Genomic DNA, 110420 nt, shown 5'->3' with positions numbered 1-110420 from the left:
TACTTCTGGGACCGCCGGGGTCGGGCAAGGGGACCCAGGCGCAGCTGCTGGTGCAGCGCTATGGCATCGTCCAGCTCTCGACCGGCGAGATGCTGCGCGCGGCCGTTGCGGCGGGAACGCCGGTCGGGCTGAAGGCCAAGGAGATCATGGCCAGCGGCGGCCTCGTGCCCGACGAGATCGTGGTGGGAATCATCTCCGACCGCATCGACCAGCCGGACGCCAAGAACGGTTTCATCCTCGACGGCTTCCCGCGCACCGTGCCGCAGGCCGAGGCGCTGGATGAGCTGCTCAAGCACAAGCATCTCAAGCTCGACGCCGTGGTCGAGCTCCGCGTCAACGAGAGCGCGCTGCTGAGTCGCGTCGAGACCCGCGTCGCCCAGATGCGGGAGCGCGGGGAGGAGGTCCGCGTCGACGACACCCCGGAGGTCCTGACCAAGCGGTTAGCCAGCTACCGCAGCCAGACGGAACCGCTGATTCACTACTATTCCGAGCGGCGGAAGCTCTCGACCATCGACGGCATGATGGCCATCGACGAGGTCACCCGCGCCATTCATCGCCAGCTCCTGGCGCTCGGCGCGGTCGAACCCAAGTCGCATGGCAAGGCCCATGCGCGCAGCGCGGCCAAGTCGGCGCCCGCCAAAAAAGGTGCCAAGAAGGCCAAGACAGCCAAAAAGCCGGCGAAAACGGCCAAAAAGGCGGCCAAATCCGCTAAGAAGGCCGCCAAGAAGGCCGTGAAGGGCACCAAGAAGGCGGCCAATAAAACGGCCAAGAAAACGGTCAAAAAGGCAGCCAAAACGAGCGCCAAGAAGGCTGTCAAAAAAGGTGCCAAAAAGGCCGCAAAAAAGGTCACGAAAAAGCGAGCTAAGCGCTAGCAGCGGTTGACGAAAGCCCCCTGAATCCCCTAATAAGCCCCGCATCCAAGTCGGATAGTTTCAAACGATGCCGGGCCCCAGGAAGACCGGGGGTGGGCGTCGTGTTCGCGTTTGTGAACACCTGCCCGAGAAACCAAGCACTTAAAGACCGGTTCCTGACGAGGGATCGGCAACAGGAGAGAGAGCCGTGGCCCGTATTGCCGGCGTGAACATTCCGACCAACAAGCGCGTGCTGATCGCGCTCCAGTACATCCATGGCATCGGCCAGAAGATCGCTGGTGAGATCCTGGAGAAGGTGAAGATCCCCGAGGATCGTCGCGTCAACCAGCTCAGCGATGCCGAAGTGCTTCAGATCCGCGAAGTGATCGACCGCGACTATCTCGTCGAGGGCGACCTGCGTCGTGAGGTCGGCATCAACATCAAGCGTCTGATGGACCTCGGCTGCTATCGCGGCCTGCGTCATCGTCGCGGTCTGCCGGTGCGCGGTCAGCGTACCCACACCAATGCGCGTACGCGCAAGGGGCCGGCCAAGGCCATCGCCGGCAAGAAGAAGTAAGTTTTCGAATCCGATCGCGGCGTGTGGCGAACAGGGGACATCCCGTTCGCCACGCGCCTTTCGTTCCACAGGTGTAGCCGCTGGCACTACGGCGGCGTTTGAGATCTTCAGGAAAGGTACTCTATGGGCAAGGAAGCCACCCGCGTTCGTCGTCGTGAGCGCAAGAACATCGCCTCCGGCGTCGCGCACGTGAACTCGTCGTTCAACAACACGACCATCACCATCACCGACGCGCAGGGCAACACGATTGCCTGGTCTTCCGCCGGCACGATGGGCTTCAAGGGTTCGCGCAAGTCGACCCCGTATGCCGCGCAGGTTGCCGCCGAGGACGTGTCGAAGAAGGCGCAAGAGCACGGCATGCGCACGCTGGAAGTCGAAGTCGCCGGTCCCGGTTCGGGCCGCGAGTCGGCGCTCCGTGCGCTCCAGGCCGCGGGCTTCACCGTCACCTCGATCCGCGACGTGACCACGATCCCGCACAACGGTTGCCGTCCCCGCAAGCGTCGGCGCGTTTGATACCAAGTTGCGGGCGCATTGGTCGCCCGCAATGACTTTTTGCAAAGCCGCGCGAATGATCCGCGGCCTTTCTCCAACGCCAGTGTCTGCACTAGCAGTTTGACTGGCCTGTATGGGTGAAACAGTGACGATCCAGAAAAATTGGCAAGAACTGATTCGGCCGAACAAGCTCCAGATCCAGCCCGGCAGCGATTCGACCCGTTTCGCGACCATCGTCGCCGAGCCGCTCGAGCGCGGCTTCGGCCAGACCCTCGGCAACGCACTGCGCCGCATCCTGCTCTCCTCGCTCCAGGGCGCGGCGGTGCAGTCGGTGCACATCGACGGCGTGCTGCACGAGTTCTCCTCGATCGCGGGCGTCCGTGAGGACGTCACCGACATCGTGCTCAACATCAAGGACATCTCGATCAAGATGCAGGGCGAAGGCCCCAAGCGCATGGTCGTGAAGAAGCAGGGCCCGGGCGTCGTCACCGCCGGCGACATCCAGACCGTGGGCGACGTCGTCGTCCTCAACCCCGACCTCCAGATCTGCACGCTCGACGAGGGCGCCGAAATCCGCATGGAGTTCACGGTCGCGACCGGCAAGGGCTACGTGCCCGCCGAGCGCAACCGTCCTGAGGACGCGCCGATCGGCCTGATCCCGGTCGACAGCCTGTATTCGCCGGTCCGCAAGGTCTCCTACAAGGTCGAGAACACCCGTGAGGGCCAGATCCTCGACTACGACAAGCTGACCATGACGATCGAGACCAACGGCGCGCTGACGCCGGATGACTCGGTGGCTTACGCCGCCCGCATCCTGCAGGATCAGCTCAACGTGTTCGTCAACTTCGAAGAGCCGCGCAAGGAAGTCGCCCAGGAGATCATCCCGGACCTCGCCTTCAACCCGGCTTTCCTCAAGAAGGTGGACGAGCTCGAGCTGTCGGTGCGTTCGGCCAACTGCTTGAAGAACGACAACATCGTCTACATCGGCGATCTCGTGCAGAAGAGCGAAGCGGAAATGCTCCGCACCCCGAACTTCGGCCGCAAGTCGCTGAACGAGATCAAGGAAGTGCTGGCCCAGATGGGTCTGCACCTCGGCATGGAAGTGCCGGGCTGGCCGCCGGAAAACATCGACGAGCTCGCCAAGCGCTTCGAGGATCATTACTGATCCGACTTCATCGTCGTGGCCGGAGATATCCGGCCACGATTTTTAATGGGCGAACGCAGGCAGCCCACCTGAGCAACATGTCCGACGAACCGTCGCGGCAGTTTCAAACTAAGGAATAGTTACATGCGTCACGGCAAGGTTCATCGGAAGCTCAACCGCACTGCCGAGCATCGCCGCGCGATGTTCGCCAATATGTGCGCCGCGCTGATCAAGCACGAGCAGATCGTCACCACGCTGCCCAAGGCCAAGGAGCTCCGTCCGATCGTCGAGAAGCTCGTCACCCTCGGCAAGAAGGGCGGCCTGTCCTTGCGTCGCCAGGCCATCTCCGAGATGCGCGACAAGGACCAGGTCAAGAAGCTGTTCGACGTGCTGGCGCCCCGCTACAAGGACCGCCAGGGCGGCTACACCCGCATCATCAAGGCCGGCTTCCGCTACGGCGACAACGCCGCGATGGCCGTGATCGAGTTCGTCGACCGCGATGTCGATGCCAAGGGCCTGGACTCCGGTCCGGTGCAGGAGAAGGAAGCCGAGGCGGCGTAAGCCGGCCGGTACCTCAGTTTTCAGAAAGCGGCGCCCCTGGGCGCCGCTTTTTTGTATGGCGCGGCGATATCTCATGCCGCGCATCGTCTGGTGAACGCGATTCCGGCCGGGGGGCTGTCGATGAGGATTGTGTTTGGGATCGCGCTGGCGCTGTTGATGTCGCCGGCCTCTGGCGAGACGCTGGTCGAACGCGGCGCCTATCTCGTCAACAGCGTGATGGTCTGCCACAACTGCCACACGCCGCGCGGGCCGCAAGGGCTCGATCTCTCGCGCGCGCTCGCGGGCGGCAGCCAGGTTTTCGATGAGCCTGCCTTCAAGGTCACCGGCTCCAACATCACGCCGGACAAGGACACCGGGATCGGCAACTGGAGCGATGCCGCGCTGAAGCGGTTTCTGGTCAGCGGTCACAGGCCGAACGGGACCAAGGTCGCGCCGATCATGCCGACTGCGTTCTACACGGTGCTCACGGCCCGGGATCTCGATGCGCTGACCGCCTACCTGCGCTCAGTCCCCGCAATGCGCCACGAAACGCCGGCGCCGGAATACAGGATCGCGCTGCAGCCGGAGGTGCCGACCTACGCCGGCAAGCAGGCGACCGAGGCTGAGCTCTCCGACAAGCTCGCGCGCGGCCGCTATCTCCTGACCATCGCCCATTGCCTGGAATGCCACACGCCGGAGGGCCCGTCCGCCGTGCATGATTTCGCGGGTGCCAGCGGCAAGGGGGGCCGGACATTCAAGGGGCCGTGGGGCGAATCCGTCTCCCCCAATATCACTGCGGATCCCGCGGCGGGCCTGGGCGGCTGGAGCGACGACGAAATCAAACGTGCGATTACGCAAGGCATCGCGCGCGACGGCCACAAGCTCAAGCCCCCGATGGCCTATGCTGCCTATGCCAGCATGACGGCGCAGGACCTCGATGCCATCGTCGCGTTTATCCGGACACTGCCGCCGAAATCGTAGGGTGGGCAAGACGCGCTCCTCGCGCGTCGTGCCCACCATTCGGTCTGCGCGTCGCGTTGACATTGGTGGGCACGCTTCCGCCTTCGCTCTTCGAGCTACGGCGGACAAGTCGTTGTCCCACCCTACGATTTCGCAGTTGTGGCGATTGAAGCGGCGTGCGCTGGACACGATATCCGCTTCAGCAACAATGGAGATGATTCATGAAGATCGACCTTTCCGGAAAGACCGCCCTTGTGACCGGCTCCACCGCCGGCATCGGCCACGCCATTGCCAAGGGCCTTGCCGGCTCGGGCGCGAGCGTGGTGATCAACGGTCGCGGCCAGGACAAGGTCGATGCCGCCGTGCGCAAGCTGGAAGGGGCGGGCGTCAAGGTCCGCGGCATCGCCGCCGACGTCTCGACCGCAGCGGGCTGCAAGGCGCTCGTCGCGGCGCTGCCGGAGGTCGACATCCTCATCAACAATGCCGGTATCTTCGAGCCAAAAGACTTCTTCGAGATCCCTGACGAGGACTGGAGCCGCTTCTTCGAGGTCAACGTCATGAGCGGCGTGCGGCTGTCGCGCGCCTATATGAAGGGCATGCTCAAGCACAACTGGGGCCGCATCGTCTTCATCTCATCGGAGTCCGGGCTCAACATTCCCGTCGAGATGATCCACTACGGCATGAGCAAGACGGCCCAGCTCTCGGTCGCCCGCGGCCTCGCGCAGCTCACCCGCGGCACCGGCGTCACCGTCAATTCCGTGCTGCCGGGTCCGACCATGTCGGAAGGCGTCGAGACCTTCGTGAAGGATCTCGCCAAGCAGAACGGCCAGTCGGTCGATGAGGCCGCGGCCAATTTCGTCAAGCAGCACCGCCCGAGCTCGCTGATCCAGCGCTTCGCCAGTGTCGACGAAATCGCTAACATGGTGGTCTATGTCGCGTCGAAGGAAGCGTCCGCGACCAACGGTGCGGCGCTGCGCGCGGAAGGCGGTATCGTCAACACGATCGCCTAGCACGAGGAATCCGTAGGGTGGGCAAAGCGAAGCGTGCCCACCACCTTGATTGCGTGTATTGGGAAGATGGTGGGCACGGCGCAAGCGCGCCTTTGCCCACCCTACGCACCTTTCGCCTACCAACCCTCCAGCACGATCTTGCCGCGCGACTTGCCGCTTTCGAGCAGCGCATGCGCGCGCTTGAGGTTGGCCGCGTTGATCGTGCCAAAGGTCTGGTCGAGCGTGGTGCGCAGCACGCCCTTGTCGATGAGGTCGGAGACGTCGTTGAGCAGATGATGCTGCGCGATCATGTCGGGCGTCCCAAACGAGGAGCGCGTGAACATCGATTCCCAGTGTACCGAGATCGCCTTGCCCTTGAATGTGCTCATGGCGAACTCCGGGGGATCGTCGATCAGGCCGAACTTGCCCTGCGGTGCCATGAACTCGGCGATCGCCTTGTAGTGCTGGTCGGTGAAGGTGAGGCTCGCCACCAGCGCGACCGGCGGCAGCTTCAGATTCTCGATCTGCTCCTTCATCGGCTTGCCATGGTCGATCACCGCATGCGCGCCGAGATCGAGGCACCATTTTTGCGATTCCGGCCGCGTCGCCGTCGCGAGCACCGTGAGGCCCGTGAGGCGGCGCGCAAGCTGGATCAGGATCGAACCGACGCCGCCGGCGCCGCCCGTGATCAGCAGTGTGCGCGGATCGACGCTTTTGCCGGGCACCGCGCCGAGCCGGTCGAACAGCAGTTCCCAGGCGGTGATGGAGGTGAGGGGAAGGGCTGCTCCTTGCGCGAACGACAGGCTCTTCGGCTTGTTGCCGACGATGCGCTCGTCGACCAAATGGAATTCTGCATTGGTGCCCTGGCGCAGGATCGAGCCGGCGTAAAACACCTCGTCGCCCGGCTTGAACAGCGTGACGTCGGAACCCACGGCATCGACAACGCCGGCTGCGTCATAGCCCAGAATCTTCGTCTCGCCCTCGGGCGGGGCGGCACGCTTGCGTACCTTGTAATCGACTGGGTTGGCCGAGATTGCCTTCACGGCGACGCGGATATCGCGCCCCTTGGGCTCGGGCTTTGCGGTCTCGAAATCGATCAGCGCGTCCTGATCCTCGATCGGAAGCGATTTCTTGTAGCCGACGGCCTTCATGGCTTGTCTCCATCAAATGGCGCGTAGCTTGTGATGTGCGCCTGGCCAGCTAACTGTCCCGCTAGCCCCGATTTGGCAAGTACTGTAAATTCGGGGATATAGTCCCTGTTTGGATACTATTGGGAAAACACGCATGAAGCGGCGAGATTTTACCCGGCGCCCCGGCTGCTCGGTCGAGGCGACGCTGGACCTGATCGACGGCAAGTGGAAGGGCGTGATCCTCTATCACCTCCAGGACGGCACCCAGCGCTTCGGCGAACTGCGCCGCAGGATGCCCGGCATCACCCAGCGCATGCTGACAAAGCAGCTTCGCGCGCTGGAGGAGGACAAGCTCGTCATCCGCAAGGTCTATGCCGAGGTGCCGCCACGCGTGGAGTATTGCCTCTCCGAACTCGGCGAGAGCCTGCGGCCGGTGATCGACATCCTGAAGGCCTGGGGCGAGAGCCATCAGCAACGGCTGTCCTGCGCGCCGCCGCCCGAAGCGGAGCCGGTCAAGAAGCCGAAGCGCGCAGCGTAACTCTCCGGGAGCGGACCGTGCCGCTCCCGGAAGAGATTGCATCAGAACGCGAACTGCGTGCGCAACGCGACCGCATCGAACTTCGAGCCGGTGTCCGCCGCCGACACCGCCGAGGCCTGCTTCGACACCGTGCCATGCAGATAGTCGAGCATGAAGCGCACATTGCCGTTGACGTACCAGTTGAGCGCCAGCGTGTAGACGGTTTGCCGCCCGCCGGCGATGCCGGCGGCGGTCGCCAACTGATCGTTCAGATCCACGGTCGAGTAGCGACCGGCGATCTCCCAGGCACCCCAGCCGCCGCCGTTGATCGAGAATGGATTGTTCGGCTTGACGCCGCCATAGGACGCACTGCCCGGATTGTACTTGCGCGATTCACCGGTCAGGACATAGGCCGCCTGTGCGTAGCCGCCCTGGAATTTCAGGCTCGACGTACCGATGGGCGCCACCGCGGTGTTCGCACCGCGATCGATGTTGAACCAGTAGTATTCGCCCTGGACCCAGAGCGGTCCATAGGTGGCCGCGGCTTCCACGCCATAGACCTGCGCGCCCGACACATTTGCAATCGCTCCGGTCGAGATCAGCGTCGTGGGATCGATGCGCAGCTCGGGACGATCGCTGAGCGTGAGCGTTTGCGTGTTCGCGACCAGATTGCGCGGCGGCTGGATCAGCCACTGGGCGTCGGCGCCGAGATGCACCGAGTAGTCGTTGCCGCTCACGACCTGGCCCGCAACGCGGGCGGTCGCGCCGTATTGCTCGCTGGTCCCGGGAGGTGACACGCTCGAGGCCGAGTGAATGGCACCCGAGGTCGGGCCGGTCACGTAAGCGCCGGCCCAGAACACGTCGTTGTACCAGCGGGCACCGGCGGCGGAACGGAAGTCGCCGGCGGCGATATTTTGCGCGATGATGCCGACCGAGGCGCGTTCCATGAAGGCAATGTCGTTGGAACTCGTGGATTCATCCAGGGTCCAGGCAAGGTCCATGACGCCGGCTTCGATTGCCATCTTGCCGCCGAACGGCTTCAGCCCCGTGTAGCTCACGAACGCGTTTTCGATGCCGGATGTGCCACCGCCAGGCAGGAAGCCGACAGGCGTAGCGCCAGCGGCGCCCGTGCCGCCAAATCCGTCGGACGAGCCCCCGAAATCGTAGATCAGCGCGAAATTCCAGTCTTCGAGGAATTTGCCGACGACACCGATGCGCGCGCGACGCACGTTTTCGCCGCTGTCCAGCTTTTGCGGCACAGTTGCCGCCGTGTTGGGACGATAGTCATAGCCGCCCATATCGTAGTGCACGCGACCGGTGATCGCGACGCAGTTTGCCCCATCGGCGGTGCAGATGGTCGGCCGGTTGTTCGGCATCGTCACGACAGCACCGGAGACCGGTACCGGTCCCTTGAGCGGGATCGCGGCGTTGGCGTTGGCGACGACGGCTTTCGCCTCCGAGCGCGCTTCGGCCTTGGCCTCCGCCTTTGCTTCGACTTTAGCCTTCGCCGTCGCCGCCGTGTTCGCGGCGGTCTGACTCTGGAGCTTATCGAGCTTCTGCTCCAGCATCTTCAACTGCTGCTTCAGGAGCGCGATCTCCTGATCGCTGCTGCTTGCCGTTTGGGCCTGGGCCTGCGAGGCCGCCAGCGCACCGGCGAGACCAATCGCGGTGGCTGCTATTCTTATCCTGCTCACGTCTGACTCCATCGTTTGACGAACGTCCCCAAGTCGTAACGGGAGAGCCTAAGAGTGATCGATGACTGCCCCGCGACGCTGCGCCCGGTTGCGCGGTTCCCACTGATGCCAATTCGCCGCAACCGAATCCGCCACCGAGTAGAATGCTGGATGACGCGCATCATGCCAATCCATTGCACCCTGCCATTTGCCATTTCGCACGTCCGGCTTGCATTTGGGACACACCGGGAAGGGGCCGAATATTGCCGCCCGGCGGCCTTCTATTGGCGGGCGAACGCGCCTATATTCCGGCGTCTTTTCCAAGAGGTAGGAATGTTTCGATCGACCCGGACCGCCGTGCTCACGGCATTGTGCATAGCGTTTTCAGCCCAGTTCAATCCGGCCGCCGCGCAGGATCGCCGTGTCCCGTCCTCGCCCGCCGAGTTGCGGCTGTCCTATGCGCCGATCGTGCAGCGGGTGCAGCCGGCGGTCGTCAACGTCTACGCCGCCAAGGTGGTGCAGAACCGCAATCCGCTGCTGGACGACCCGATCTTCCGCCGCTTCTTCGGCGTGCCGGGCCAGCAGCCCGAGCAGATGCAGCGCTCGCTCGGCTCCGGTGTCATCGTCGATGCCTCCGGCCTCGTCGTTACCAATGTCCACGTCATCGAGGGCGCGGACCAGGTGAAAGTATCGCTGTCGGACAAGCGGGAGTTCGAGGCCGAGATCCTGCTGAAGGATCCGCGCACCGATCTCGCCGTGCTGCGCCTGAAGGACACCAAAGAGAAGTTTCCGACCCTGGACTTTACCAATTCCGACGAACTGCTGGTTGGCGACGTCGTGCTGGCGATCGGCAATCCCTTCGGCGTCGGCCAGACCGTGACCCACGGCATCATCTCGGCGCTCGCGCGCACCCAGGTCGGCATCACCGACTACCAGTTCTTTATCCAGACCGATGCGGCCATCAATCCCGGCAATTCCGGCGGCGCGCTGGTCGACATGAGCGGAAAGCTCGCCGGCATCAACACCGCGATCTATTCGCGCTCCGGCGGCTCGCAAGGCATCGGCTTTGCGATCCCCGCCAACATGGTGCGCGTCGTCGTCGCCTCCGCCAAGAGCGGCGGCAAGGCGGTGAAGCGGCCGTGGCTCGGCGCGAAATTGCAGGCGGTGACGCCCGAGATCGCCGAGAGCCTCGGCCTGCGTTCGCCGACCGGCGCGCTGGTGGCAAGCGTGGTCTCGAGCGGCCCCGCGGCCAAGGCCGGCCTGAAATCCTCCGATCTCATCACCGGGATCGACGGCCAGACGGTGGATGATCCCAACGCCTTCGACTACCGTTTCGCCACCCGTCCGCTCGGCGGCACCGCGCAGATCGACGTGCAGCGCGGCGGCAAGCCGCTCAAGGTCACGATCGCGCTCGAGACCGCACCGGACTCCGGCCGCAACGAACTCGTCGTCACGGCGCGCTCGCCGTTCCAGGGCGCGAAGGTCTCGACCATCACGCCGGCAGTTGCCGACGAGCTGCATCTGGACGCCGACACCGAAGGCGTCGTGATCACTGATCTCGGCGGCGACAGCGCGGCTGCAAATGTCGGCTTCCAGAAGGGCGACATCATCCTCGCCGTCAACAACCAGAAGATCGGCAAGACCACCGACCTCGAAAAGGCGGCGGGCGAACGGCCGCGGATCTGGCGCATCACGCTGGTGCGTGGCGGCCAGCAGATCAACGTCACGCTGGGCGGATGAGCCCAAAGCGACCACAGGAGACGCCAACTCTCTTCGCCGCGGCGGGGCTCGACCACGAGGCTCCGCATCCGCTGCCGGACCGATTGCGCCCGCGCGCGCTGTCGGAGGTCGTTGGCCAGGACCATATCCTAGGTCCCGACGGTGCGCTGACGCGCATGCTGGAGACGCGCACGCTCGGCTCGCTGGTCTTCTGGGGCCCGCCCGGCACCGGCAAGACCACGGTGGCACGGCTGCTGGCGGATGCGACGGATCTGCATTTCGAGCAGATCTCCGCGGTGTTCTCCGGCGTCGCCGATCTGAAGAGAGCGTTTGAGGCCGCACGCGCCCGCCGCGAGATGGGCAAGGGCACACTGCTGTTCGTCGACGAGGTGCATCGCTTCAATCGCGCCCAGCAGGATTCGTTTCTGCCCGTCATGGAAGACGGCACCGTCGTGATGGTCGGCGCGACCACCGAAAACCCGTCCTTCGAGCTCAACGCGGCGTTGCTCTCTCGCGCGCGCGTGCTGGTATTTCGCTCGCTCGATGCCGCCGCGATCGAGAAACTGTTCGCGCATGCCGAGGAGGTCGAGGGCCGCAAGCTGCCGCTCGATGACGAGGCGCGTGCCGTGCTGGTGCGCATGGCCGACGGCGACGGAAGGGCATCGCTGACGCTTGTCGAGGAGGTCTGGCGTTCGGCGCGGGCGGACGAGATCTTCAACGCGGCGCAGTTGCAGGAGATCCTGCAGCGCCGCGCGCCGATCTACGACAAGTCGGCCGACGGTCACTACAATCTGATCTCGGCGCTGCATAAGTCGGTGCGGGGCTCCGATCCCGACGCCGCGCTGTATTACCTCGCGCGCATGCTCGATGCCGGCGAGGACCCGCTGTTCCTGGCCCGCCGCGTCGTGCGCATGGCGGTCGAGGACATCGGCCTTGCCGATCCGCAGGCGCTGGTCATCGCCAATGCCGCCAAAGACGCCTTCGACTTCCTCGGCCATCCCGAAGGCGAGCTCGCCATCGCGCAGGCCGTGGTCTATCTCGCCACCGCGCCGAAATCGAATGCGGTCTACACCGCCTTCGGCACGGCGATGCAGGTCGCCAAGCAGGCCGGCTCGCTGCTGCCGCCAAAGCACATCCTGAATTCCCCGACCAAGCTGATGAAGTCGGAGGGCTACGGCGCGGCCTACGAATACGACCACGACGCCCCCGACGCCTTCTCCGGCCAGGACTACTTTCCGGAAGCCCTGGGCCGCCAGACCTTCTACGACCCGCCCGAGCGCGGTTTTGAGCGCGAGATCCGCAAGCGGCTGGATTACTGGGCCAAGCTGCGGAAGGAGCGGGGTGGCGCGCGCTAGAAGCGGCCATTTCGCCGTGACGGGAGCCGGCTTTTAGGGTACGCAGGCAACCATGAGCCGCCGCATCAAGAGAATGAACCCAAAGCCCCGCTCGCGTGACGAGCGCGACGATTCGCGTCCGTTCAAGGCGCGCACTGCGAAGAAGGCGGGACCACGGCTGGGGGCTAAGCCAGGTGCGAAGCCGCCGCGCTTTGCGGGCGAGCGCGCTGAGCGGCGGCCGCCCAAGGCTGCGCCCGAAGCATCTGCGCCGGCAAAGCCGGTCGAGGCGCTGCTGCCGACCAAGGTGCAGACCGTCAAGGTGACGGCTGACGAGAACAACATGCGCGTCGACCGCTTTCTCGAAGCGCGGTTTCCCGGCCTGTCCTTCTCCCACATCCAGCGCGTCGTCCGCAAAGGCGAGCTGCGCGTCGACGGCAAGCGTGTCGACAGCAAGGATCGGCTGGAGGAGGGCCAGAGCGTCCGCATTCCGCCGTTGAAGCTCGACACGCCGAAGGCCGCCGGTGAGCTGTCGGAAGGCGCCCAAAAGACGCTTGCCGCGCTGAAGGAGATGACGATCTACGAGGACGACGACGTCCTGGTCCTGAACAAGCCTGCCGGCCTCGCCGTGCAGGGTGGCTCGGGCATGACGCGGCACATCGACCAGATGCTGGAGGTGATGCGCGATTCCAAGGGCCAGAAGCCGCGCCTCGTGCACCGCATCGACCGGGAGACCTCGGGCTGCCTGCTGATCGCCAAGACGCGATTTGCCGCCTCGCATCTGACGGGCGCCTTCCGCTCGCGGTCCGCGCGAAAAACCTATTGGGCGCTGGTGCCGGGTCTGCCGAAGCCGAAGCAGGGCCGCATCTCGACCTTCCTCGCGAAGGAAGAGAGCGAGGACGACACCATCATGCGCATCGCCCAGCATGGCGACGAGGGCGCGAGCCACGCGGTGACGTACTATGCGGTGGTCGAGACCGCCGGCAACAAGCTGACCTGGGTGTCGCTCAAGCCCGTGACGGGCCGCACCCATCAGCTGCGCGCCCACATGGAGCATATCGGCCACCCCATCGTCGGCGATCCCAAATATTTCAACATCGAGAATTGGCAGCTGCCGGGCGGCCTGCAAAACCGGCTGCATCTGCTCGCACGCCGCATCGTCATTCCACATCCGCGCGGCGGCGTGATCGACGCCACCGCGCCACTGCCACAGCACATGCAGCAGTCGTGGAATCTGCTCGGGCTCGATGCGAGCCGGTTTGATCCGATCGAGAACGCGCCGGAAGAGTAGGATCGGGGCCTCGTACCAGCCCCGTCATTGCGAGGAGCGAAGCGACGAAGCAATCCAGAATGCTTCTGCGGATACGGTCTGGATTGCTTCGCTGCGCTCGCAATGACGGTGTTGACGCAGTGGCGACTAGCACCGCTCACTTCCGAAACTGCTCCAGAAACATCCGCAGACTGTCGTGCGGGCTCTCGACGTCGGTGATCAGCCATCCCTCCGCGCCGTTGACCAGGACGAAGTTCAGCGTGACCTGCCGCCCGCGATTGTCGAAGTTCGCCGCGACATAGGTCTTGTCGTATTGCCTGCGAACGACCGTGATCGCGATCGGGCCGAGCTTCCAGTTCGGGCTCTGCACCAGGAAGTCGTAGGGTTCGACCCTTGGCGCGCTCCAGGCCCTGCGCAGGCTGGGGTCGAAGAATTGCCGGGCGGAGGCGGCATCGCGCGGCAGGCCTTTCGACAGTTCCGGCGCGCCATCGCCGTAATGCGCGTAGACATTGCGGACCAACGATTCCGGGGTGCGGAAACCGGCGTCCGCCGCGGCCGGCCAGAGCCCGGCGAGCAGGGCCACAATGCCCGCAAGTTCCCTCATGCCTTGCCGCTCGCTTTATCAGCCGCCGGTCTTGGCTTACAAGCCTAGCATTCAGAGACCGAGGCCGAAACGAGATGCGCGAATTGTTCGATGAGGTTGCGGGGCGGTCCCCGCTCGATCCGCAGGAGGCGGTGCGCCAGGCCGCACGTACGCCGCAGCGCAAGCGCTTCTACAAGGAGGCGGGCGTGGCCGAGGCCGAGGGCGGCTTCGCCATCACGCTGGACGGCAGGCCGATCCGGACGCCATCGGCCCGCCAGGTGGTGATCCCGTCGCGCGCGCTGGCCGATGCTGTGGCCGCGGAATGGGCGGCCCAAGGCGAGACGATTAATCCCGTGACCATGCCGCTGACGCGGATCGCCAACAGCGTCGTCGAGGGTGTCATCGATCGCGTCGAGCTCGTCAGCGACGACCTTGCAAAATACTTCGAGACCGACCTGCTGTTCTATCGCGCCGGCCACCCCGAAGGACTGGTCGCCCGCGAGGCCACGCATTGGGACCCCGTGCTGTTCTGGGCCGCGGAGACGCTGGGCGCGCACTTCATCCTGTCCGAGGGCATCATGCATGTGAAGCAGCCGGACGAGGCCGTTCGGGCTGCCCGCGCGGCGCTGCCCGGGGATCCCTGGTCGATCGCGGCGCTCCACGTGGTCACGACCCTGACCGGTTCGGCGCTGCTGGCGCTGGCGCTCGCCCATGGCGTGCGCGATGCCGGCCAGGTCTGGGCCGCCGCCCATGTCGACGAGGACTGGAACGCCGAGAAATGGGGCGTGGACGAGGAGGCGGCTGCCCGCCGCGCCGCCCGCCTGAAGGATTTTCAGGCCGCCGTGGCGGTTCTTGCGGCCGTGAAGCCGTAAGCGGCCAAAGGTCCTTAACGAGAGGTTTACGAGGGCGGCCTTAGGGTGGGGCCAGCGTTCCACGAGCCCCTGAAATGCCAACGCCGATAAGCTCGATCGTTCCGGTCAGTTCCGCCAGCCCCGTGGCTGATGCGGCGACGCCCGATCTTGTGCTCCAGGCCGGCAGCGTCGTCGACGCAAGGGTCGTCAGCGTGATGGCCGACAATCTGGTGCGGATCGCAATCGCCAATCTGTCGATGGATGTGATGTCCGAGGTGTCGCTGACACCGGGGCAAAATCTCCAGCTCGCGGTGTCGCGGAACGACGGCACCATCAGGCTCGCCATCATGAACGGGGCAGGCGAGGCGACGGCCGATCAGATCACGCTGACGCCGCGGGCGGCTTCGCTCGTGGACAGCCCGCCGCTTGCGCCAGCTGCGACGACCGCACGCAACACGCTGACGCCGTTGGAGCAGGTCGCCGTCACCGTGGCTTCCGCCGAGGCGGTGACAAAACAGGGCAGCCAGGCGCCGCTGTTCGCCAATCTCGCCTCCGTCGTCACCGGCAGCGATCTGCCCGCGGGACTGAAGCAGGCCGTGCTGGGCGTGCTGGCGCAGCAGACGCCGCTCAACACCGCCCTCGATGGCGGCGATATCGAATCCGCCTTCCAGAAGTCCGGTCTGTTTCTCGAGGCGTCATTGGCCGCAGGCGCAACGCCGTCCTCCGGCACGATGCCGGACCTGAAGGCGGCGCTGCTGGTGCTGCGCCAGACATTGGCCACGCTCGAGACCGCCACTCCACAGGCGCAAGGCGCCGCGATCGCTAGGGCGGGGACACCACAGACCGCCACCGTGCCGGCTCAGGCAGCATCGCCGTCGACCGAGCTCGATATGGCCCAACAGCCGCAGATGCCGCGCAGCGCCAATCTCGCGGCCACTGTGCTCGCCGACATCGCCGGCGGCGCGCCTCAGGCCGCGATGCCGCGAACCATGTCCGCCGGCCTTGCCGCGGCCCTCCTTCAGGAGGCCACGCAAAACCTGCCGCGCCTGACCGGCAATGTGCCGGGCTCGAACAAGGCCGTGCCGGACGGTCATCTCTTCGAGGCCGCGCGCGCGACGACTCCGCCGCCGTTCCGCGGCGCGCTGCCGGCGCCGCAGGCGATCGCCTCGCCATCGCTCGCGCCGGATACACCGCTCTCCGCAACGGTGCACCGCCTGCTCGACGACACCGATGCCGCGATCGCGCGTCAAACGCTGCTCCAGGTCGCCTCGCTCCCCGATCGCACCGACGCCAGCGGTCACCGCATCGACCCGAGCGTGCCGCAGTGGAATTTCGAGATTCCCTTTGCGACGCGACAGGGTACCGCGATGGCGGAGTTCGAGATCTCGCGCGATGGCGGCAACGAATCCGCCGATCCCGCCAAGCGCGCCTGGCGCGCGCGCTTCACGCTCAATGTCGAGCCGGCCGGCCCCGTGCATGCTCTGATCACGCTGAACGGCGACAAGACTTTCGTGCGGATGTGGGCGGAGCGGCCCGCGACCGCGCAGCAACTTCGCGCCGGCATCGGCGAGCTCAATCAGGCCCTGACGCGGGCGGAGCTCAAGCCCGGCGACATTCTGGTTCGCGACGGCGCGCCACCGCAGCCGACGCCGGCCCGCGCGGGCCACTTTCTGGATCGCGCCACATGAGCGATCCATCCAAGCTCGCAATTGCGCTGCATTACGAGAAGGGCGGCAACGCGCCCGTCGTCGTCGCCAAGGGCAAGGGCACGATCGGCGAAAAGATCGTCGAGATCGCCAAGGCCAACGACATCCCGATCGAAGAGAACGAGATTTTGGCCGGCGCGCTCTCCAAGGTCGAGCTCGGCGAGGAGATTCCGCCGGATCTCTACAAGGCCGTCGCCGAAGTGCTGGTGTTCGTGCTGCGGCTGTCGGGCCGAGGGCACTGAGAGCGCTGTCATCGTTTCACCACGATAGCGGCTGCATGGTCGCGGCCATTGTCATCGTTTGACGGACACCGCCCTTGCTCACCCGCCGTTCCACCCTCGGCCTTCTTGCCGCAGCCGCCACCGTGCCGCAGCGTGCGTTCGCCCATGTCGCGCCGCCGCGCAACGAGATCCGCGACAGCCTCGCAAAGCGATTCACCGACCTCGGCACATCAGGCACCTTCGTTGGCTATAAGGTCGAGGACTATCTGATCGTCGCGAGCGACAAGGACCGTTCCGGCGAAGCGAAGCTGCCGGCCTCGACCTTCAAGATCCCGAATTCGCTGATTGCGCTCGAGACCGGCGTCGTCGCCGATCCCGACAAGGACGTGTTCCCCTGGGACGGCGTGAAGCGCCCGATCGAGGCCTGGAACAAGGATCACACGCTGCGAAGTGCGATCGCGGTGAGTGCGGTTCCGGTCTATCAGGAGATCGCGCGCCGGATCGGGCAAGAGCGGATGCAAAAGTATGTCGACCTGTTCGACTACGGCAATCGCGATATCGGCGGCGGCATCGACCAGTTCTGGCTCACCGGCAATTTGCGCATCGGCCCGGTCGAGCAGATCGATTTCGTCGACCGGCTGCGCCGCCGCGCGCTGCCGATCAGCAAGCGCAGCCAGGATCTCGTCGCCGACATCCTGCCGGTGACCAAGGTCGGCGACAGCGTCATCCGTGCCAAGTCCGGGCTCTTGGGCGCCGAGCGTGGCGAGCCGTCGCTCGGCTGGATGGTCGGCTGGGCCGAGAAGGGCGAGGCGCACACCGTGTTCGCGCTCAACATGGATTGCAAGGAGCCGCGTCTCGTCGGCGAGCGCATGCCGCTGACGCAAGCCTGCCTTGCCGAGATCGGCGCGATCTAGCTGGCGCGTACGAACCTGCTAGCATCTTTCCGACCAAATAAAAGAAAAGGTCGGGAGGACAAAATGAATTCAACGCCACTCTGGCTGTCGTCGCTTACGCTTGCCGCCGCGGGCGGCTGGCTCGCCGCCACGATGTTTGCCGCACCCGCCACCAGCAAGGAGCCGCGCTTTCCGCAGCTCACCATGGACCAGCTCGACGCCAAGCAGAAGCCGCTCGGCGAGCAGATCATGAAGGTGTCGAGCGTCGGCATCGGGGGGCCCTATAATCCCATGATCCGCAGCCCGGTGCTGGGCCAGCGACTGTTCGACCTGTTCTACTATCTGCGCTGGGAGACGTCGGTCCCGACCAAGCTGAATGAGTTCGCGATCCTGATCATCGGGCGGCAGTGGCGCTCGCAGGTGGAATGGTTCGCGCACGCGCCGCTGGCGGCGAAGGCTGGATTGTCGACAGATATCATCGCTGAGCTGAAGGCCAACAAGCGCCCGTCGAAGATGGCCGAGGACGAGGCGGTGGTCTACGATTTCGTCACCGAGCTCACCACGACAAAGAAGGTCAGCGACGAGACCTATGCGCGCGCCAAGAAAACCTTCAATGATCAGCAGATCGTCGACCTCACCGCGCTCGCTGGCAATTACGTGATGGTCGCGATGCTGCTGGCCATGGCGGAAGAGACGGTGCCGCCGGACAAGCAGGAGCCGTTCAAGCCGGGCGAGCCGTAAACTCGTCCGCGTTGTTGGGAGCGCAACTCTCGCCAACGTCATTGCGAGGAGCCCGCGACAAAATTGCGAAGCAATTTTGCGCTGGTGCGACGAAGCAATCCAGACTGCCGCCGCGGAAAGATTCTGGATTGCTTCGCTGCGCTCGCAATGACGGAGAATGTCGCGCTGACGTCGCCTAGCCCAGCTTGAACAACGCCTGCAAGAATTCCACCACCGCCTTGCGCGACTCCGCCGCCGTCGCCGGATTGCCGCCGACATGCGGGTTCAGCTCGACGCAGGAATCCTTGTAGGTGAAGGGCGCGTTGGTGTCGCCGTTCATCAGCACGCCGCCGTTGCCCTCCTTGATACGGCAATTGCGCACGGTCTGCGCGTTGGCGGACACCGCAACGGTGCTGACGCCGAGCAGGCCGCTGTCGAAGCCGTGCGCGCTGTCGGGGTATTCGGTCAGCACCACATCACGCCCGGCTGTCTTGAGCCGTCCGACGAACGCCTTGCAGCTCGTCACGGGATTGTAGTCGTCGGGCGTGCCGTGGAAGATCCGGATCGGGCGCGCGGCGACCTCGGCGTCGCCAACGTAGGTCGTCGAGCAATCCGGATAGAACGGGATGTAGGCGGAGAACTGGACGCCGGACTTGTTCCAGAGCTTGTTGAAGCGATCGAGGCTCGCATAGAGCGTCGCCTGTCCGCCGCGCGAAAAGCCCATCAGCACGATGCGGTCGGGATCGACGCGGGGATGCTTCGCAAGAATCTCCAGTGAGCGGTAGATGTCGACGATCAGGTTGAGCCGGCCGAGCAGCGCCTGGTTCGGCCCGACCACCGTCAGCCCGCGGCCGGTGAATCCGTCGATCACGAAGGTCGAGATGCCCATGGCGTTGAAAGCGTGCACCCAGGCCTCGGTGGTGGCGCCGACGCCGCTCGAGCCGTGCATCAGCACCACGACGGGAAGTTTGCCGGTGCCCTGGGCGACGCGGAATTCGCCGGCGACGGTCACCGGCTTGCCGGCCGCCGCATCGCCGCTGAGGAATTGTTGGTCGGAAAGGGTGAGCGAGGGGATCGGGTAGATCTCGGCGCGGGTGGCGACTTCCTTCGGCAGGGATTGCGCGTTGGCGCCAATGCCGGCGAACAGTGTTGATAAACAGAACGCCATAGCGACGCGGAATGCCGTCGGCATCGTGATCCTCCCCCATGATTTTCATGGAGTAGAACAACGGGCCTGCGCGCTGTCAATTTGATGCGCGACGACTTCAGGGGTTATCGGCCGTCTTCTTCGCCGTCAGCGCCTGGTCGATCGCAAAGCCGCCGATCTCGCTCATCGCCTGTGAGATCACGTCGCCTTTCCCGGCAAAGCCGTTCGAGAGATAGTCGAACTGCGTCCGTGCCAGGCGCAGCACCTCGAGCGGCACCGAGACCACGGTCTCGTTGAAACTGTCGACGGAGGCGCGCAACGTCTCGAGCTCGGTGGTGAGCTTGCCGATATGGCTTTCCGCATCCTGCATCAGGCCGAGCAGCTTGCCGCGCTCGGCGTCGAACGCGGCGCGCTCGGCCGCCGCGGCCGCGGTCACCTCGGCGAGCTGCGTCCCCAGCGCCGCGATCTGGCTGACCATGGTGCATGAGGCGAGCGCGGTCGCCTCGCGCAGCTCTACAAGGCGCTTGTTCTCTTCCTGTTGCTCGTGAAACAGCCGTTCAGCTGACATCGCCCGTTGCTTGAGTGATTCGATCAGCGCGGCCGCGCGCAGCAGCATCTCGCCGTTGCGCCCCGACACCATGCTGGCCATCCGCCGCAGGAAGTCGGTGGTTTCGGACGATGAGTTCGGCGGCAGAGGGACGACCGTGGCGGACATGGGCAATGCTTGCAGCCAGACGTGGTGACCGCCGCCGTACCGACTGGGCTCACGCAACATCCGGCGCCTGATCGTGGAGGGAGCAAGCCTGAATCGGCCGGCCGGGTCAACCGGCGGGACCGACAAAATGGCGGCAGTCCCCTCAGGCGTCTTTCTGGCGGCCGATCTTTCCGAGATGGGTGAAGCCGAACCCGGCCGAATATTTCAGGCCATAGCCGAGCGCCCGGTCGATGCCGATATGGGCGAGCCAGATCAAGGCGACGGACAGCGTGAGCGGCGAGGCGAAGCCGAAGCCCAGCGTCAGCAGCGCCACCGGCGCCATGTAGCTGTGAGCGGCATTGTAGACCAGCGCCCCGAATCTGGCGTCGGCCAGGTACGCCAGGAAGCTCAGATCGGGGACGAAGAAGAGCAGGGCGAACACCAGCCACGAGCCGTCCCAGGAGGCGTAGAGCATCACCATCCCCGTAAACAGGGTCAGGCCTTCCAGCCGCAGCAGGATCTTGACGCCGCCGGTCGCTGCGCCCGTCTCGGCCGTTACCTCATCCATCGTCGTCTCCCAGGCAAAACTTTGTAATTCCTTGCGCTTTGGCGCTGCGGCAAGGCAGCCCTGCGACGCCGAAAGCAGCTTCCCGGCCCGCAAAATGCCGTGTTAGAACCCCCGGCAATCGCATTTAGGCTAAGAACTGGCGGGAGCAAATGAAGAATATTTTGGACGCCCTTGAAGATCGTCGCGCCGGCGCAAAGCTCGGCGGCGGGGAGAAGCGCATCGAAGCGCAGCACGCCCGCGGCAAGCTGACCGCGCGTGAGCGCATCGAGCTCCTGCTCGACAAGGGATCGTTCGAGGAGTTCGACATGTTCGTCGAGCACCGCTCCACCGAGTTCGGCATGGAGAAGACCAAGGTGCCCGGCGACGGCGTCGTCACCGGCTGGGGCACCGTCAACGGCCGCAAGACCTTCGTCTTCGCGAAAGACTTCACCGTGTTCGGCGGCTCGCTCTCCGAAACGCATGCACTGAAGATCACGAAACTCCAGGACATGGCGATGAAGGCGCGGGCGCCCATCATCGGCCTCTATGACGCGGGCGGCGCCCGCATCCAGGAGGGCGTCGCCGCGCTCGCCGGCTATTCCTATGTGTTCCGCCGCAACGTGCTCGCCTCGGGCGTGATCCCGCAGATCTCCGTCATCATGGGCCCCTGCGCCGGCGGCGACGTCTATTCGCCGGCGATGACTGACTTCATCTTCATGGTGAAGAACACCAGCTACATGTTCGTCACCGGGCCCGACGTGGTGAAGACCGTCACCAACGAGGTCGTCACGGCCGAAGAGCTCGGCGGCGCCTCGGTGCACGCCACGCGCTCCTCGATCGCCGACGGCGCCTTCGAGAACGACGTCGAGACGCTCTTGCAGATGCGGCGCCTGATCGACTTCCTGCCGTCCAACAACACCGACGGCGTGCCGGAATGGCCGAGTTTTGACGACATCGGCCGGGTCGACATGTCCTTGGACACGCTGATCCCCGACAATCCGAACAAGCCCTACGACATGAAGGAGCTGATCCTGAAGGTGGTGGACGAGGGCGATTTCTTCGAGATCGCGGATGCCTTCGCCAAGAACATCGTCACCGGTTTTGGCCGCATCGCCGGCCGCACCGTCGGCTTCGTCGCCAACCAGCCGATGGTGCTGGCCGGCGTGCTCGACAGCGACGCCTCGCGCAAGGCCGCGCGCTTCGTCCGTTTCTGCGATGCCTTCAACATCCCGATCGTCACCTTCGTGGACGTGCCGGGCTTCCTGCCGGGCACCGCGCAGGAGTATGGCGGCCTGATCAAGCACGGCGCAAAGCTGCTGTTCGCCTATTCGCAGTGCACCGTGCCCCTGGTCACCATCATCACCCGCAAGGCCTATGGCGGCGCCTTCGACGTCATGGCCTCCAAGGAAATCGGCGCCGACATGAACTACGCTTGGCCGACCGCCCAGATCGCGGTGATGGGCGCCAAGGGCGCGGTCGAGATCATCTTCCGCGCAGACATCGGCGACCCCGACAAGATCGCCGCGCGCACTAGGGAATACGAAGACCGCTTTCTGTCGCCGTTCATCGCCGCCGAGCGCGGCTACATCGACGACGTCATCATGCCGCACTCGACCCGCAAGCGGATCGCCCGGGCGCTGGCGATGCTGAAGGACAAGAAGGTGGAAACGCCGGCGAAGAAGCACGACAATTTGCCGTTGTGAGGCCTCGTAGCCCGGATGGAGCGTAGCGACATCCGGGTTCTTAACCCAAGTCCCGCATGTCGCTGATGACCGAAGACGATCCGACCGACGAGATTTCACAGATCGAAGATCGGATCGAGGCCCTTGCCGAGATCGCCGAGCGCTGCCGGAAGTACATCCTGGCATCCAAGATCGCGATTGGGGGTGGTGCGGCGCTATTGTTGATCACGATCCTCGGCTTGTTGGGGACAGGTCTGACCGCGGCGCTCGGATCGATCGCCTTGGTGCTGGGCGGGATCGTGTCGCTCGGTTCGAACATCAGCACGTTGCAGCAAACGGATGACGCCATTCGCGCCGCGGAGGCGCTTCGCGCGCAACTGATCGGGAGGATCGACCTTCGCGTGGTTGAGGACACGCCGATGAAATTGGTGTGAGGCGAAATTCGTAGGGTGGGTTAGCCTTGCGAGTGGGCAAAGCGCAGTTCGCTGGGCAGACCCCACCATCTTTGTTGAAACATGCGCTGGCGGATTACGCTTCCGCCTTCGCTCTCCGAGCTTCGGCGGACAAGCCGCTAATCCGCCCTACGAGCGTGTCTTATCCGCCGCAGCGAAATGCGCCAACTGGTCGGCGTGGGCCTTGGCGAAGGCCGGGCGAGCGGTGGCGCGCGCGACGTAGTTGCGGCAGGCCGGGTGTTCCGCCAGGCCGTCGAATTTATCGACGACGCGCAGCACGTCCGACATCAGGATGTCCGCGACAGAGAACGAGCCCGCCAGCCACTCGCGTCCCGCCAGCACCGTCTCCATGTGCTTGAGGCGGAGCTTGAGGAAGTCGTCGACGAATTTTACGGCAGGTGAGCCATCGTCACTGCCGGTGAACTTGAACATCGTCCAGGGCAGGGCCGGCATCTCCACCGAATTGAGCGCGGCGAACACCCATTCGACCGTGTCACTGCGGCCGCGCGGATCGGTGGGCATCAGCCTGTCGCTGAGCTCACCCAGATGCAGCAGGATCGCGCCGCTCTCGAAGATCGAGAGGTCGCCGTCGGTCAGCCACGGCACCTGGCCGAAGGGCTGGTGCGCGAAATGCGCGGCGTCCCGCGGGCCGAACGGTACGCTCGCGACGCCATAGGGCAGCGCGGCCTCTTCGAGCGCCCAGCGGACACGAAGGTCGCGCACGAAACCCCGCGGCATCTCGGGAACCCAGTCGAAGGTGGTGAGGGTGAGGTTGGCCATGCGGTGTCTCCGTGCTGTCTGGACATAGGACGGATGAGGGGCGGGCGTTCCGACAGCGTGAGAATTTTTTCCTCCGCAGGCAGCGACCGTAGGGTGGGCAAAGGCGCGCTTGCGCCGTGCCCACCATCTTTCGGCCGGAGACAGACGTGGTGGGCACGCTTCGCTTTGCCCACCCTACGGGGTCACTGGGTTTTGCTCACTGCCCGAGCTTCGCCAGCTTGCCTTGCTTCGCCGCTTCCACCGCGCGCTCCGCATCCTCCGGCAACAGGATCCGCTCCGCCACCTGCCGCGCCGCCTCGCGCCGGACCGCGGCCACGTACGCCCCATCATCAGCATATCGCTCCGCGATCGACAGTCTGGGATCATGCACTTCCTTGCGCGCTGCCTCCGTTGGTGCGAACGGCACCACCGCGCCTTGCAGCGGATAGAGCGCCGTCGGGCCAAAGCCCTGTGCGCGCGGATTCCAGGCGGTGTAGGTCCCGCGCGGGACCGCGAGCGCAAGCTGGCGGATGCCAGCGACGGCCATGCCGTCATTGTCCGCCTTCGGCACGAACACGGGATAGCGGCCGATCTCCTTGGGCGGCAGCACGCTCTGGTCGGAGAACGCGGCGAGCGTGTGGATGCCGGCATAGGGCAGGCCCGGGATATCCATCGGCACCGCGCCTTGCGCCGGCGCCAGCGTGCCGTGGGCGCGCATGGGGACGCGGCTCGCGGGCGGTTTGATGCCGTCGCTGATCCAGGCGTTGAGGTCGGTGAGGAGGGCGCGCATCGGCCCGCCCGCATCGGCCCGCCCGCATGCATCGGGTTTTGCGGCAGCGACATCGCGGGCAGGCCCTTCTTCATCACGTCGGCGGCTTCCGCGAAATGCGGCGTGCCTGCGATCATGTAGGCGCGGACGCTGTCGGGCAGATCAAGGTGGTTGCCGGCGAGGTCGGTGACCAGCAACGAGGCGTGCGAGGCCCACCATTCGTGCTCGCTGTCGGTCTGCATCACCTTCGGGCACGTCGCCGAGAGCGCGCAGCGGCGGAGCAGGCCGTCGGTCTTGCCGGAATAGGGATCGCTGAGGCTCGCATAGGTGAAGGGGAAGAGATCGGCCTGCCACGCCGGATCCTGCGGATGGCGCGGGTTGCGGCCGGGCTGGCCGAAGCGGACATTCGTCGCCATCCGCCGCGTGCCCGCGACATGCGGCATCAATCCGTCGAACACGGTGCGTCCCTGGAGATCCTCGTTGAAGCCGAGATAGAGAAAGTCGCGCAGGAAGCGGCCGGATTGCGACACGCCGAAGCCGATGGCGCGGCTGACGGAGGGATGCAGGCCGTTCAGCAGCGGATTCGCCTGCGTCTCGTCGTGGCGGAGGAAGCTGACGACGTCGCGCACGGCGGCATAGCCCATGCCGAGCGGCACCGGATCGCGCGCAGTGTAGGTGATCTCGTAGAGCGCGCCGGCATCAAAACCGTCGGGCCGGGTGATCTCCACCGTCACGGGATCGACGAGCTTTGCGAGGAGGCCGGAGGGCGCCTGCCGCGCATCGGCCCAGGCGGCGCGCACGGAGACCTTGAGGTCGGCGGCATCAGTCGCCGGCCAGGTCAGCGTCGCACGCGCGGGATTGGTCGTGTTGTCGAAGACGATCTCTTCGCGTGCGGGCCCGGTGACGGTCTTCAGCACCGGTGCCGTCATCGCCATCTGGCCGGGCCTGGAGGGGATGTCGCCCTGCCAGCCGACCCAGACCATCGTAAAACCCTGGCGGTGCAGGAAGCCGATGCCTGCATCCTCGGCCTTGTCGGCATTGTTGGCGCCGGGCTGGGCGGCATCGTCGAACAATTGCGGCGCCAGCTTGCGGCCGCGATTGGGCACCTCGAGCAGCAGCGTGCCGTTGCCATGGGTGGGGTCGGTGGGTCGCAGGATCACGACGTCGGCGGTGGCTGCCACCTTGCCGTCGGAGCTACGCGGCGCGAGCGCGAGGTCGGTGATGACGGCGTTGCGATCGTCGGACGGGTTGAGCGCGAAGGTCGCGCGCGCGGTGATGCGTTCATAGGTGCCGACATCGCCAAAGCTGCGCCCGGCAAAGGCGGGCTCGCGCGCGAGGATGTCGAAGCGGACGATTTCGGCGAGCGAGGCCACGGGCCACAGGCAGGTGATCGCAACGACGCCTGTGATGATCCTGCGCATGGCCATTCCTTCCCCCATCGGCGCGATCATGAAGTTCCGTCGCGCGGGTTTTTTGTTGCCGCGACTATAGCCGTCCATGCTGCGGCCAAACAACGGGAGGAAACACATGCCTGTTGCCTACTTCGTCGTTCGCGCCACCGTCGCCGACGCCAGCAAGCGCGCCGCCTTCGACACATGGTACGAGACCGAGCATGTGCCGGACGCTGTGAAGGCGTTCGGCGTGAGCAAAGCCTGGCGGTTCTGGAGCCTGGACGATCCCTCGCTGCATCAGGCGATGTATCAGTTCGATGACGAGGCCAAGCTGGCTGCGATGTTGAAGGGCGATGCGTTGAAGCAGCTCGTCGCCGATTTCAACCGCGACTGGCCCGACGTGAAGCGCACGCGCGAGACGCTGGTGCTGGCGCAGGAGTTTGCGAAGCAGGACTCTGGAGCGTAGTCCACACCGAGTCCCGTGGTCCGCTTGTCCCTGACACCCATGTCATGAATCTGAAGATGCGATTCAGCTTCCGTTCATGTCGTGACCGCGACACTCCCTCTGCATCACTTGCTCGATAGCCTAGAGGACATGTCATGGAGCGCCGGAACTTTTTGAAACTTGCATTCGGCGTCGCGGCCGGAGCCGCGACGTTGACTGCAACCGCACAAGCTGCGCCGTTGGCGCCGCAGCCGCTCGGTGATCCCGCGCGCGCGCCGCAAGGCAATCCCGACGCTCGTCCCGCTGTCACCACCAGTGAGGAAGCCGCCAAGCTGACGCCCGAACAGGTGCACTGGCATGGCCACCACCGCGGCTGGGGGCGCCGTCATTGGGGCTGGCATCGCCGGCGTTGGCACCGCCGCCATCACTGGTAAGCTCGCATCGGTCGAGTCTCGACGGGGACCGCAATTGCGGTGCCCGTTTTGATTCGCCGCGGATCCTCCACCATGGGACGTCAGGCGTTCAAACGAAAATGGCCGCGCAGGCTTTCACCGCGCGGCCACTTTGTAACGCGAAGAGACGAGATCAGATCGGGCGGCAGCGGCCACCCCACCAACGGAAGCCGTACGGGCAGACGCGGGCGCGGGGCACGACGACGACCGGCGCCGGGGCAACCACCACGGGGCCGGGCCGCACAACGACCGCGCCGCGCATCGGGCGGCAGCCGCCATAGGCGCCGCGGTACCAGCCGGGGCCGCAGCCGCCGGCGGCGCTGGCCGCCTCGCTGAAACCGACGACCGCGCTGGCAAGCATCACGGCGGCAAACAAGTATTTCATGTGATCTTCCTCTTGTCCTTGGGCAGGTTTTTGGGGCAGATTTTTAGGGGATTGGCGCTTGCGGCGCACAATGAATCAAAAGACACGATTCGACACGTTAAATCTGGGGACGTGCCGACACGTCGCGATCCAAACCTGCCAATCATGACCTGAATGCGGCATGAACATTATCCGCATGCGGCTGCAGGCGACAGCAATGGCGCTGGAGCGCCGTCCCGATGGAATCGGAACGGTGCTCCAGCTTCTTTGTTCTGACGCATTTTCTTGACGCGAACCGGTATCCACTTCGCTCGAAAACGCTCTAGCGACCGAGAAAGCCCAGCACCAATTCCTTGTACTTCTCCGGCGCCTCCAGGAAGACGAGGTGACCGGTGTCCGGGATCACCTCGGCCCGCGCGTTCGGCATCTTTGCGGCGAGCGCCCTTGCCAGCTCCGCGTTCTGGCCCATTTTCGCGCGCAATGCCTCCGGCGCGTTTGGCCGGCCCGGCGCGTTGTGATCGTCGGCGCCCATGATGAACAACGTCGGCTCGGTGATCAGCGCGACTTCGTGCGCGACCGGCTCGCGATAGATCATCTGGCCGGAGCTGACATAGGCGCGCAGCCAGCGCGGATAATCCGGGCTGCCCTTGATGTTGAAGCGGGCATCGACGAACGGCGTGATCGCGTCCGGCGGCAGCTTGATCGCATAATTGGTCTGGAGCTGCTTGCGGTAGCCGTCGGGTGTGAGCTTGTCCTCGCTCTCGATGATCTTTTCGGTCGGCGTCGGCGGCACGTAGAGGCGGTAGTCTTCCAGCCCGATCGGCGCGGTCAGCACGAGATGGGCGACACGCTCCGGATAGGCGCGGGCGATGCGCACGCCCAGCATACCGCCGAGCGAGTGTGCGATGACCTCGGCCTTGTCGATCTTGAGATGATTGAGCAGCGCAATGGTGTTGCGCGCCAGCGTGTCGAAGTGCAATTCGCCTTGCGGCTTGGAGGATTTGCCGAAGCCGATCTGGTCCGGCACGATCACGCGAAAACCGGCGTCACTGAGCATCTTGATGACGGGCGCCCAGTAGCTCGATGGAAAATTGCGTCCGTGCAGCAGCACGATTGTGCGGCCGTTCGGCCGCTCGGGCGCAACGTCCATATAGGCCATGCTGAGCTGCTCGCCGTCGTTGATGACAGGCAGAAGATGCACGGGATACGGATAGGCGAAGCCTTCGAGCGCGATGCCATAGGGCTCGCGCGGGGTGGTGTCGGCGGCGTAAGCGGACGTGAACGGGGAAGCGAGGAGGGTTGCGGCGAGAGCCGCGCGAAGGATATAGCTCATGGAGGGCTCAGAGTAATGGTTGAAGCTGGGAGACACGACCTCCGTCATGCCAGGGCCTGTCCCGGGCATCCACGTGGTTCGGCGAGAACTGCACTAAAGGCGTGGATGGCCGGGTCAAGCCCGGCCATGACGATGGTGCTCGTTCACACGCAAACGTGCGATCTCACGCACCTGGCGTGATCAATCCTTCCCAGTCCCGAACAGCGTCGCAAACTGCTTCTCGCCGGTGCGGGTGAAATTCACCACGCGGCTGCCGGGCGTGGCGTCGCGCGCAGCCCATTTCAGCTCAGCGAAACGCTGCATCATGGCGGCGCCCAGCGTGCCGGCGAGATGATGGCGCCGCTCGCTCCAGTCCAGGCAGGCCTTGCACACCGGGCGGCGCGGATGGGTGAGCATGTCGGGCGAGATCTGCAAATGCTTTGCGAGAAACCGCTCGCCCTCGGCCGTCAGCTCGATGTCCTGCTTCTTCTGCCTGACCAGGTTTCGCGTGCGTAGACTATCGAGCATCTGCACCCCGAGATCGCCGGCGAGGTGGTCGTAGCAGATCCGCGCGCGCCGCAGCGCCGGATCCTTCGGCCCGGTGCGCACGCGCATGTGGCCGGTGCGCGCGGCAAGGCCCGCAAGGCCTTCGAGCACGCCGGCCACGTCATCGTCGGTGAGGCGGTAGTAGCGGTGGCGGCCCTGCTTCTCCGGCTCGATCAGCCCGCCGGCCTCGAGCTTGGCCAGATGCGAGCTCGCGGTCTGCGGCGTGATGCCGGCCTCCTGCGCGAGCTCGCTCGCCGTCAGCGCGCGGCCGTTCATCAGCGCGGTGAGCATGTTGGCGCGGGCGGGGTCGCCGACCAGCGAGGCAATCATGGCGATGTCAGGACCTGATTTCATGCTTCGATGGTAGCCGAAGCATTGCGGTGGGGCAAGGACGTAGTCTGTCTCTGCGAACACGTCATTGCGAGCGAAGCGAAGCAATCCAGAAATGTTTCCGCGGAGGGATTCCTGGATTGCTTCGCTGCGCTCGCAATGACGATGTGGAAACACAGGAGCCAACCATGTCCGTCACCGTCTTCATCCGCTACCAGCTCGATCCCTTCAAGCGCGCGCAGTTCGCGGAATATTCGAAGCGCTGGCTCACCATCATCCCGAAATGCGGCGGCGACCTGATCGGCTATTTCATGCCGCATGAGGGCACCAACAACATCGCGTTTGCGCTGATCACCTTCGAGAGTCTGGCCGCCTATGAGGCCTATCGCGCCCGGCTGCGGCAGGACGCGGACGGCATGGCCAACTTCCATTTCGCCGAGGAGAACAAATTCATCCTCGCGGAAGAGCGCACCTTCCTGCGCAAGGTGGTATTGTAGACCGCCAACGCAAAGGAGACGCCCATGATTGCCGTGATTTTCGAAGTCTGGCCCAAGCCGGAACATCGCCAGGACTACTTCGACCTCGCGGCCGACCTGAAGCCGATCCTGCAAACCATCGATGGCTTCATCTCGGTCGAGCGCTTTGAAAGTCTGACCGAGAAGGGCAAGATCTTGTCGGTGTCGTTCTGGCGCGACGAGGCGGCGGTTCAGGCGTGGCGCAACACGATGGAGCACCGGCGCACGCAGGCGAAGGGCAGGGCAAAGATCTTTGCCGATTATCACCTGCGCATCGCCAGCGTCATCCGCGACTACGGCATGAATGATCGCGAGCAGGCACCGAAGGACAGTCGCGCCGTGCACGACGCGCACTAGCGCACTTGAAAATGCGCGCTTATGTCTGCGCGGCCAACAAGGGAGAGAAACATGCATGTGACAACCGCTGACAAGCGCGCCACGTTCAAGACAATGCACGAGAGCGGCTGCTTCATCCTGCCCAATCCGGTCGACGTCGGCAGCGCCAAGGCGTTGCAGCATCTCGGTTTCAAGGCACTGGCCTCATCGAGCGCGGGCTTTGCCTGGACCATCGGCAAGGCCGACAACCACGTCACGGTCGACGACGTCTGTCAGCATCTGGCAGCATTGTGCTCGGCCGTCGACATCCCCGTGAATGCGGATTTCGAGGGTGGCTTTGCCGTCGAGCCGGACAAGGTTGCGGACAATGTCGAGCGTGGTGTGCGTACCGGCGTCGCCGGCCTCTCGATCGAGGATTCCACCGGCGACAAGGACAAGCCGCTCTACGAGCGCGCGCTGGCGGTCGAGCGCATCAAGGCCTCGCGCAAGGCGATCGGCGACAGCGGCACGCTGCTGGTCGGCCGGTGCGAGGCGTATTTGTGGGGCGTGACCGACCTCAAGCTCGTCATCGACCGGCTCACGGCCTATGCGGACGCAGGCGCCGATTGCCTCTACGCGCCGGGCCTGAAGACGCGCGAGGACATCGCCGCGGTGGTGAAGGCTGTCGCACCAAAGCCGTTCAACCTGCTGATCGGCGCGTCCGGCCTGTCCTTGCAGGAGGCCGCCGACCTCGGCGTGCGCCGCATCAGCGTCGGCGGCTCGCTCGCCCGCGCTGCCTGGGGCGGCTTCATGCGCGCCGCGAAGGAGATGGCGGAGAAGGGGACCTTTACGGAGCTTGGCACCGGCTATTCCGGTGGCGAACTCAACAAGATGTTCAGCTGAACGAAAAGCGGCGGGATGTGAGGTCCCGCCGCTCTCTCATCCTCTCGCTGTCATGCCCCGCGAAAGCGGGGCATCCAGTACGCTGCGGCCTCTCGATTCAATCTCCGCCGCTGGTGGAATACTGGGTCGCCCGGTCAAGCCGGGCGACGACAGCTGTTGTCTTACTTCGCGCCCTCGGACGGGGCGGCCGGATCAGGCGCCGCCGGCTTGCTCGGGGCAGCACCCGTGGTCACGCCGGGGGCGGTGTTGTTGCGCGGCGTCACGTCGCGCATGCCGGGAGGCGTGGCCGGATTCGCAGGCGGAGCCTGCTGGGCGGTCTGCGTCGCCGGCGTGTTGCTCGCCTGGTTGCCGGTGCTCGTGTTGTTCAGTCCGTAGAACACGGCACCCAGTACCAAGGCGATCGCCACTGCGAACAAGGCTACCTTGCCGCTGGAGGCGGGGCCTTCGCCAAGCTCGGGATCGGCCTGAAGCTCGGCATCCCGTCGCGCCGCACGGACATATTCATCATCGGCGAGATTCGGGCGATACGGATCGTTGGGAAAACGGTCGTCAGCCATCGATTTTGTCTCCTCGATTATTGCAGCTGGACAACCCCTAGATGCGAGATTCCGTTCCGCCCTCCTTAGTGCTTTCGTCGCATGTTGCCCTTGCGCGAGGAATCGGGAACCTGTTCATTTTGGAACCGTGCGCGTCGGTTCCATCGATGGGGAAGGGAACAAGCGATGTGGAGCTTGCCGCCGAGCGATAGCGTGCTGCATCTGTTGTCGCTGGTCGCGGTCGCAGCGCAAGGCATGACCGCCGCGCTCGCCGCCGGCCGCCGGAGCATGGACTGGCTCGGCGTCTGCTTCCTCGGCTGCATCACCGCGCTCGGCGGCGGCACCTTGCGCGATCTCTTCCTCGGGCATTATCCGTTGGCCTGGGTCGCTCATCCCATCTATCTCGCGCTGGCCGGCGGCGCGGCCTTCCTCACCATCCTGATCGCGCGGCTCGTGCACCGGCTGAAGCTGGCCTTCATCGTGCTCGATGCCATCGGTCTCGTCGTCTTCACCATGACCGGCTGCGACATCGCCTGGCAGACGAATGCCGCGCTGCCGATCGTCATCGTCTCCGGCATGGTGACCGGCTGCGCGGGCGGGGTGCTGCGCGACGTGCTCTGCAACGACGTGCCGCTGCTGTTCCGCTCCGAGCTCTATGCGACCGTTTCGGTGGCGACCGGCCTGTTCTACGCCACCGCCTTCGGCCTCAATCTCAACGCCGAGCTCTGGACGATCCTGACGTTTGTCCTCGGCGTCAGCTTCCGCCTGCTCGCGGTGCGTTACAAATGGGAGATGCCGAAATTCGTGTTCACGGAAGGCGAGGAGCGGTAGGGCTCTTTCGTTCACTGCTCGCAATGATGGAGGTGAGAGCTACGGCGCCCTCCGCGCCTTCGCCACTTGCGCCGCGGTCACCAGCGGCGCGGCGTTGCCCCAGGAATTGCGGATGTAGTTCGTCACGGCGGCGATCTCTGCGTCGGACAATTGCTTGGCATAGCCCGGCATCTCGCCGGTGTTGGGCGCGCGTGGCGTCGTCACGGTGTGGGCGCCGTCGAGGATGATGCGCAAGCTGGAGGACGGATTGACCGATTGCAGAAGCGCGTTGCCGGGCAGCGGCGGATAGATGCGCGGCGCGCCGGAGCCGTCGGCTTCATGGCAGGCGATGCAGAGTTTTGCGTAGACGGCCTGGCCGGCCTTCATCTCGGCATCGTCGGGTGGCGTCACGATCGACTCGCGCCGCGACGGCGGCAGACCCTTCAGATATTCCGCGATGGCGCGCACATCGGCATCGCTCATCTTCGAGGTCGAGCCGACGACCACCTCGGCCATCAGCCCGCCGGCATGGCTTTTGGCGTTGCGGCCACTCTGCAGATACTCCGTGATGTCCTCGACGCTCCACGACTTCAGCCCGGTGCGCGCGGCGCCATCGAGCCTTGGTGCGTACCAGCCGCCGACCTCGTTGCCAGACAGCGCCTGCGCAGTTTTGTCGGCGCCGAAATAGTTCTTCGGCGTGTGGCAGGCGCCGCAATGTCCGAGCCCGGTGACGAGATAGCCGCCCCTGTTCCACGCCGCGCTCTGGCTCTGGTCCGGCTCGAACAGGGCGGGCTTGAAATACATCGCGTTCCAGACCCGCATCAGGCGGCGATAGCCGAACGGCCAGCGCAGCTCCGGCGGCTTGTTGCGGCTCGCCACGGGCGCCAGCGTTCCAAGATAGGCCCGGATCGCCAGCGTGTCGTCCTTCGTCACCTTCGTGAAATAGGGATAGGGGAAGGCCGGGTAATAGTTCGAGCCGTCGGGCGCGACGCCGGTGCGCACCGCGCGGGTGAAATCGGCGTCGGTCCAGGCGCCGATCCCGGTGTCACGATCCGGCGTCAGGTTCGGCGCGTAGATCGCGCCGAAGGGCGTATCGATGCGCTTTCCGCCCGCGAATGGCTTTGCCGGATCGGCGGTGTGGCAGCCCGCGCAGTCGCCGGCCTCGACCAGCGCCTTGCCATAGGCGATCAGCTCCGGCGATGGCTCGGCGGCGTGGGCCGTGCTCGCAATTGCACTGCACAATGCGACAACGACCAGAATCATTCGCATCGAAAGCCTCCCCTGCGACCAATCGCCCGGACAGGAGCCTCACGTCGTTTCGCGATGGCGGGGGTATGGTGACACAAATTGAAAATGCTTGATGCCTTTGCAGCCACGAAATTGCGATTTTTACCCGGCGCTTCCTTTGGTCCAGATTTGTGATGCGGAGCGTTAAATATCCGACATAGAGTGGCAGAGATGGTCGGCGCGCCCTAGCTAAAAACAACGGGCAGGCAACGGCTTAAGTGGCCAAACGCTCAAAAGGGCGGAAGAGGACAAGAATGGGTATCAACCAGGGTCCGATCAGTCTCGACCAGAAATACACCCAGGAAACCGGGCACGTCTTCACCACGGGCATCCAGGCCCTGGTCCGGTTGCCGATGGCTCAGATCCGGCGCGACCGCGCCAATGGCCTCAACACCGCGGGCTTCATCTCCGGCTACCGCGGCTCACCGCTCGGCGGCTACGACCAGCAGCTGTTCGCGGCGCGAAAGCATCTCGAGCAGTACAACATCAAGTTCCAGCCCGGCGTGAACGAGGATCTGGCGGCGACCGCGGTGTGGGGCTCGCAGCAGCTCAACCTCTCGCCCGGCGCCAAATATGATGGCGTCGTCGGCATCTGGTATGGCAAGGGCCCCGGCGTCGATCGCTGCGGCGACGTGTTCCGCCACGGCAATGCCGCCGGCTCGGCCAAGAACGGCGGCGTACTGTGTCTGGCCGGCGACGACCACGGTGCAAAGTCCTCCACCGTTCCGCATCAGTCCGACCACGCCTTCATGTCGGCGCTGATGCCGTATCTCTATCCGTCCAGCATCCACGAGATGATCGAGATGGGCCTGCTCGGCATTGCGATGTCGCGCTATTCGGGCTGCTGGGTCGGCATGAAGGTGATCACGGAGACGGTGGAGACCACCGCCGAGATCGACCTCACCGACGAGATGAAGCCGTTCATCATCCCCCCGGATTTCGAGCTGCCGCCCGGTGGCCTCAATCTGCGCTGGCCCGACGACCGCTTCGAGCAGGACCGCCGCCTCCAGGACTACAAGGGCTTTGCCGCGATCGCCTTTGCGCGCGCCAACAAGGTCAACCGCGTCACCATGGACTCGCCGAACGCCCGCTTCGGCATCATGGCGTCGGGCAAGAGCTATGAGGACGTCCGCCAGGCGCTGCGCGAGCTCGGGATTACCGAGGAGGTCGCCGCCAAGATCGGGCTTCGCCTCTACAAGATCGGCATGCCCTGGCCACTGGAGCCGGAAGGCGTACGCCAGTTCGCGGTCGGCCTCGAAGAGATCTTCATCATCGAGGAACGGCGCGAGATCGTCGAGAACCAGGTCAAGCAGGAGCTGTTCAACTGGCGCGACGACGTCCGCCCGCGCATCGTCGGCAAGATGGACGAGCACGACAAGCGCTTCCTGACCTTCGCCGCCGAGCTCAGCGTTGCCTCGCTTGCGACCTCGATCACCGAGCGACTGCTTCGACTTAATCTCAACCCCGAGATTGCGGAGATGCTCCGCGTCAAGGCCGACTGGTTCAACGGCCGCCAGGCCACGCAAATGCAGGCGACGGCGCCTGTCTCCCGCACTCCGTATTTCTGCTCCGGCTGCCCTCACAACACATCCACGAAAGTCCCCGAAGGCAGTCGCGCCATGGCCGGCATCGGCTGCCACTTCATGGCGCTGTGGATGGATCGCTCAACCGAGACGTTCACCCATATGGGCGGCGAGGGCGTGCCGTGGGTCGGCATCGCGCCCTTCACCAACGAGAACCACATCTTCGCCAATCTCGGCGACGGCACCTACTTCCACTCGGGCCTTCTCGCCATCCGGCAGGCGGTCGCCTCCAAGACCAACATCACCTACAAGATCCTGTACAACGACGCTGTCGCCATGACCGGCGGCCAGCGCCATGACGGCGATCTCTCGCCGCAGCAGATCACGTTCCAGCTCCATGCCGAAGGCATCCGCGAGATCTACCTGGTCTCGGAGGCGCCCGATGCCTATCCCGCCGACACCATCGCGCCCGGCGTGAAGAAGTATCACCGCGACGAACTCGACAACGTCATGAAAATGTGCCGCGAGTACAAGGGCACCTCGGCGATCGTCTTCGTGCAGACCTGCGCCGCCGAAAAGCGCCGCCGCCGCAAGCGCGGCCTGATGGAGGATCCGGCGCGCCGCGTCATGATCAACCCGGCGGTGTGCGAAGGCTGCGGCGACTGCTCGGTGCAGTCGAACTGCATCTCGGTCGAGCCGCTGGAGACCGAGTTCGGCCGCAAGCGCGCCATCAACCAGTCGTCCTGCAACAAGGACTATTCCTGCGTGAAGGGCTTCTGCCCGTCCTTCGTCACCGTCGACGGCGGCAAGCCGCGCCATCGTGCGCCGGCCGATCTCGGTGACATCGGCGAGCTGCCGGAGCCCGCGTCTCGGCCGACGGTGGACAAGCCCTACAACATCGCCGTCGGCGGTGTCGGCGGCACCGGTGTGCTCACGATCGGTGCGCTGCTCGGCATGGCCGCTCATATCGAGGGCAAGGCCTCGATGATCCTCGACATGTCGGGCCTGGCGCAGAAGGGCGGGGCGGTGCTCAGCCACGTCCGCCTGTCCGATCATCCGGCCGAGGTGACCTGCTCGCGCATCGTCACAGGTACGGCGGATCTCGTGCTCGCCGCCGACGAGGTGGTCGCGGTCGCCAAGGATACGATCTCGCTCTGCGACACCAGCCGCACCCGCGGCATCATCAACAGCCACGTCATTCCCACCGCCGACTTCGTCCTCAACCGCGATTTCAACTTCCAGACCCGCAAGCTGAACGGGCTGCTGGAAACGGCGCTGCACAAGGACTCGGTGTTCTTCGACTTCACCAAGCCGGCCGAGCAGCTGCTTGGCGACAGCATCGCCACCAACATGATGATGATGGGATATGCCTATCAGAAAGGCCTGTTCCCGCTGTCGGCAGAATCGATCGAGCAGGCCATCGAGGTCAACGGCGTCGCGATCAAGATGAACAAGGAGGCTTTCCGCCTCGGCCGCCTCGCGGTCGCCGATCCCCAGCGTCTCGCCGACATGCTGAAGGGGACCGACGAGGTGGTTGCGCCGAAGACGCTCGACGCAATGACGCTGGATGAGGTCGTCGCGCATCGCGCCAAGCACCTGACCGCCTACCAGAGCGGCCGCCTCGCAAAACGCTATCGCAAGCTGGTCGACCAGGTTCGCGATACCGCCAAGCAGGGCGGTTATGACGATGCGCTGCCGCGCGCGGTCGCGGTGAACTACGCCAAGCTGCTGGCCTACAAGGACGAATACGAGGTTGCGCGCCTCTACACCGACGGTGCTTTCGAGCAGCAGCTCCGCGACCAGTTCGAGGGCGACTTCAAGTTCAACTTCAACCTGGCCCCGCCGATCCTCAGCAGCGGTGTCGACGCGCTCGGCCGCCCGAAGAAGCGCGCCTTCGGCCCGTGGATGCTGAAGGTCTTCCGCGTGCTGGCGAAATTCAAGTTCCTGCGCGGCACGCCGCTCGACATTTTCGGCCGCAGCGCCGACCGCAAGCTCGAGCGCGATCTGATCGTGGGCTACGAGAAGGACGTCGCTACCGTGCTCGGCCTGTTGTCGCCGGTCACGGTCGACACCGCGGTCGAGCTCTTGTCGCTGCCCGACCGCATCCGCGGCTACGGCCCGGTCAAGGAGAAGGCCGTCGCCGACGCGAAAGCCCGCTACGCCCAGCTCGCGGCCGACCTCGCAAGCCCGCCGCCCGCGCCAAGGCAGATCGCGGCGGAGTAGGGCGGTCTCGACGCGGACGCCGCCTCGTAGGGTGGGCAAAGGCGCGTAGCGCCGTGCCCACCATCCCACCAGAATCGATCAGGACGTGGGCACGCTTCGCTTTGCCCACCCTACGATTTCCCGTTTGAAATCAACGAGCGTTCTACTGTGCATGGGGTTGTTTTCGCGAAATCGGTTGTTTCGATAAAACGAAATCGCTTGTGCCGTCGGGCAAAACACCTTTAGGATTTTGCCTGTCGCGCCCGTCATTGCGAGCGCAGCGAAGCAATCCAGAAATGCATCCGCGGAAAGACTCCTGGATTGCTTCGCTACGTTCGCAATGACGGTGAGGAGGCAGACGGACGTTCCATGACCGTCGCCACTTGCGCCAACCCGCTGCCCTCTCGCCCGACGGAATATTTCCGCGCTTGCCAAGCTGGCCCCCGCGGTTCAGAAAAACGGAGCAAGAAGAAACGCGAGCGCGGAGACCTGACGTTTTGACCATCAAGGGCAAGGCCTACATTGCCGGGATCTACGAACACCCGACCCGGCATGCGCCGGACAAATCCACCGCCCAGCTCCATGCCGAGGTCGCCAAGGGCGCGATCGAGGATGCCGGGCTCTCCAAGGACGATGTCGACGGCTATTTCTGCGCCGGCGATGCACCGGGCGGCGCCTGGCCGATGGTCGATTATCTCGGCCTGAACACCAAAAAACTCCGCCACGTCGATTCCACCGAGACCGGCGGCTGTTCCTACATCATCCATCTCGGCCATGCCGCTGAAGCCATCGCGGCCGGCAAGTGCTCGATCGCGCTGATCACGCTCGCAGGCAAGCCGCGCACCGGCGTGATGCCGCCGCGCGCAGCCGGCGCGGAAGCCGATTTCGAGTCTGCTTACGGCGCGACCACGCACAATGCCTATGGCATGTGTGCCATGCGCCACATGCACGACTATGGCACCACGAGCGAGCAGCTCGCCTGGATCAAGGTCGCGGCCTCGCACCACGCGCAATACAATCCGCATGCGATGCTCAAGGATGTCGTCACCGTCGAGGACGTCCTGAACTCGCCGATGATCTCCGATCCCCTGCACCGCATGGATTGCTGCGTCGTCTCCGACGGCGGCGGCGCGCTGATCGTGACGACGCCCGAGATTGCGAAGAGCCTGAAGAAGCCGCTGGTCAAGCTGATCGGCCATGGCGAGGCGATGAAGGGCCCGCGCGGCGGCAAGGACCTCGATCTCACTTACTCTGCCGGCATCTGGTCCGGCCCGCGCGCGTTCGAGGAAGCCGGCATCACGCCGAAGGACATCAAATACGCCTCGATCTATGACAGCTTTACCATCACGGTGCTGATGCAGCTCGAGGACCTCGGCTTCTGCAAGAAGGGCGAGGGCGGCAAGTTCGTTGCCGACGGCAATCTGATCTCCGGCGTCGGCAAGCTGCCGTTCAACACCGACGGCGGCGGCCTCTGCAGCAACCATCCCGTCAATCGCGGCGGCATGACCAAGATCATCGAGGCCGTCAGGCAGCTGCGCGGCGAGGCGCATCCGAAGGTGCAGGTCAAGAATTGCGATCTCGCCATTGCCCACGGCACCGGCGGCCTCCTCGGCGTTCGCCACGCCGCCTCGACGGCCATTCTGGAGCGCGTGTGATGGTAGATGCAAAAAAATACCCGGCCCCGGTGACCAATCCGGAGACTGCCGCGTTCTGGGACGCAGCCAAGCAGGGCAAGTTCATGATCAAGCGCTGCACCGCCTGCGGCGAGGCGCATTACTTCCCGCGCTCGATCTGCCCGTTCTGCTACTCCGACAAGACGGTGTGGGAGGAGGCTTCGGGCGAGGGCACGATCTACACCTGGAGCCTGATGCGGAAGTCGCCGACCGGCCCTTACGCCATCGGCTACGTCACCCTGAAGGAGGGGCCGTCGGTGCAGACCAATTTCGTCGACTGCGATCTCGAGAAGCTGAAGATCGGCCAGAAGGTGAAGGTGGTGTTCAAGCCGACCGACGGCGCGCCGCTGCCGTTCTTCACGCCGGCCTAAATTTCTTCCCTTCTCCCCTTGTGGGAGAAGGTGGCGCGAAGCGCCGGATGAGGGGTTCTCTCCACGGAGAGAGTGTTCGCTGCGGAGCCAACCCCTCACCCAAACGAGTTTGGTGCAAGAGCGGTGCAGCCCTCTCGCACAAGGGGAGAGGGCACATTAACGAGCGCCGGTGCTCGCTGAGAAAAATGCCGGGGAGGAAACAGCCAAAAATGTCCGCCAGATACGAAGAACTCAAAGGCCTGAAAAACCTCGGCCAGAAGTACGCCTATGGTGATCGCGAAGTCATGCTCTACGCCTATGGCATCGGCCTCGGTGCCGATCCCATGAACGAGAGCGAGCTCGCCTTCGTCAACGAAGGCACGTTCACGCCGCGGCCGCTCAAGGTGGTGCCGACCTTTGCGTCCGTCGCAGCCTGGGGTTCGGGGCCGGGCGAGATGAACCTCAACCGCGTCATGGTGGTCGATGGCGAGCGTGACATCACCTTCCATCAGCCGCTGCCGGTGGCTGCGAACATCACGGCCGACTCCTCCGTTGTCGAGGTCTACGACAAGGGCAAGGACAAGGGCGTCGTCATCAGCCACCAGACCGTGCTCAAGAACGAGAAGGGCGAGAAGCTCGCAACGCTGGTCGCCTCGCGCTTCGCGCGCGGCGATGGCGGCTTTGGCGGGCCGAACCTGACCCAGCCCGATCCGCACAAGATCCCGACCCGGAGCCCCGACAGGACCATCGACATCGTCACACGCCCCGACCAGGCGCTGGTCTATCGCCTCTGCGGCGACCGCAACCCGCTGCACAGCGATCCGGAATTTGCGAAGAAGGCCGGCTTCCCGCGCCCGATCCTGCACGGCATGTGCACCTACGGCATCACATGCCGCGGCGTGCTCCAGACCTATGCCGACTACGACGCCTCTGCTTTCCGCCAGCACGTCGCGCGGTTCTCATCGCCCGTCTATCCCGGAGAGACCGTGACCATGGATCTCTGGAAGGATGGCAGCGTGATCTCGTTCGAAGCCAAGGTGAAGTCGCGCGGCGTCACCGTGATCAAGAACGGCAAGACGGTGCTGGGATGATCGAGCCGCTTGCGCTGCTCTGAGTTATTTCGTCATGCCCGGGCTTGTCCCGGGCATCCACGTTCTTTCGTGCAGTTGGCGATCAAGTTCGTGGATGGCCGGGACAAGCCCGGCCATGACGGAGCAAGAAAAACAAGCAGGGAGAAGCCACGATGGGACTACTCGACGGCAAGGTTGCGCTGATCACCGGCGCGGGCGGGGGGCTTGGTGAGGCCTACGCAAAACTGTTCGCGCGGGAAGGGGCGTCCGTCGTCGTCAACGATCTCGGCGGTCCCCGCGACGGCTCAGGCGCCGACAAGTCGATGGCGCAGCTCGTGGTCGACGCGATCAAGGCCGAGGGCGGCAAGGCGGTCGCCAACGGCGCCGACATCTCCACCATGGAGGGCGGCCAGTCGGTGTTCGACGACGCCATCAAGCATTTCGGCCGTGCCGATATCCTCGTCAACAACGCGGGCATCCTCCGCGACCAGACCTTCGCCAAGGCGTCCGAATCCGACTGGGACAAGGTGATCAAGGTGCATCTGAAGGGCACCTTCTGTTGCACCATGCCGGTGTTTCGCTGGATGCGGGAAAACGGCGGCGGCGTCATCGTCAACACCTCCTCGACATCAGGGCTGATCGGCAATTTCGGCCAGACCAATTACGGCGCGGCCAAGGGCGGCATCTGGGGCCTGTCCAACGTGCTGGCGATCGAGGGCCGGAAGTACAACATCCGGATCTGGACGCTGGCCCCGGGCGCTCTGACCCGCATGACCGCAGACCTGCCCCGCTATAAGGAGAACCCCGGCGCGGCGCTGGGGCCGGACGGCATCGCGCCGGCCGTGCTATATATGGTCAGCGATTTGTCGGGCGACCAGACCGGCAAGGTGCTGGGCGTATCCGGGCCCCGCGGCGTGCGCGAAATGCGGATGATGGAAATGGACGGCTGGAAGCCGCCGCACACGGGCTGGAAGGCCCAGGACATCGCCGATCACGCCAAGGAGATCTTCTTCTCCGAGGAGCAGATCAAGATGGGCGCGCGGCGGTTTTAGCCACACTGTCATTCCGGGGCGCGACGACGTCGCGAGCCCGGAATGACGACAGACGATAGGACAGAGAGACCAGATGAAACTGACCGCCGACGCCAAGGGCACCTTCGCAATCGCGCCGACACCGTTCCACGATGACGGCCGGATCGACGAGCGCTCGATCGACCGCCTGACCGATTTCTACGAGGAGGTCGGCTGCGACGGCGTCACGGTGCTGGGCATCCTCGGCGAGGCGCCGAAGCTCGACGCCGCGGAGGCCGAGCAAGTCGCGGTGCGCTTCGTCAAGCGCGCCAAGAAGATGCAGGTGATCGTCGGCGTCTCAGCGCCTGGCTTTGCCACGATGCGCTCGCTGGCGAAGGCCTCGATGGATGCAGGCGCGGCCGGCGTGATGATCGCGCCGCCGCCGTCGCTCCGTACCGACGACCAGATCGTCGGCTACTATAAGCAGGCGGCGGAGGCGATCGGGCCCGATGTGCCCTGGGTGCTGCAGGACTATCCGCTGACGCTCTCGGTAATCTTCACCCCTGCGGTGATCCGCAAGATCGTCACCGACAATCCGAATTGCGTGATGCTCAAGCACGAGGACTGGCCGGGTCTGGAAAAGATCTCGACACTGCGCAACTTCCAGAAGGACGGCTCGCTCCGTCCGCTCTCGATCCTCTGCGGCAATGGCGGACTCTTCTTGGATTTCGAGATGGAGCGCGGCGCCGACGGCGCCATGACCGGCTACGCTTTCCCGGAGCTCCTGATCGACGTCGTGCGCCTCTCGAAGGAGGGCAAGCGCGACGCTGCGCATGATCTGTTCGACGCGCATCTGCCGCTGATCCGCTACGAGCAGCAGCCGGGCGCAGGCCTGGCGGTGCGTAAGCACGTGCTGCAGAAGCGTGGCATCATCGCTTCCAGCGCCCAGCGCAATCCGGGCGCGACCATCACGCCGGCAGCGAAGGCGGAGGTCGACTACCTCCTGTCGCGCGTCGCCCGCGTCGACAAGCGCGCCAATCTCGGCCCGCAATCCAGCGCCGCAGGTTAGTTGAATGCCAGAGACATCAGCATCGCGCCCGGCTTCGACCATCCTTCTGCTCCGTGACGGTGCAAAGGAAATCGAGGTCTTCATGATGGTTCGCCATCATCAGATCGAGTTCAACTCGGGCGCGCTGGTGTTTCCCGGCGGCAGCGTCGATGCCGGCGACAACGAGATCGTCGCCCGCGCTCACCTCTATTCGGGCGGCGAAGCCTTAAGTGAATCGGATCGCGGATTTCGGGTCGCCGCGATCCGCGAGACCTTCGAGGAGAGCGGCATCCTGCTGGCGCGGGCGAAGGGTTCGGGCACGCCGATCGATGCCAAGCGCGCCGGCGAGATCGCCGACAAGCATCGCGTCGCCCTCAACGAGCACAAGATCAGCTTCCTGAGTATCCTGGCCGACAACGGCCTCCAGCTCGCGCTCGATACGCTCGTGCCCTACGCGCATTGGATCACGCCGGAGGGCATGCCGAAGCGGTTCGACACCTGGTTCTTCCTCGCGGCCGCACCGCCCGATCAGCTCGGCGCCCATGACGGCCGGGAGTCGACCGACTCGATCTGGGTGTCGCCGCGCGAGGCGGTGGAGGGCGGCGAGAGCGGCCGCTTCAAGCTGCCGTTCCCGACCACGCGCAACCTGATCCGGCTCGCCAAGCAGGACAGCGTGGGCGCCGCGCTGGAGCACGCCCGCGGCCTGTCGGTCGTGACGGTGATGCCGGTGATGACCAAGACCGAGACCGGCCGCCAGCTCCGCATTCCCCGCGAAGCCGGCTATGACGGCGAGGTGTTCGAGGTCGGGGCGGTCGGCTAGGATACTTCGATACCAAACGAAGTATTGGCGGCCCCGGACGCGCTAAGGTTCCGTCCATCGCGAATGGACGGGACGTGCAAAATGGATAAGGGACGGGACCCCAACATCGCCGTCGAGCTGGCGCTGCTGGTCGCGCTCGCAACGCTCTGGGGCGGCTCCTACACCTTCATCAAGCTCGGCGTCGCCACCATTCCGCCGATCACGCTGATCGCGGCGCGCACCACGATCGCCGGTCTGCTGCTGCTCGTCGTCATGTGGGCGCGCGGCATCAGGATGCCCACGGATGCCGCGACCTGGCAGCGCTTCGCGTTCCAGGCCGTGCTCAACAGCATGATCCCCTGGACGCTGATCGCCTGGGGCGAGCGTCACGTCGATGCCGCGCTCGCCACCATCCTCAACTCGGCCGGGCCGCTCTTCACCTTCCTGCTCACAGCCGTCGTCACGCGTCACGAGGTGACGACGCCGCGAAAACTGTTCGGCGTGGTCGCCGGTATGGCCGGCATCCTGCTGATCGTCGGCGTCGACGCTTTCCACGACGTCCGCAGTGGCCTGGTCGCGGAGGCCGCCATCGTCGCCGCCACCATCTGCTACGCCTGCGCTGCGATCTTCGGCCGCGGTTTTAAAGGCCTCGATCCGATGGCACCGGCCGCGGGCTCGCTGCTGGCGGGCGCGGCGGCGCTGATCCCGGCCTCGCTGATCGTCGAACAGCCCTGGACGCTGTCGCCCTCGCTGAGTTCCGTGCTGGCGCTGCTCGCGCTGGCGACCTTCTCGACTGCGGCAGCGTTCGCGATCTACTTCCGCCTGATCCAGACGCTGGGCTCGGTCGGCACCACTGCGCAGGCCTATTTGCGCGTGCCGATCGGGGTCGCCATCAGCGTCGCCGTCCTCGGCGAAACCCTGAGCCGGACCGCCTGGATCGGGCTTGCCTGCGTCGTCCTCGGCGTCGCCGCCATGACGATCCCGGCCCGGCGGGCGGCCAGCGTCAAAACGTCATAATCGGGGAGGTGAGACGGGCGGCGGGCTCGCGATATTAAGGATATTCGGCAGCGCGAGGCATGTTCCCCCGGGGCCGCAAACCATCGTATATTGGGCCTCCAATAGCCCGGTCCTCAAAAGCCCCAATGTCCGCCGAATTGACGCCGACCCCTGAGAAAAAGCGAACATTCTCGCTCTCCATCGGCCAGCTCACCTTCGGCAGCTTTCTCCTGGTGCTGGCGGTGATCATCGTCACCTCGACCGCGAGCGTGATCGCGATCCGGCACATCGATACGACCTTCGCCGAGCTGCAGCGGCTCCAGAGCGTCGGCGACCTCGCCGAGGACATCGACCGCCGCATGAACGAGCTGCGGCTCGCCGCGCGCGACTTCGTCACCGATCCCGGCGCCGGCACCCAGTTCAAGCAGGTCGGCGAGGCGGCCTCGACGCTCAGCGACATCCTGAAGAAGACCCGCATCGAGCTCGCTCCCGAGCAGCAGGACATGATCGACGGGGTGACCGAGCGCCTTGCGACCTATCGCAATGGCCTCGAGCGAATCTCGACCCTGATCGACCGCCGCGCCCAGCTGCTCGCCGGCCTGCCGCCGCTGCGCGACCGGTTCGACGTGGCCGTTGGAGCCGCGGCGGACCGCGAGCTCGCCTCCCGCCTGTCGGAGGCGCAGAGCCAGATCGCGCTCGGGCTGCTGGCGCGCAATCCATCCGCCGCCGAGCAGGCCGCGCAGGGGATGCGGGCGATGGACATCGCGGACGCCAGGCTGAAGACGGCCGTGAACGACTATGCCGAGGCCATCATCGCGGTGGCGGTCCGGGAGCGACAGATCGCCGATATCGATCGCGAGGTGCTGGGCACCGAGGGCCGCCTGATCGGCCGCGTCACGGAACTCCTGCGCGAGGTCAGCGCTAGGCGCGGCCACGTGCTGTCGCGCGATTTCGCCCGCACGCTGACGGAGGCGCGGTGGCAGAGCATCGTGTTCGGCACCATCGGCGTCTTGATCGGCATTCTCGCGGCCGGCTTCGTGGTGCGGCGGACCGTCCGGCCGCTTGCGAAGATCGCGAGATCCATCCGCGCGCTCGCAGCGGGCGAGAAGGACGCCTCGATCCCGTCGGCCGACCTCGACAACGAGATCGGCGACATCGCGCGCGCGGCCGAAGTGTTCCGCCGCGCGCTGGAGGAGGCCGACACGGCGCGCGAGGCGGCGGTGCGGGCGCTCACCGAGCAGCGTCTCGCCGAAGAGAGCTATCGCAAGCTGTTCGAGGGCTCGGTCGACGGCATCTATGTCACGACGCCGGCCGGTGATCTGCTCAACGCCAATCCGGCGCTGGCGCGGATGATGGGCTATGACAGCCCGCAGCAGCTCATCGACAGCATCAACGACATCGCCCACACCATCTACGTCCACCCCGAGGCGCGCGCCGAATATCAGCGGCTGATGGCGCGCGACGGCATCGTGCGCGAGTTCGAGTACCAGGTGCGCCAGCGTAGCGGCAACATCCTGTGGCTTTCCGACAGCGCGACGGGCGTGCGGGACGAGGCGGGCAACATCGTCCGCTACGAGGGCACGCTGCGCGACATCACCGACCAGAAGCGGGCGGAAGACGCCATCGCCGAAGGACGGCGCCTGCTCCAGCAGGTCATCGACACCGTGCCCGCGGTCATCAACGTCAAGGACCGCGAGCTGCGCTACGTGCTGATGAACCGCTACATGGCCGGCATCTTCGGCATCGAGCCCGGCGATGCGCTCGGCCGCACCACCGCGGATCTGATGTCGCGCTATGGTGCGGCCAAGTCCGACGAGAGCGACAAGAGGGTGCTCAAGCTTCGAAGGGGCCTCGGCTTCTACGAGGAGGAGTACAAGGATTCCTCCGGCAACATGCGGCAATGGCTGGTCAACAAGCTGCCGCTGCTCGATGCCGACGGCGAGATCGAGCGGATCGTCACCGTGGCGCTCGACATCGGCGAGCGCAAGCGCGGCGAGCAGGAGATGCGCAAAGCCAAGGAATCCGCCGAGACCGCGTTGCGAAACCTGCGCGAGACCCAGGCCTCGCTGATCGAGGCGGAGAAGCTCGCCGCGCTCGGACGGCTCGTCGCCGGCGTCGCCCACGAGGTCAACAATCCCGTCGGTATCAGCCTCACCGTCGCATCCGCGCTGGAGCGCAAGACCGCGATGTTCACCGCCGAAGTCGAGCGCGGCGAGCTCCGTCGCTCCACGCTCAACGATTTCCTCAACACCAGCCGCGATGCGTCCTCGCAGCTCGTCTCCAATCTGAACCGCGCGGCCGAGCTGATCCAGTCGTTCAAGCAGGTCGCGGCCGACCGCAACTACTCCGATCAGCGCAGCTTCGATCTCGGCGACCTCACCGAGCAGGTGGTGATGAGCCTGCGGCCGGGCCTGCGCAAACACAATCTGACGCTCAACGTCGAGTGCCAGCCGAGCCTGACCATGAACAGCTATCCCGGCCCGTATGGCCAGGTGCTGACCAATCTGTTTCTCAATTCGGTGGCGCACGCCTTCCCGGACGGCCGGCCGGGGATCATCGACATCCAGGTGCGCGAGTCCGGCAAGGACAATGTCGAGATCATCTTCTCGGACAATGGCTGCGGCATGTCGCTCGACGTCCGCCGCCGCGCCTTCGATCCGTTCTTCACCACGCGGCGCGACCAGGGCGGCACCGGCCTCGGACTGCACATCGTCTACAGCATCGTCACCAATCGCCTCGGCGGGCGGCTCGATCTCGATTCCGAGCCGGGCGAGGGCACGCGGATCCAGATCATCCTGCCGCGCACCGCGCCGCTCGAGCAGGCTGCGGAATAGTCCCGCGCCTAATCGGCTTCCACGAGCTTGTGCAGCGTGGCGCCGAAAATCAGGCTGGCCTTGCCGACGAGCGCTGTGCCCGTCATCTCCGCGCGGGTGTCCGTGTAGGTCCCGCTGACGCCGATGCCGACCGGGGCAGGGCCGCCGAACAGCGGATTGTCGTCGCCCCGCGGCGAGGTGTGCCGTTGCACCAGCACCTCGCCTTTGAAGGTGTGGTCGTCCTTCACGACGTAGCTGCCGGTGTAATAGAGGTACGCATCGCCGCCAAGAATCTTGCCGTCGCGAAAAAGAATCACGCCGCTGCCCTTGCCGACTCGACCATCGAGCAGGTTCACGTGAATCGAATAGAGGCCGTTCTTCATCACGTCCCACAGGCCGGCCGCCATCGCCCAACGGCGTAACCGGTAGAGCTTTTATGCCAAAGCGCGTTCCCGCGCGCAACGCGGCAGTTTGCCGGCCGGCGGTGCGATCTTGCCGCCGCCAGCCGTAGTTGTCCCGGCTTGTCTATGACACCACCATGACGGTCTGATCATGACGCGAGGCCCGTCGTTGCGAATCAAGTTGGCCCGCGAAATGCATAACCATTGTTGCACTGGCCGCGGGGTGCTGGAGCAAGACAAACGTGAGCAACTGGATCGATTCCGGCGGCGATGAGCCGCGTCTGTACAGTGTGCGTCCCACGATTTGCGAAACACAACGGCCGACTGGCGGCGCGCCACGCTGGCGAAGCATGGTGAGCCTCACTTGCGCCTTGGCTCTGATCGCGCTCGCAGCCCCCTCGGGGCATGCGCGCGACCGTGGCCAGTTCGTCAACACCAATGCCGAATTGAAGGCGTGGTTCGACGGCCTGCGCAGCGGCAAGGGGCCTTGCTGTTCCGATGCCGACGGCTCGGCGCTCTCGGACACCGACTGGGAGAGCAAGGACGGACACTATCGTGTCCGCATCCCGCGCCTGGGCCACGTGCTCGACGGCCAGCAGCAGGAGCTCGTCTGGGTTGACGTGCCCGAGGAGGCCGTCATCTCGGAGCCGAACCGGGTCGGGCGCACCATGGTGTGGCCGATCTACGGCTACATGGGCGTCGCCATCCGCTGCTTTATGCCGGGCAGTATGAGTTAGCCGGGCGATAGCGCGCCCGGCTTCTCGTCGACCTCCGATGAGGCGCCAGATGAGGCGATGGGTCAGGTGTATTTCTTGTCGCGCTCGAGCAGCTCGATGGAGATGCCTTCCGGGCCGCGGATGAAGCAGATGCGCACGCCCGGCCGGATCGTGGTCGGCTCGCGCGTGAAGGTGACGCCCTTGGCCTTGATCTCGGCCGCGACGGCGTCGATGTCCTTCACGGTGAGACCGAAATGGTCGAGACCCTGATGCGGGTGCGGCGGCGGCGGGTTGACGGCGTTGTCGCCCTCGAGCGACGCGATGAAGATCTTTGCGCCGCCGAGATTCACGTCGATCCGTCCCGGTGCGCGCACGATCTCTCCGCCGAGGATGTCCCGCAGCCAAGCCGCTGTGGCCTCAGGATCGGGACTGCGCAGATGGACGTGATCCCAAGTGACGGCGATTGGCATTTCATGTTCTCCCAACGGGGTCTTCGATGTTGCAGCGCATGTTAGCGGCCCCGGCTGGTGATCACCACCGTCCTTGCCGACTCGGCATGAGCGCGGGAACCTTAGTTCGTCTCCCGGATTAAGGTAAGCGGTGGCCGAGTCCGTCGTCGAACGGGCTCCGGCCGCGGTCGGTGATGCAGCCATGAACGCCAGGTTTGACCGGATCGGGTGGGGACGTTTCGCCGGGAGCGGCGAGCGCTTGGCGCGAGCCGTGACGATCGCGAGCGTCTCGTTCGGGCGAAGCCTGCTCTGGCTGCTGGCGGCGATCATCGTCGGCTGCGGTGTGTGGATGCTGCTGCCGCTCTCCAGGGGCAACGGCGCCGAGCCGGTGAAGTCTGACGTGGCAACGGTCGAACCGGCACCTCCGGGCAGTACGGCGGCGGCGGTCTCGCCGATTGTCGAAGCTCAGGCTCCGGCTGCGGCAGAACTCGATCGCCTCAAAATCTCATCGCAGACCTGGCGCCGTGGCGGGCTCGGCTCGAAGGCGCTGGTGACGTTCACGCTGCGAAACGACAATGACTATGCCGTTAAGGATCTGGAGATCGTCTGCGCGTTTACGCGGCGCGATGGCAGTCATCTCACCGACCGCAGCCGCATGCTTGCCGACACGGTAACGATGAAGAGCCGCAAGACCTTTGCGCGTATTCCTGTCGGCTTCATCAACGTTAACGCCGATCAGGCGAAGTGTTCGCTGGTCGCAGCACGGCGCGCGTAACGTCCGGCAGTTCCCGGTAGCGGAAAAGTTACTGTCCGCAGGCCTTGGCCAAAAAATTGGCGTCGCCATTTGAACCGAAGGGCAGGGCCAGGAACCAATCAGAGTATCGCCTGTTTAAGGCGAAGAGCCCACGCGGGGATTGCGGGGGGCGGAGTGCGGCCAATGCCCATCTTTCGGTATTTCATGTTTGTCGGCGGAGCGTTGCTCGGACTGCTGTTCGCGGTGAACTTCGTCATGCCGGCCTCGCCCGTGGCGCCAGCCGCCGCGACCGCAAGCAACGACCAGCCGTCGATCCGGATCCGGTCCGATCGCCATCTGCCCGAGCGTGTCGTGCTCGACACCAGCCAGCCGTCGATTGCCCCGCCCGCGGTGAAGACCGCTGCCGTCGTTGCGCCTCAGCCGCCGGATACCGCGTCGGCAGCGGCCCTCGCAGAGATGTCGGCCAAGGCGCGGGTGCGCGAGACCTTTGCCCAGTTTACGCCTGGTTCGAAGGCCGACGCCGCCAAGAAGCCGCAGGCTCAGGCTCAGCCCAAGCGTAAGGTCGCCAGAGCGCATCCGGCCCCGCAATATCAATATGGTGGGCCACAGTATGGCCGGCCGATGATGGTGGCGCAGCAGCCGCATTTCGGCCTCTTCAACACGACCTGGTGACAAGCCCGCTCTGACCCGCCTCCGCGGAGGCGGGAAGGGCTTTTTATTGGCCAGCCTCTCTGCTAATTCGAACCCGTCCGAACGGCGCACGATGTCTGGCTTGCCAGCCGCGGTCCGCGCTTCTCGGTTGCGGCCCAATACCCGGGCCGGGGGCGCTCGTAGCTCAGCTGGATAGAGCATCGGATTTCGATTCCGAGGGTCGGGAGTTCGAATCTCTCCGAGCGCGCCAATAAAATCAATAGCTTGGCGTATGATCGCGATCAGGCAGCCGAGCTCGATAGGCAGGCCATCCATTGGGGTCTCGAGGCTCGCAACCGGCCGAAGGCTGTTGCTGATGCTTTCAACCAATGCGCTAGTCAGGCTCGGAAAGTCGCCGCTCTCTTGCGCGTCGGCGTTGCCTCCTGCAGTCGCGGCGGGTCAAAGGCTGCGGCGTGCTCGTCCACCGGTTTGCAACCTTGGGGAAAACGCTCCCTAGGTCAGTACGGCTGCATTTTCCGAATCGCCGCCCTGTGCTCGCTCATCCAATATTTCGGCGCGGGAGTGCAGGCTTGAGCCAATTTTTATCCCTGTTGTTATTGGTGACGGCTCTGACGTTGACCCTATGCTTTGGGGTGGCAGCTTGGCGTCAATCCGCCGGCAGAGATGTAGATATCACCGCCGCCATTCCACATCGGGGAACCGGCTGGAGGTCGGAACGGAGCAACTGAGGTCTTGCGTTCGCCTCCGGTTGCGGAATCCTGATCAAACTCAGGTCCAAGCTCCAATCACTTCGTTGACTACTTGCCCTGGATCTTCAGCCCATTGGGGCCGACATTGATCTGCAGGCCGTCGGGCTGTTTCTTCGCCTGGTAGAGGTTGTAGCCGAGCACGGCTGCCGTGACGACCAGAGCCCCGATGATCAGAAACAAGACGTTGCGGTTGATGGACATTCTCTTCCCTGAACCACTTGATTGACGGCGACAAAAACCCCGCGCGGAGGGCGCGCGGGGTTTCTCAGCGCGCGCCCGGGGCTGGCTGGCGGCGCACTGCTCGGACCTGACAACGTCGTTCGAGGGAACCTGTTCCATAGCCGCCCGACCCGTGGTCAAGGCAAGCCATCGGCGTCGCGCCTGCGGCGTCAGCTCGCAGAGAAACCGGTGTGCCGGGCCCGTGCCAGCGTGTCGGAAGGCGCCTCGTGGAAGATCGCGCGGTAGGCCGCGGCAAACTCGCCGAGGTGATGAAATCCCTGGGCGCGTGCGCATGTGGCGACCGTCGCGCCGCCGCCCTTCAGGAGCCGCGAGCGTGTGGCCCACAGCCGCTTCAGGCGGATGTATTGATGCAGGCTCATGCCGCGCACCTTGCTCACCGCGCCGCCGAGCGTTCGGACCGAAACGCCCAACTCGCCGGCTAGATTGGCCGTATAGATCGGAGCGGTCGGATAGGCCGCGACGTAATCGTCGATCTGTTGCACGAGCCTGGCTGATCGCGCGCCTGCATTCGGGGCGGTACGATCAGACAACGGGTCGATTTGAAACAAATCGTCGAAGGCGAGCAGCAGACCCTCCTGGAGATGCGCGGCGACCTCTGTGGTTTCGAACATGTGCGGCTCTACGGACGCGGTCCGCAGGATGTCGAGAACGAGCTGACGCGCGTAGAGATGCGCCGCGGGGTCCGCGATGCGAACCCACAATGCATCGGCGCGATCGAACCAGCCGCGATCCCTGAGCGCGGGGGAGAACATGATCAGCGCGTGGTAATTGGTCTGATGCTCGACGAAATGACAATGATGATTGCCGCGCAAGGCGATGAAAACGCGCGAGTCGAGTTCGATCCCGCTCGAGCTGGCCCGCAGATCGTCGGTCATCGGCAGGATCACCATGCCGCCCGGTGCGCGATAGGCGGTATCGAGAATCCGCGCAAACGACCTAGCCACGATGATCCGGCACCCCGGCAGGTTCACGATCGCACGCGCCGCAGCGAAGTTGGCGACGTCGAGCGGAATGCTACGGGCGTCTTCCATCGACTCGGCGGGTCGAAACGCGTCGACATCGGCAAACCGGATCAGCTGGAGGGCGGAGGAGGGGGCGAGAGCGTCGAAGAACATGCTTCTGGCCGAATGCTGAAATGTGACAATTAAATGAAAATCGATACATCGCAATCAATGGCGAAACAGGATGATTCAGTAAACCGGATTCCGGGCCGTAGTATTGCGGACATCATGCCACGCGGCAGGTCGATGTCACCGTCAACGGTCCCGGTTCATCGGTTGGCCTGAGGCGAGGTCGATGAAATGGAGACGCGTGCAGGCGGGACAGGCGAAGGACTCGAAGCTCCGCCCCTCGAGCCGCCGTCCCTCAAGCCTCCGCTCGCCAGGCCTCCGCTCGCCAGGCCTTGGCTGCCTCTCGAGATGCGTCTGCACATTCATGCCCGTCTGGGGGCATCGGAAAACAATGAAATCCGCCATCGACGTAGAATGACGGCACGGCGAATTTCATCTTTGATCTAGATCAGTTTTGGAATCGCTCCACGCGGACCGCGAGCACGCGAATGGACGCAACGCGCGATCTCGCAAAAGCGAAGGGGCCCGAGGGCCCCTTCAGAAATCACCAGCGGCGATAGCGTGGTCCGTAATAGCGAGGCCCATAGGCGCGTGGCCCATACCCATAATATCGGGGCCCGTAATACGGCCGCGGGCCGTAATACCCATCATAGTTCGGGCGCCAGAAACAGCGTCCCCAGGCGTCGCAGACCATGCGGACCTGCTCGACGTCGGAGACCTGCGGCGTCGCAGGTGCGGGCGCGATGGGCATGGCGGACGCCGCCGGCGATGCCATCATGGCACCGAACAGGGATGCCGCGACGAGGCCAGTCTTGAGATTCATGATGTATTCCTCTGCTTACGCAATACAGGATATCGAAGTCGTTCTGATCAAATTGTGGCGGAACCGAAATGTAATGCTGATGAACAAATCTTCAGCAAGCTCGCCGCAGGCCTGACCTTTCGCTTCGCCAGACTATCCCACGTCGCGCGCGTGACCAATACTGCGCTTGCACTGGCGCTGCATGGCAGGACATCGCGTTTATCCTTGATCCTGCGCAATTCGCCGGGACGGCTTCGTCCCTAGTCTTGCCGTAGCCAGCGCTTCGAGGAATTCGAAGAGCAGGCTCGCGAGATCGCTTGGAGCTGTGCAATGGACAAGATGAGAATAGACAAGGGTGACTGGCTGGTCGTGTGCGACGGGCGCAAGGCGCTCATTCTGGAAAACCTCGGCGACGAGATGTTTCCGAACCTCCACACCCGGGAGGTGCACGAGCAGCCCAATCCCTCGACCGGTGCGCAAGGGACCGATGCGCCGGGCCGGCTGAACGCCGCCGTCGGCGGCGCACGCAGCTCAGTCGAGCAGACTGATTGGCACGATGAGGCCGAGCGCGCCTTCCTGCGGAGCCTGGCCGGCCGGCTCGATGCCGCCGTCAGCGCTGGCGAGACCTCGGCCCTGACCATGGTGGCCTCACCACGCGCGCTCGGCATGATCCGCGCCGATTATTCGGACGTCGTGCGCAAGGCGCTTCAGGGCGAGGTCGGCAAGGACCTCGTCAAGCTGCCGGTCTACGAGATCGAGAAGCAATTGCTGCTGTCGGGCGCCGCCAAATAGCGGCACCCGCAGAGGATGCGCCAGCGCCCCTCAGAAGCAGGGGTGCCGACGGCCGTCCTGGCCGACATAGGCGGCCGAGCTCTGGTAGCAGTGGTTGGTCGACGGGCCGTCGTACAAGGCGAACGTGCCGGGGGTGATGCCGGGCCCGTAATTGTGCAGATAGCTGATCGGGTAGGGCAGCGGGTTGGTGTAGTGGCGGTGGTACCGGTGGTGTCCCCGCGCCTCCGCAAGGCTGGGGGCGAGGATTGCGGCCGACAGGGCAGCAACCGCGGCTACAAGCTTCAACGTGCTCATCTCGATTCTCCGGAACCGGCGCGAATAGGTCAGGTGTTTATAGCCATTTCGGGCCGCCGGGGCACCCATCCGGCGCCTGGAAATCGGGGCCAATCCCGCCGATTCCCGGGTGGGTGTGACAGAATTGTCGGAAGCAGGGGCGAAGGCTGCCCATTTTTGGCCTTTTCGGGATGCTTAACGAATTCCCCACACAAGTATGGCCAAAGAGAATTCGCTCAAGAATCCCGTCGCCGGCCCTTTGGGGGTCCTTCGAGGCCGGTTCATTCCTGAAGGCTTTTGCCGTCACGCACCATGCGCATCACGCTTTTGAGCCTGCTGTTGCTCTCCGTCGCCGCCGCCACGCCGGCGCGCGCCGAGCTGCACATCACCCGTGACCACGGCGGCTACGTCGAGGAGTACAAGGCCAAGTACAAGCGCGTCCGTGAGAAGGGTGAGCGCGTCATCATCGACGGCATCTGCAACTCGGCCTGCACTCTGGTGCTCGGCATGGTGCCGATGAACAAGATCTGCGTGACGCCGCGCGCCAGCCTCGGCTTCCACCAGGCCTATTACGACAAGGCCTTCACCTTCGGCATCAAGGTCACCAGCGCGGAGGGGACGTCCGACCTGATGTCCTATTACCCCAACACGGTGAAGGACTGGATCCGCCGCAATGGCGGGCTCACCACCGACATGAAGAAGATCAAGAACGGTGTCGAGCTCTGGAAGATCATCGACCCCTGTCCGGAAGAATGGTGAGCGGCTGAGCTGCGCGCCCGCGGTCCGTCGCAGCGCAGCATCGCTCGTTTGGAAATTCGCATTGCCGCATAGGTCCCGGTCGGGCAATGAGGGCGGCAATGAACCATAATCAAGAAGCCCTGACCGCTCGCGCCGCGCCGATCCTGTTCGTCGTGCTCTGGAGCACCGGATTCATCGGCACCAAATACATCATCAACAACGCCGATCCCTTGACCTATCTCGCCATTCGCATGGCGATCGTGGTTGGCCTGATGGCGATCATCGCAGGCGTTGCGCGACCGAAATGGCCGGACCGTGTCGACGTCGCGCATAGCGCCGTTGCCGGCATTCTCGTCCACGGCTTCTATCTCGGCGGCACCGCGATTGCGATTGCGCATTCGATCCCGGCCGGACTCTCGGCATTGATTCCGGGCCTTCAGCCGATCCTGACCTCGACCATCGCCAACCGCTGGCTCGGCGAACGCGTGACGCCGGTGCAATGGGCGGGGCTCGTGCTTGGCCTCGGCGGCGTGGTGCTGATCCTGCACGGACGCCCGATGACCGGCGAGGCCGGGCTCGGCTGGCTCGCCTCGGTGGTATCGCTGATCAGCATCACGCTCGGCACGCTCTATCAGCGCCGCTACTGCAACCACATCGACTGGCGCGCCGGCAACCTCGTGCAATATATCGCCGTCACCGTCTTCTTCACGGTCGGCGCCTTCTTGTTCGAGGACCGCGTGGTGCACTGGACGCAGGAGTTCGTGCTCGCGCTTGCCTGGCTCGCCGTGGCGCTCTCGATCGGATCGATCGGGCTGTTGTACTGGCTGATCCGCCACGCTGCGGCGACCTCGGTTGCGAGCCTGTTCTACCTGGTGCCCGCCGTCACGGCGCTGATGGCCTATCTGCTGTTCGGGGAGAAGCTCGATGCGCTGGCGATTGCCGGCATGGCGATGTGCGCGGCGGCAGTGTTCGTGGTCAACCGGCGTTTCTAGGCACGCAGGCCAGTACGTCGGAATACATCCCTGACGTGCGGCGCGCGCGCGTGCTAGGCTGGACTGATTTCAGCTTCCCTTTGGCAAGGTGATTTCCATGAAGAAAGCGAGACGCGCGCTGCTCGGCAGGTCCTTGAGGCCGGTCCGGATTGCCTGCATCAATTACGCCGAGGAGATGATGAGCGAGCGGATGATGGGGAGGCTCACAGCGGCGCTCCAGAAATGCTACGACGAGCATTTCCTGCCGGTCTGGGGCTATCCCATCGACCTCGACGTCACCCGCAAGCCGAAGCCGACGGACTGGCAGCTGCTCTATTTTGACGACGCCACCCACAAGAACTTCCTCGGGCGACACGAGCTGACGCACCGCGGCCAGCCGATCTCAAAGATCTTTCTGAAGGCACTCGGCGAGGACGATCCGGTCAGCCTGGCGGCCTCGCACGAACTGTTCGAGATGGTGCTCGATCCCATGGCCAATCTGTGGGCCGACAAGACCCGGCACACCCAATATGCCTACGAGGTCTGCGACGCCGTGGAAGAGGAGTCTTTTCTCGTCAACGGCTTTCCGATGTCGAACTTCGTCTATCCGTCCTGGTTCGAACCGTTCGAGCATCCCCGCGGCACCAAATTCGACCATATGGGGTCTCTCAACGCGCCGTTCTCGATGACGGAAGGCGGCTATGTCATCAAGAAGGTCAACGGCCGGAAGGTGATCAAGCAGTTCGGCTCAACCGAGAAGCGGAAGCGCTTCGCCAAGGAGGACCGGCGCGGCCATCGCAGCGAATTTCGTGATCCGCAAGGCGAGCATCACCCGGGCCGGCGCGCAGCCAAGCGGCGAGGGTAGGGGTGAGTCTCCGGGCGCGCCCGCCCCCGGAGACCTGCTCGAGCGCTGCGATCAGCGCTTGGCCTTCTTTTTCGACTTGGCAGCCTTCTTCGCAGACTTCTTGGTGGCCTTCTTTGCAGTCTTCTTGGCCGCTTTCTTCGACGACTTCTTTGCAGCCTTCTTCGCAGATTTCTTGGATGCCTTCTTGGTCGCTTTCTTCTTGGAAGCCTTCTTCGGCGCTACTTTCTTCGCGACCTTCTTGGCGGCTTTCCTGACCTGCTTGACGGCGGTGACAGCGGCGTCCTGGGTCGCTTCCACGGCGGTGGTGATCGTGTCCAGCGCCTGTTCGGTGATCGGCTTCTCGTCGTCCATATCGTCCCCCACGGTTTATGGAGCGATGACGATAGCGGGTTTCATAATTGTGTCAAAGCAACGCTCAACCTTTGCGGATCCTTGCGTAGGCGGCGAGCGCGCGCTCGCGCCCCTTCGCGTGATCGATGATCGGCTGCGGATAGGTCTTGCCGAGCGTGACGCCCGCGCTCGCAAGCTCGATTGGTGATGCCTGCCAGGGCTGGTGGATCAGCTTGGCCGGCACGTCTTTCAGCTCGGGCACCCAGCGCCGGACATAGGCTCCATCAGGATCGAACTTCTCGCCCTGGAGAGTTGGATTGAACACGCGGAAATAAGGCGCGGCGTCGGCGCCGCAGCCGGCGACCCATTGCCAGTTGGCGGGATTGCTGCCGGCATCCGCATCGACCAGCGTGTCCCAGAACCAGCGCTCGCCGTCGCGCCAGTCGATCAGGAGATGCTTGACCAGGAAGGACGCCACCACCATCCGCACCCGGTTGTGCATCACGCCGGTGTGCCAGAGCTCGCGCAGGCCGGCGTCGACGATGGGATAGCCGGTGCGTCCGCGCTGCCAAGCGGCGAGCGCTTTCTTGTCTCCCTTCCAGGGAAAGCCATCGAAATTCGTTTGCAGGTTTTCGGTGGCAAGGCTCGGGTGATCGTGGAGGAGGTGGCGGCAGAATTCGCGCCAGCCGAGCTCGCTCAGGAACTTTTCGACGCCGGGCCCGATCGCGGGATTCTCCGCTGCGGCAAACCGCGCGGCGTGCCAGACCTGGCGCGGGCTGAGCTCGCCGAACCTCAAGTGAGGCGACAGGCTTGAAGTCCCCTCGCGATCCGGGCGGTCGCGATCGCCGACATAGACGCGCGCGGTGTGCTGGAGGAAGTCGCGGAGGCGTACGCGGGCCGAGGCTTCGCCCGGCGTCCAGGTCTGGCGCAGGCCGCCAGCCCAGTCGGGCTTTGTCGGCTCGAGCGTCCAGCTCTCCAGCGCGTCGCTGGCAAGCTGCGGGGCGGGGCGTAGCTCCCGCGGTGCGGGCAGAGGCTTGGGCGGATCGCCCAGCGACAGCACCCGCCGCCAGAACGGCGTGAACACGCGAAGGCCGCGGCCCTCCTTGTTGCGGATCGCCGAGGGTGGCGCCAGCAAGTCGCCAGGGAAGCTCTGCGAGTCCACGCCGAGCTTTGCCAGCGCCGCTTCGAGCTGTTTCTCGACGGCCTGGTGTGGCGCCTGCGCGACCCCGTTCCAGTAGACCATTGCGGCTCCGCTCTCGCGCGCCACTTCGGGGATCACCTTGGCCGCCGGACCCTTGCGCAGGATCAGCGATCCGCCGCGCGTTGCGATCTCGGCGCCGAGCGCCCGCAGCGACTGCGCCAGCCACCAGCGCGTCGCGCCGCCCGGCACCCGTCCGGCCATCTCATCCATCACATAGAGGCAGATCACCGGCGAACCTGTCTTCGCGGCAGCATGGAGGGCGGGATGGTCGGACAGGCGGAGGTCATCGCGGAACCAGACGATGACAGGCGGCGCGCTTGGCGTGGTCAGGGCAGGCCTCGTTTACAATTTGGCAAGCATGCCGCGTGTGGCGGTGTGAACCGTCGTTAATTCGGTCGTAAGCCGATTGCATGAATATGCAGGAATTCCGGGGGTGGTTCCATTCATGTCCAACCGTGCGACGGCAAAGTTCTTGCCGCAACTCAAGCTGGGTACCAAGGCCGTCCTGTGCGCCGTGCTGCTGATCGCCGTGAACACGGCGCTCGTGGTCGGCGCCGGCTACTGGTCGCTCACCTCCGCCTTCAACGATCGTGCGCTGCGCGACATCGAGGTCAATTTGCGCACGCTGGCGCTGGCTTTTGCCGAGGTCGTTCCCGACGCCAAGATCACGATGCGGGATGGCGGGGTGGCGCGCGCCGAGATTCCCAGAATGCCGGAGTTCAGGGATCACGCCATCGTCGATCGCGCGGTGTCCTATGTCGGCGGCAACGCGACCCTGTTCGTGTTCGATGATGCGAGCGGGCAGTTCGTCCGCCGCTCGACCAACGTGAAGAAGGAGAACGGCGACCGCGCTGTCGGGACCCAGCTTGCCGCCGATCATCCCGGGCAGGCCGTCCTGCGCCGCGGCGAGGCGTACAAGGGCCCGGCCACGCTGTTCGGCAAAACCTTCATGACCGCCTATTTCCCGGTCGCGGATGCCACCGGCAAGGTCGTCGGCATTCTCTATGTCGGCATCCCGATGGCGCAGCTCGAGAGCATGCTGACCCAGGCCATCGAGAGCATGGCGATTGCGGCCGGTATCGCCGCGCTCCTGGTCCTGGTCCTCACCTTGCTGGTCGTCCGCCGTATCACCAGGCCGCTCACCTCGGTCACGCGCTCGCTGACGGCGCTCGCCGAAGGCCAGAGCGACGTCGAGATCGATTGCGAGGATCGCGCCGACGAGATCGGCGAAATCGCCCGCACGGTCGCCGTATTCAAGAGCAACTCGCTGGAGCGGGCGCGCCTGCGCAGCGAGCAGAGCGCGGCCACGGCTGCCGCGGCAGAGCAGCGCAAGGCGGAGCTGCGCAACTTCGTCGAGCAGTTCCGCGGCAGCGTCGGCGGCATCCTCGACAAGGTGCTGAGCTCCTCCGGTGAGTTCGAGCGGGTGGCGCGGCAACTCACCGACACCGCACGCTCCACCGCCGATCTGTCGGCGCAGTCGGCCGGCGCGTCCGAGAACGCCTCCGAGCACGTGCGCACGGCGGCCTCGGCCTCCGACGAACTGTCCCAGTCGATCTCCGAGATCACCCGCCGGGTGCAGGAATCGAACGAGATCTCCGCCGAGGCGGTACGGCAGGCCGAAGCCACCGACCAGCGCATGGCGCAGCTCTCGGAGGCGGGGGCGCGCATCGGCGACGTCGTCAAGCTGATCACCTCGATCGCCGAGCAGACCAATCTTCTGGCGCTGAACGCCACCATCGAGGCCGCGCGCGCCGGGGACGCCGGTCGCGGCTTCGCGGTGGTGGCCCAGGAGGTCAAGACGCTCGCCGGCCAGACCGCCAAGGCGACGGACGAGATCTCGAACCAGATCGCCAGCATGCAGCTTGCAACGGAGGAATCGGTCACCGCCATCAAGGCGATCGGCCAGACCATCGAGCGCATCAGCGGCATCGCGGGCTCGATCTCGGCCGCGGTCGAGCAGCAGAGGAGCGCCACCCACAACATCGCGGCCAGCGTTCGCGCGGCCGCCTCCGGTACCGCCGATGTCGCGGTCAATGTCCGTCACGCCGCCAAGGGCGCGAGCGAGACGGGAGAGACCTCGAGCCGGATGTTCGCCTCTGCCCAGGCGCTGTCAGGCGAGAGCCTGCATCTGAAAGCCGAGGTCGACAGCTTCCTCGACGGCGTGCATGCGGCTTAACTCATGCTGTCATTCCGGGGGCGGTGCGCAGCACCGCCCCCGGAATCTCGAGATCCCGGGTCTGGTCCTTCGGACCATCCCGGGATGACAGTGGCTTATTTCGGCTGCGGCACGATGCGGATGTAGGGCTTCGGTTCCTTCCAGCCCTGCGGATAGATCGTCTTCGCCTCGTCGTTGGAAACCGAGCCGGCGATGATGACGTCCTCGCCCTGCGTCCAGTCGGCCGGCGTGGCGACGCGATGCTTGGCGGTGAGCTGAAGCGAGTCGATGACGCGCAGGATCTCCTGAAAGTTCCGGCCTGTGGTCATCGGATAGACCAGCACCAGCTTGATCTTCTTGTCCGGCCCGATGATGAAGACGTTGCGGACGGTCTGGTTGTCGGCCGGCGTGCGGGTGAGGGGATCGCCCGAGGTCGAAGCCGGCAGCATCTCGTAGAGCTTCGACACGTTGAAGTCGGTGTCGCCGATCATCGGGTAGTTGGGGGCGGCGCCTTGGGTCTCCTTGATGTCCTCCGACCATTTGGAATGGCGGTCGACCGGATCGACCGAAAGGCCCATCAGCTTGACGCCGCGCTTGTCGAATTCCGGCTTCAGCTTGGCAAGCGCGCCGAGTTCGGTCGTACAAACCGGCGTGAAGTCCTTGGGGTGGGAGAACAGGAGGGCCCAGCTATTGCCGATCCAGTCGTGGAACTTGATCTTCCCTTCGGTGGTCTCGGCTTCGAAGTCGGGCGCGGTGGTGCCGATCGGAAGTGTCATGGTTCTACCTCATCTCATTGAATTTACTATAGAATTTATCTTCGGCCGTCGCGGTCAGTATAGGCTCTCCGCGACCCCAAGTGAACGTCAAGTGAACCGCTTCAAGTAAAATGTGAATTTCTTCTCTGAAGGGCCGATTTCCTAGCACCTTTCTGTTACAGCCGCGCGTGCGACGAAACATCTCGACCGGAGCCGTACGGTTTCGATTGCCCCCATAAAGCCTTTTATGACCCGCATCACGCTCGCCCCGACGCCTCCGGAACCGAAATGGTCCTCGTAGCGACTAATCGGCAACCATTGAGAAAAGTCGCGATCCCCGTATCGAATCATTAACCACCCCTTTACGCCCGCATGAAAATGCTGGTCGATCAGAAGAAATCTGGAAGTGAACTATGTCTGCCGCTGCGCATAAGTCTGTTGAGTCGCCGTCCCTCGAACCGTCCTGCCGCGATACCGCGGCTCATGCATTGACCGTCGTGCGCGACGGCGTGATCACGGGCGAAGGCCCGACCACCAAGGGCCGGGTCCACTTTTCCCGCTCGCTCGATGCCGATGACACCGCCTGGTGCGCGCGCATCCTGACCGCCACGGCCGTCAACGACCAGCCGGTCAGCCGCGCCGAAGCCGAGGCGCTGTTCGAGATCAATGAAGCCGCAACCGAGCGCACCGATGGCGGCCGGTTCGACGACCTGCTCGCCAAGGCCGTTGCCCATTACGCCGCGAGCGCCTCGGGCCTGAAGGTGCCGCCGCGCAGCGTCGCGCTGTCGGCAGAGTCCGAGATCGAGAGCTGGGCGCCGTCCTACGCCGCCAAGGTCAACAGCGAGATGCTGGAGTGGATCGCCGGACAGATGCGCGGCAAGCGCCAGAACAACCGTCGCCTGATGGCGATGGTGGCGACCTTCCTGGGCGCCACCGCGCTGCCTTTGGCGGGCCAGTTGCCGAACGTGTTCGACATCGGCATGTAAAAGATCTGGGCCTGTAAGAATTAGACGAGACTGTCGCGCCCCTTGCGAGGCGCGACAGACGGCGGCGGGGTTATTTCCCCGCCGTTTTTTGTTTGTCGGTGTTCGGCTCGAGCCCGAGCGTGCGGCCTGGGAATCCGGCGGCGTCGAAATAGCGCTGGCTGCCGACGCGCTGGAAGTTCAGCACGGTCACCAGGCCGCCCTCGGCGGGCTTGGACTTCAGCGTGCCGGTATAGGCCTTCGGCACGATGCCGTTGGGCAGGGCCTCCGACATTACGCGGCCGACCAGGCCGCCGTTCTGCGAGCTGCGCAGGCCCATGAGCTGGGCGGCCGTCATGCCGACATCGGCATTGCTCACGGGGATCTGGCTGACATAGCCGGCTTTGAAGTCCGGACCGATCGCGGCCATGAAGTTCATGGTGTCGCCGCGGCTGAAGCTGCCATGCATGCCCTGGCCCTGGCGCAGCACGGTGTCGGCGACCTGCACCGAGCAGTTGGTCGGCGCCTCACCGCAATCGCTCGCATAGGAGCGAAAATTGACGACGATCGCCGGCGTTGGCGTCGCCGACTTGCCGCGCAGATTGATGCTCGACAGCGGCAGGGTACCAGGGATGCGGCCGAGCGAGTCGTCCACGAACAGGCCGGAGACGTAATCCTGCTCGAGCAGCGCCTTGACGGTCTTGACCGCCAGCTTCTTGTCCTTGTTCGGCAGGTAGATCAGGTCCGAGCCGCCATTGGTGGCGATGACGAGGTCAGGCTTGGTCGGATCCTTGCCGAGCACGCCGTTGCCGGCCTTCGGATGGGCGTTGCCGGTGACGGCGGCGTTCTTGTCGTTGGGGTCGAACAGCGGCAGGTCGAGCGCCTTGGCGAGGTCGATTGCCAAAAAGCCCATCGGCAAAAAGTCCTTCGGCGTGTCGTCATAGCTGACCTTGGCCGAGGGGCTGGTCTTGCTCTCCTTGGAGATGGTCGAGAAGCCGTGGTCGGCCTGGATCATGATGTTGGTATTCGCGGCCAGCCCGAGCTCGTCGAGCGCCTTGCGGAGCTGGGCGAGGTTGTTGTCGGCGTTCTTGATGCTCGCCATCGTGCTCGGGCCGTTGATGCCCGGCTTGATCTGGTTGAGGCTGTCGCCCTGGTTGTGCTGGGTGCCGTCAGGGTCGCGCGACCAGAACACCAGTACGAACGGCTTGTTGCGTGCCTTGAACATCGGCAGCACGACCTTGGCGGCGACGTCGGCGAAATAAGCCTGCTGCGCGACATTGGCGACAATGGTGCCCGGCGTCTTGGCGTCGCCGGCCTTGCCGTTGTCGCCGCGGCTCGGGGTGGTGAGGGGGAGGCCGGCCTTGGTCAGCGCGTCTTTCATCTCGTCGGACAGCGCCACGCCGTTCTTGCCGCCGGTGGAATCGTCGATGACGATCGAATGCTGGCCGGGCTTCTCGGGCTTGTCAGTGTGGTCCCATTGGTAGGTCGGGCCGACCTTGCCGATCGCCGCCGTGCTGAGGCCCTTGTCGCGGGCCATCTTCAGGACGGTTTCCTCGTTGAGATAGTCGCCCTTGAAATGCTCGTCGATGTCGCCGAGCACGGCGTCGTTCTCGATGAAGGGGACCACGGTGTCGCCGGCGGGGACAGACGTATAGTTGGTCCAGATCGTGTTGGAGAACACGCCGGTGTCGCCGAGATAGTGACCGGTCGACATCGCCGAGCCGTTGGCCATGGTGAAGGTCGGGAAGAGGGAATGCGGGTTCTTGAAATTGACGCCCTTGTCGCGAACCTCGGCCATCGCCGGCGCGGTCTCCGGCGTCACCTTCAGCGCGCGCAGACCGTCCGGAATGAACAGGATCAGGTTGCGGGGCGTGTTGTTCTGGGCGGAGGCTAGTCCGGTGGACAAGACTGTCAGTCCGGCGGACAGCAACACCAGTGAACGGCGCATCGAAATCTCCTGCGGTGAGGCGGCAATGGCCGCGACCGCGGCCCCCGGCCATCGTTTAGTTTTGCTGCATGACAGTTTTGTTACAAGTCCCGGGGAGCATGCAGATGTGATGGGGGGTGACCAGGCATCCACGGATTCGTCGTTATCGGGCACGAGATCACGGTCATTGCACTCAACGCCTCAGCGCCGTCATTGCGAGCACAGCGAAGCAATCAGAATTCCTCCGCGGCAAAACCCTGGCTTGCTTCGTTGCGCTCGCAATGACGGAGGAAACGCCTTCAAGCAAAATTGCCACCGCCGATTCGGTGAGCGCGATCAACTCCGATCAACCGGTCAAGAGGACGGCATTCCCCGGAACGAAGTGTCTGAAATCAGCACAGAATTCCGGGCGTTCTGCCGCACTGGGTACCCCGTTAATCCCGTGCCTTAACCAACAATTAATTATAGGTTTGCGGGTGGGTGACGGCCCGGCCTAGCGTGCGGTGGGGAGCCGCCGAAGCCAAACGAGTTGGTGCGTATCATGATGTCCAGATCATATGGGGCGCTCTTCGCCTCGCTCAGCGCAGCCGCGCTGCTCCTTTCTGCCAATGACGGTTTTGCCAGGCCCGGCGCCACCGCCACCGCCGCGCACGGGATGGCGCCTTCCGGCGCGATCGCGCGTCCGCAGATCGGTCCTGGCGCCCGGTTCCGCGGCCGCAACACGCCCTGGGTCTATTGGCCGGGCGGCGGCGGGTTCTACGACAACGCAGGCTATAACCAGCCTTTCGTCGATGCCGGGCAGCCGGCCTCCACCGACGTGCGTTACACCTATACGTACGACGTTCCCTGGGACTGGACCCATCGCTTCCCGCCGAACGTGGTGCCGTCCGACCGGCCCTATGTGCCAAGCTGCCCGACGGAGCAGGTGACGGTGCCCGGCCGCGGCGGTGGCGAGCACACCGTCAACATCATGCGCTGCTACTGAGCAGCCTAGCCCGCTCAGCTAGCCCAGCTCAAAGCTGGTCACGCCGAAAATGCGGTCGATCCCCAGTGGCGGGATCGGCCCTGTGTACATCCGCGCCGTCTCGAACACCGGCTTGAGCCCGAGAGATTCCGCGAGCGCAATGGCCTCGCGATTGATCGCGGGGACGTCGAGGAAGACTTCGCCGCCGCCTGCGCTCGCGAGCAGCGCCTGCACGATCGCTTCCGCCGCTCCGCGGTCGTCGGCGACAAGCGGGCCGATCTTGTGTCCGGTCCGGCAGGGCCGGATCACCCCCCATGCCGCGAGCTTGCCGTCGCGCAGCAGCGCGCCGCCGAGATGGCCTGATGTGTTGATCCAGGCGCGCAGGAAGGTGCTGCGCGCGGCTGGGAACACGGTCGCGTCGTCGGCTTCAACGAGCGCGAACGGGACATTGTCGAGGGCTGCGATTTCGGCGGGCGGATTCGGCGGCGCGGCGGCGATGCCGCCGTAGCGGATATTGGCGTAGGCAAGCTGGAAGCCGGACTTCTTGTAATTGTCCTGCTGCGCGACGACGCCGTCGAGCCCGATCACGCGAGCGCCCGCATGCGCGATCGCAGCGTTCCAGATGCGCAGGCCGTGGCCCGCGCCGCGAAAGCCTGAGCGCACGATGTAGAAGCCGAGGAAGGCGAAGCGATCATCGTAATTGACGCAGGAGATTGTTGCGACCGGCTCGCCGTCGATCTCGCCGACGAAGAAGCCTTTCTCGTCCGGGATGGCGAAACAGGCGGCGTCGCCGAGGCCCGGATTCCAGCCCTCGGCCGCGGCCCAGTCGACGGCGGTGGCGATCTCCTCGGGGCGCAAATTGCGGATCTGCAGATCGCTCATGACGGATGCCTTGACGGGCCTTGGGCGGTGGACCTGGCGGCAGGTCCGGCGGTAGAAGGCCTCATGATAGGCCGGGCCCGGGGCTCGCCTCAACACAGGGATGATCGGTCATGGCAGCAGAGAAGGTCGCACTGGTCACCGCCGGCGGCAGCGGCATGGGGGCAGGGGCTGCGCGGCGGCTCGCGGCCGACGGCTTTCGCGTCGCGATCCTGTCGTCCTCCGGCAAGGGCGAGGCGCTGGCAGTCGAGCTCGGCGGCCTCGGCGTCACCGGCTCCAACCAGTCGAACGATGATCTGAAGCGGCTCGTCGACGGGGCAATGGCCAGATGGGGACGCATCGACGTGCTCGTCAACAGCGCCGGCCACGGGCCGCGCGCGGCGATCACGGAGATCACCGACGAGCAGTGGCACACCGGTCTCGACACGTATCTCCTCAACGTGATCCGGCCGACCCGGCTGGTGACGCCGGTGATGCAGGCGCAGAAGAGCGGCGCCATCATCAACATCTCGACCGCCTGGGCATTCGAGCCGAGCGCGATGTTTCCGACCTCTGCGGTGTTCCGCGCAGGCCTTGCCGCCTTCACCAAGATCTTCACCGACACCCACGCCGCCGACAACATCCGCATGAACAACGTGCTGCCGGGCTGGATCGACAGCCTGCCGCAGACCGATGCGCGGCGCGACAGCGTGCCGATGAAGCGCTACGGCAAGGTCGAGGAGGTCGCGGCGACGGTGTCGTTCCTGGCCTCCGACGGCGCGGCCTACATCACAGGCCAGAATATCCGCGTCGACGGCGGACTGACGCGCTCGGTGTGAGTCGGCGCGCGGCTTCGCTCCGCCATTTCCGTGCACTTGTCGTAACGCGACGCGTGGCTTGCGCGGTGCGCCGCTGCGGCGGGGCGACGCGTGGCGTTCGGGTCACACTCGTCGCTGGTCTTGCGCGATAAGTCACCGACTACGTCACAGTCCATACGAACTGCGCCGCAGACCGAGACGAACAGACATGCTCCGCCTATTCCCGATCTGCGCCGGATGGCTCCCACCAGCGCGTATCGAAAACGCGAGATCAAGCGCGTGGGGGAATGGAGATTGGAATGAAGAAGCTTTTGCTGGCGGTCGCTTCGATTGTGCTCGGCACCGCATCCGTGCAGGCGGCCGACCTCGCGGCGCAATACACCAAGGCGCCGGTCATGGCGCCAGCCTACAACTGGACCGGCTTTTACATCGGCGGCAATGTCGGCGGGCAGTGGGGCAACTCCGATCTGAACACCTCGACGGTGTTCTCTCCGACCGGCTATTTTGCGGCGAGCAGCGTCCCCGCCATCAACACGGTCGGCGCCCAGGGCGTCAACAGCTCCAGCGTGACCGGCGGCTTTACGGCGGGCTACAACTGGCAAGTCAACCACGCCGTGCTCGGCCTCGAAGGTGACATCAACTATTTCGGTTTCAAGGGCAGCGCGACGGGCTCTGCGCTCTATCCCTGCTGCGCCCCGACAGGCTTTAATGTGTCGTCGTCGGTCTCGGCCGATTGGCTCGCCACCATCCGTGGCCGCATCGGCTTCCTCGTGGCTCCGACCTGGCTGCTGTACGCGACGGGCGGCGCGGCGATCTCCGAGGTGAAGGGCAATTTCAACTTCACCGACACGTTCGCGGCCGCGACCGAGTCGGGCACGATCCGCGACACGCGCCTCGGCTGGACCGCGGGCGTCGGCAGCGAATATGCCGTCGGTGGCGGCTGGTCGCTCAAGGCCGAATATCTCTATGTCGATCTTGGCCGCGCCAGCGTGACCAGCACCAATCTGGTCGGCGGCGTAACGAAATATCCGAGCAACGTTTATACCCACTCGGTCGATCTCAAGTCGAACATCGTGCGCGTCGGCGTGAACTACAAGTTCGGCGGACCGGTCGTCGCCAGGTACTGAGCATCCCGTTCCGATCCTGGTGTGGAAAGCCCCGGCTCTGCCGGGGCTTTCTGTTTCTGCGAGCAAGTTCAGTGCGAAGCCACGAGCTTGGCCAGTGCAGGCAGGACCTTGTAGCGAACGATCTCATGCGGATATTCGCCGCGATTGGCGAGCAGGACCATGGCGATCCGTCGCGCCGGCACAAGACCGAGATAGCCGGAGGCGTTGTTGAGGCCGCCCGGCTTGTCGACGATGGTGACGTCGGGAAGGCGCACATTCTCCCAGGCCATCGCCTCGCCGAACTTGTCGTTAACCCGGAAGACTTCGCGCTGAGTCAGCCGCAACGCCTCGCGCAGATGCGGGTCGATCGAGCGGCCGTCGACGTTGGCGGCGACGAATGCCCCGAGATCCCGCGCGGAAGAGAACATCTGGCCCGTGCCGGGAAAATCAAAATAGCTCTGCTGGTTGCCGGGTGGGCCGATCGGCGTGCCCTGATCCGAATAGCCCTGGACCACGCGCTGCATCCACGCCGCATCCATGACGGCGCGGCTGTCTTCGCCGCGTTCGGGCACGGAGGTCGCATTCATGCCAAGTGGTTTGAGGATGCGCTGATCGAACAGCGTTGCGATCGGGGTGCCGTAGCAGCGCTCGAGCACGAGCTGAAGCAGCACGTAACAGGCGTGGCTGTAGATGCGCTGCTTGCCGGGCGCTTCGCCGGTCTGCGGCTCGAAGGCGTTGAACATGTCGATGAACTGCGCCCGCGAGAACGAGTCGTTCGGCCAAGGTGGATGGTCGGTCGACAGCAGCATGCCCGACGTGTGCGTGGCGAGCTGGCCGACGGTGACGCGGCGGACATAGTCGCCGGTCAGCTCGGGCAGATATTTTGGCAGGGCATCGTCGGGCCGCAATTCGCCGCGGAGCGAGCCCAGCGCCACCAGCGTTGCCTCGAAGGGCTTTCTCAGGGAACCGAGGTTGAACAACGTATCCGGTGTGACAGGCCTTCGCGTGGCGTCGTCAGCAAAGCCATAGTTGAAGAATTCGACATGTCCGCCGGCGCAGAGCGCGGCGGCGAGGCCGCCCGGCTGGTCCGGCGTCATGGTCGGGGTCAGCTCACCCGCAACGATGTCGCGCATCTGCGCGATCATGTCGGAATCAGCCGATGCGCGACGCGACCAGGCAAGCGCGAGGGGAACCAGCGCAGCCCGTGCGAGGGCCCGCCGGGTGAGGTGTGATGAGGTGACAACAGACGGCACGGCTCTGACGCATGATGCGATGCGCCCCCTGTCTCTTCTAACGGGGAGGGCCGGCTGCCCCAATTCACGATTGCGCGTTGTGGGTTCCGGCGGCGGGAGCTTGCGGAAAAATACTTATCTTGTGGGCTAACAATTATTGACGCCGGGCGGTGGCGGGTCTATAGTTAGCTTCATGGCTAACCAACTATCCCAGCTCGACCATGTCTTCGCAGCCCTTGCCGATCCCACGAGGCGGGCGATCGTGATGCGGCTGTGCGCCGGCGAGGCGTCGGTCGGCGAGCTCGCCGATCCGTTCGAGATGGCGCTGCCGAGCTTCATGAAACACATCCATGTGCTGGAGACGAGCGGGCTCGTTCAGTCGGAGAAATCCGGCCGCGTGCGCACCTGCCGTCTCAGCCCGGACGCGCTCGTCGGCGCGGAGGACTGGTTCCAGCAGCAGCGCGCGATCTGGGAGGCGCGGCTCGACCGGTTCGAGGCTTACGTCATGCAACTGAAGAAAGAGAAGGAGAGGGCGGCCGCCAAACGGCCGTCCCGCACAACCAAACGGAAAGGTTCTGAGTGATGACGAATTCTGCCAATCCCGTTCTGTCGCAATGGTCGATCGACCGCGAGATCGTGATGTCGCGCGTGATCGACGCGCCGCGCGACCTGGTGTTCGAGGCGTGGTCCGATCCAAAACATCTCCCGCAATGGTTCGGGCCGAAGGGCTTCAAGCTCGAGACCTTCGAGATCGACGTGCGCGTCGGCGGCGTCTGGCGCTTCAACATGATCGGCCCCGACGGCACCGTCTATCCGAACCGCATGCGCTTCCGCCGCATCGAGCGGCCGTCGCTCATGGAGATGGATCACGGCGTCGACCAGGACGAGGATCCCGGCATGTTCCGCTTCACCATCACCTTTGCCGAGCAGAGCAACGGCAAGACCGTGCTGATGATGCGGCAACTGGCCTCGAGCACCGAGCAGCGCGACGGCATGATCGGCTTCGGTGCCGTCGAATATGGCTACCAGACGCTGGATAAGCTGGCGGCGTATGTGGGTGGGATGAAGAGGTAGCGGCACCTTCAGTCGTCATGCCCGGGCTTGACCCGCCTGCGCGGCCGAAGCCGCTTCGGCGAGGCGAAGGCCCGGGCATCCACGTCTGGCGTCGTGTGCGGAGGCGCGTGGATGGCCGGGGCAAGCCCGGCCATGAGGGATGAGAGAACTGCGCCGCCTCACTCGTTCTTCACTCCCCCTTCAATCCGGCCTCGCGGATCAGCACGGTCCATCTCTGCGTCTCGTTGTCGATGAACTGGCCGAACTCTGCGGCGCTGCTCGCGCGCACTTCCAGGCCCTGGGCGGTGAGCTTGTCCTTTACGGCAGGGGTGGCGAGGACGCGCGCGACTTCGGCTTGAAGCTTGTCGACGAGCGGCCGCGGCGTCGTGGCCGGCGCCATGAAGCCGAACCAGCCGGCGGCGATCACCTTCGGAAATCCCTGTTCGCGCAAGGTCGGCGCCTGCGGATAGAGCGGGCTGCGCTCGCTGGAGGCAACGCCCAGCACTCTGAACTTGCCGCTCTGGATGTAGGGCAGCGCGGTCGGCAGCGCCGTCAGCGTCGCATCGACGCGGCCCGCAAGCAGCTCGGTGTAGGAGGCCGCGTCGCCGCGGAAGGGGATGTTGAGTCCCTTGACGCCGGCATCCCGGAACAGGAGCTCGCCGGCGAGATGCGGCTGCGAACCGGCGCCGGGCGAGGCGAAGGTCAGTCCGTCCGGCTTCGACTTGCCGTAGGCGATCAGCTCGGGAAGCGTCTTGAACGGCGCATCGGCGCTGATGATCAGGAACAGTGGCGCGATCACCGCCATCGCGACGGGCTGGAGATCCCCGCGATCGTAGGTGAGCGTGCCGAACAGCGCCTCTGCGGTGGCGTAGGGCGCCGCGACGTAGAGAAACGTGTAGCCGTCGCCCGGCGCGTGGGCGACGAGGTCATTCGCAATACGCGTGCCGGCGCCCGGCTTGTTCTCGACGATGAACTGCTGGTGCAGGCTGCGGCCGAACTCTTCGGCAAGGAGGCGCAGCGAGATGTCGTTGGAGCCGCCGGGCCCGTAGGGCGAGATCAGCCGCACCAGGCGCGACGGCCAGGCGTCAGCGCGCGCGGCGAATGGAAATCCGGACAGGGAAAGGGCGAGGGTGCCCAGCAATGTTCGGCGTGTGATGGTCATGTCGGCCTCCCGGGGGTGGAGCGCCAGTGTTCTTGTTCATCTCCTGGCCCTCTTCTTGTTTTGTTTCTGTGTCTCCGCCGGCCTTGCCGTGCCGACGATAGCGCGGATGCTATCGGCGAGTGCCGCGATGCGCGGGCCGATCTCGCCCTCCAGTTGGCCCGGCTGGAGCCGGAACGCGGGGATGCCGCAATTGATCGAGAACGACTGCCTGGTTTCGCTCGCGTGAAACAGCGGCGCCGCGACGGCGTGGATCGAGGCCATGTATTCGCCCCAGCAGATGCAGAAGCCACGGCTCGCGCATTGCACAAGGCCGGCGCGGTATCTTTCGCGGAAGGCTGACCAGAGTTCGGCGTCCTCGCTTGCGAGGCGCTCTTCGAGGAGCGCGGCATCGGTCTGCGGCAAGGTTGCAGCCGCGGCGCGGCCCATCGCCGTCATGACCACGGGAATGGGCATGCCGATGTCGGGGACGTGCGGGCCGACGTCGCCGGAGCGCGCGGTCTCGACATAGATCATGGAGGTCGCATCCAGCAGGCCGATGGAGACGGTGCCGCGCACGCTCTGCGCAAGCTCCTGCATCATGGGGCGCGCGACCTGGCGGAACTGCATGTCGGCGAGCAGCGGATGCGCCATGTGAAGTGTGCGCGCGCCGACGCGATATTTGGCGCGATCGGGATCGTAGCGAAGATAGCCAAGCTCGGCGAGCGTATGCGTCAGCCGCGCCACCGTCGGTCGCGGAATCCCCGTCAGAATCGACAGCTCCATGTTGCCGAGCAACGTCGTGCCGGCCTTGAAGGCTTCGAGCACCACGAGGCCCTTTGCGAGTGTCGTCGCGAACGCGGCATCATCGCCGCGCGACGCCAGCACCGCGGCGGCGGACGAGGAAGCTTGGGGCGCTTTGGACCGAATAGTTTGGACCATAGCCTTCTTATGGACGAACAAACCAATATTGTCGAATAGATATAGTATTTACCTGACTTTGTCCGACATGTGGACAGAACGGGCTCCGTTCTCATCGCTATCAAGGAGCGTCGTTCTGCGGCCTTGGATTGCAGATGTTCTTTTTGGGCCATCCATGAAACGTCATGATCTCCTCGCCTTGGGCCGCCTTGGGCAAAGAGGTTGTCGTTGCCGCGACTCCGTCGACGCTCCAAGTCTTCCGACGCTCCAAGTCTTCCGACGCTCCAAGTCTTCCGACGCTCCAAGTCTTCGCCAAATTCTTACGTCCATGCAGAAAAAGAGCGGCGAACTCTGGAAGGAGATCAAGGTTATTGAGTAGCGCCGAGCGCTCGCTTCGTCGTCCGCATCAGCGGGACATATTTGCGATGCCGAAAGAGTTCGTCGCGATTCATACTCATGATTAGGGCCGGTGCTTTCCATCGCGAAGTTTTTAGCAGCCTTCGCGAATATGACAGCGCGCAGGCCAATTATGACAGCGCCATAACGTAGATTTTTGTCGCGTCGTGCCGCTGATTTATGACAGAATTGCTACTGCTGGATGTCATATCGGTTACGGCGGAGCGATTCATGTTGCAGTGGCAGGCGCGGTCAAATCCCCTCGCGTGGTGGTGGGGCTCTCTGACGCTTGTCAGTGCGGCCAACATCCTCGTCTGGTTCATGCTGTACCGCGAGTTCTATCCGACGGTTGCCGGCAGCGCCGGCGGCGGTTCGGATATCGGGCTGATGTTCCTGCTCTGCGCCGGCTATGTGTTCGGCTGCGCGTTCCGATCGTTCCTGCCGCGCGCCGACGTGCAGCGCATCTGCCTGTTCGACACCTGGCTCTCCAGCGTATTCGTCGGCCGCACCGTCGCGACCGTGGCCGAGCTGTGCTTCGTCGCGCAATGGGCGATCATCCTGCATCAGCTAGGTCACATGACGGGGGCGGAGACCGCGGTGAACATCGCGCTGGTGATCGTGCCCATCATCATCATCGCGGAGTGCTTCTCCTGGTACGCGGTCGTCACCACGAACTTCCTCTACAATGCGATCGAGAATTCGTTGTGGGCGGTGACGTTTTTCCTCGCCGGCATCGCGCTGTGCCGCCTCATGCCGGAATTCCAGGGACCGGTGCGCTGGGCGCTGATGTCAGGCATCATCGGCATCGCCTGCTTCCTCGCTTTCCTCGTCACCGTCGACGTGCCGATGTATCTCAGCCGCTGGCGGGCAGGGCATGAAGAGGGCAACAAGCTCCTCGGCTTCCTCGAAGGCGTGCATGACGTCGCGACGCGCTGGGTGGTGACCCACGACATCGCGCATTGGAAGGGCGAGCTGACCTGGATGTTCCTGTATTTCACCGCCGCGGTGTGGTCGAGCCTGGCGCTCTGCGCGCTCTACGCCATGGAAGGCTATCTCACGCGTTATCTGGCCTGAGCGACCGGGCTTCGCCGAGATCGGCCTGCGTCAGCAGGCCCTGCCGGAGCGCAAGCCGGACCAACTCGATGTCGGAGCCGACGCCGAGCTTGTCCTTGATCAGCGAATGCAGGTTCGCCACCGTCTTCGGGCTGACATGCAGCGTCTCGGCGATCTCCTCCGTCGTGTTCTCGGCGAGCAGCAGCCGCAGCACCTCGAACTCGCGCGGCGTGAGCACGTCGGCGGCCGAGCTCTCGCCGCTGATACGGCTGAGCGCGAGCTCGTGGTCGATGTCGGGGCTGATGGCGATCTTGCCGGCGAGCACGTCCATCACGGCGCGCACCAGCGTCTCCGGCGGGCTGGTCTTGGTGACATAGCCCCGCGCGCCGGCGCGGATCGCCTGCACGGCGAAGCCGGCATTCTCGTGCATGGTGAAGACCAGGATCCGTGCCGCCTTGTCCCATTGCCTGATGCGCCTGACGGCCTCGATGCCGCCGATGCCGGGCATGCTCAGATCCATGATGACGAGGTCGGGCGCCTCGGATTTGAAGAGACGGTAGGCCTCGGCACCGTCGGCGGCTTCGGCGATGACGCGAAGCCCCGGCTGCTTCTGGAGCACGGAGCGATAGCCCTCGCGGACGACGGAATGGTCGTCGACCAGCAGAATGGTCGCATCGGCCGCGCTCATGCCGCGCGCTCCAGTGGCTGCCGATCGAGACCCGCAAGCGGAATGACCACGCGCAGCGCGGAGCCGCCGTTCGGCGCGGCCTCGAAGCTCAACTGGCCGCGCAAGGCCGCGACGCGCTCGCGCATGCCGAGCAGACCCATTCCGGATTTCGCGGCGGGATCGTTCGACCGTCCGTCGTCGTCGATCGCAAGTGCGATCTCGTCGGCACGCATCGCAAGCTCCAGGCTTACCCGTGTGGCGCCGGCATGCTTGGCGGCGTTGGTGAGCGCCTCCTGCACGATCCGGTAGAGGCTCGCGCTGATCGTGGCGGGCAGGGTCGCGAACGCACCGTCGAACCGGATCGAAAACCGCGTCTGGCCGCGGCTGCGCCCGTTCCAACCCGCAACCAGGCCTTCGAGGCTCGCCACGAGCCCGAGCTCCTCGACGTCGGGCGGGCGCAGCCGGAACAGCGCGCCGCGCAGCGTCTCCATCATGCCGGTTGCGGTCCGCGCGATGCCGTCGCACTCGCCAAGCAGGGAGGGGCAGTCCTGGACGGCGGTCTGGCGGGCTGAGGAAGCGAGCGCGCGGATGGCGGCCAGCGACTGGCCGAACTCGTCATGCAGCTCGCGCGCGAGATGGCGGCGCTCCTCGTCCTGGAGTGCGATCAGTTTCCGCGTCAATTCGCTGCGCTCGGCCAGCGCGGTGTCGAGGCTTTCGGCGAGATGGTTGAAGACGTCGCGGATCGCCGACAGCTCGGCGAGATCGAACGGCGGCAGCCGCGTCGAAAGGTCATTGGCGGCGATCCGTTCGAGGCCGGAGCGGATCATGCGGGTGGGGCGCAGCGCACGCGCCAGCGCGGCGTAGACCAGGACGCACAACAGCGGCAGCGCGATCGCAAGCGCGAGCATCAGGCGGCCGGCCTCGTGCCAGGCGTCGGCCGTCTGCACGGCCGGATCGACCGAGACCACGGTCTCGCCGAGCTTCGTTCCGCGCACGATCACGGGCCGGGTCGCCTCGCGGCCGGGGTCGAACAGGCTGCGATAGAAGGTCGCGAAGACCTGCGGCGGCGGGTTCGCCGGTATCGGCGCGCCGCTACAGAATCGCTGGAGGATGTCGCCGCTCACGCCGCGGAACGCCAGGCACAGGCCGGGCGTCATCACATAGGCCGAAACGGGGTCGAGGTTGGGAAAGTCCGAGCGCGGGCTCGCCACCCACTGGATCTTGCCTTGTTGCAGCTCCAGTGTCTTGGCCACGATGGCGGCGATGTCGTCGAGGCGCCCATGGGCCGCGCGGTCGGCGGTGATGAGGAAATAGGCGGAGATCGCGGCGAAGCACGCGGCCGATATGGCGGCCACGCGCAACGTCAGACGGACCTTGAGATCGAACCTCGGGCGGTTCCACATCGGCGGGCACCTGGCGCGAACGGAATTGTCGCCCAAGCATTAAACGGCAGAACGCAAGCGGGGCAAAGCGCTGCGCATACCGCGGTGCAACGTCGTGAAATTTTCCCGGTACGCGCCGGGACGGGGACGGCTGCATGGCATGAGGTTGCCGTCCAGATTGCGCCGCCGCTCCATGACACGAGGCCCGCATGCGCCGTATCAGCTTGATCCTCTCTGCTTTCCTCCTCGTCGGCCTCCTGGCGGCCTCTTCGCCGGCCGGCGCCGGGGACGCCATCGGCGTTGCCATGGACGATTTCAGCTACACCGATACGTCGGCCGAGCCGGCCAACCAGACCGCCGCCCATGAGCGGCGGCTGTCGGCGTTCATGGCCGCGCTCAGGCGGGATATCAGTGCGGACGGCCGCTACCGGCCGGTGCCGTCTGCCCAGGATGGCGCGGCATTCAAGGTCATCGGCGGCATCCAGAAAACGAGCACGCTGGTGCAATGGGCCAAGGTCGCCGTCATCGACGTCGGCGCCAAGAAGCTCGTGATGGACAAGCTCTACACCTTCCGCGGCGACAATGATGAATCATGGGAACGTGCCGAGATTTTCGTGTCTCGCGAGGTCATGGCCGCGCTCGCCACGCCTGCGCCGGTCGCGCTGGCCGTGTTCGATTTCGAACTTGAGGACAACACCGCGGCACCGACCGCCGGCCTCGCGGCCGCAGATGCATCCTATCTGGCCGAGGTTACCGGTAGCGTGCGCGAGGCTCTCGGCCAATCCGGCCGCTACCGCCTCGTTGACGTTGGCAGCGCAAGCGGCGAGGTGGTGAAGGCGCGAGGCTTGCGCGACTGCGATGGCTGCGAGGCGGCGATCGCGCAGACGCTCGGCGCGGATCAGTCGCTGATCGGCGTGGTGCGGCGGGTCAGCCGCACCGAATACACGCTCGGCTTCCAGGTCCGCGATGCCAGGACCGGTGCGGTGCTGTCGCGTGGCGACAGCGGCCTGCGCATGGGCGCGGACTATTCGTGGAAACGGGGCGCGGTCCGGCTGGTCAGCGATAAGCTGATCGGGAGCCAGTAACCGCGATACCCGCCCTAGAACGTCAGCTGCACCTTCATCGATTGCGAGCGGTCGCTGGCGAGTTCGAACGCGGCGACCGCGTTCTCGAACGGCATGGTGGCCGTGATCAGCGGTTTCACGTCGATCAGCCCTTCGCCCATCAGCCGCACCGCGAGCTCGAATTCGGGGTCGAAGCGGAAGGTGCCGCGGAGCTGCAATTCCTTGGCGACGATGGAGTTGATCGGCAGCGTCATCTCGCCGCCGAGACCGAGCTGCACCAGCGTCGCGCCCGGCCGAAGCACGTCGAGCGCCGTGCGGAGCGCGGCCTGGTTGCCCGAGGCCTCGAACAGGGTGTCGAACACGCCCTTGCCGGCGCGCCAGGGATCGAGCGCTGCGGCATCGGTCGCGACATTGATGGCGTGGGTGGCGCCGAGCTTCTTTGCGACCGCGAGCGGCGCGTCGGCGACATCGGTCACCACGATCTCGGACGCGCCGCCGAAGCGCGAGACCAAGATCATCAGCGCACCGATCGGCCCGCAACCCGTGATCAGCACGCGCTTGCCGAGGAGGGGCCCGGCCTGCTTGCCGGCATGCAGGCACACCGCGAGCGGTTCGGCCACCGCGGCTTCCGCCAGCGACAGCTTGTCCGCGATCGGCACGGCCTGGGTGGCATCGACTGTGATGAACTCGCGAAAGCCGCCCTGGACATGGGGGAAGCGCATCGCGCTGCCGAGGAAGCGCATGTCGAGGCACTGGTTGCGCATGCCTTCCTGGCAATGCAGGCAGTGGCCGCACGGTCTGCTCGGATTGACGGCGACGCGCGTGCCCGGCTTCACATTGGTGACGCCGTCACCGACGGCCGCGACCACGCCGGCGATCTCGTGGCCCAGCGCCATCGGCTGCTGGATGCGCACGACGCCGAAGCCGCCGTGATGGTAGTAGTGCAGATCGGAGCCGCAGATGCCGCCGTTCGCAATCTTGACGCGGACTTCGCCCGGGGCGGGGGCTGGATCGGGATAGCTATCGATCCGCAGGTCCTTCGGGGCGTGGATGACGACGGCGCGCATGGTCTCGTTCCCTTAGCGTTCGCGATTACATCGCGGCGATCATGCCGCCATCGACATAGATGATCTGGCCGTTGACATAGGTCGAAGCATCCGAAGCGAGGAAGATCGCAGCACCGACCAGCTCGTCCGGCTTGCCCCAGCGTTTTGAGGGGATGCGGCCCATCAGCCAATTGTTGAAGTCGGTGTTGTTGACCAGCGCCTCGTTCATGTCGGTCAGCATGTAGCCCGGGCCGATCGCATTGGCCTGGATGCCGTGCTGGGCCCACTCCACCGCCATCGAGCGGGTGAGGTTCTTGATGCCGCCCTTGGCCGCGGTGTAGGGCGCGATGGTGGGGCGTGCGAGCTCGCTGCCGAGCGAGCCGATATTGATGATCTTGCCGTGCTTGCGCGGGATCATGCGCTTGCCGGCCTCGCGGCCGATCACGAAGGCGCTGGTGAGGTCGGTCTCGATCACCTTGCGCCACTCGTCGGTGGTGAACTCCACCAGCGGCTTGCGGTGCTGGATGCCGGCATTGTTGACGAGAATGTCGACGGCAATGCCCTTCTGGTCGAAGTCGTTGAACGCCGCGACGATCGCGGGCTCGTCGGTGACGTTGAACGCAGCGCCCTCGGCCTGATGACCGGCAGCGCGAAACTCGCCGACTGCCTGTTCGACACGCTTGGGATCGACACCGTTGATGATGATCCTGGCGCCGGCCTTGGCCATGCCCTCGGCAATGGCGCGGCCCAGGCCGCGGGAGGAGCCGGTTACGAGTGCGGTGCGGCCGGAAAGGTCGAAGAGGGCGGTGCTCATCTCAAGAAATCCTCAGACGTTGGAGCGACGCACGGTCAGATCGGAGCGGTCGAATACGGCGGGCAGAAGGTCGACGCCGAGGCCGGGTCCTTCCATCGGATAGACAAAACCGTCCTTGATCGTCGGCATCGTGGTGACGAGTTCATTGTACCAGCCCTTGTAGAAGGCGCGCACCGATTCCTGGATCAGCGTGTTGGGCTGGCTGAACGACATGTGGATGGCGGCGATGAAGCCGATCGGGCCGATGCAGTCATGCGGCGCAAACGGGCGGTGATAGGTCTCGGCCATCGCCGCGATCTTGCGACCCTCGGTCAGGCCGCCGGTCCAGCACAGATCCGCCATCACCACATGCATGGCGTCGCGGTCGAGCATGTCCTTGTAGGGGAAGCGCGAGCCCAGCGTCTCGCTGGCGCAGACCCAGACATCGGTCGAGCGGGCATATTCGGCCAGCGCCTGTGGCGAGTTCATCCGGATCGGGTCTTCGTACCAGGTCGGCTTGTAGGGCTCGAGCGCGCGCGCGATCTGCTTGGCGGTCGGCAGGTTCCAGAGCGAGTGGAGCTCGACCATGATCTCCATCTTGTCGCCGACGGCCTTGCGGATCTTCTCGAACGGTTCGATCGCCCGCTTCATCTGGGCTGCGGTGATGTAGAGGCCCTTGTTCTCCTGGGCCGCCGGATCGAACGGCCAGATCTTCATCGCGGAGATGCCGCTCTCCAGCAGGCTTTCGGCCAGCGCGTCGGCGTGGTGCATGAAGCCGTCGAGGTCTTCGTAGGGGCCTTCGGAGGCGCCGAGATTCCAGTTGGCGACCGGGCTGATATTGGTCGAGCGGACATATTGCGTGCCGGCGCAGGTGTTGTAGATGCGCTGCTTGTCGCGGCAGAGGCCACCGAGCATCTGGTGCACAGGCTGATTGCAGACCTTGCCGAACAGATCCCATAGCGCGATGTCGATTGCGGAAGCTGCGCGATACTCGACGCCGGTCGAGGATTGCGCCATCGGCAGGTTCAGCATGTCGCGATGGATCGCCTCGATGTGCAGCGGATTGCGGCCGAGCAGGCGGCCGGCAAAGGTGTCGTGGATCTGCGCTTCGACCGCGCCCGCGCCATAGAAGGTTTCGCCGAGACCGATCATGCCCGTGTCGGTGTGAACGCGCACCCAGATGACGTTGGAAAATTCCTCGGTGCGCAGCGTCTCGATCGACGTGATCTTCACGGCAACAATCCTCCCATCACAGGCGCCTCGCGCCTGACGTCTCATTTCGCACTGCAACATGTTGCAGGTCGCGCGAACGTCTTACGCCTGCTTGTAATATATCACAACATGTTTTAAGGGTCCCACAACTAAGGCGCCACCCAGCAATGAGAGCGCGGCTGACAGGAGGACGACATGGCACGGCGCAAGCGCGCGCTCGAGGTGGTGAGAAACGAGGACGACGGCGAGGGCAAGCCTTCCCGGCGCAACCGGCTCAACTTCTTCGAGCTGGCTTACCAGAGGATCGAAGAGCTGCTCGTCCACTGCGAGCTCAAGCCCGGACAATTCATGACGATGCTGGAATTGCAGCACATCACCGGCTTCGGGCGCACGCCGGTGCATCACGCCGTCAATCGTCTCTCCGCCGACACGCTCATCATCATCCGTCCGCGCCACGGCCTGCACATCGCGCCGATCGACCTTGCGCGCGAGCGGATGCTGCTGGCCTTGCGCCGCGACATGGAGCGCTTTGTCGTGCGGCTCGCGGCCGATCGCGCCAGCCTGTCGCATCGCAATCAGGCGCTGCACATCGAGCGTCTGCTGCGCGAGCGCCGCGCCACCCTGACCCTCGACGAATTCAACAGCATCGATCGCCGCATCGACGCGCTGGTGCTGGAAGCCGCCGGCGAGCCCTTCCTGGTGCACACGCTGCGGCCGTTGCACACGCTGTACCGCCGCATCGGCTACATCCACCATCGCTTCATGCCGGGACAGGCCGAGCTGTCGGGCACGATCGATCGCCACCTCGCCATTCTCGTTGCGGTCGCCGGCCGCCATGTCGAGGACGCCGTGAAGGCGAGCGATGCGTTGATCAACTACATGGACCACATGTTCACGGGCATGGAGGCGGGGATCGATCCGCGCCTGCTCGATTGCAGCATCGAGCCGCTGCTCGGCACGTAAGAGAGTTTTGAAGAGAGGACCAAAGATGTTAACGACGGCGATGCCACAACCGACCGCGAGCGAAGCCGCGGTCCGCTACCTCATCACGAACTACAGTCCCAAGGGCAACAAGGTCGGCTGGCTGATGATGGCCTCGATCCTGGTCGAAGCCTGGGATCTCTATTCGATCGCCTTCGTGCTGATCTTCATCAAGGAGCAGTACAATCCCGATCCGCTGATGCTGGGTCTCGCTGCAGCCGGCACGCAGGGGGGCGCCCTGATCGGCGCGCTGCTCGGCGGCTGGCTCTCCGACAAGATCGGCCGCCGCGTCATGTTCCTGGTGACGATGGTGCTGTTCATCGTGCTCGCGCTGGCGCAGGCTTTCGTACCTAATGTCACCTGGCTCATCGTGATCCGCTTCCTGCTCGGCATTCCGCTCGGCTCGGATATCTCGACCGGCTACACCTACATCATGGAATCCATGGCCAAGGGTGAGCGCGAGGTCATGGGCAATCGCTGGCAATTCATGTTCGCCGTCGGTGAAGTTCTCACCATCGGCGTCATCGTGATCTTCCTGCTGATCGACATGCAGCACGAGATGCTGTGGCGGGTGACGCTCGGCCTCGGCGCGGTGCCGGCGCTGATCATCCTGATCATGCGTCACGACGTGCCGGAGACGGCGGTGTGGCTGGTGCAGAAGGGGCGTTACCGCGAGGCCAAGAAGGTCGCGCGCGAGATGTTCAACGACAATCTCGACATGCTTCCCGACCAGGACGTGCAGGTGCCGAAGGTCAGCACGCGAGCCTTCATCGCCGACCTCAGGAAGGACCCGATCCGCTGGCGCGCCACGATCTATGGCTGGATCGCCTGTTTCGCCCAAGGCAGCGAGTTCTCGACCTTCGCATTCTATCTGCCGGTGCTGTTCGTGATGGTTGGCGTGTCGAGCGTGCTCGGCATCAATCTGGTGACGATGGCGCTGTTTTCCTTCGCGGCTCTGTCTGGCTGGGTCGGTCCGCTGCTGACGCCGAAGATCGGCCACCGCGGCATCTCGATCGCCGGTTTCAGCATCGTGCTGGCATCGCTGCTGGTCGCGGCCTTCGCGCTCTACACCGACAACAAGATCCTGCTGCCGTTCGCGGCGGCCGCCATGTTGTGGGGCCATTATTGGGACGCGTCGAACTGCATGACGATCCCGACCATGGTTGCGAAGCCCAAGTATCGCGGCACGGCCAGCGGCTTCGCCTACATGTTCGTGAAGCTGCCGTCGTTCCTGGCGATCTTCCTGTTCCCGACGGTGTTCGCGGCGATCGGCCAGGCGAATGCCACGCTGATGGTCGCGATCTTCCCGCTGATCGGATTGCTCGCCGCAATCTTCATCCTGCCGGAAGTCTACGGCTACGAGAACGACTGATCCCGCAAGCTACCTGATCGCGGCAGCCAAGGCCGCGATCAGGGCCGGCGGCGTCACCAGCAGGCCGAGCTTGAGGAAGGGCCAGGCGCCGACCTCGATTTTCTCGCGGCGGAGCGCAACCAGCCACAGGATGGTCGCGAGCGAACCGGTGATCGAGAAGTTCGGTCCCAGGTCGACGCCGATCAGGATGGCGCTGACGACCGAGGTGGGCAGGTGATCGGCGGCCACGATCGACCCGGCGACGAGGCCGACCGGCAGGTTATTGGCAATATTGGTGGCGACGGCGGTGGCGATCCCAACGCTCCAGCCGGCCCCGGGTACGGACTGCGCGACGGCCTCGTGCAGAAGTGCGCTGAGATGGCCGATCACGCCAGTCTTCACCAGTGCTTCCACCATCACGAAAAGCCCGCCGACCAGCGGCAGCACGCTCCAGGACACGTGCTTCAGCACCGGCATGGGCGACTGACGGCTGAGCAGCAGGACGAGGCCGGTCGTCACGGCGCCGCAGATGAAGGTCGGCAGGCCAAGCTGCTTGTCGAGCGCGGAGGCCGTGATCAGCACGACGCCGATCGCGACAATGCCGATCGCGGTCAGCTTGCCGCCGCGGCTGAGCACCTTGTGCGGCACGCGGCGCTCGATGGTCTCCGCCTTCAGCGCGCGATGCTGGGTGAGGCGCAGCACGACATAGGTCAGTACGATCGAGGCGAGCGAGGGCAGGGCGAACTGACGCAGCCATTCGGTCAGATGCGGCATGCGCGAGCCGAACACCACGAGATTGGCCGGGTTCGAGATCGGCAGCACGAAGCTCGCAGCGTTGGCGATGAAGGCGCAGACGAAGAGATAGGGCAGCGGCTTGGCGCCGGCCGCGCGCGTCGCGGCGTAGACGGCGGGCGTCAGCACGATCGCGGTGGCGTCGTTGGAGAGCAGCACGGTGACGACCGTGCCGACGAGATAGATCAGCAGAAACAGCCGCTGCGGCGAGCCGGCTGCATATTCGACCGCAAGGGCGGCAAGATAGTCGAACAGGCCTTCGAGCCGGGCGAGCTCGGCGATCAGCATCATGCCGATCAGGAAGAGATAGACGTCGACGCCTTTCTCGATGCCTGTGAGCGCATCCTGCCACGACAGGAGCCCGAGCAGCACCAGGGCGCCGGCGCCGATCACGGCCCAAATCGCCTCGGGCAGGCGAAAGGGCCGAAAGATGACGCCTGCGGTCGCGGCGACGATGATGCTCCAGGCCCAGATGGCGTCAGACGGCACGTTCAGTCCTTGAGGTTTGGTCGGTTCATTCGGCAGCGATAACCGATGCTGGAGCCGCTGTCTTCCCCTGTGCTTGCCGGGTCTCGGGCAAAGCGAGGAGGCAGACGATGGCACCGATCGCGGCGACCGCGCCGAGCGTGATGAACGCCGCGCTGTAGCCGGCGCCGACCACGACAAGGCCCGCAAGCGTCGTGGACAGCGCCGCGCCGATGCTCTGGGCGGTGATGACGGCGCCCTGCGCGACGTTGAAGCGGCCGGTGTTGCGCATGAGGTCGGCGACGATCACGGGGAAGATCGCGCCAAAGATGCCGGCGCCGACGCCGTCCAGAAGCTGCACGCCGACCAGCCAGAACGGATTGTCGGAGAGCGTATAGAGCGCGCCGCGAATGGGCAGGATCAACAATGCGGCGAGGAAGAAACGCTTGTGGCCCCAGCGATCGGCCTTCGCGCCGACCAGCATCGCGAACGGCACCATCACAATTTGCGCTGCGACGATGCAGGCCGACATCAGGCTGGTGCCCATGTTCTTGTCCTGCAGCGCGAGCTTCTGCCCGACCAGCGGCAGCATGGCCGCGTTGGACAGGTGAAACAGCACGACGCAGACCGCGAAGACGAGGAGGGGGCGGCAGGTCAGGAGCACCGCGAGACCTGAGGGCTGTTCCGGCAGGTCACCGATATCGGCTTCGTGCAGTCCGCGGGCGAGGTCATGGTCGATGGCGCGAGCGGGGATCGCGAGAATGCTCACGAGGCTTGCGACCGCCATGGCCGCGAGGAGGTAGAACACCACGGTCGGACCGAACCAATAGGCGGAAAGTCCCGCCAGCCCGGCGGCGACTGCATTGCCGGCGTGATTGAAGGTCTCGTTGCGGCCGATCCGCCGGGTGAAGGCGGCATGACCGAAGATGCCGAGCGAGATGGCGGCGATCGCGGGCGGAAAGATCACCGCGGCGGCCTGTGCGATGCCTTGCGAGACCGCGACCGGCAGGAAGGTGGGAAACAGCGGCAGCGACAGTGACGCCAGCGTCACCATGATGGCGGCGATGACCATCGCCAGCCGCTTCGCCCGCGTTGCATCGATCAGCGCGCCGGCCGGCGTCTGCGCCACGATGCCGGCAATGGTCGCAATCGACATCACGAGGCCGATGCGCGCCTCGTCCCAGTGCTGCTCGGTGAGGAGATAGACGGCAAGATAGGGCCCAAGCCCGTCGCGGACGTCGGCGAGGAAGAAGTTGGCCGCATCCAGCGCGCGGCCGGCGCGTCCCGTCTGGTCGGTGGGAAGATGGGAGGCTTGGCTCGACATCGGTCTCTCGATCGAGGCTAGGAAGCGACTGGCCAGAAACCGATCTCACGCCACCTTGGTTCCGCCCCTCAAAACTTCACAGCCAGCAGCACCGCGCCGGCGCCGATCATGGCGATGCCGAGCCAGCCCTGTCCAGTCGGACGCTCGCCGAGAAAGGCAAAGGCGAAAAGGGCCACCAGCACGACGCTGAGCTTGTCGATCGGTGCCACCAGCGTCGCGGGGCCAAGCTTCAGCGCACGGAAATAGCACAGCCAGGATGCGCCGGTCGCGAGCCCCGACAACACCAGGAACAGCCAAGTCTTCGACGAGACCGCCGACGGCACCGCGAATTGTCCGGTGAAGAACAGCAGCACCGAGAAAGCGAGCAGCACCACGATTGTGCGGATGAACGTCGCCAGATCCGGATTGATGTTCTCGACGCCGACCTTGGCGAAGATCGCAGTCAGCGCCGCAAAGCAGGCCGAGAGCAGCGCCCAGGTTTGCCAGGCGGAGAGGAGGGCGGGTTTCATGTCATCGATATCCGTTGCTTGGGGACGGAGCGCTTAGCGCCGTCATTGCGAGGAGCGTAGCGACGAAGCAATCCAGACTGTCTCTGCGGAAAAATTCTGGATTGCTTCGCTACGCTCGCAATGACGGAGTGCGTAGCAGCCGCTCGTGAACGTCGCACTCACCTGGCCACCGACAGCTTCTCCGTGATCGCCTTGCGCAATATCCGCGACAGCGATTCCACCGAATATGGCTTCTGGATCAGCTCGAACCCGCGATGGGCGTTCTCGGCGAGGACGTTGCTGTAGCCGCTGGTGAGCACGACGGGCAGGCCCGGATAGCGCTCGCGGATGACGCCGGCGAGTTCGACGCCGTTCATGCCGGGCATGATGACGTCGGAGAAGACGAGGTCGACGGCGAATTCGTTCTCGCCGAGAATGGCGAGCGCCGCATTGGCGTTGGCGACCCGGCGGACGACATAGCCGAGGTCTTCCAGCAGCTCGGTCGAGAACTGGCCGACGTCGTCATTGTCCTCGACCACGAGCACGCGATAGCCGCGCCCGGTGGTGGCGCCTTCGCTGGTCAGCGCCGCAGAGTCCTTTTCCGCGGCAGGGCTGTGCGCCTGCGGCAGGTAGATGGTGAAGGTCGCGCCTTCGCCGTGCGTGCTCGTCACCGCGATGTCGCCCTCCGACTGCTTCGCGAAGCCGAAGGCCTGGCTGAGGCCGAGGCCGGTGCCCTTGCCGACCTCCTTGGTGGTGAAGAACGGCTCGAAGATGGCGTCGATGTTTTCAGGCGCGATGCCGCTGCCGGTGTCCGCGACCGAGATCGCGACATAGTCGCCGCCGCGCGCCGACTGCGCCCGCAGGCTCGGGATGCCCGCGACCTTGCGCACGGCGATGGTGAGGCGGCCTTCGCCCTCCATGGCGTCGCGGGCGTTGATGGCGAGGTTGATCAGCGCGGTCTCGAACTGCGCGACGTCGGCCACCGTGAAGCAGTCGGCATCGTTGACCTCGACGCCGATCTCGATGCGGCCGCCGACCAGCGGCCGGACCAGTTGCGCCACGCCCTCGACCTGGCTGCCGACGTTGAAGATCTGCGGCTTCAGCGGCTGCCTGCGCGCAAAGGCCAAAAGCTGCGCGGTGAGCTTGGAGGCGCGCTCCACGGTGTCGGAGATGGCGTCGACATAGCGGCGGCGGCGTTCTTCCGGCAGCTCGCGGCGGCGCAAGAAGTCGGTCGCGGAGCGGATGATGGTGAGGAGGTTGTTGAAGTCGTGGGCGACGCCGCCGGTAAGCTGGCCGATCGCCTCCATCTTCTGCGACTGCCGCAGCGCTTCCTCGCCGCGGCGGCGCTCGGTGATGTCGACGGCCTCGGGCACCGCACCGGTGATGTTGCCGTGGCGGTCGCGCACGGGACGCATGCCGAAGTCGAAATCGCGCTCCCCGATGGGCAAGCGCAGGCGCATCTCCAGCCGTACCGCTTCGCCTCTGAGCACGGTGTCGAAGGCCTTGCGCACGGTTGCGCTCATGCCGTGGGTGCCGGTGAACCAGGGCGTGTCCCAGAACGGCTTGCCGATCACGTCCGCGGCGCTCGCCCCGATGCCGTCGAGCGCGGTCTTGTTGGCATAGAGCAATTCGCCCTCGAGGTTGACCAGGCCCTGATACTGGTTGCTGGTCTCCAGGATGGCGCGCAGCCGCGCCTCGTTGGATTCGAGCTGGGCGGTGCGCTCCACGATACGCTCTTCCAGCGTTTCGTTGAGTTGCCGCAGCTCGATCTCGGCCTGCTTGGCGACGGTGATGTCGTGGGCGACGCCGATGAAGCCGATATGCTTGCCGGTCGGGTCCCAGCGCGGCTGCGATTCCGAGCGCAGCCAGCGCCATTCGCCGGATGCGTCCCTGTATCGCGCCTCCAGCACGAACGGTTTCAGCGACGCTTCGCCCTGGACCGATTGCTGCAGCACATGCGGCAGGTCGTCGGGATGCAGCACCTTGCGCCAGTCGAAGGCGATGGCCTGATCGTAGGGCAGGCCGACGAAGTCGACATAGGCCTGGTTGGCGAAGGAGCGCGTGCGGTCGAGCTTCGTGACCCAGATCGGCACCGGCGCGCTGTCGGCGATCAGCCGGAAACGCTCCTCGCTCTCGCGCAGCGTCTCGCGCGCGAGCGCCTGGGCGGTGACGTCGATATGGGCGCCGACGAGGCGAATGGCGCGGCCGTCGCTGTTGCGCTCGATCTTGGCGACAACGCGGATCCAGCGGGTCTCGCCGTCGTTGGGGCGGATGATGCGGTATTCGGCGGTGTAGTCTTCGTTCGTCCCGGCCAGCGCATCGAGGAAGTGCTCGACCGCGGCGTCGCGATCCTCGGGATGGATGCGGTTGACCCAATCCTGATGCGACTCGTCGGCGGCATCCGCCGGCAGCCCGTGGAGCATCAGATACTCCGGCGAGCGGCGGTTCTTGAAGCCTTCGCGTAAGTCGACCTCGAGGCCGCCGACCTTGCCGATGCGCTGGATACGCGCCAGCTCTGCCTCGCGCTCCTGGAGCGCGTGATAGGCGTTGTCGCGCTCGCGCGCGATCTCTTCGAGGTGCTGGCGCAGCCTTTCGGAGGCGGTGATATCGGGCAAGGGGTCGTTCAAGGTGTCGGCCGTTGTGATGCAAGAGCGCACGTGCCGGGCCGATATTCACACAGACAAAGCGTGATAGCCATTGCTCAAAAGGGAATATGGACGGAAAGGCGCCACCGATCGCAGGGGCGGGTATGAACGAACGCCGGGTCTGGCTATTTGTTCCCGAATGTTGGAACGATGAGCCCCCGTGCGCGTATTTGCGAGGCGCCGCAACTCTTAATCATAAAACTCCCTTCCCGAAGAGGCTAAATCTTGAAGCTCTTTGTCTGCCAGGACTGCGGCAACGTCCTCTATTTCGAGAACCGCGCCTGCGAACGCTGCGGCCACCGCGTCGCGTTCCTGCCGGAGAAGGAGACGATGTCGGCGATCGAGCCCGACGGCGAGGCCTGGATGACGCTCGCCGACAAGGGCAAGGGGCGGATGCTCTGCCGCAATGCCGAGTACGATGCGTGCAACTGGCTGACGGATGCGGGCGATACCACCGGCTATTGCCGCGCCTGCCGCCACAACGGCATCGTGCCCGATCTGTCCGATCCGGTTCAGCTTGCCGGCTGGCGCGAGTTGGAGGTGGCGAAACACCGGCTGTTCTATTCCCTGATCCGCTGGAAGCTGCCGCTCCAGACGCGGCAGGAAAATCCCGAACATGGGCTGATCTTCAATTTCCTCGCCGACGATCCGAACAGCGGGCAGACGATCATGACCGGCCATGACAACGGCCTGATCACGATCGCGCTGACCGAGACCGACGAGATCGAGCGCGAGCGGCGCAGGCTCGAGATGGGCGAGCCCTACCGCACGCTGCTCGGGCATTTCCGCCACGAGGTCGGCCACTACTTCTGGGACGTGCTGGTGCGCGAGGGCGGCAGGCTGGAGCAATGCCGCGCCGTGTTCGGCGACGATTCCGCCGATTACGGCCAGGCCTTGCAGCTCCATTATGCCGAAGGCGCGCCGCCGGACTGGCAGCAGACCTACGTCTCGGCCTATGCCACCATGCATCCCTGGGAGGATTTCGCCGAGACCTGGGCGCACTATCTCCACATCGTCGATACCCTGGAGATGGCCTCCGAGTTCGGCATGGAGGTGCGGCCCAGGGTCGATCGCGACGGGGAGTTGACGGCACGCATCCGTTTCAACCCCTATGAGACGAGGGACGTCGAGGCACTCGTCAATGCATGGCTGCCCTTCACCTTCGCCATCAACAGCGTCAACCGCGCCATGGGGCTGCGCGACCTCTATCCCTTCATCCTGTCGCCGGCGGTGGTCGGCAAGTTGGGCTTCATTCACGGCTTGGTCCGGGACGTGGCCAAGGCCGCGAAGCCGTAAGTCCGCGCATGGGCTCACCAGGCCCATTTCGGTCTTGCGCTGGTACGCCAGAGGGCGCGGATTTAGACCGTTGCCTCCGGCCCATTTTAATGTACCACGGGGGCCACACGGCCCGTCCCCCACAGGCCCCAACGGCCAGGGAAGGGTCCCGCCCAAGGTCGAGACTCAAGAAAAGCATGTTCAAACGCATTCTGATCGCCAATCGCGGCGAAATCGCCTGCCGGGTCATCAAGACCGCTCGCCGCATGGGAATTCAGACGGTTGCGGTCTATTCCGAGGCCGACCGCGATGCCCTCCATGTCGAGATGGCCGACGAGGCCGTGCTGATCGGCCCGCCCGCGGCCGCCGAGAGCTATCTGGTGATCGAGAAGATCGTGGAGGCCTGCCGCAAGACGGGCGCCGAGGCCGTGCATCCCGGCTACGGCTTCCTGTCCGAGCGCGAGGCGTTTCCGCGCGCGCTTGAGGCCGCCGGCATCGTCTTCATCGGCCCGAACCCGGGCGCGATCGCGGCGATGGGCGACAAGATCGAATCCAAGAAGGCCGCCGCGAAGGCCAACGTCTCGACCGTGCCGGGCTATCTCGGCGTCATCGAGGACGACAAGCATGCGGTGAGGATCGCCGACGAGATCGGCTATCCCGTGATGATCAAGGCCTCCGCCGGTGGCGGCGGCAAGGGCATGCGCATCGCGCATTCGAAGAGCGAGGTCGCCGAGGGCTTCAACCTTGCCAAGGCCGAGGCGAAAGCCTCGTTCGGCGACGACCGCGTCTTCGTCGAAAAGTTCATCGTCGATCCCCGCCACATCGAGATCCAGGTGCTGGGCGACAAGCACGGCAACGTCATCTATCTCGGCGAGCGCGAATGCTCGATCCAGCGCCGCAACCAGAAGGTCATCGAGGAGGCGCCGTCGCCGCTGCTCGATGAGGCCACCCGCCGCAAGATGGGCGAGCAGGCCGTCGCACTCGCCAAGGCGGTGAATTACGACTCCGCCGGCACCGTCGAATTCGTCGCGGGGCAGGACAAGAGCTTTTTCTTCCTGGAGATGAACACGCGCCTCCAGGTCGAGCATCCCGTCACCGAGCTCGTCACCGGCATCGACCTCGTCGAGCAGATGCTCCGCGTCGCCGCGGGCGAGAAGCTCGCGATCAGCCAGAAGGACGTGACGCTCACCGGCTGGGCGGTGGAATCCCGCCTCTACGCCGAGGATCCGTTTCGTAACTTCCTGCCCTCGATCGGACGCCTCGTGAAGTATCGCCCGCCGGCCGAAGCGAGCCAGGACGGCATCACCGTGCGCAACGACACCGGCGTGCAGGAGGGCGGCGAGATCTCGATCCATTACGATCCGATGATCGCCAAGCTCGTCACGCATGCGCCGTCGCGCGCGGCCGCGATCGAAGCGCAGGCCACCGCGCTGGATTCGTTCTATGTCGAGGGTATCAGGCACAACATCCCGTTCCTGTCGGCGCTGATGCACCATCCGCGCTGGCGCGAGGGACGGCTCTCGACCGGTTTCATCGCCGAGGAATTCCCCAAGGGCTTTGCCGTGCGCGTGCCCGAAGGCGAGGTCGCGCGGCGGATCGCCGCGGTCGGCGCCGCCATCGACCACGTGCTCGGCGAGCGCAAACGGCAGATCTCGGGCCAGATGGGCGGCCGCATCGTGCAGCGCGAGCGTCGCCGCGCGGTCTGGCTCGACCGCCAGGAGATTCTGCTCGAGGTCGGACGCGAGGGCGATGCGATCACGATCCGCTTCGTCGATGCCGAAGGCAAGGCCGGCAACGCGCATCTGCTGCAGTCGCCATGGAAGCCGGGCGATCCGGTCTGGCAGGGCACCATCGACGGCCATTTCGTCGCGGTGCAGGCGCGCCCGATCGCCAACGGCATCCGCCTTGCGCATCAGGGCGTCGAGGTGCCGGTCTATGTCTGGACCGAGGCGGAAGCAGCCTCGGCGCGGCTGATGCCGGTGACCACGGCCTCAGACTCCGGCAAGAAGCTGCTTTGCCCGATGCCGGGCCTCGTGGTCTCGATCGCGGTGACCGAAGGGCAGGAGATCAAGGCCGGCGAGACGCTCGCGGTGGTCGAAGCCATGAAGATGCAGAACGTGCTCCGCGCCGAGCAGGACGGCACGGTGAAGAAGATCCACGCCAGCGCGGGCGCGACGCTCGCGGTGGACGCGCTGATTCTGGAGTTTGCGTAAGGTCTGGGTGACGCATTTCTGGATTGCTTCCGCCTTCGCCAAGGCTTCGGCGGACAAGTCGCTGCGCTCGCAATGACGGAGTATGTTGCGGCTGCGTCGCAACAGTTGAGAGGGCACCATGGCCTTTCGTTCCCGCCGCGAAAAACTGCGTTCGATCCTGAACGGCTCGGCCTGCGTTCATCCCGGCTCGGTCTATGACGCGATCTCCATCCGCATCGCCGCGGATCTCGGCTTTCCGCTCGGCATGTTCGGCGGCTCGGTGGCCTCGCTCGCGGTGCTCGGCGACCCCGATGTCACGCTGATCACGCTCACCGAGCTGGCCGAGCAGATGCGGCGGATGTCGCGCGCGGCGACGCTGCCGGTGCTGGTCGATGCCGATCACGGCTATGGCAATGCGCTCAACGTGCGCCGCACGGTGCAGGAGCTGGAGACCGCGGGCGCCGCCGGCCTCACCATCGAGGACACGCTGTTGCCGGCCGCCTTTGGCGAGGCCAAGACGCAGCTGATCTCGCTGGAAGAAGGCGTCGGCAAGATGAAGGCGGCGCTGGACGGCCGCAGCGATCCCTCGCTCGTCATCATGGGCCGCACTGGAGCTGCCTCGGTCACCTCGATCGAGGATGCGATCCGCCGCGCCAGGGCCTATGAGGCGACCGGCGTCGACGCGCTGTTCTTCACCGGCATCAAGTCGCGCGCCGAGCTCGAGGCCATCGTATCAGCTACCCATCTGCCGATCGTGCTCGGCGGTGCGCCGGACGAACTGAACGCGATCGACTATCTCGCCGGCCAGCGCGTCCGCATCGCGCTTCAGGGCCACGCGCCGATCGCGGCTGCCACGCAGGCCGTCTACGAGACGCAGAAAGCGTTGCGCGAGGGCACGCTGCCGAAGAACCTCAAAGGCCTGCCATCGCCGGACCTGACCAACCGCGTCATGCGCGAGGCCGACGTCAAGGCGCGCAGCGCCGATCTTCTCGGGCTGAAAAAGTGAGCCAGGCGATCCTCCAAGTCATGATCCGCGGCCGCGTCCAGGGCGTCGGCTATCGGGCCTGGGTCGAGTTTCAAGCCACCACGTGCGGGCTGGAAGGCTGGGTCCGCAACCGCCGCGACGGCAGCGTGGAGGCGCTGTTCGCAGGAACACCGAAGCATGTCGCCGACATGGTCGCGCTATGCCGCCACGGCCCGCCGTCCTCGCGCGTGGACAGCGTCACCAGCGAGACGGCAAGTGTCGATGAACTGAATCTGCGCAAGGCAGGGGAGAAGTTCTCGGTTCTGCCGACTGTGTAGGTGCGCTCTCCGAAGAGGTCGTCATGCCCGGGCTTGTCCCGGGCATCCACGTTCTTTGTGCCGCGCGTGCTATCACCGCGGCAGCTTCGAGATCGCCTCGCTCAGCTCGTGGATCTCGTAGGGCTTGCGCAGGATCGGGAAGTCGCCGCGGACATCGGCGGCGGCTTCGCTATAGCCGGTGGCGAGCAGGATCGGCAGGCCAGGGTGGATCTGGCGCAGATGATGGGCGAGACCGAGCCCATCCATCTTGCCGGGCATCACGATGTCGGTGAACACGAAGTCGACGCCGTTCTTCTCGAGCTCGCGCAAGGCGGACTCGGCGTCGGCAACCCGGTGCACGCGATAGCCGAGCTGCTCCAACAAGCCGATGCTGACGATCGCGACATCGGGATTGTCCTCGACCAGCAGCACGGTGCCGTTGCCGGGAACCGGTACCGCTTCAGGGATCTCGATCGGTGCGGTCGCGGTTTCGCGCGGCAGCAGGATGGTGAAGGTCGTGCCCTTGCCGAGCTCGCTTGCGACCTTGACCGTGCCGCCCGCCTGATGGGCGAAGCCGTGCACCTGCGACAGGCCGAGGCCGGTGCCTTTTCCGACGGGTTTGGTCGTGAAGAACGGCTCAAAGATCTTGTCGACGACGTCGGAGGGGATGCCAAGCCCGGTATCGGCGACGGTGATGGCGACGAACTCGCCGCTGTGGAGCGGATCATCCAGGACGACGTTGCGTGCGCCGACCGTCACCGTACCGCCGTCGGGCATGGCATAGCGAGCGTTGATGACGAGATTGAGCAGCCCCGTCTCGAGCTCGGAGACATCAGCCTTGACCGACCAGACCTCGCGGTCGATGTCGAAGGCGAGACGAACGGCGCTCCCGACGCCGGCGTGAAGCACTTCGCGGATCGCCTCGATGCGGTCGCCGAGGCGGATCGCCTGGGGATTGACGCTCTGCCGTCGCGCGAAGGTCAGGAGCTGGCCGGTCAGTGCGGCGCCGCGCTTGGTTGCGGTCTCGATCGCGGACATCGCGCGCTGAATCTTGGCCTCGTCCTCATCGCGCTTCTTGAGGATGTGAAGGCTGCCGCTGATGATCATCAGGAGGTTGTTGAAGTCGTGCGCGACGCCGCCGGTGAGCTGTCCGAGCGCATCGAACTTCTGCGACTCGGCAAGTTGCCTCTGCATCGCTTCGAGCTTGAGCTGCGAATTGCGCCGCTCGGTGATGTCGCGGGTGATCTTGGCGAAGCCGACCAGGTTGCCGTGCTCGTAGATCGGATCGATGATGACGCTCGCCCAGAAGAACGTGCCATCCTTGCGGACGCGCCAGCCTTCCTCCTCGTAGCGGCCGTGGTCCCGCGCGATGCCGAGGGCGCGCGCGGGCTTGCCGTTGGCGCGGTCGGTCTCGGTGTAGAAGCGCGAGAAATGCTGGCCGAGGATCTCTCCGGGCGAATAGCCCTTGATCCGCTCGCCGCCGATGTTCCAGCTCGTGATGATCCCGGTGGGATCGAGCATGTAGAGCGCGTAGTCCGCGACTCCTTCCACCAACAGCCGAAAACTGCGCTCGCTTTCGAACAAGTCTCTCTGTTGACTGGACTTTGTCGTCATTCTCAACCCGCCTGGAACCGGGGCAAACGCCCGGAAGGGCGTTTGGTTCCCGTTCTCTGGGCCGCTTTTTAGGCAAATACGACGGACGGTATACAGGACGCAAGCCGCGGAGCGCGCTCTTGACAATCAGTCGCGTTCGTCAGATATTTCTGTTATGACAGAAATAACCGGAAAGAAGAAACTGCCCGCCGCCGTCGAGCGCTTCATCCTGCATTGGGGCGACATGGGGGACGGGTGGGGCGTCAACCGCTCGGTCAGCCAGATCCACGGGCTGCTCTATCTCGCCGAGGCGCCGATGACGGCCGAGGACATCGCCGACACGCTCGGCATGGCGCGCTCCAATGTCTCGAACTCGCTGAAGGAGCTGCTCGCCTGGAACCTGATCCGGCGGGTGCCGATCCTCGGCGACCGCCGCGACCATTACGAGGCCGAGACCGACATCTGGGAGGTCGCCGCGAGAATCGCGGCGCGGCGCAAGGAGCGGGAGCTCGATCCGGCGATCACGGCGCTCCGGGCCTGCGTGTCCGATGCCGCCGACGATCCCACCATCAATCCGGTCGCAGCCAAACGGCTGAAGGAGATGCTCGCCTTCACCGAGCTCGCCGACCACTGGTTCATGCAGATGCTGAAGGTGCCGCGGCCGCGGCTGGTCGCCTTGATGCGGCTTGGCGAGAAGATCGCCAACCTGCTGCCGCTGGGCAAGGCCAAATAGCGTTGAGGAGGGTGCGATGACGTCCGCTCGATTATCAGACTCCAGCGCATCTCCCTCCGCTCACGTCAAACTGCTCGACGACCGCCGCTTCCGCGGGTTGCTGTCGGACGAGGATTGGGGCCGGTTGCCGCTCGCGACCTGGCGGCGCTTTTCAAAACGCGTCGCTGACGGCGACAGCGTCGTCTATGTCGGCGTGGTCGACGAGGTCAGCTTCAGCGACATCGGCTAGTGGTTCGCGCTGGCCGCCCGCCTGATCGGCGGACCGCTGCCGACCGGCCGCGACACCGGTGTCCCTATGATCGTGACCGTCACCGAGCACGGTGCGACCGGCGGCCAGACCTGGACCCGCATCTGCGCGCGCAAGCGCGGCTTTCCGCAAGTGATCCATTCCGCCAAGCGTTTTGCCGGCCCGACCGGACTCGAAGAGTATGTTGGCTTCGGCGTCTCGATGGCGCTCCGCATCGCGGTCGAGGGACAGGCCCTGACCTTCCGCAGTGCCGGCTACGGACTCCAGCTCGGACGCTTGTGGATCCCGCTGCCGCAATGGCTCACGCCCGGCGATCTCACGGTGACCCATAGCGATCTCGGCGAAGGCGCGTTTCGTTTCACCCTCGATGTCACTCACCCGCGTTACGGCGCTCTGATCCACCAGTCCGCCGTCTTCAGGGAGGCCGTATCATGACGCCGCTGTTGTGGACCCTCATCGCCATCCAGATCGTGATGGGCGTGTTCGACACCTTCTATCACCACGAATTCACCGAGCGCCTGGCCTGGCGCCCGTCGCAGCGCTTCGAATTGAAGCTGCACGGTATCCGCAACATGCTCTATGCGCTGCTGTTCGTTGTGCTCGGCTGGCTCGAAGTCCATGGCGTGCTGGCACTGCTGATCGTGGCAGTCCTGGTCGCCGAGATCGTGATCACGCTGATGGATTTCGTCGAGGAGGATCTGAGCCGGAAGCTGCCACCGAGCGAGCGGATCAATCACACACTGCTGGCGATCAATTACGGCGCCATCCTGGTGCTGCTGTTGCCGGTGCTGATCGATTGGGGGATGCAACCGTTTGGCGTGACCGTCGTGCATCAAGGCCTGCTCAGCATTGCGGCGACCGCCTGCGCCGTCGGAGCGGCGCTCTGCGGCGTCAGGGATTTTGCGGCGATGCGCCGGCTCGGCCGCATGCGAAGCGTCCCCGCGCAGGGGCTCGTCGAAAAGCTGCCCGGTCGCAAGACCGTGCTGATCACTGGCGCGACCGGCTTCATCGGCAGCCGCCTTGCGACGAGCCTCAGCGGGGCAGGGCATCACGTCATCGCGCTGATCCGCAACCCCGCGAAGGCCGAGATGCTGCCGCCGCCGGTCACGCTGATCACGAGCCTCGATCAGCTCGCCGCGGACACGCCAATCGACGCAATCGTCAATCTCGCCGGCGAGCCGATCGGCAACGGCCTCTGGACCGAGGCGAAGCGCGCGAAGATTCTCGGCTCGCGGATCGACATGACCGGCGAGGTCGTAAAACTGATCGCGCGGCTCGAGCGCAAGCCGGAGGTGCTCGTCAGCGGCTCCGCGATCGGCTGGTACGGCCTCTGGGCCGACCAGGTGCTGACGGAATCGGCCAAGTCTCATGCCTGCTTCAGCCACGAGCTCTGCGCGGCCTGGGAGACCGCGGCGCGGCCGGCCGAGGAGCTCGGTGTCCGCGTGGTCTATTTGCGCATCGGCCTCGTGCTTGGCACCGAAGGCGGCTTCATCACGCGCATGCTGACGCCGTTCGAGTTCGGCCTCGGCGGTCCGCTCGGCACCGGGCGGCAGTGGATGTCCTGGATCGAGCGCGACGATCTGATCCGGCTGATTGCCTATGTGATGGCGACGCCCGATCTCGCTGGGCCCGTCAACGCCACCGCGCCGATCCCGGTCACCAACGCAAAGTTCACCGAGGAGCTCGGCCGCCGCCTGCACCGGCCCGCGGTGTTCCGTATTCCCGGCGGCCTGTTGCGCCGGATCGGCGGCGGCTTTGCCGACGAGCTTCTGCTCGGCGGTCAGCGCGTGCTGCCGAACAAGGCGCTGAGCCGCGGTTTTGTCTTTCGGCACGAAACGCTGCGCAGCGCGTTCGAGGCGATTTTGTGAGGTGATGTCATGTCTTGCGATAGCTGCCCGCGTGTGGTGAACGGTTGGTTTCGGGGATGCTTGACGGCAGCGACGACATTGGCGGCATTGCCGGTCATCGCGATGATCCTGTCCCTGCCGTACCGGGGTCTTGAGGAGAACCTCGGCGGTATCATCACCTTGGTCTTGTTTGTCTTGCCGCTGATCTTGATCCTGGTCTGCCTGCTCAGTGGGATGCCGGCCGCACTCGTGATCTTGTTCGGGGAAGCGCTCCGCATTCGCTCTGTGTTGTTCTACGTTCCTGCCGGTGCGGCGATCGGTGCATTCATTTGGCGGATCACCGTTGGGGCCAACCATCCGTTGGGGCTGCTCTTTGTACTGGCCGGAGCTCTCGCGGGAATCGTCTATTGGTTTGCCGCGGGCAAGTATGCGGGCGAGGAAGGGCAGCCTAAGCGCTAGGCTGCCACGCTTCGGAACGTCGCCGCCACCGCACGCAGCGCCGCGAGCTTGGCGGGATCGCTGACCTTCGAATGCAGCATTACCTTCGAGCTGCCGAGCTTCGGCAGCTTGTGCACAGGCCCGATGTCGATCAGGCCTGCCGGCGCGATCCGGCGCGCGAGCGGTGCGATTGCGAGCCCGGCAAGCGCGGCCGCGACCACCGCCGTAACGCCGCCGCCGACAAAGCGTTCGCGCCAGGCGATGCCGGCCTTGTCGAGCGCGCGCACGGCGACGGCGCGGACGCCGCAGGGCGGGGCGAGGGTTGCGAGCGGCAGCGGCTCACCCTTCGGCAGAGTGAAGCGCCGTGACGCGAACCAGCCGAACTCGTCTTCGGCCAGCTTTTCGCCGCCGCGGCGGCTGCCTTCCTGGCGGACGATCACGGCATCGAGCTGACCTGCGTCGTAGGCGTCCTGCATCTCGCGCGAGAAGCCGATGGTGACGGCGAGGGTGAGGTTCGATGACATTGCGTGCAGGCGTTCGAGCAGCGGCACCAGCTCGGGGCCCGCGGCGTGATCGGAGATGCCAAGCGAGAGCGACTGTGCGGTCGGCGCCTCGCCTGAGAGTGCGCGGTCATGCGCTTCCATCAGTGCGCGGGCGCGATCGAGGAACGCGGCGCCGTCGGCGGTGAGCCGGACCGCCCGCGGCGAGCGCTCGACGAGGCGCTTTCCCAGCAATGTCTCCAGCCGCTGCAGCTTCAGGCTGACGGCGGCCTGCGTCGTGCCGAGCGCTTCGGCGGCACGCGTAAAACTCTGGAGGTCGGCGACCAGCAGGAAGGCCTTGATGGTGGCGATGTCGAGGGTTGCTGTCATTACGTATCATTATCACTGGTATCAGTAAGGATAAGATATCGAAATGACGGGGCAAGGTCTAGCTTCTCATCAACGCCGCGCAAACTCCGCGCAGCATCTTGAGGAGAACGACCATGCCCCTGATCACCGTGTCCTACACCACCTCCCGCCAGTCGCCGTCGCTGAAGGCCGATATCGCCAACGCCGTGTCCGAGCTGACCGCAAAAATCCTGCACAAGGATCCCAGGGTGACCGCCATTATCGTGAAATCGGTCGACGCAGGCGACTGGTTCGCCGGCGGCAAGTCGCTCGCCGAGCAGAAGCTTGCCAGCTACTGGATCGACGTCCATGTCAGCGAAGGCACCAACACCAAGGACGAGAAGGCGGCCTATCTCGCCGCGATGTTCAAGCGCATGGCCGAGATTTTGGGCCCGCTGCATCCCGAGACGTATCTGCACGTCGACGAGGTCAAGAGCGATGCCTACGGTTTTGGCGGCCTGACCCAGGAGCGGCGCTACATCGCCGGCAAGCTCGAAGTTTCGCTGCAGGCGGCGTGAGGTCGCAGGCCGCGGGTGAAGAAACTCACCCGCGGCCTGAGGCCATCAGCTCGCCGCGCGGAACTGGACTTCGGCATTGTTGATGAAGCACGTCTTGTCGAACAGCTTGAGGTCCAGCGGGTTCGGCAGCCTGATATCGTCGAGGTCCGGGCAGGGCTTCACCGACGGATCATAGGACCGGTCGATCTGCGAGATGAAGACGACGATCAGCCCGGCGTCGCGCGCGAAGGATTTCAGTGCGCGCACCTGAACAGCGAGATCAGGAGTTTCCCGCCTCTGGTCGAGCAGTTGCAGATAATCGATCACCACGACCGTGCCACGAGGCGCCGCGGCCATCTGCTTGACGACGTAGTCGGCGCTGATGGCGTCGGAGCAGTCGATCTCGAACATGTCAGCGAGTTGCGCGGGGTCCACGCCAATCGCCCGCAAGCGGTCGAAGACGTCTTTCTCGGTGTATTCGAGCGAGAAGAACGCAGCGCGATGGCCCGACCTCATGGCCTCCACGGCAAGTTCGAGGCTCATCAGGGTCTTGCCCTGACCGGGGCGCGCGCCCACCAGCACCAGATCACCCGGGCGGAATTGCGGGAACAGGCGATTGGCGGGCGTGAGTGCGGCGGCCTTTGCCGCGAGCATGCTCCAGGCGGAAAACCCTTCCGCCGCAGCGATGCGGTCAAGCGCGTCGTGGAGCGGAATGCCTTCCTCGCGCGACAGGCGCTTGGCTCGTCGCTTCAGATGATAGATCGGCGCAGAGAGTCTCATCGTCAAAACCTCCCATTGCGAGCAGAAAGCGCAATCCCTCCTTATGCCTGGCGCTCGAACAGTCGGTCCGATGATCTATTCGCCCGGCATGAGGTCTGCTTTCCCGGCGGAGGGGGGAGGCGTGGGCGGCACCTGACACAAGCATAGCCGATTCCACTACAAGCGGAGAATATGCGCCGGTCAGGCTCGAACAGGAAAAGTTAGACTGCCGCTTCCGCCACCAGCGCGCGGGTTGGTCCGAACAGCTCCTCGAACGCCTGGCGCAGCGCCACGTCGACATCGGCCATGGTCACGAGCTGGCCGAGATCGACCAGCGAGGTGACGCCGTAGCGGGGATCGGCGACGCCGCAGGGCACGATGCCGGCGAAATGGGACAGCTCCGGCTCGACATTGATGGCGATGCCGTGGAATGAGACCCAGCGCTTCAGCCGCACGCCGATCGCCGCGATCTTGTCCTCGTGCTCGGGCCCCTTGTCCGGGCGCTTCACCCAGACGCCGACCCGGTCCTCGCGCCGTTCGCCGCGGACATTGAAGGCGGCGAGCGTCCGCAGGATCAATTCCTCCAGGCTCGCGACATAGGCCCGGACGTCCGGCCGGCGCCGCTTGAGGTCGAGCATGACATAGGCCACCCGCTGGCCGGGCCCGTGATAGGTGAGCTGCCCGCCGCGCCCGGTGGCGAAGGTCGGGAAGCGGGGATCGAGCAGGTCGGTGTCCTTGCCCGAGGTGCCGGAGGTGTAGAGCGGGGGGTGCTCGAGCAGCCAGACCAGCTCGGGCGCCTCGCCGGCGGCGATCTGAGCGACTCGCGCCTCCATGGCGGCCACGGCTTCCGGATAGGGCACCGGCGCGTCCGAGATTCGCCACTCCACAGGCTCGCCGGTGGAGGCGGAAAACGACGTCAAATCGAGGTCTTGGCGGGGGTTTTGAGGCGAATTAACCATTGGCTAACCATAACGTGGTGATCATCTCAGGAGCAAATGCCAAGTCCTTTGGCTTAAGTCCCAAGTTGCGGCGGTCCTGACAGTGCCCACTCTCGACAAAGTCACCGTGGATCTCATGGTCGTCCTCGGGACGACCACCATGCCAATCCATCAAGTATTACGTCTTTCCCGCGGCGCCATCATCGAGCTGGACGCAACCGAGGCCGACGAGGTCAAGGTTCTCGCCAACAACCTGCCGGTCGCCTCCGGCGTCGTGCTGGTTGACCGCAACCGGATCGCGGTCGAGGTCAAGCAGATGCTGCCGCGCACGACTGGCACGCGGTAGGGCCGGGGCACGCGGTAGCGGCCCCGGGGCATCCTGTAGGGCCGGGGCACTCGATAGGGCCGATCCGGGCAGGGGTCCGGATTTTTCCTGCCAAGCTTGTGGAATTCGGGGCCTTTGCAGGCTTGTACCCCTCTGATGGATTTGTTAGATCGGCGCCGTTGATCCGGCAGGCCTCAAGCCCTAAGCCGGCATCCCCAAAGCGCTCGTGGCGGAATTGGTAGACGCGCTGCCTTGAGGTGGCAGTGAGTAAAATCGTGGGGGTTCGAGTCCCTCCGAGCGCACCAAGGCATGTAACCAATTGAAATCTAAGTGTTGTTTCCGGGTGGCTTGAAAGCCGCCCTTTTGCGGCGCGAATTTGCGCCAACAAGCCCCCTGGAAGTTGATGCAGACGCCGGAGACGGGATACCAGGTGGCACGCCGCGCTCGTGCGGTAGAGTCTCCGCTGGCGACGCTGTAACGCCGTCAATTGGAGCTCAGAAGACTTCGAGCATAGTCGCTCCGCAGCGACTCCCAAACCTCGATATCGCGATCGCGTGCGAGCAGTGCGGGAAGCGCCTCATGCCAGGCGTCTCGATAGGGTCGCTTGATCTGAACGTTCACGACCTCGTCATGGCTCTCCCAGGTCTCGTAGAGCATGAAGCGATTTTTGGACGCCGGATCGCGATGCAGGACCGCTTGATGAAACGTCGGCTCGTTTCTCATCGCGTCGAGCACCGCCCCGAGCAGCCGCAGAAAATTCGTGCGCTGCTCGGGCACGACGTCAAACTTGATGACATAGGTGACCGGCACGGTGCTTCTCCTCGGCATGTGTTCGGGCGTGATTGCCGGCGACGGACCAGCGTTTGCACGGCGGTCGTCCCTTAGGCTGGAAAGAACTGGTAGTCGGCGACGATTTTTCCGCTGTCGTCGACGACGAGGAATTCGAGCCCGCGGGCCAGAACGGAATCTCCGCTGGCTGGAAGCATTTCCCAGTGAAAGACCACGGTGTCGTGCACCCGGCGTGCATCGCCGGCCGCTCGAAACCGGTTGCGATTGTTCCTGACGTTCTTCTCATGGGATTCGCGCACCCGTCGCTCGAGGGCTTCCCGGCCTTCGACCTTGCGGTCGCCGACATAGTGCCGTCCCTCGGGGCCCCACAGTTCCGCGATCCGGCTCTTGCGCCGCTCCGTATCGGTCTCGTTCCAGACGGCGACGTAACGGTCGGCCAGACTGCTTGGGCTCTCCATGATGATCTCCTCGGCATGATTGGTCCTGCCCCAGCGCCATGGCTCGGACCTTCGCCAGGCCCGGGAAGGGTGCTTCACGCGACCGCGCTCGGTCGATAACCTCGTAGGTCAAAAACACGCTGACGTGCGGCGCGAATATGACCTCGGAGGTCATGGTGTGGCGGACGCGGCGCTTGGTAGGATGTCGTATGTCCGGCCGCGCAGTTGAATTCGGCGTATTGCTACGGAGGTGGCGGGTCAGCCGGGGGCTGTCGCAGACGGCGCTTGCGCTGGCCGCAAACAGCTCGACCCGGCATCTGTCATATCTGGAGACGGGTCGTTCGCGTCCGAGCAGGGAGATGGTCCACCGCCTTGCTGAGCAGTTGAACCTGCCGTTGCGGGATCAAAACGTGCTTCTGCTCGCCGCAGGCTTTTCGCCCGCCTTCGCCGAGAGGTCTCTCGAAGAGATGTCATCCGCCAAATCCGCGATGGAGCAGGTCCTCCGGGTCCACCTTCCTTATCCGGCGTATGTGCTGGACCGACACTGGAACGTCGTCCTGTCGAACGCGGCGCTGCCGCAGCTTTACGAGGGGTGTTCTCCGGAACTGCTTCGCAGTCCGGTCAACGCCGTGCGCCTCATCCTGCATCCTGATGGCATGGGACCGCGCATCGAGAATTTCGTCGAGTGGCGCGCCCACACCGTCACGGTGCTGAAGCAGCAGATCGAGGCGAGGGCGGATCCCGTCATCCACGCTCTTTTGACCGAAGTATCGTCCTACCCGGTTCCCAAGGGGAGCGTGGCGCTCGCATCGCGAGATGGTCCTCAGCGATATGTTTCGCCACTTCGTGTTCAAACCCGTCTCGGCAGAGTCTCGTTCCTGAACACCACGACCGTTTTCGGTGCACCCGCAGATGTCACGCTGTCGGAGCTTGCTCTCGAAATGCTGTTTCCGGCCGACGAGGCCACGATCGCCATCGTGAACGACATGGTCGAGGAGACCAGATTGTCGGTTGCGAGCAATCCGCTCACCTCCAGGGCTGGTTGACCTTTCTGGTCGGGCTCCATGTGTGTCGTCGAGGGGCAGAGGCGGCACGCGTTCTCCGAGCAGACAATTTGACTTGCGAGATCATCGACTCTCTCCACTGCACGGCGCACCCTGGCGCAGCAGCGAGGGGCTCGCCGCGAACGATGCATGGGGCAGCTCGAGGGAGAACAGAATGAACAGGCGTAATCTTCTGATGGCATCAACGATGGCCGCGCTTGGCGCGCGACTTTCGTCAGGTGCGGTCGCAGCCGAGCGAGCAAGCGATGGGGGAGACAAGATGGTCGGCGTCAACGACATCGTCGTGCGGTATCTGGCGGCGTGGAACGAGCGGGACGCGAAGCGACGGCGCGATCTCGTCGCCGCGACATGGACCGAGGACGGCACCTATGTCGACAGAGTTCGTGATGGGCGCGGGCACGACTCCATCGACGGCATGATCGCGAAGGCCCAGGGGCAGTTTCCTGGCTACCGGCTCAATCTCGCGAGCGGTATTGAAGCCCATCATGACCATGTCCGCTTCTCCTGGGTCGCGGGCGCCACTGCGGATGCACCGCTCTACATCAAAGGCACCGACTTCGCCTTCATTGCCGACGACGGCCGCTTCAAGTCTGTCGTCGGCTTTGTCGACGCCGCTCCGGCGCCCGCGGCGCGACAGTAAGGTCGAATTGCACTTGCGGTGTTGCCGATGGCAATTCGAACTGAACACCAAGCAGGTTGCTCATCACCGCGGCAACGACACGAGTAGCCAGACGCCGGCGGCCGCGCACGCAATGCCGGCGGCGCGCGCGATCCATCGTCCGATCGGCGTAAGTTTCTCCAACAGGACGAGCAGGGCCAAAAGCGCAATCCAAAGCACGTTCATCACCCCGCCGACGAACAAAAGCGCCATCAGGACCCAGCAGCAGCCGACACAATAGCTTCCGTGCCGCAGCCCCAGCAGCAGGCAGCCTCGCAGGTCGTCGCGAAAGCCGCCGTGGCGCATCAGGAACAGGAACGGCGACTGGCATTGGGCGAGACAAACGTCCTTGAGCGGTGTCCATTGATAGACTCCCGCCGCGATCAGCACGATTGCATTGAGCAGATTGCTGGCGATCGTCATCCGGGAATCCAGCAGGACTGCCCGCTCGATTGCCCATTGGAGGAGGGTTGCTGCCAGCGAAAAGCCGCCCCAGGCGAGGAGATAACCGGCCGCAAACCAGCCGGTCGCAGCGAACGGCTTGCCCTGCGCTTTCCCCTGTCGACCCACGCGGGCGTACATGAGGATCATGGGCGCTGCCGAGGGTGCCATCATTCCGACCATCATCACCACCCACATCAGCAACACATACGCGAACTCGATCGCTCGCCATGGCTCGCTCGCCGGCAACATGATTCCGATTCCGGCCGGGATCATGCGGAACCCGGTCATGTCCATGCCGCCCATGTCCATGTCCTTGGCGAGCCAGAGCACATAGCCCCAAGCCAGCGCGACAATGATCCCGATCGCGCCGCCGACGATCCAGCGATCGCGCCGCAGCACGGTTTCCAGGGGGCCGTCGGTCATTTGCAGTAAGTGTTGCCGGCCTTCTCGCAAGGCCGGATCAGGAGTTGCATCACGCCTGGTTCGACCAGCGGATCGGCGCATAGAGGCCGTTCTTGCCGGAATTGTCCCAGCGCATGCCATGATCGCTGAACGTATTACCGGCGGCGCCGACTGCCATCACCATCCTGTCAGGGCTGACGGGATGGCCGATGTTGGCCCACATTTCCCCGCTCGGATGCATGGTCGGCAACGGGTCGACGGACATGTGCAGAATCTCAGGGATTTCCGCGGACCGCGTCTTGCCCTCGATTCGGAATGTGATCGGGACCTTGCGAACCCCCAGGTTCTTGCTGATCAGCGGTGTGAACGCAGCCATCGGACCACCGGCGGCGCCGGTGAAGATCGCAGCTAGAGCCTCGGTCTGCTCATCGTTGGCGCGCTGGTCGATATAGGCGGCCACCGACCAATCTCCATCTGCCATGATGCCCGGCGCGTGGAGGATGACCAGGACATTGAGTCCATCGAGCTCGGTGTTGCCATAGCGGCCGCTCTCGACGTGGAAGATCAGCGGTACGTTACAGAAGCCCTCGGTCGGTCGCGCGGTCAGCGGGGGAGCCGCCGACACGAGGCAGGGACACACGATGCTGCAACTGCAATTCTCGAAATAGTCACCGGAAAGGTGCCATGGGACATCCGCCATCGCTATCTCCCGCTAGGCCGAACCCGTTAGTTTACTTTCGAATGAGCTACGTGGAGTTGAAAGTTACGCCGCGTTGCGAAGTCCCGCAAGCTGAAGTCCCGCAAGCTATTGTGAGGCTCGGTCAACCTACTGGAAAAAGCTGAAGATCCACCCAGACTCTTTGCCCATTTCCGCAAGCCATTGAAATTTCAATAAATGCGATCGCCCTCCAAACGCGCCACTTTCAGCCTCACCGTTGTCTTGGTTGGCTTTCGGCGACCGCCTCGGGCGCACTTTGGCCTGAGCGATCATCCGCTGGCCCGCCGCACACGGTAACCGGCGGGAATATGCTGTCGTAGATCGCACGCGCCTCACGGATGAGGCGCTGCCGCTCGAGCTCGGATTTCGGAACGAATCGAACGACGTTGGTCATTTGCGTTCCGCAGATTCGTCCGCGCGGCGCCAGACCGGGAAGGGGTCTGCGAGCTTCGCCCATTCCGTGACGTTCATCGCCGGCTTTCCCGGGACGAGGCAGGCGTCCAGACGGGCGCAGAGCGAGCCTTCGTCCATGCCGGTGCCGATGAACACGATTTCCTGGCGGCGATCGCCGTAGATCTCGTTCCAGCTCTCACGCAACCGCTTCCGCCAGGACGGATCATCCGGCCATCGTTCCGCCGGCACGCTCGCCCACCACGCACCAAGGGCCTGCGTGCGCGTGATCGTGCCAGCCTGGCTGATCTCGCCAAGCCATTGTGGGCGCGTCGCGAGCCAAAAGTGTCCCTTGGCGCGAATGACGCCGGGCCAGGGCTCCCTGACGAACTTGTCGAACTTTTCCGGATCGAACGGCCGGCGCGCGCGATAGACGAAGTTGGTCACGCCGTATTCCTCGGTCTCCGGCACGTGATCGGCAAAGCCGTAGAGCTCTTTGAACCAGAGCGGATGCTGCTGCGCCCGCTCGAAGTCGAATTTTCCGGTGTCGAGAATGCGATCGAAAGCGACCCGGCTGTGGTTGGCTTCGATCAAATCCGCGTCCGGATTGAGTGCGCGGATGATTTTCCGTGCCGCCTCGCGCTGCTCAGGTCGGGCGTCGTCGACCTTGTTGAGAACGATCACGTCGGCAAATTCGATCTGCTCGACGAGGAGATCGACCAGCGTGCGCTTGTCGTTCGCCAGCGCTTCGCCACGTTGCTCCAGAAAATCCGTAGACGAATAATCCCTGAGCAGGTTCACGGCGTCGACCACGGTGACCATGGTGTCGAGACGCGCCACATCGGAGAGGCTTTCGCCGTCTTCGGAACGGAAATCGAAGGTCGCCGCAACCGGCAGCGGTTCGGAGATGCCGGTGGATTCGATCAGGAGATAATCGAAGCGGCCGTTCTCGGCGAGGGCGCGCACCTCCTTCAGGAGGTCGTCGCGGAGCGTGCAGCAGATGCAGCCGTTCGTCATCTCGACGAGCTTCTCGTCAGTCCGCGACAGGTTCGCACCGCCATCGCGAACCAGATCCGCATCGATGTTCACCTCGCTCATGTCGTTGACGATCACCGCCACCTTCAGGCCGTGCCGGTTGTTCAGGACGTGGTTCAGCAAAGTTGTCTTTCCAGCCCCGAGGAAGCCGGACAAGACGGTGACGGGGAGCTTTTGCATGGAGATCGAAGAGCCTTTTCAAGGGGATAGGGCGGCGACGCTTGGGATCGGGCATTGGGACCAAATATGTAATGTTATAACATTACATTCGCTGGCGGCGCCGTCGTCAAGTCGTTTCGCGGCTCAGCTCAAATTCACGCGAACATTGAGGTGGATGATCGTTGTAGCGATCGGCTGCCGCTCAGCTCCAGGCAGCAGCGCGCTCGAAGGACCGGCGCGACGCGCTCAGCCGTATTCGTCGCCGATCCCGTATTCCCGGTAGATCTCGAGCGGATCCGTGTCCGGAAACAGGCGGCATTTGGCCTGGGCGAGGTGCAGGCTCACCGCCGACGGCTCCTTGCCGTTCGCCAGCATCTTGCGGATGTCGTCCATATGCGCGCTCGGCTGGTGTTTCGGTTCGAGCTGCTCCAGCGCGACGAGCGCGGTCGCCAGGGCCTCGGTCAGAACCCAGTCGTCGTGGCCCGTGATTCCCTTCTTCGGCATCGGCAGACCCCACATGCGGTGGCTGTGCCAATGTACCGTAGCTTCCGGTGAATCTCCATCGCGCAGCTGGCAACCTCGCGTTTACGTGGAACACGCAGGCCCCGGTACTCTCGCTTGCATTATGAAGGCGCGTGGCTAAAAGGCGGCCGGCGATCGTATCTTTGTCGAAATAAAGATGGGGTAGACCGGTCGCACCGCTCAGGGCTGGAGCCAGCATGGTCTTTCTTAGCTTCGTCTACCGCTTCGTGACGAACTTCGCCTTCATGGCGATGGTCTATTTCAGCCTGAATTTCATGGAGAAATACCAGAACCGGGCGATCCTCGCGATCCTGGTGCTGGTCTATGCCGGCATGCGCGCGGCCTCGACGCTGCGTGCGTTCTATTTCTTCCAGAAGATCGAGAAGCTGGAGGCGGAGACCAAGCGCCTGCAGGCTCCGATCAATGACGGTTCGGGCGCAACGAACGCGCGCAAGCAGGTGGTGGCCGACGTTGCCCGGCTGCGCCGCGACGGCGAGCTCAAGTCCTATATGGACCTGTTCTTCCTGGCGCTGATCGTGCTGCTCTGCGTCGCCAACATCATGCGGCAATAGAGCTTACTGCGCGCGCTTCTTCAGGCTGGCGACGCGGGTCGGATGCGTCACGGCACTCTTCGGTGCCGCGCCCTTGGGGGCGGTGCTCTTGGCCGTGCTCTTGGGGACAATGCTCTTGGGGGCGGTGCCCGTAGCCTGCGCGGTGTGCTTCGCTCCCGCTGGCGCCGTGTGCGCGGTCCGATGTCCGCGCGACTTGCCGGTCTTGCCCTTGGTTGCACGGGGCGTCTCGGCTGCCATCGCCAGCCGCGCCGCGGCGCGCCGCGACAAGGTCGTCGACAGCAGGACCTCGACCGAGCCCTCGGGGATGGCAAAGAGGTCGCGGTTTGGCACGGGCAGGGTGGCCGCGACATTCGCCAGCGCCATGGTCTTGCGCGGCAGCAGCGGCTGATGCTCGATCTGCGCGTTGAGGTCGGCAAGCGACGGCGCCGGCAGCGTCTCGGTCTGCGCGAACACGAAGTTCGGCACGGACGGCCAGCGCGCGATCGGCACGGTCTCGGTCGGCGGATGCAGTAGCCATTCCACCGGCGTGGTCGGCGTCGCCGGCCGGTCGGCGGTCGCGGGCACCACATGCACGATGCGATAGCCGCGCGCCTTGAGGTCGCGGATGATTTTTGGCAGCGCTGCAACCGTCCGCGGCTGGATGTCGTGCAGCAGCAGGATGCCCTTGCCCTTGGCCTCCAGCCGCTGGATCGCGAGCTGATAGACGCGGTCGGACGACACGTGGCGCCAGTCGTCGGCGGGGAAGTCGGCGCTCCAGACCTGGATGCCGCGCGAGATCAGGAGGTTTTCGACGCCTTCGGCGCGCATCAGGCCAGGAATGCGGAAGAACGGCGCGAGCTTGGACGGATCGGTCATCGCGGCCGAGGTCCACTCGATGCCGCCGTTGATCTGCGCCTCGGCCTTGTCGAGCGGCATCCGGTCGAACGTCAGCGGATGGTTCATGCTGTGCGTGCCGACAGTGTGGCCCGCGGCAATCAGCTTGCGCACGCCTTCCGGGTTCGCCTTGGCCTGCTCGCCGATGATGAAGAAGGTCGCCTTGATGCACTCGTCATCGAGCATCTTGAGGATCTGGTTCGAATATTTCGGCAGCGGACCGTCGTCGAAGGTCAGGACGACTTCATGGTCTTTCAGCGGCAGCGTTTCGCGGTACTGCATGGTGCCGATGCGCGGATGCTCGCGCGGATCGACCACGAGGGTGCGGGAGGTCCCGAGTGCATCCGGATGGCCGGGACAGTCCGCCGCAAGGGCCGCCGGTGAACCGACGACCAACAGCCCCAGACACAGGACGATCCACGATCGCGTCCGAACAACAACGCTACTTCCGATCATGAACCTCGTCTGCCTCCTTACGCGACTGCCGCCTTAATTGGTCGGAGACGCCCAGAAACGGTTCAGGCGCAATACCCTCTACATCCTTGCATGCCGTAGCATGAACAGACTGTTAATAGGGCCCAAATCACCCCATTTTGCACCGCCGTGACATTACGGCATCAATGCGCATCGGCACTCTTCTGTGACGTGCCCGTCGGCACGACGTGAACGACGCGATAGCCGTTGTCCCTGAGGTACCGCAGGAAGGCCGGCATGATCGCGGCCGTGCGTGCCTTGGGGTCGTGGAAGAGGATGATGCCCTTGCCGGCGGCGGCGAGGCGCTCGGTGACGAGCTTCAATTCCTGCTCCGGCGTCATCTCGTTCCAGTCGCTGGCCCAGAGGTCGGCCCCGAACACGACGATGCCGCGCGACTGCAGCAGGTCGAGCTGCGCTTGCGTTCCCTCGAAATAGGGGAAACGGAAGAACGGCGTCGAGGGCGTCGTCGTCGACACGCCTTTGAGCGCCATCTCGTCGGCTGCGATGCCGCGGTCGATCTCGCTCTTCGCCTTCTCGAACGGGATCCGCGCCATGAACGGGTGCGACCAGGTGTGGTGGCCGATGGTGTGGCCCTCGCGCGCGATGCGCTTGACCATGTCAGGATGTTCGGAGGCGTGCAGGCCGATCAGGAAGAAGGTCGCGCGCACGCATTCCTGCGCCAGCGCCGCCAGCACCTTCGACGTCGTCGGCGGATGCGGGCCATCGTCGAAGGTCAGCACGACCTCGTGATCGGCGAGCGGCAGCGTCTGCGGAAAGCTCTTCAGGCCGACGCGCGGCGTGGTCTTGGCGTCGACGCTCAGAACGCGCGAGGTGCCGAGCGCGTCCTTGCGCGGGCAGTCCGCGGCCTCCGAAGCGGCGATGCCGATGAGGCCCGCGAAGACCGCGCCCACCGAGATCGACATCCATTTCAGCCGAAGCATCTTTGCCATTGCGCTCGCAGTTCGCTTGTGGGTATTGCCTGACCGTCAGCTCAGACCACTCGTTCCAACCTGTCAAACGGCGAGGCGCGCCATGGATGAACATATGGACGGTGCCCCATCCGCCGAGGCCTCGGTACTCGACCACGTTCCGATGCGCAATGAAGACGGCGAAATTCGTCACGAATTCGTCGAGGAGATTGCCCATGCGATCGAGGCCGGCGACAGCGCCGCGCTGCGCGCCTGCGTCGCCGAGCTGCACGAGGCCGATCTCGGCGATCTGATCGGAGCTCTCGCGCCCGACCACCGCGTTCGCCTGGTCGAGCTGACCGGACGCGACTTCGACTTCTCGGCACTGAACGAACTCGACGAGGGCGTGCGCGAGGAGATCCTCGAGGAGCTGCCGCCGGAGACCGTTGCGGAAGGCGTCCGCGAGCTCGAATCCGACGACGCGGTCGAGCTGCTGGAAACCCTGG

General features: G+C 64.9%; 112 protein-coding genes, 2 tRNA genes and 2 pseudogenes (2 of these 116 running past the window's edge). 67 read left to right on the top strand and 49 right to left on the bottom strand.

Translation table 11 applies throughout. The annotated features are described in order from the left end of the window. From OWC48_RS17255 to OWC48_RS17225, 7 genes are all read left to right on the top strand, one after another. Positions 1 to 872: the 3' portion of an adenylate kinase gene (locus OWC48_RS17255; protein ID WP_282521062.1), read on the top strand. The gene continues 10 nt to the left of window position 1, outside the view; the window shows 872 of its 882 coding nt (coding positions 11-882); its start codon lies off the left edge, out of view; the stop codon is at positions 870 to 872. Positions 873 to 1059: 187 nt separating this feature from the next. Then, positions 1060 to 1428 carry a 30S ribosomal protein S13 gene (gene rpsM, locus OWC48_RS17250; protein WP_014494511.1) on the top strand — a complete coding sequence of 123 codons (369 nt, stop codon included), beginning with the start codon at positions 1060 to 1062 and terminating at the stop codon, positions 1426 to 1428. A 123-nt stretch (positions 1429 to 1551) separates the two neighbouring features. Beyond that, positions 1552 to 1941, top strand: a complete 390-nt coding sequence (gene rpsK, locus OWC48_RS17245; protein WP_007603045.1) for a 30S ribosomal protein S11 — start codon at positions 1552 to 1554, stop codon at positions 1939 to 1941. 112 nt (positions 1942 to 2053) lie between these two features. Next, positions 2054 to 3085 (top strand): DNA-directed RNA polymerase subunit alpha, encoded by a 1032-nt coding sequence (locus OWC48_RS17240; RefSeq protein WP_038942308.1) that lies wholly within the window; start codon positions 2054 to 2056, stop codon positions 3083 to 3085. A gap of 123 nt (positions 3086 to 3208) precedes the next feature. Further along, a complete protein-coding gene (rplQ, locus tag OWC48_RS17235; RefSeq protein ID WP_282521061.1) occupies positions 3209 to 3625 on the top strand; it encodes a 50S ribosomal protein L17 in 417 nt (138 codons plus the stop codon). A gap of 120 nt (positions 3626 to 3745) precedes the next feature. Beyond that, positions 3746 to 4585, top strand: coding sequence for a c-type cytochrome (locus OWC48_RS17230; RefSeq protein ID WP_282521060.1), 840 nt, complete (start codon positions 3746 to 3748; stop codon positions 4583 to 4585). A gap of 200 nt (positions 4586 to 4785) precedes the next feature. Continuing rightward, the gene (locus tag OWC48_RS17225) at positions 4786 to 5574 is read left to right on the top strand and encodes an SDR family NAD(P)-dependent oxidoreductase (protein ID WP_282521059.1); all 789 of its coding nucleotides are present in this window, start codon (positions 4786 to 4788) and stop codon (positions 5572 to 5574) included. Positions 5575 to 5690: 116 nt separating this feature from the next. Here OWC48_RS17225 and OWC48_RS17220 read toward each other — a convergent pair whose 3' ends face one another. After that, entirely contained in the window at positions 5691 to 6704 is a 1014-nt protein-coding gene (locus OWC48_RS17220) for a zinc-binding alcohol dehydrogenase family protein (RefSeq protein WP_282521058.1), read from the bottom strand. A 133-nt stretch (positions 6705 to 6837) separates the two neighbouring features. Between OWC48_RS17220 and OWC48_RS17215 the strand changes: the two genes are divergently transcribed. Further along, a complete protein-coding gene (locus OWC48_RS17215) occupies positions 6838 to 7221 on the top strand; it encodes a helix-turn-helix domain-containing protein (protein ID WP_028151187.1) in 384 nt (127 codons plus the stop codon). A gap of 41 nt (positions 7222 to 7262) precedes the next feature. Here OWC48_RS17215 and OWC48_RS17210 read toward each other — a convergent pair whose 3' ends face one another. Next, positions 7263 to 8894, bottom strand: coding sequence for an OprO/OprP family phosphate-selective porin (locus OWC48_RS17210; RefSeq protein WP_282521057.1), 1632 nt, complete (start codon positions 8892 to 8894; stop codon positions 7263 to 7265). Between the two features lie 312 nt (positions 8895 to 9206). On the opposite strand from OWC48_RS17210, the gene OWC48_RS17205 reads away from it, so the two are divergent. The 3 genes from OWC48_RS17205 to OWC48_RS17195 are packed head-to-tail and all read left to right on the top strand — an operon-like array spanning position 9207 to position 13214. Beyond that, positions 9207 to 10613: a DegQ family serine endoprotease gene (locus tag OWC48_RS17205; RefSeq protein WP_282521056.1), complete on the top strand. Its 1407-nt coding sequence runs from the start codon at positions 9207 to 9209 to the stop codon at positions 10611 to 10613. Further along, the gene (locus OWC48_RS17200; protein WP_282521055.1) at positions 10610 to 11947 is read left to right on the top strand and encodes a replication-associated recombination protein A; all 1338 of its coding nucleotides are present in this window, start codon (positions 10610 to 10612) and stop codon (positions 11945 to 11947) included. Before OWC48_RS17205 ends, OWC48_RS17200 begins: the two co-directional genes overlap by 4 nt. Positions 11948 to 11999: 52 nt before the next feature. After that, complete coding sequence (locus tag OWC48_RS17195) at positions 12000 to 13214, top strand: RluA family pseudouridine synthase (protein WP_282521054.1); 1215 nt, start codon at positions 12000 to 12002, stop codon at positions 13212 to 13214. 136 nt (positions 13215 to 13350) lie between these two features. Here OWC48_RS17195 and OWC48_RS17190 read toward each other — a convergent pair whose 3' ends face one another. Further along, positions 13351 to 13797: a hypothetical protein gene (locus OWC48_RS17190; RefSeq protein WP_282521053.1), complete on the bottom strand. Its 447-nt coding sequence runs from the start codon at positions 13795 to 13797 to the stop codon at positions 13351 to 13353. Positions 13798 to 13871: 74 nt separating this feature from the next. On the opposite strand from OWC48_RS17190, the gene OWC48_RS17185 reads away from it, so the two are divergent. The 5 genes from OWC48_RS17185 to OWC48_RS17165 all read left to right on the top strand — a co-directional run bounded on the left by OWC48_RS17185 (position 13872) and on the right by OWC48_RS17165 (position 18188). Then, complete coding sequence (locus OWC48_RS17185) at positions 13872 to 14648, top strand: ATP12 family chaperone protein (protein ID WP_282521052.1); 777 nt, start codon at positions 13872 to 13874, stop codon at positions 14646 to 14648. A 74-nt stretch (positions 14649 to 14722) separates the two neighbouring features. Continuing rightward, positions 14723 to 16315 carry a flagellar hook-length control protein FliK gene (locus OWC48_RS17180; protein WP_282521051.1) on the top strand — a complete coding sequence of 531 codons (1593 nt, stop codon included), beginning with the start codon at positions 14723 to 14725 and terminating at the stop codon, positions 16313 to 16315. After that, positions 16312 to 16575 carry an EscU/YscU/HrcU family type III secretion system export apparatus switch protein gene (locus OWC48_RS17175; RefSeq protein ID WP_282521050.1) on the top strand — a complete coding sequence of 88 codons (264 nt, stop codon included), beginning with the start codon at positions 16312 to 16314 and terminating at the stop codon, positions 16573 to 16575. The genes OWC48_RS17180 and OWC48_RS17175 overlap by 4 nt, the downstream gene beginning before the upstream one ends. A gap of 74 nt (positions 16576 to 16649) precedes the next feature. After that, the gene (gene blaOXA / locus OWC48_RS17170) at positions 16650 to 17468 is read left to right on the top strand and encodes a class D beta-lactamase (RefSeq protein ID WP_282521049.1); all 819 of its coding nucleotides are present in this window, start codon (positions 16650 to 16652) and stop codon (positions 17466 to 17468) included. Positions 17469 to 17531: 63 nt separating this feature from the next. After that, positions 17532 to 18188, top strand: coding sequence for a carboxymuconolactone decarboxylase family protein (locus OWC48_RS17165; RefSeq protein ID WP_282521048.1), 657 nt, complete (start codon positions 17532 to 17534; stop codon positions 18186 to 18188). A 175-nt stretch (positions 18189 to 18363) separates the two neighbouring features. Here the strand turns inward: OWC48_RS17165 and OWC48_RS17160 are convergent, their stop codons facing one another. From OWC48_RS17160 to OWC48_RS17150, 3 genes are all read right to left on the bottom strand, one after another. Beyond that, on the bottom strand, positions 18364 to 19359 hold the full coding sequence (locus OWC48_RS17160) for a dienelactone hydrolase family protein (protein ID WP_282521047.1): 996 nt from the start codon (positions 19357 to 19359) through the stop codon (positions 18364 to 18366). A gap of 73 nt (positions 19360 to 19432) precedes the next feature. Then, the gene (locus OWC48_RS17155; protein ID WP_282521046.1) at positions 19433 to 20029 is read right to left on the bottom strand and encodes a hypothetical protein; all 597 of its coding nucleotides are present in this window, start codon (positions 20027 to 20029) and stop codon (positions 19433 to 19435) included. A gap of 142 nt (positions 20030 to 20171) precedes the next feature. Further along, positions 20172 to 20576 (bottom strand): DUF4260 domain-containing protein, encoded by a 405-nt coding sequence (locus tag OWC48_RS17150; RefSeq protein WP_282521045.1) that lies wholly within the window; start codon positions 20574 to 20576, stop codon positions 20172 to 20174. A 149-nt stretch (positions 20577 to 20725) separates the two neighbouring features. Between OWC48_RS17150 and OWC48_RS17145 the strand changes: the two genes are divergently transcribed. Beyond that, the gene (locus OWC48_RS17145) at positions 20726 to 22258 is read left to right on the top strand and encodes an acyl-CoA carboxylase subunit beta (RefSeq protein WP_282521044.1); all 1533 of its coding nucleotides are present in this window, start codon (positions 20726 to 20728) and stop codon (positions 22256 to 22258) included. Positions 22259 to 22323: 65 nt separating this feature from the next. Next, complete coding sequence (locus OWC48_RS17140; RefSeq protein ID WP_282521224.1) at positions 22324 to 22671, top strand: hypothetical protein; 348 nt, start codon at positions 22324 to 22326, stop codon at positions 22669 to 22671. Between the two features lie 147 nt (positions 22672 to 22818). Here the strand turns inward: OWC48_RS17140 and OWC48_RS17135 are convergent, their stop codons facing one another. After that, positions 22819 to 23469, bottom strand: a complete 651-nt coding sequence (locus tag OWC48_RS17135; protein WP_282521043.1) for a glutathione S-transferase family protein — start codon at positions 23467 to 23469, stop codon at positions 22819 to 22821. 196 nt (positions 23470 to 23665) lie between these two features. Then, a pseudogene (locus tag OWC48_RS47555) lies at positions 23666 to 25146 on the bottom strand (alpha/beta hydrolase domain-containing protein). Positions 25147 to 25744: 598 nt separating this feature from the next. Between OWC48_RS47555 and OWC48_RS17125 the strand changes: the two are divergent. Both OWC48_RS17125 and OWC48_RS17120 read left to right on the top strand, forming a co-directional pair. Next, positions 25745 to 26074, top strand: a complete 330-nt coding sequence (locus OWC48_RS17125) for a hypothetical protein (protein ID WP_282521041.1) — start codon at positions 25745 to 25747, stop codon at positions 26072 to 26074. A 134-nt stretch (positions 26075 to 26208) separates the two neighbouring features. After that, positions 26209 to 26487 (top strand): twin-arginine translocation (Tat), encoded by a 279-nt coding sequence (locus OWC48_RS17120; RefSeq protein ID WP_282521040.1) that lies wholly within the window; start codon positions 26209 to 26211, stop codon positions 26485 to 26487. Positions 26488 to 26638: 151 nt separating this feature from the next. Here the strand turns inward: OWC48_RS17120 and OWC48_RS17115 are convergent, their stop codons facing one another. The 3 genes from OWC48_RS17115 to OWC48_RS17105 form a co-directional block, all read right to left on the bottom strand. Beyond that, the gene (locus OWC48_RS17115; protein WP_282521039.1) at positions 26639 to 26890 is read right to left on the bottom strand and encodes a GCG_CRPN prefix-to-repeats domain-containing protein; all 252 of its coding nucleotides are present in this window, start codon (positions 26888 to 26890) and stop codon (positions 26639 to 26641) included. A gap of 301 nt (positions 26891 to 27191) precedes the next feature. Continuing rightward, entirely contained in the window at positions 27192 to 28202 is a 1011-nt protein-coding gene (locus OWC48_RS17110; protein WP_282521038.1) for an alpha/beta fold hydrolase, read from the bottom strand. Positions 28203 to 28382: 180 nt separating this feature from the next. Continuing rightward, entirely contained in the window at positions 28383 to 29081 is a 699-nt protein-coding gene (locus OWC48_RS17105; protein WP_028154913.1) for a winged helix-turn-helix domain-containing protein, read from the bottom strand. Between the two features lie 164 nt (positions 29082 to 29245). Here OWC48_RS17105 and OWC48_RS17100 point away from each other — a divergent pair, with 164 nt between their 5' ends. Genes OWC48_RS17100 through OWC48_RS17090 form a run of 3 tightly spaced genes read left to right on the top strand, consistent with a single transcriptional unit; the run spans position 29246 to position 30790 of the window. After that, complete coding sequence (locus OWC48_RS17100) at positions 29246 to 29554, top strand: NIPSNAP family protein (RefSeq protein WP_282521037.1); 309 nt, start codon at positions 29246 to 29248, stop codon at positions 29552 to 29554. A 24-nt stretch (positions 29555 to 29578) separates the two neighbouring features. After that, complete coding sequence (locus OWC48_RS17095; protein WP_028151163.1) at positions 29579 to 29929, top strand: antibiotic biosynthesis monooxygenase; 351 nt, start codon at positions 29579 to 29581, stop codon at positions 29927 to 29929. A gap of 51 nt (positions 29930 to 29980) precedes the next feature. After that, a complete protein-coding gene (locus OWC48_RS17090) occupies positions 29981 to 30790 on the top strand; it encodes an oxaloacetate decarboxylase (RefSeq protein WP_063982628.1) in 810 nt (269 codons plus the stop codon). 161 nt (positions 30791 to 30951) lie between these two features. On the opposite strand, the gene OWC48_RS17085 is transcribed toward OWC48_RS17090, so the two are convergent. Next, positions 30952 to 31347: a hypothetical protein gene (locus OWC48_RS17085; protein ID WP_282521036.1), complete on the bottom strand. Its 396-nt coding sequence runs from the start codon at positions 31345 to 31347 to the stop codon at positions 30952 to 30954. 165 nt (positions 31348 to 31512) lie between these two features. On the opposite strand from OWC48_RS17085, the gene OWC48_RS17080 reads away from it, so the two are divergent. Continuing rightward, positions 31513 to 32157, top strand: a complete 645-nt coding sequence (locus OWC48_RS17080; protein ID WP_282521035.1) for a trimeric intracellular cation channel family protein — start codon at positions 31513 to 31515, stop codon at positions 32155 to 32157. A gap of 39 nt (positions 32158 to 32196) precedes the next feature. On the opposite strand, the gene OWC48_RS17075 is transcribed toward OWC48_RS17080, so the two are convergent. After that, positions 32197 to 33405: a cytochrome c gene (locus OWC48_RS17075; protein ID WP_282521034.1), complete on the bottom strand. Its 1209-nt coding sequence runs from the start codon at positions 33403 to 33405 to the stop codon at positions 32197 to 32199. 272 nt (positions 33406 to 33677) lie between these two features. Between OWC48_RS17075 and OWC48_RS17070 the strand changes: the two genes are divergently transcribed. The 9 genes from OWC48_RS17070 (at position 33678) to OWC48_RS17030 (ending at position 46928) form a co-directional block, all read left to right on the top strand. Continuing rightward, positions 33678 to 37169 (top strand): indolepyruvate ferredoxin oxidoreductase family protein, encoded by a 3492-nt coding sequence (locus OWC48_RS17070; RefSeq protein ID WP_282521033.1) that lies wholly within the window; start codon positions 33678 to 33680, stop codon positions 37167 to 37169. 476 nt (positions 37170 to 37645) lie between these two features. Further along, on the top strand, positions 37646 to 38803 hold the full coding sequence (locus OWC48_RS17065; RefSeq protein ID WP_253571758.1) for a thiolase domain-containing protein: 1158 nt from the start codon (positions 37646 to 37648) through the stop codon (positions 38801 to 38803). Then, entirely contained in the window at positions 38803 to 39192 is a 390-nt protein-coding gene (locus OWC48_RS17060; RefSeq protein WP_014494555.1) for a Zn-ribbon domain-containing OB-fold protein, read from the top strand. Before OWC48_RS17065 ends, OWC48_RS17060 begins: the two co-directional genes overlap by 1 nt. A gap of 209 nt (positions 39193 to 39401) precedes the next feature. After that, entirely contained in the window at positions 39402 to 40262 is an 861-nt protein-coding gene (locus OWC48_RS17055; protein WP_282521032.1) for a MaoC family dehydratase, read from the top strand. A 152-nt stretch (positions 40263 to 40414) separates the two neighbouring features. Continuing rightward, entirely contained in the window at positions 40415 to 41293 is an 879-nt protein-coding gene (locus OWC48_RS17050; RefSeq protein ID WP_282521031.1) for an SDR family oxidoreductase, read from the top strand. Positions 41294 to 41366: 73 nt separating this feature from the next. Next, positions 41367 to 42320 (top strand): dihydrodipicolinate synthase family protein, encoded by a 954-nt coding sequence (locus OWC48_RS17045; protein ID WP_282521030.1) that lies wholly within the window; start codon positions 41367 to 41369, stop codon positions 42318 to 42320. Positions 42321 to 42324: 4 nt separating this feature from the next. After that, positions 42325 to 43119, top strand: a complete 795-nt coding sequence (locus OWC48_RS17040) for an NUDIX domain-containing protein (RefSeq protein WP_282521029.1) — start codon at positions 42325 to 42327, stop codon at positions 43117 to 43119. An 81-nt stretch (positions 43120 to 43200) separates the two neighbouring features. Then, on the top strand, positions 43201 to 44115 hold the full coding sequence (locus OWC48_RS17035) for a DMT family transporter (protein WP_282521028.1): 915 nt from the start codon (positions 43201 to 43203) through the stop codon (positions 44113 to 44115). A gap of 125 nt (positions 44116 to 44240) precedes the next feature. Beyond that, positions 44241 to 46928 (top strand): PAS domain S-box protein, encoded by a 2688-nt coding sequence (locus tag OWC48_RS17030; protein ID WP_282521027.1) that lies wholly within the window; start codon positions 44241 to 44243, stop codon positions 46926 to 46928. A gap of 8 nt (positions 46929 to 46936) precedes the next feature. Here the strand turns inward: OWC48_RS17030 and OWC48_RS17025 are convergent, their stop codons facing one another. After that, positions 46937 to 47290 (bottom strand): GrlR family regulatory protein, encoded by a 354-nt coding sequence (locus tag OWC48_RS17025; protein ID WP_306664372.1) that lies wholly within the window; start codon positions 47288 to 47290, stop codon positions 46937 to 46939. A 260-nt stretch (positions 47291 to 47550) separates the two neighbouring features. Between OWC48_RS17025 and OWC48_RS17020 the strand changes: the two genes are divergently transcribed. Beyond that, complete coding sequence (locus OWC48_RS17020; RefSeq protein ID WP_085405488.1) at positions 47551 to 48045, top strand: hypothetical protein; 495 nt, start codon at positions 47551 to 47553, stop codon at positions 48043 to 48045. Between the two features lie 62 nt (positions 48046 to 48107). Here OWC48_RS17020 and OWC48_RS17015 read toward each other — a convergent pair whose 3' ends face one another. Further along, positions 48108 to 48494 (bottom strand): VOC family protein, encoded by a 387-nt coding sequence (locus tag OWC48_RS17015; protein WP_282521025.1) that lies wholly within the window; start codon positions 48492 to 48494, stop codon positions 48108 to 48110. A gap of 181 nt (positions 48495 to 48675) precedes the next feature. Here OWC48_RS17015 and OWC48_RS17010 point away from each other — a divergent pair, with 181 nt between their 5' ends. The 3 genes from OWC48_RS17010 to OWC48_RS17000 all read left to right on the top strand — a co-directional run bounded on the left by OWC48_RS17010 (position 48676) and on the right by OWC48_RS17000 (position 50128). Continuing rightward, complete coding sequence (locus OWC48_RS17010) at positions 48676 to 49248, top strand: hypothetical protein (RefSeq protein ID WP_282521024.1); 573 nt, start codon at positions 48676 to 48678, stop codon at positions 49246 to 49248. Between the two features lie 162 nt (positions 49249 to 49410). Continuing rightward, positions 49411 to 49899, top strand: a complete 489-nt coding sequence (locus tag OWC48_RS17005) for a hypothetical protein (RefSeq protein ID WP_282521023.1) — start codon at positions 49411 to 49413, stop codon at positions 49897 to 49899. 152 nt (positions 49900 to 50051) lie between these two features. After that, positions 50052 to 50128: transfer RNA gene (locus OWC48_RS17000), tRNA-Arg, on the top strand. A 547-nt stretch (positions 50129 to 50675) separates the two neighbouring features. On the opposite strand, the gene OWC48_RS16995 is transcribed toward OWC48_RS17000, so the two are convergent. The 3 genes from OWC48_RS16995 to OWC48_RS16980 all read right to left on the bottom strand — a co-directional run bounded on the left by OWC48_RS16995 (position 50676) and on the right by OWC48_RS16980 (position 52760). Then, positions 50676 to 50828 carry a hypothetical protein gene (locus OWC48_RS16995; RefSeq protein WP_014494567.1) on the bottom strand — a complete coding sequence of 51 codons (153 nt, stop codon included), beginning with the start codon at positions 50826 to 50828 and terminating at the stop codon, positions 50676 to 50678. Positions 50829 to 51016: 188 nt separating this feature from the next. Continuing rightward, positions 51017 to 51982 carry an AraC family transcriptional regulator gene (locus OWC48_RS16990; protein WP_282521022.1) on the bottom strand — a complete coding sequence of 322 codons (966 nt, stop codon included), beginning with the start codon at positions 51980 to 51982 and terminating at the stop codon, positions 51017 to 51019. A gap of 499 nt (positions 51983 to 52481) precedes the next feature. Continuing rightward, complete coding sequence (locus OWC48_RS16980; RefSeq protein ID WP_282521020.1) at positions 52482 to 52760, bottom strand: hypothetical protein; 279 nt, start codon at positions 52758 to 52760, stop codon at positions 52482 to 52484. Between the two features lie 309 nt (positions 52761 to 53069). Here OWC48_RS16980 and OWC48_RS16975 point away from each other — a divergent pair, with 309 nt between their 5' ends. Beyond that, the gene (locus tag OWC48_RS16975; RefSeq protein ID WP_282521019.1) at positions 53070 to 53531 is read left to right on the top strand and encodes a host attachment protein; all 462 of its coding nucleotides are present in this window, start codon (positions 53070 to 53072) and stop codon (positions 53529 to 53531) included. 30 nt (positions 53532 to 53561) lie between these two features. On the opposite strand, the gene OWC48_RS16970 is transcribed toward OWC48_RS16975, so the two are convergent. Continuing rightward, positions 53562 to 53825 carry a hypothetical protein gene (locus OWC48_RS16970; protein WP_282521018.1) on the bottom strand — a complete coding sequence of 88 codons (264 nt, stop codon included), beginning with the start codon at positions 53823 to 53825 and terminating at the stop codon, positions 53562 to 53564. 291 nt (positions 53826 to 54116) lie between these two features. Between OWC48_RS16970 and OWC48_RS16965 the strand changes: the two genes are divergently transcribed. The 3 genes from OWC48_RS16965 to OWC48_RS16955 all read left to right on the top strand — a co-directional run bounded on the left by OWC48_RS16965 (position 54117) and on the right by OWC48_RS16955 (position 56378). Further along, positions 54117 to 54563: a hypothetical protein gene (locus OWC48_RS16965; RefSeq protein WP_063982650.1), complete on the top strand. Its 447-nt coding sequence runs from the start codon at positions 54117 to 54119 to the stop codon at positions 54561 to 54563. A 98-nt stretch (positions 54564 to 54661) separates the two neighbouring features. Continuing rightward, entirely contained in the window at positions 54662 to 55534 is an 873-nt protein-coding gene (locus OWC48_RS16960; protein WP_282521017.1) for a DMT family transporter, read from the top strand. Between the two features lie 97 nt (positions 55535 to 55631). Continuing rightward, on the top strand, positions 55632 to 56378 hold the full coding sequence (locus OWC48_RS16955; protein ID WP_282521016.1) for a hypothetical protein: 747 nt from the start codon (positions 55632 to 55634) through the stop codon (positions 56376 to 56378). Between the two features lie 51 nt (positions 56379 to 56429). On the opposite strand, the gene OWC48_RS16950 is transcribed toward OWC48_RS16955, so the two are convergent. Beyond that, positions 56430 to 56729, bottom strand: a complete 300-nt coding sequence (locus OWC48_RS16950; RefSeq protein WP_282521015.1) for a histone — start codon at positions 56727 to 56729, stop codon at positions 56430 to 56432. Positions 56730 to 56793: 64 nt separating this feature from the next. Continuing rightward, complete coding sequence (locus OWC48_RS16945) at positions 56794 to 58185, bottom strand: deoxyribodipyrimidine photo-lyase (protein WP_282521223.1); 1392 nt, start codon at positions 58183 to 58185, stop codon at positions 56794 to 56796. A 169-nt stretch (positions 58186 to 58354) separates the two neighbouring features. Between OWC48_RS16945 and OWC48_RS16940 the strand changes: the two genes are divergently transcribed. Further along, on the top strand, positions 58355 to 60085 hold the full coding sequence (locus OWC48_RS16940; RefSeq protein ID WP_282521014.1) for a methyl-accepting chemotaxis protein: 1731 nt from the start codon (positions 58355 to 58357) through the stop codon (positions 60083 to 60085). 95 nt (positions 60086 to 60180) lie between these two features. Here OWC48_RS16940 and OWC48_RS16935 read toward each other — a convergent pair whose 3' ends face one another. Next, the gene (locus OWC48_RS16935) at positions 60181 to 60840 is read right to left on the bottom strand and encodes a peroxiredoxin (RefSeq protein ID WP_014494579.1); all 660 of its coding nucleotides are present in this window, start codon (positions 60838 to 60840) and stop codon (positions 60181 to 60183) included. Between the two features lie 392 nt (positions 60841 to 61232). Here OWC48_RS16935 and OWC48_RS16930 point away from each other — a divergent pair, with 392 nt between their 5' ends. Beyond that, the gene (locus tag OWC48_RS16930; protein WP_028154483.1) at positions 61233 to 61805 is read left to right on the top strand and encodes a hypothetical protein; all 573 of its coding nucleotides are present in this window, start codon (positions 61233 to 61235) and stop codon (positions 61803 to 61805) included. A gap of 70 nt (positions 61806 to 61875) precedes the next feature. Here the strand turns inward: OWC48_RS16930 and OWC48_RS16925 are convergent, their stop codons facing one another. Further along, positions 61876 to 63729, bottom strand: a complete 1854-nt coding sequence (locus tag OWC48_RS16925; RefSeq protein WP_282521013.1) for an alkaline phosphatase family protein — start codon at positions 63727 to 63729, stop codon at positions 61876 to 61878. 520 nt (positions 63730 to 64249) lie between these two features. On the opposite strand from OWC48_RS16925, the gene OWC48_RS16920 reads away from it, so the two are divergent. Next, positions 64250 to 64693: a hypothetical protein gene (locus OWC48_RS16920; protein WP_282521012.1), complete on the top strand. Its 444-nt coding sequence runs from the start codon at positions 64250 to 64252 to the stop codon at positions 64691 to 64693. An 18-nt stretch (positions 64694 to 64711) separates the two neighbouring features. On the opposite strand, the gene OWC48_RS16915 is transcribed toward OWC48_RS16920, so the two are convergent. Then, entirely contained in the window at positions 64712 to 65554 is an 843-nt protein-coding gene (locus tag OWC48_RS16915) for a GNAT family N-acetyltransferase (protein WP_282521011.1), read from the bottom strand. A gap of 110 nt (positions 65555 to 65664) precedes the next feature. Between OWC48_RS16915 and OWC48_RS16910 the strand changes: the two genes are divergently transcribed. Beyond that, complete coding sequence (locus OWC48_RS16910; protein WP_282521010.1) at positions 65665 to 66369, top strand: SDR family oxidoreductase; 705 nt, start codon at positions 65665 to 65667, stop codon at positions 66367 to 66369. A gap of 278 nt (positions 66370 to 66647) precedes the next feature. Continuing rightward, entirely contained in the window at positions 66648 to 67475 is an 828-nt protein-coding gene (locus OWC48_RS16905) for an outer membrane protein (RefSeq protein WP_282521009.1), read from the top strand. Between the two features lie 68 nt (positions 67476 to 67543). Here the strand turns inward: OWC48_RS16905 and OWC48_RS16900 are convergent, their stop codons facing one another. Beyond that, positions 67544 to 68599 (bottom strand): serine hydrolase, encoded by a 1056-nt coding sequence (locus OWC48_RS16900; protein WP_282521008.1) that lies wholly within the window; start codon positions 68597 to 68599, stop codon positions 67544 to 67546. A 280-nt stretch (positions 68600 to 68879) separates the two neighbouring features. On the opposite strand from OWC48_RS16900, the gene OWC48_RS16895 reads away from it, so the two are divergent. Beyond that, a complete protein-coding gene (locus OWC48_RS16895; protein ID WP_063982661.1) occupies positions 68880 to 69269 on the top strand; it encodes a helix-turn-helix transcriptional regulator in 390 nt (129 codons plus the stop codon). Then, positions 69269 to 69760 carry an SRPBCC family protein gene (locus tag OWC48_RS16890; protein ID WP_282521007.1) on the top strand — a complete coding sequence of 164 codons (492 nt, stop codon included), beginning with the start codon at positions 69269 to 69271 and terminating at the stop codon, positions 69758 to 69760. Before OWC48_RS16895 ends, OWC48_RS16890 begins: the two co-directional genes overlap by 1 nt. A gap of 169 nt (positions 69761 to 69929) precedes the next feature. On the opposite strand, the gene OWC48_RS16885 is transcribed toward OWC48_RS16890, so the two are convergent. After that, on the bottom strand, positions 69930 to 70901 hold the full coding sequence (locus OWC48_RS16885) for a tripartite tricarboxylate transporter substrate binding protein (RefSeq protein ID WP_282521006.1): 972 nt from the start codon (positions 70899 to 70901) through the stop codon (positions 69930 to 69932). Positions 70902 to 70937: 36 nt separating this feature from the next. After that, complete coding sequence (locus OWC48_RS16880; protein WP_282521005.1) at positions 70938 to 71819, bottom strand: IclR family transcriptional regulator; 882 nt, start codon at positions 71817 to 71819, stop codon at positions 70938 to 70940. A 606-nt stretch (positions 71820 to 72425) separates the two neighbouring features. Here OWC48_RS16880 and OWC48_RS16875 point away from each other — a divergent pair. After that, entirely contained in the window at positions 72426 to 73268 is an 843-nt protein-coding gene (locus OWC48_RS16875) for a hypothetical protein (RefSeq protein WP_282521004.1), read from the top strand. Here the strand turns inward: OWC48_RS16875 and OWC48_RS16870 are convergent. Both OWC48_RS16870 and OWC48_RS16865 read right to left on the bottom strand, forming a co-directional pair. Next, a complete protein-coding gene (locus tag OWC48_RS16870; RefSeq protein WP_282521003.1) occupies positions 73249 to 73935 on the bottom strand; it encodes a response regulator transcription factor in 687 nt (228 codons plus the stop codon). The genes OWC48_RS16875 and OWC48_RS16870 overlap by 20 nt on opposite strands. Further along, positions 73932 to 75317 (bottom strand): HAMP domain-containing sensor histidine kinase, encoded by a 1386-nt coding sequence (locus OWC48_RS16865; protein ID WP_282521002.1) that lies wholly within the window; start codon positions 75315 to 75317, stop codon positions 73932 to 73934. The genes OWC48_RS16870 and OWC48_RS16865 overlap by 4 nt, the downstream gene beginning before the upstream one ends. Positions 75318 to 75505: 188 nt before the next feature. On the opposite strand from OWC48_RS16865, the gene OWC48_RS16860 reads away from it, so the two are divergent. Beyond that, the gene (locus OWC48_RS16860) at positions 75506 to 76381 is read left to right on the top strand and encodes a DUF3280 domain-containing protein (protein WP_282521001.1); all 876 of its coding nucleotides are present in this window, start codon (positions 75506 to 75508) and stop codon (positions 76379 to 76381) included. Positions 76382 to 76395: 14 nt separating this feature from the next. Here OWC48_RS16860 and OWC48_RS16855 read toward each other — a convergent pair whose 3' ends face one another. Genes OWC48_RS16855 through OWC48_RS16845 form a run of 3 tightly spaced genes read right to left on the bottom strand, consistent with a single transcriptional unit; the run spans position 76396 to position 79432 of the window. After that, a complete protein-coding gene (locus OWC48_RS16855) occupies positions 76396 to 77427 on the bottom strand; it encodes an L-idonate 5-dehydrogenase (RefSeq protein WP_282521000.1) in 1032 nt (343 codons plus the stop codon). Positions 77428 to 77452: 25 nt separating this feature from the next. Further along, positions 77453 to 78220, bottom strand: a complete 768-nt coding sequence (locus OWC48_RS16850) for an SDR family oxidoreductase (protein WP_282520999.1) — start codon at positions 78218 to 78220, stop codon at positions 77453 to 77455. A 12-nt stretch (positions 78221 to 78232) separates the two neighbouring features. After that, positions 78233 to 79432 (bottom strand): mandelate racemase/muconate lactonizing enzyme family protein, encoded by a 1200-nt coding sequence (locus OWC48_RS16845; protein ID WP_282520998.1) that lies wholly within the window; start codon positions 79430 to 79432, stop codon positions 78233 to 78235. Positions 79433 to 79606: 174 nt separating this feature from the next. Between OWC48_RS16845 and OWC48_RS16840 the strand changes: the two genes are divergently transcribed. Both OWC48_RS16840 and OWC48_RS16835 read left to right on the top strand, forming a co-directional pair. Then, positions 79607 to 80374 carry a GntR family transcriptional regulator gene (locus OWC48_RS16840; protein ID WP_282520997.1) on the top strand — a complete coding sequence of 256 codons (768 nt, stop codon included), beginning with the start codon at positions 79607 to 79609 and terminating at the stop codon, positions 80372 to 80374. A 25-nt stretch (positions 80375 to 80399) separates the two neighbouring features. Then, positions 80400 to 81764, top strand: coding sequence for an MFS transporter (locus OWC48_RS16835; RefSeq protein ID WP_282520996.1), 1365 nt, complete (start codon positions 80400 to 80402; stop codon positions 81762 to 81764). Between the two features lie 9 nt (positions 81765 to 81773). Here the strand turns inward: OWC48_RS16835 and OWC48_RS16830 are convergent, their stop codons facing one another. From OWC48_RS16830 to OWC48_RS16815, 4 genes are all read right to left on the bottom strand, one after another. Beyond that, the gene (locus tag OWC48_RS16830) at positions 81774 to 83024 is read right to left on the bottom strand and encodes an arsenic transporter (protein WP_282520995.1); all 1251 of its coding nucleotides are present in this window, start codon (positions 83022 to 83024) and stop codon (positions 81774 to 81776) included. Between the two features lie 25 nt (positions 83025 to 83049). Then, complete coding sequence (locus OWC48_RS16825) at positions 83050 to 84324, bottom strand: MFS transporter (protein ID WP_282520994.1); 1275 nt, start codon at positions 84322 to 84324, stop codon at positions 83050 to 83052. Positions 84325 to 84392: 68 nt separating this feature from the next. After that, entirely contained in the window at positions 84393 to 84833 is a 441-nt protein-coding gene (locus tag OWC48_RS16820) for an EamA family transporter (protein WP_166342232.1), read from the bottom strand. Between the two features lie 158 nt (positions 84834 to 84991). Next, a complete protein-coding gene (locus OWC48_RS16815) occupies positions 84992 to 87469 on the bottom strand; it encodes a PAS domain S-box protein (protein ID WP_282520993.1) in 2478 nt (825 codons plus the stop codon). A 213-nt stretch (positions 87470 to 87682) separates the two neighbouring features. On the opposite strand from OWC48_RS16815, the gene OWC48_RS16810 reads away from it, so the two are divergent. The 4 genes from OWC48_RS16810 to OWC48_RS16795 all read left to right on the top strand — a co-directional run bounded on the left by OWC48_RS16810 (position 87683) and on the right by OWC48_RS16795 (position 92226). Continuing rightward, positions 87683 to 88753: a putative zinc-binding metallopeptidase gene (locus OWC48_RS16810; RefSeq protein ID WP_282520992.1), complete on the top strand. Its 1071-nt coding sequence runs from the start codon at positions 87683 to 87685 to the stop codon at positions 88751 to 88753. Between the two features lie 176 nt (positions 88754 to 88929). Continuing rightward, positions 88930 to 90945, top strand: coding sequence for an acetyl/propionyl/methylcrotonyl-CoA carboxylase subunit alpha (locus OWC48_RS16805; protein WP_282520991.1), 2016 nt, complete (start codon positions 88930 to 88932; stop codon positions 90943 to 90945). 118 nt (positions 90946 to 91063) lie between these two features. Then, positions 91064 to 91930, top strand: a complete 867-nt coding sequence (locus OWC48_RS16800) for an oxaloacetate decarboxylase (protein WP_282520990.1) — start codon at positions 91064 to 91066, stop codon at positions 91928 to 91930. Then, positions 91927 to 92226, top strand: a complete 300-nt coding sequence (locus OWC48_RS16795) for an acylphosphatase (protein ID WP_282520989.1) — start codon at positions 91927 to 91929, stop codon at positions 92224 to 92226. The genes OWC48_RS16800 and OWC48_RS16795 overlap by 4 nt, the downstream gene beginning before the upstream one ends. A gap of 72 nt (positions 92227 to 92298) precedes the next feature. Here OWC48_RS16795 and OWC48_RS16790 read toward each other — a convergent pair whose 3' ends face one another. After that, positions 92299 to 93819: a PAS domain-containing sensor histidine kinase gene (locus OWC48_RS16790; protein WP_282520988.1), complete on the bottom strand. Its 1521-nt coding sequence runs from the start codon at positions 93817 to 93819 to the stop codon at positions 92299 to 92301. A gap of 154 nt (positions 93820 to 93973) precedes the next feature. Between OWC48_RS16790 and OWC48_RS16785 the strand changes: the two genes are divergently transcribed. The 4 genes and pseudogenes from OWC48_RS16785 (at position 93974) to OWC48_RS16770 (ending at position 97084) form a co-directional block, all read left to right on the top strand. Continuing rightward, positions 93974 to 94531 (top strand): GbsR/MarR family transcriptional regulator, encoded by a 558-nt coding sequence (locus tag OWC48_RS16785; protein WP_028153219.1) that lies wholly within the window; start codon positions 93974 to 93976, stop codon positions 94529 to 94531. Positions 94532 to 94547: 16 nt separating this feature from the next. Continuing rightward, positions 94548 to 95213 (top strand): annotated as a pseudogene (locus OWC48_RS16780) (DUF4166 domain-containing protein). Then, positions 95210 to 96646, top strand: a complete 1437-nt coding sequence (locus tag OWC48_RS16775; RefSeq protein WP_282520987.1) for a TIGR01777 family oxidoreductase — start codon at positions 95210 to 95212, stop codon at positions 96644 to 96646. The pseudogene OWC48_RS16780 and the gene OWC48_RS16775 overlap by 4 nt, the downstream one beginning before the upstream one ends. Before the next feature lie 60 nt (positions 96647 to 96706). After that, positions 96707 to 97084, top strand: a complete 378-nt coding sequence (locus OWC48_RS16770) for a hypothetical protein (RefSeq protein WP_282520986.1) — start codon at positions 96707 to 96709, stop codon at positions 97082 to 97084. Here the strand turns inward: OWC48_RS16770 and OWC48_RS16765 are convergent. Beyond that, entirely contained in the window at positions 97081 to 97932 is an 852-nt protein-coding gene (locus OWC48_RS16765) for a LysR family transcriptional regulator (RefSeq protein WP_282520985.1), read from the bottom strand. The two genes, OWC48_RS16770 and OWC48_RS16765, sit on opposite strands and share 4 nt — an antisense overlap. A 113-nt stretch (positions 97933 to 98045) precedes the next feature. Here OWC48_RS16765 and OWC48_RS16760 point away from each other — a divergent pair, with 113 nt between their 5' ends. Then, the gene (locus tag OWC48_RS16760; RefSeq protein ID WP_282520984.1) at positions 98046 to 98468 is read left to right on the top strand and encodes a 4-oxalocrotonate tautomerase family protein; all 423 of its coding nucleotides are present in this window, start codon (positions 98046 to 98048) and stop codon (positions 98466 to 98468) included. A gap of 45 nt (positions 98469 to 98513) precedes the next feature. Here OWC48_RS16760 and OWC48_RS16755 read toward each other — a convergent pair whose 3' ends face one another. Further along, on the bottom strand, positions 98514 to 99227 hold the full coding sequence (locus OWC48_RS16755; RefSeq protein WP_282520983.1) for a DNA helicase: 714 nt from the start codon (positions 99225 to 99227) through the stop codon (positions 98514 to 98516). A gap of 200 nt (positions 99228 to 99427) precedes the next feature. Further along, on the bottom strand, positions 99428 to 100165 hold the full coding sequence (gene lipB, locus OWC48_RS16750) for a lipoyl(octanoyl) transferase LipB (RefSeq protein WP_282520982.1): 738 nt from the start codon (positions 100163 to 100165) through the stop codon (positions 99428 to 99430). Between the two features lie 82 nt (positions 100166 to 100247). Here lipB and OWC48_RS16745 point away from each other — a divergent pair, with 82 nt between their 5' ends. Next, on the top strand, positions 100248 to 100490 hold the full coding sequence (locus OWC48_RS16745) for a FliM/FliN family flagellar motor switch protein (protein WP_015685538.1): 243 nt from the start codon (positions 100248 to 100250) through the stop codon (positions 100488 to 100490). 199 nt (positions 100491 to 100689) lie between these two features. After that, positions 100690 to 100774, top strand: a tRNA-Leu gene (locus tag OWC48_RS16740). A 178-nt stretch (positions 100775 to 100952) separates the two neighbouring features. On the opposite strand, the gene OWC48_RS16735 is transcribed toward OWC48_RS16740, so the two are convergent. After that, a complete protein-coding gene (locus OWC48_RS16735; protein ID WP_282520981.1) occupies positions 100953 to 101279 on the bottom strand; it encodes a putative quinol monooxygenase in 327 nt (108 codons plus the stop codon). Between the two features lie 71 nt (positions 101280 to 101350). After that, entirely contained in the window at positions 101351 to 101716 is a 366-nt protein-coding gene (locus OWC48_RS16730; protein ID WP_282520980.1) for a nuclear transport factor 2 family protein, read from the bottom strand. 137 nt (positions 101717 to 101853) lie between these two features. On the opposite strand from OWC48_RS16730, the gene OWC48_RS16725 reads away from it, so the two are divergent. Both OWC48_RS16725 and OWC48_RS16720 read left to right on the top strand, forming a co-directional pair. Beyond that, a complete protein-coding gene (locus OWC48_RS16725; RefSeq protein ID WP_404979775.1) occupies positions 101854 to 102741 on the top strand; it encodes a helix-turn-helix domain-containing protein in 888 nt (295 codons plus the stop codon). A 172-nt stretch (positions 102742 to 102913) separates the two neighbouring features. Beyond that, positions 102914 to 103399 carry a nuclear transport factor 2 family protein gene (locus OWC48_RS16720; RefSeq protein ID WP_282520978.1) on the top strand — a complete coding sequence of 162 codons (486 nt, stop codon included), beginning with the start codon at positions 102914 to 102916 and terminating at the stop codon, positions 103397 to 103399. A gap of 63 nt (positions 103400 to 103462) precedes the next feature. On the opposite strand, the gene OWC48_RS16715 is transcribed toward OWC48_RS16720, so the two are convergent. From OWC48_RS16715 to OWC48_RS16695, 5 genes are all read right to left on the bottom strand, one after another. Further along, the gene (locus OWC48_RS16715) at positions 103463 to 104284 is read right to left on the bottom strand and encodes a DUF2182 domain-containing protein (RefSeq protein WP_282521222.1); all 822 of its coding nucleotides are present in this window, start codon (positions 104282 to 104284) and stop codon (positions 103463 to 103465) included. 49 nt (positions 104285 to 104333) lie between these two features. Then, complete coding sequence (locus OWC48_RS16710) at positions 104334 to 104963, bottom strand: DUF1326 domain-containing protein (RefSeq protein WP_282520977.1); 630 nt, start codon at positions 104961 to 104963, stop codon at positions 104334 to 104336. A 229-nt stretch (positions 104964 to 105192) separates the two neighbouring features. Further along, positions 105193 to 105375 carry a hypothetical protein gene (locus OWC48_RS16705; protein WP_282521229.1) on the bottom strand — a complete coding sequence of 61 codons (183 nt, stop codon included), beginning with the start codon at positions 105373 to 105375 and terminating at the stop codon, positions 105193 to 105195. Then, a complete protein-coding gene (zigA, locus tag OWC48_RS16700; RefSeq protein WP_282520976.1) occupies positions 105372 to 106586 on the bottom strand; it encodes a zinc metallochaperone GTPase ZigA in 1215 nt (404 codons plus the stop codon). Before zigA ends, OWC48_RS16705 begins: the two co-directional genes overlap by 4 nt. A 225-nt stretch (positions 106587 to 106811) precedes the next feature. After that, the gene (locus OWC48_RS16695; protein ID WP_174770120.1) at positions 106812 to 107069 is read right to left on the bottom strand and encodes a hypothetical protein; all 258 of its coding nucleotides are present in this window, start codon (positions 107067 to 107069) and stop codon (positions 106812 to 106814) included. Between the two features lie 215 nt (positions 107070 to 107284). On the opposite strand from OWC48_RS16695, the gene OWC48_RS16690 reads away from it, so the two are divergent. Beyond that, complete coding sequence (locus tag OWC48_RS16690; RefSeq protein ID WP_014494631.1) at positions 107285 to 107659, top strand: hypothetical protein; 375 nt, start codon at positions 107285 to 107287, stop codon at positions 107657 to 107659. A gap of 3 nt (positions 107660 to 107662) precedes the next feature. On the opposite strand, the gene OWC48_RS16685 is transcribed toward OWC48_RS16690, so the two are convergent. Further along, entirely contained in the window at positions 107663 to 108988 is a 1326-nt protein-coding gene (locus tag OWC48_RS16685) for a polysaccharide deacetylase family protein (RefSeq protein ID WP_282520975.1), read from the bottom strand. 161 nt (positions 108989 to 109149) lie between these two features. Then, positions 109150 to 109956 (bottom strand): polysaccharide deacetylase family protein, encoded by an 807-nt coding sequence (locus tag OWC48_RS16680; RefSeq protein WP_282520974.1) that lies wholly within the window; start codon positions 109954 to 109956, stop codon positions 109150 to 109152. 82 nt (positions 109957 to 110038) lie between these two features. Here OWC48_RS16680 and mgtE point away from each other — a divergent pair, with 82 nt between their 5' ends. Further along, a protein-coding gene (mgtE, locus tag OWC48_RS16675; protein ID WP_039147656.1) for a magnesium transporter crosses the window boundary here: on the top strand, positions 110039 to 110420 show its beginning. 1040 nt of this gene lie beyond the right edge of the window; 382 of the gene's 1422 nt are visible here — the first part of the coding sequence; the start codon lies at positions 110039 to 110041; its stop codon lies off the right edge, out of view.

Source organism: Bradyrhizobium sp. Arg816, assembly GCF_029989365.1.
In the GTDB taxonomy this organism is placed as follows: domain Bacteria; phylum Pseudomonadota; class Alphaproteobacteria; order Rhizobiales; family Xanthobacteraceae; genus Bradyrhizobium.
This window is presented reverse-complemented; position numbering and strand designations above follow the sequence as displayed.

Coding starts and splice junctions, on each gene's coding strand:
- rpsK (WP_007603045.1), top strand. CDS start 1,552: ATGGGCAAGGAAGCCACCCGCGTTCGTCGTCGTGAGCGCAAGAACATC.
- OWC48_RS17240 (WP_038942308.1), top strand. CDS start 2,054: ATGGGTGAAACAGTGACGATCCAGAAAAATTGGCAAGAACTGATTCGG.
- rplQ (WP_282521061.1), top strand. CDS start 3,209: ATGCGTCACGGCAAGGTTCATCGGAAGCTCAACCGCACTGCCGAGCAT.
- OWC48_RS17230 (WP_282521060.1), top strand. CDS start 3,746: ATGAGGATTGTGTTTGGGATCGCGCTGGCGCTGTTGATGTCGCCGGCC.
- OWC48_RS17225 (WP_282521059.1), top strand. CDS start 4,786: ATGAAGATCGACCTTTCCGGAAAGACCGCCCTTGTGACCGGCTCCACC.
- OWC48_RS17220 (WP_282521058.1), bottom strand. CDS start 6,704: ATGAAGGCCGTCGGCTACAAGAAATCGCTTCCGATCGAGGATCAGGAC.
- OWC48_RS17215 (WP_028151187.1), top strand. CDS start 6,838: ATGAAGCGGCGAGATTTTACCCGGCGCCCCGGCTGCTCGGTCGAGGCG.
- OWC48_RS17205 (WP_282521056.1), top strand. CDS start 9,207: ATGTTTCGATCGACCCGGACCGCCGTGCTCACGGCATTGTGCATAGCG.
- OWC48_RS17200 (WP_282521055.1), top strand. CDS start 10,610: ATGAGCCCAAAGCGACCACAGGAGACGCCAACTCTCTTCGCCGCGGCG.
- OWC48_RS17195 (WP_282521054.1), top strand. CDS start 12,000: ATGAGCCGCCGCATCAAGAGAATGAACCCAAAGCCCCGCTCGCGTGAC.
- OWC48_RS17190 (WP_282521053.1), bottom strand. CDS start 13,797: ATGAGGGAACTTGCGGGCATTGTGGCCCTGCTCGCCGGGCTCTGGCCG.
- OWC48_RS17185 (WP_282521052.1), top strand. CDS start 13,872: ATGCGCGAATTGTTCGATGAGGTTGCGGGGCGGTCCCCGCTCGATCCG.
- OWC48_RS17180 (WP_282521051.1), top strand. CDS start 14,723: ATGCCAACGCCGATAAGCTCGATCGTTCCGGTCAGTTCCGCCAGCCCC.
- OWC48_RS17175 (WP_282521050.1), top strand. CDS start 16,312: ATGAGCGATCCATCCAAGCTCGCAATTGCGCTGCATTACGAGAAGGGC.
- OWC48_RS17165 (WP_282521048.1), top strand. CDS start 17,532: ATGAATTCAACGCCACTCTGGCTGTCGTCGCTTACGCTTGCCGCCGCG.
- OWC48_RS17160 (WP_282521047.1), bottom strand. CDS start 19,359: ATGCCGACGGCATTCCGCGTCGCTATGGCGTTCTGTTTATCAACACTG.
- OWC48_RS17155 (WP_282521046.1), bottom strand. CDS start 20,029: ATGTCCGCCACGGTCGTCCCTCTGCCGCCGAACTCATCGTCCGAAACC.
- OWC48_RS17150 (WP_282521045.1), bottom strand. CDS start 20,576: ATGGATGAGGTAACGGCCGAGACGGGCGCAGCGACCGGCGGCGTCAAG.
- OWC48_RS17145 (WP_282521044.1), top strand. CDS start 20,726: ATGAAGAATATTTTGGACGCCCTTGAAGATCGTCGCGCCGGCGCAAAG.
- OWC48_RS17140 (WP_282521224.1), top strand. CDS start 22,324: ATGACCGAAGACGATCCGACCGACGAGATTTCACAGATCGAAGATCGG.
- OWC48_RS17135 (WP_282521043.1), bottom strand. CDS start 23,469: ATGGCCAACCTCACCCTCACCACCTTCGACTGGGTTCCCGAGATGCCG.
- OWC48_RS17125 (WP_282521041.1), top strand. CDS start 25,745: ATGCCTGTTGCCTACTTCGTCGTTCGCGCCACCGTCGCCGACGCCAGC.
- OWC48_RS17120 (WP_282521040.1), top strand. CDS start 26,209: ATGGAGCGCCGGAACTTTTTGAAACTTGCATTCGGCGTCGCGGCCGGA.
- OWC48_RS17115 (WP_282521039.1), bottom strand. CDS start 26,890: ATGAAATACTTGTTTGCCGCCGTGATGCTTGCCAGCGCGGTCGTCGGT.
- OWC48_RS17110 (WP_282521038.1), bottom strand. CDS start 28,202: ATGAGCTATATCCTTCGCGCGGCTCTCGCCGCAACCCTCCTCGCTTCC.
- OWC48_RS17105 (WP_028154913.1), bottom strand. CDS start 29,081: ATGAAATCAGGTCCTGACATCGCCATGATTGCCTCGCTGGTCGGCGAC.
- OWC48_RS17100 (WP_282521037.1), top strand. CDS start 29,246: ATGTCCGTCACCGTCTTCATCCGCTACCAGCTCGATCCCTTCAAGCGC.
- OWC48_RS17095 (WP_028151163.1), top strand. CDS start 29,579: ATGATTGCCGTGATTTTCGAAGTCTGGCCCAAGCCGGAACATCGCCAG.
- OWC48_RS17090 (WP_063982628.1), top strand. CDS start 29,981: ATGCATGTGACAACCGCTGACAAGCGCGCCACGTTCAAGACAATGCAC.
- OWC48_RS17085 (WP_282521036.1), bottom strand. CDS start 31,347: ATGGCTGACGACCGTTTTCCCAACGATCCGTATCGCCCGAATCTCGCC.
- OWC48_RS17080 (WP_282521035.1), top strand. CDS start 31,513: ATGTGGAGCTTGCCGCCGAGCGATAGCGTGCTGCATCTGTTGTCGCTG.
- OWC48_RS17075 (WP_282521034.1), bottom strand. CDS start 33,405: ATGCGAATGATTCTGGTCGTTGTCGCATTGTGCAGTGCAATTGCGAGC.
- OWC48_RS17070 (WP_282521033.1), top strand. CDS start 33,678: ATGGGTATCAACCAGGGTCCGATCAGTCTCGACCAGAAATACACCCAG.
- OWC48_RS17060 (WP_014494555.1), top strand. CDS start 38,803: ATGGTAGATGCAAAAAAATACCCGGCCCCGGTGACCAATCCGGAGACT.
- OWC48_RS17055 (WP_282521032.1), top strand. CDS start 39,402: ATGTCCGCCAGATACGAAGAACTCAAAGGCCTGAAAAACCTCGGCCAG.
- OWC48_RS17050 (WP_282521031.1), top strand. CDS start 40,415: ATGGGACTACTCGACGGCAAGGTTGCGCTGATCACCGGCGCGGGCGGG.
- OWC48_RS17045 (WP_282521030.1), top strand. CDS start 41,367: ATGAAACTGACCGCCGACGCCAAGGGCACCTTCGCAATCGCGCCGACA.
- OWC48_RS17040 (WP_282521029.1), top strand. CDS start 42,325: ATGCCAGAGACATCAGCATCGCGCCCGGCTTCGACCATCCTTCTGCTC.
- OWC48_RS17035 (WP_282521028.1), top strand. CDS start 43,201: ATGGATAAGGGACGGGACCCCAACATCGCCGTCGAGCTGGCGCTGCTG.
- OWC48_RS17030 (WP_282521027.1), top strand. CDS start 44,241: ATGTCCGCCGAATTGACGCCGACCCCTGAGAAAAAGCGAACATTCTCG.
- OWC48_RS17025 (WP_306664372.1), bottom strand. CDS start 47,290: ATGAAGAACGGCCTCTATTCGATTCACGTGAACCTGCTCGATGGTCGA.
- OWC48_RS17015 (WP_282521025.1), bottom strand. CDS start 48,494: ATGCCAATCGCCGTCACTTGGGATCACGTCCATCTGCGCAGTCCCGAT.
- OWC48_RS17010 (WP_282521024.1), top strand. CDS start 48,676: ATGAACGCCAGGTTTGACCGGATCGGGTGGGGACGTTTCGCCGGGAGC.
- OWC48_RS17005 (WP_282521023.1), top strand. CDS start 49,411: ATGCCCATCTTTCGGTATTTCATGTTTGTCGGCGGAGCGTTGCTCGGA.
- OWC48_RS16995 (WP_014494567.1), bottom strand. CDS start 50,828: ATGTCCATCAACCGCAACGTCTTGTTTCTGATCATCGGGGCTCTGGTC.
- OWC48_RS16990 (WP_282521022.1), bottom strand. CDS start 51,982: ATGTTCTTCGACGCTCTCGCCCCCTCCTCCGCCCTCCAGCTGATCCGG.
- OWC48_RS16980 (WP_282521020.1), bottom strand. CDS start 52,760: ATGAATCTCAAGACTGGCCTCGTCGCGGCATCCCTGTTCGGTGCCATG.
- OWC48_RS16975 (WP_282521019.1), top strand. CDS start 53,070: ATGGACAAGATGAGAATAGACAAGGGTGACTGGCTGGTCGTGTGCGAC.
- OWC48_RS16970 (WP_282521018.1), bottom strand. CDS start 53,825: ATGAGCACGTTGAAGCTTGTAGCCGCGGTTGCTGCCCTGTCGGCCGCA.
- OWC48_RS16965 (WP_063982650.1), top strand. CDS start 54,117: ATGCGCATCACGCTTTTGAGCCTGCTGTTGCTCTCCGTCGCCGCCGCC.
- OWC48_RS16960 (WP_282521017.1), top strand. CDS start 54,662: ATGAACCATAATCAAGAAGCCCTGACCGCTCGCGCCGCGCCGATCCTG.
- OWC48_RS16955 (WP_282521016.1), top strand. CDS start 55,632: ATGAAGAAAGCGAGACGCGCGCTGCTCGGCAGGTCCTTGAGGCCGGTC.
- OWC48_RS16950 (WP_282521015.1), bottom strand. CDS start 56,729: ATGGACGACGAGAAGCCGATCACCGAACAGGCGCTGGACACGATCACC.
- OWC48_RS16940 (WP_282521014.1), top strand. CDS start 58,355: ATGTCCAACCGTGCGACGGCAAAGTTCTTGCCGCAACTCAAGCTGGGT.
- OWC48_RS16935 (WP_014494579.1), bottom strand. CDS start 60,840: ATGACACTTCCGATCGGCACCACCGCGCCCGACTTCGAAGCCGAGACC.
- OWC48_RS16930 (WP_028154483.1), top strand. CDS start 61,233: ATGTCTGCCGCTGCGCATAAGTCTGTTGAGTCGCCGTCCCTCGAACCG.
- OWC48_RS16925 (WP_282521013.1), bottom strand. CDS start 63,729: ATGCGCCGTTCACTGGTGTTGCTGTCCGCCGGACTGACAGTCTTGTCC.
- OWC48_RS16920 (WP_282521012.1), top strand. CDS start 64,250: ATGATGTCCAGATCATATGGGGCGCTCTTCGCCTCGCTCAGCGCAGCC.
- OWC48_RS16915 (WP_282521011.1), bottom strand. CDS start 65,554: ATGAGCGATCTGCAGATCCGCAATTTGCGCCCCGAGGAGATCGCCACC.
- OWC48_RS16910 (WP_282521010.1), top strand. CDS start 65,665: ATGGCAGCAGAGAAGGTCGCACTGGTCACCGCCGGCGGCAGCGGCATG.
- OWC48_RS16905 (WP_282521009.1), top strand. CDS start 66,648: ATGAAGAAGCTTTTGCTGGCGGTCGCTTCGATTGTGCTCGGCACCGCA.
- OWC48_RS16900 (WP_282521008.1), bottom strand. CDS start 68,599: ATGATCGCGCAGATGCGCGACATCGTTGCGGGTGAGCTGACCCCGACC.
- OWC48_RS16895 (WP_063982661.1), top strand. CDS start 68,880: ATGGCTAACCAACTATCCCAGCTCGACCATGTCTTCGCAGCCCTTGCC.
- OWC48_RS16890 (WP_282521007.1), top strand. CDS start 69,269: ATGACGAATTCTGCCAATCCCGTTCTGTCGCAATGGTCGATCGACCGC.
- OWC48_RS16885 (WP_282521006.1), bottom strand. CDS start 70,901: ATGACCATCACACGCCGAACATTGCTGGGCACCCTCGCCCTTTCCCTG.
- OWC48_RS16880 (WP_282521005.1), bottom strand. CDS start 71,819: ATGGTCCAAACTATTCGGTCCAAAGCGCCCCAAGCTTCCTCGTCCGCC.
- OWC48_RS16875 (WP_282521004.1), top strand. CDS start 72,426: ATGTTGCAGTGGCAGGCGCGGTCAAATCCCCTCGCGTGGTGGTGGGGC.
- OWC48_RS16870 (WP_282521003.1), bottom strand. CDS start 73,935: ATGAGCGCGGCCGATGCGACCATTCTGCTGGTCGACGACCATTCCGTC.
- OWC48_RS16865 (WP_282521002.1), bottom strand. CDS start 75,317: ATGTGGAACCGCCCGAGGTTCGATCTCAAGGTCCGTCTGACGTTGCGC.
- OWC48_RS16860 (WP_282521001.1), top strand. CDS start 75,506: ATGCGCCGTATCAGCTTGATCCTCTCTGCTTTCCTCCTCGTCGGCCTC.
- OWC48_RS16855 (WP_282521000.1), bottom strand. CDS start 77,427: ATGCGCGCCGTCGTCATCCACGCCCCGAAGGACCTGCGGATCGATAGC.
- OWC48_RS16850 (WP_282520999.1), bottom strand. CDS start 78,220: ATGAGCACCGCCCTCTTCGACCTTTCCGGCCGCACCGCACTCGTAACC.
- OWC48_RS16840 (WP_282520997.1), top strand. CDS start 79,607: ATGGCACGGCGCAAGCGCGCGCTCGAGGTGGTGAGAAACGAGGACGAC.
- OWC48_RS16835 (WP_282520996.1), top strand. CDS start 80,400: ATGTTAACGACGGCGATGCCACAACCGACCGCGAGCGAAGCCGCGGTC.
- OWC48_RS16825 (WP_282520994.1), bottom strand. CDS start 84,324: ATGTCGAGCCAAGCCTCCCATCTTCCCACCGACCAGACGGGACGCGCC.
- OWC48_RS16820 (WP_166342232.1), bottom strand. CDS start 84,833: ATGAAACCCGCCCTCCTCTCCGCCTGGCAAACCTGGGCGCTGCTCTCG.
- OWC48_RS16805 (WP_282520991.1), top strand. CDS start 88,930: ATGTTCAAACGCATTCTGATCGCCAATCGCGGCGAAATCGCCTGCCGG.
- OWC48_RS16800 (WP_282520990.1), top strand. CDS start 91,064: ATGGCCTTTCGTTCCCGCCGCGAAAAACTGCGTTCGATCCTGAACGGC.
- OWC48_RS16790 (WP_282520988.1), bottom strand. CDS start 93,819: ATGACGACAAAGTCCAGTCAACAGAGAGACTTGTTCGAAAGCGAGCGC.
- OWC48_RS16785 (WP_028153219.1), top strand. CDS start 93,974: ATGACAGAAATAACCGGAAAGAAGAAACTGCCCGCCGCCGTCGAGCGC.
- OWC48_RS16775 (WP_282520987.1), top strand. CDS start 95,210: ATGACGCCGCTGTTGTGGACCCTCATCGCCATCCAGATCGTGATGGGC.
- OWC48_RS16765 (WP_282520985.1), bottom strand. CDS start 97,932: ATGACAGCAACCCTCGACATCGCCACCATCAAGGCCTTCCTGCTGGTC.
- OWC48_RS16760 (WP_282520984.1), top strand. CDS start 98,046: ATGCCCCTGATCACCGTGTCCTACACCACCTCCCGCCAGTCGCCGTCG.
- OWC48_RS16755 (WP_282520983.1), bottom strand. CDS start 99,227: ATGAGACTCTCTGCGCCGATCTATCATCTGAAGCGACGAGCCAAGCGC.
- lipB (WP_282520982.1), bottom strand. CDS start 100,165: ATGGTTAATTCGCCTCAAAACCCCCGCCAAGACCTCGATTTGACGTCG.
- OWC48_RS16730 (WP_282520980.1), bottom strand. CDS start 101,716: ATGGAGAGCCCAAGCAGTCTGGCCGACCGTTACGTCGCCGTCTGGAAC.
- OWC48_RS16725 (WP_404979775.1), top strand. CDS start 101,854: ATGACCTCGGAGGTCATGGTGTGGCGGACGCGGCGCTTGGTAGGATGT.
- OWC48_RS16720 (WP_282520978.1), top strand. CDS start 102,914: ATGAACAGGCGTAATCTTCTGATGGCATCAACGATGGCCGCGCTTGGC.
- OWC48_RS16715 (WP_282521222.1), bottom strand. CDS start 104,284: ATGACCGACGGCCCCCTGGAAACCGTGCTGCGGCGCGATCGCTGGATC.
- OWC48_RS16710 (WP_282520977.1), bottom strand. CDS start 104,963: ATGGCGGATGTCCCATGGCACCTTTCCGGTGACTATTTCGAGAATTGC.
- OWC48_RS16705 (WP_282521229.1), bottom strand. CDS start 105,375: ATGACCAACGTCGTTCGATTCGTTCCGAAATCCGAGCTCGAGCGGCAG.
- zigA (WP_282520976.1), bottom strand. CDS start 106,586: ATGCAAAAGCTCCCCGTCACCGTCTTGTCCGGCTTCCTCGGGGCTGGA.
- OWC48_RS16695 (WP_174770120.1), bottom strand. CDS start 107,069: ATGCCGAAGAAGGGAATCACGGGCCACGACGACTGGGTTCTGACCGAG.
- OWC48_RS16690 (WP_014494631.1), top strand. CDS start 107,285: ATGGTCTTTCTTAGCTTCGTCTACCGCTTCGTGACGAACTTCGCCTTC.
- OWC48_RS16685 (WP_282520975.1), bottom strand. CDS start 108,988: ATGATCGGAAGTAGCGTTGTTGTTCGGACGCGATCGTGGATCGTCCTG.
- OWC48_RS16680 (WP_282520974.1), bottom strand. CDS start 109,956: ATGGCAAAGATGCTTCGGCTGAAATGGATGTCGATCTCGGTGGGCGCG.